Origin of the sequence: Paenibacillus sp. Y412MC10 (assembly GCF_000024685.1) — a bacterium.
Classification (GTDB): Bacteria; Bacillota; Bacilli; order Paenibacillales; family Paenibacillaceae; genus Paenibacillus_AQ; species Paenibacillus_AQ lautus_A.
In genome coordinates this window covers 6,485,001-6,600,343 of sequence record NC_013406.1, presented here as the reverse complement: position 1 = coordinate 6,600,343, position 115,343 = coordinate 6,485,001, and the positions used below count along the sequence as shown (strand labels likewise).

Annotated in this window: 89 protein-coding genes (1 of these 89 only partly in view); 77 read left to right on the top strand and 12 right to left on the bottom strand. The window is 49.3% G+C overall.

Annotation, left to right across the window (positions count from 1 at the left end):
* From metK to GYMC10_RS29120, 21 genes are all read left to right on the top strand, one after another.
* A protein-coding gene (gene metK, locus GYMC10_RS29225; RefSeq protein WP_009594211.1) for a methionine adenosyltransferase crosses the window boundary here: on the top strand, positions 1-1,198 show its 3' portion. It extends 8 nt beyond the left edge of the window; the window shows 1,198 of its 1,206 coding nt (coding positions 9-1,206); its start codon lies off the left edge, out of view; the stop codon is at positions 1,196-1,198.
* 449 nt (positions 1,199-1,647) lie between these two features.
* Positions 1,648-4,350 carry a phosphodiester glycosidase family protein gene (locus GYMC10_RS29220; RefSeq protein WP_015737729.1) on the top strand — a complete coding sequence of 901 codons (2,703 nt, stop codon included), beginning with the start codon at positions 1,648-1,650 and terminating at the stop codon, positions 4,348-4,350.
* A 45-nt stretch (positions 4,351-4,395) separates the two neighbouring features.
* On the top strand, positions 4,396-5,550 hold the full coding sequence (locus tag GYMC10_RS29215; protein WP_009594214.1) for a sensor histidine kinase: 1,155 nt from the start codon (positions 4,396-4,398) through the stop codon (positions 5,548-5,550).
* Positions 5,551-5,554: 4 nt separating this feature from the next.
* Positions 5,555-6,277 (top strand): response regulator, encoded by a 723-nt coding sequence (locus GYMC10_RS29210; RefSeq protein WP_009594205.1) that lies wholly within the window; start codon positions 5,555-5,557, stop codon positions 6,275-6,277.
* A 341-nt stretch (positions 6,278-6,618) separates the two neighbouring features.
* On the top strand, positions 6,619-7,041 hold the full coding sequence (locus GYMC10_RS29205) for a hypothetical protein (RefSeq protein ID WP_015737728.1): 423 nt from the start codon (positions 6,619-6,621) through the stop codon (positions 7,039-7,041).
* A gap of 581 nt (positions 7,042-7,622) precedes the next feature.
* Positions 7,623-9,524 (top strand): DNA/RNA helicase, encoded by a 1,902-nt coding sequence (locus GYMC10_RS29200; RefSeq protein WP_015737727.1) that lies wholly within the window; start codon positions 7,623-7,625, stop codon positions 9,522-9,524.
* 788 nt (positions 9,525-10,312) lie between these two features.
* Positions 10,313-10,936 (top strand): ComF family protein, encoded by a 624-nt coding sequence (locus tag GYMC10_RS29190; protein WP_235201624.1) that lies wholly within the window; start codon positions 10,313-10,315, stop codon positions 10,934-10,936.
* A 113-nt stretch (positions 10,937-11,049) separates the two neighbouring features.
* Positions 11,050-11,460, top strand: coding sequence for a TIGR03826 family flagellar region protein (locus tag GYMC10_RS29185; protein WP_009594229.1), 411 nt, complete (start codon positions 11,050-11,052; stop codon positions 11,458-11,460).
* A gap of 87 nt (positions 11,461-11,547) precedes the next feature.
* A complete protein-coding gene (gene flgM, locus GYMC10_RS29180) occupies positions 11,548-11,844 on the top strand; it encodes a flagellar biosynthesis anti-sigma factor FlgM (protein ID WP_015737724.1) in 297 nt (98 codons plus the stop codon).
* Positions 11,841-12,341: a flagellar protein FlgN gene (locus GYMC10_RS29175; protein WP_015737723.1), complete on the top strand. Its 501-nt coding sequence runs from the start codon at positions 11,841-11,843 to the stop codon at positions 12,339-12,341. The genes flgM and GYMC10_RS29175 overlap by 4 nt, the downstream gene beginning before the upstream one ends.
* A 26-nt stretch (positions 12,342-12,367) precedes the next feature.
* Positions 12,368-13,930 carry a flagellar hook-associated protein FlgK gene (flgK, locus tag GYMC10_RS29170; RefSeq protein ID WP_015737722.1) on the top strand — a complete coding sequence of 521 codons (1,563 nt, stop codon included), beginning with the start codon at positions 12,368-12,370 and terminating at the stop codon, positions 13,928-13,930.
* Between the two features lie 15 nt (positions 13,931-13,945).
* Positions 13,946-14,842 (top strand): flagellar hook-associated protein FlgL, encoded by an 897-nt coding sequence (gene flgL / locus GYMC10_RS29165; protein WP_015737721.1) that lies wholly within the window; start codon positions 13,946-13,948, stop codon positions 14,840-14,842.
* Positions 14,843-14,876: 34 nt separating this feature from the next.
* The gene (locus tag GYMC10_RS29160; protein WP_015737720.1) at positions 14,877-15,443 is read left to right on the top strand and encodes a DUF6470 family protein; all 567 of its coding nucleotides are present in this window, start codon (positions 14,877-14,879) and stop codon (positions 15,441-15,443) included.
* A gap of 50 nt (positions 15,444-15,493) precedes the next feature.
* Positions 15,494-15,916 carry a flagellar assembly protein FliW gene (locus GYMC10_RS29155; protein WP_015737719.1) on the top strand — a complete coding sequence of 141 codons (423 nt, stop codon included), beginning with the start codon at positions 15,494-15,496 and terminating at the stop codon, positions 15,914-15,916.
* A complete protein-coding gene (gene csrA, locus GYMC10_RS29150; RefSeq protein WP_015737718.1) occupies positions 15,916-16,140 on the top strand; it encodes a carbon storage regulator CsrA in 225 nt (74 codons plus the stop codon). The genes GYMC10_RS29155 and csrA overlap by 1 nt, the downstream gene beginning before the upstream one ends.
* Before the next feature lie 110 nt (positions 16,141-16,250).
* Positions 16,251-17,057, top strand: coding sequence for a flagellin (locus tag GYMC10_RS29145; protein WP_015737717.1), 807 nt, complete (start codon positions 16,251-16,253; stop codon positions 17,055-17,057).
* Positions 17,058-17,225: 168 nt separating this feature from the next.
* Positions 17,226-18,161, top strand: a complete 936-nt coding sequence (fliD, locus tag GYMC10_RS29140) for a flagellar filament capping protein FliD (RefSeq protein WP_015737716.1) — start codon at positions 17,226-17,228, stop codon at positions 18,159-18,161.
* Between the two features lie 18 nt (positions 18,162-18,179).
* Positions 18,180-18,530 carry a flagellar protein FlaG gene (locus tag GYMC10_RS29135; protein ID WP_015737715.1) on the top strand — a complete coding sequence of 117 codons (351 nt, stop codon included), beginning with the start codon at positions 18,180-18,182 and terminating at the stop codon, positions 18,528-18,530.
* Complete coding sequence (gene fliS, locus GYMC10_RS29130; RefSeq protein ID WP_015737714.1) at positions 18,527-18,928, top strand: flagellar export chaperone FliS; 402 nt, start codon at positions 18,527-18,529, stop codon at positions 18,926-18,928. The genes GYMC10_RS29135 and fliS overlap by 4 nt, the downstream gene beginning before the upstream one ends.
* Positions 18,925-19,290, top strand: a complete 366-nt coding sequence (locus tag GYMC10_RS29125; RefSeq protein ID WP_015737713.1) for a hypothetical protein — start codon at positions 18,925-18,927, stop codon at positions 19,288-19,290. Before fliS ends, GYMC10_RS29125 begins: the two co-directional genes overlap by 4 nt.
* Positions 19,291-19,342: 52 nt before the next feature.
* Positions 19,343-22,249, top strand: a complete 2,907-nt coding sequence (locus GYMC10_RS29120) for an IPT/TIG domain-containing protein (RefSeq protein ID WP_015737712.1) — start codon at positions 19,343-19,345, stop codon at positions 22,247-22,249.
* A gap of 67 nt (positions 22,250-22,316) precedes the next feature.
* Here the strand turns inward: GYMC10_RS29120 and GYMC10_RS31660 are convergent, their stop codons facing one another.
* A complete protein-coding gene (locus tag GYMC10_RS31660) occupies positions 22,317-24,242 on the bottom strand; it encodes a glycosyltransferase (protein ID WP_015737711.1) in 1,926 nt (641 codons plus the stop codon).
* Between the two features lie 664 nt (positions 24,243-24,906).
* Here GYMC10_RS31660 and GYMC10_RS29110 point away from each other — a divergent pair.
* From GYMC10_RS29110 to GYMC10_RS29090, 5 genes are all read left to right on the top strand, one after another.
* Entirely contained in the window at positions 24,907-25,104 is a 198-nt protein-coding gene (locus GYMC10_RS29110; RefSeq protein ID WP_009594275.1) for a cold shock domain-containing protein, read from the top strand.
* 198 nt (positions 25,105-25,302) lie between these two features.
* The gene (hpf, locus tag GYMC10_RS29105) at positions 25,303-25,869 is read left to right on the top strand and encodes a ribosome hibernation-promoting factor, HPF/YfiA family (protein WP_009594286.1); all 567 of its coding nucleotides are present in this window, start codon (positions 25,303-25,305) and stop codon (positions 25,867-25,869) included.
* A 722-nt stretch (positions 25,870-26,591) separates the two neighbouring features.
* A complete protein-coding gene (gene secA / locus GYMC10_RS29100) occupies positions 26,592-29,105 on the top strand; it encodes a preprotein translocase subunit SecA (RefSeq protein ID WP_015737709.1) in 2,514 nt (837 codons plus the stop codon).
* Between the two features lie 274 nt (positions 29,106-29,379).
* Positions 29,380-30,493, top strand: a protein-coding gene (gene prfB / locus GYMC10_RS29095; protein WP_096775885.1) for a peptide chain release factor 2 whose coding sequence is annotated in 2 segments (ribosomal slippage) — positions 29,380-29,451 and positions 29,453-30,493 — 1,113 coding nt in all. Because the reading frame shifts where the segments join, the coding sequence is not laid out codon by codon here.
* Positions 30,494-30,519: 26 nt separating this feature from the next.
* Complete coding sequence (locus GYMC10_RS29090) at positions 30,520-31,425, top strand: YitT family protein (RefSeq protein WP_015737707.1); 906 nt, start codon at positions 30,520-30,522, stop codon at positions 31,423-31,425.
* Between the two features lie 103 nt (positions 31,426-31,528).
* Here GYMC10_RS29090 and GYMC10_RS29085 read toward each other — a convergent pair whose 3' ends face one another.
* On the bottom strand, positions 31,529-32,071 hold the full coding sequence (locus GYMC10_RS29085; RefSeq protein WP_015737706.1) for a hypothetical protein: 543 nt from the start codon (positions 32,069-32,071) through the stop codon (positions 31,529-31,531).
* 152 nt (positions 32,072-32,223) lie between these two features.
* On the opposite strand from GYMC10_RS29085, the gene GYMC10_RS29080 reads away from it, so the two are divergent.
* From GYMC10_RS29080 to argH, 8 genes are all read left to right on the top strand, one after another.
* Positions 32,224-32,793 carry a GNAT family N-acetyltransferase gene (locus GYMC10_RS29080; RefSeq protein ID WP_015737705.1) on the top strand — a complete coding sequence of 190 codons (570 nt, stop codon included), beginning with the start codon at positions 32,224-32,226 and terminating at the stop codon, positions 32,791-32,793.
* 236 nt (positions 32,794-33,029) lie between these two features.
* On the top strand, positions 33,030-34,085 hold the full coding sequence (argC, locus tag GYMC10_RS29075) for an N-acetyl-gamma-glutamyl-phosphate reductase (RefSeq protein WP_015737704.1): 1,056 nt from the start codon (positions 33,030-33,032) through the stop codon (positions 34,083-34,085).
* Positions 34,086-34,103: 18 nt separating this feature from the next.
* Positions 34,104-35,330, top strand: coding sequence for a bifunctional glutamate N-acetyltransferase/amino-acid acetyltransferase ArgJ (argJ, locus tag GYMC10_RS29070; protein ID WP_015737703.1), 1,227 nt, complete (start codon positions 34,104-34,106; stop codon positions 35,328-35,330).
* Between the two features lie 31 nt (positions 35,331-35,361).
* Positions 35,362-36,198 carry an acetylglutamate kinase gene (gene argB / locus GYMC10_RS29065; RefSeq protein WP_015737702.1) on the top strand — a complete coding sequence of 279 codons (837 nt, stop codon included), beginning with the start codon at positions 35,362-35,364 and terminating at the stop codon, positions 36,196-36,198.
* Positions 36,199-36,460: 262 nt separating this feature from the next.
* Positions 36,461-37,678, top strand: coding sequence for an acetylornithine transaminase (locus GYMC10_RS29060; protein WP_015737701.1), 1,218 nt, complete (start codon positions 36,461-36,463; stop codon positions 37,676-37,678).
* A 58-nt stretch (positions 37,679-37,736) separates the two neighbouring features.
* Positions 37,737-38,693 carry an ornithine carbamoyltransferase gene (gene argF, locus GYMC10_RS29055; RefSeq protein WP_009594235.1) on the top strand — a complete coding sequence of 319 codons (957 nt, stop codon included), beginning with the start codon at positions 37,737-37,739 and terminating at the stop codon, positions 38,691-38,693.
* Positions 38,694-38,799: 106 nt separating this feature from the next.
* Positions 38,800-40,032, top strand: a complete 1,233-nt coding sequence (locus tag GYMC10_RS29050) for an argininosuccinate synthase (RefSeq protein ID WP_015737700.1) — start codon at positions 38,800-38,802, stop codon at positions 40,030-40,032.
* A gap of 265 nt (positions 40,033-40,297) precedes the next feature.
* A complete protein-coding gene (gene argH, locus GYMC10_RS29045) occupies positions 40,298-41,713 on the top strand; it encodes an argininosuccinate lyase (RefSeq protein ID WP_015737699.1) in 1,416 nt (471 codons plus the stop codon).
* 203 nt (positions 41,714-41,916) lie between these two features.
* Here argH and GYMC10_RS29040 read toward each other — a convergent pair whose 3' ends face one another.
* On the bottom strand, positions 41,917-42,690 hold the full coding sequence (locus tag GYMC10_RS29040) for an alpha/beta hydrolase (protein WP_015737698.1): 774 nt from the start codon (positions 42,688-42,690) through the stop codon (positions 41,917-41,919).
* Positions 42,691-43,109: 419 nt separating this feature from the next.
* Between GYMC10_RS29040 and GYMC10_RS29035 the strand changes: the two genes are divergently transcribed.
* Both GYMC10_RS29035 and GYMC10_RS29030 read left to right on the top strand, forming a co-directional pair.
* On the top strand, positions 43,110-43,838 hold the full coding sequence (locus GYMC10_RS29035) for a polymer-forming cytoskeletal protein (RefSeq protein ID WP_015737697.1): 729 nt from the start codon (positions 43,110-43,112) through the stop codon (positions 43,836-43,838).
* 59 nt (positions 43,839-43,897) lie between these two features.
* The gene (locus tag GYMC10_RS29030; RefSeq protein WP_015737696.1) at positions 43,898-44,638 is read left to right on the top strand and encodes a hypothetical protein; all 741 of its coding nucleotides are present in this window, start codon (positions 43,898-43,900) and stop codon (positions 44,636-44,638) included.
* Between the two features lie 73 nt (positions 44,639-44,711).
* Here the strand turns inward: GYMC10_RS29030 and GYMC10_RS29025 are convergent, their stop codons facing one another.
* The gene (locus GYMC10_RS29025; RefSeq protein WP_015737695.1) at positions 44,712-46,148 is read right to left on the bottom strand and encodes a VanW family protein; all 1,437 of its coding nucleotides are present in this window, start codon (positions 46,146-46,148) and stop codon (positions 44,712-44,714) included.
* Positions 46,149-46,354: 206 nt separating this feature from the next.
* Between GYMC10_RS29025 and ftsE the strand changes: the two genes are divergently transcribed.
* The 5 genes from ftsE to GYMC10_RS29000 all read left to right on the top strand — a co-directional run bounded on the left by ftsE (position 46,355) and on the right by GYMC10_RS29000 (position 52,253).
* Positions 46,355-47,041, top strand: a complete 687-nt coding sequence (gene ftsE, locus GYMC10_RS29020; RefSeq protein WP_015737694.1) for a cell division ATP-binding protein FtsE — start codon at positions 46,355-46,357, stop codon at positions 47,039-47,041.
* The gene (ftsX, locus tag GYMC10_RS29015; RefSeq protein WP_015737693.1) at positions 47,031-47,939 is read left to right on the top strand and encodes a permease-like cell division protein FtsX; all 909 of its coding nucleotides are present in this window, start codon (positions 47,031-47,033) and stop codon (positions 47,937-47,939) included. Before ftsE ends, ftsX begins: the two co-directional genes overlap by 11 nt.
* A gap of 27 nt (positions 47,940-47,966) precedes the next feature.
* A complete protein-coding gene (locus tag GYMC10_RS29010) occupies positions 47,967-49,235 on the top strand; it encodes a murein hydrolase activator EnvC family protein (RefSeq protein ID WP_015737692.1) in 1,269 nt (422 codons plus the stop codon).
* Positions 49,236-49,365: 130 nt separating this feature from the next.
* Positions 49,366-50,838, top strand: coding sequence for a S41 family peptidase (locus tag GYMC10_RS29005; protein WP_015737691.1), 1,473 nt, complete (start codon positions 49,366-49,368; stop codon positions 50,836-50,838).
* 92 nt (positions 50,839-50,930) lie between these two features.
* Entirely contained in the window at positions 50,931-52,253 is a 1,323-nt protein-coding gene (locus GYMC10_RS29000) for a PDZ domain-containing protein (RefSeq protein WP_015737690.1), read from the top strand.
* A gap of 79 nt (positions 52,254-52,332) precedes the next feature.
* On the opposite strand, the gene GYMC10_RS28995 is transcribed toward GYMC10_RS29000, so the two are convergent.
* Together GYMC10_RS28995 and GYMC10_RS28990 are read right to left on the bottom strand one after the other, a co-directional pair.
* Complete coding sequence (locus GYMC10_RS28995) at positions 52,333-52,983, bottom strand: response regulator (protein WP_015737689.1); 651 nt, start codon at positions 52,981-52,983, stop codon at positions 52,333-52,335.
* 46 nt (positions 52,984-53,029) lie between these two features.
* Positions 53,030-54,190 carry a sensor histidine kinase gene (locus GYMC10_RS28990; protein ID WP_235201623.1) on the bottom strand — a complete coding sequence of 387 codons (1,161 nt, stop codon included), beginning with the start codon at positions 54,188-54,190 and terminating at the stop codon, positions 53,030-53,032.
* Between the two features lie 182 nt (positions 54,191-54,372).
* On the opposite strand from GYMC10_RS28990, the gene GYMC10_RS28985 reads away from it, so the two are divergent.
* Genes GYMC10_RS28985 through GYMC10_RS28975 form a run of 3 tightly spaced genes read left to right on the top strand, consistent with a single transcriptional unit; the run spans position 54,373 to position 57,705 of the window.
* Positions 54,373-55,320: an ABC transporter ATP-binding protein gene (locus GYMC10_RS28985; RefSeq protein WP_015737687.1), complete on the top strand. Its 948-nt coding sequence runs from the start codon at positions 54,373-54,375 to the stop codon at positions 55,318-55,320.
* 47 nt (positions 55,321-55,367) lie between these two features.
* Positions 55,368-56,549 carry an ABC transporter permease gene (locus tag GYMC10_RS28980; protein WP_015737686.1) on the top strand — a complete coding sequence of 394 codons (1,182 nt, stop codon included), beginning with the start codon at positions 55,368-55,370 and terminating at the stop codon, positions 56,547-56,549.
* Entirely contained in the window at positions 56,542-57,705 is a 1,164-nt protein-coding gene (locus GYMC10_RS28975) for an ABC transporter permease (protein ID WP_015737685.1), read from the top strand. The genes GYMC10_RS28980 and GYMC10_RS28975 overlap by 8 nt, the downstream gene beginning before the upstream one ends.
* 256 nt (positions 57,706-57,961) lie before the next feature.
* On the opposite strand, the gene GYMC10_RS28970 is transcribed toward GYMC10_RS28975, so the two are convergent.
* Both GYMC10_RS28970 and GYMC10_RS28965 read right to left on the bottom strand, forming a co-directional pair.
* Positions 57,962-58,777 (bottom strand): flagellar motor protein MotB, encoded by an 816-nt coding sequence (locus tag GYMC10_RS28970; RefSeq protein WP_015737684.1) that lies wholly within the window; start codon positions 58,775-58,777, stop codon positions 57,962-57,964.
* Positions 58,761-59,555 (bottom strand): flagellar motor protein, encoded by a 795-nt coding sequence (locus tag GYMC10_RS28965; protein WP_015737683.1) that lies wholly within the window; start codon positions 59,553-59,555, stop codon positions 58,761-58,763. The genes GYMC10_RS28970 and GYMC10_RS28965 overlap by 17 nt, the downstream gene beginning before the upstream one ends.
* A 303-nt stretch (positions 59,556-59,858) precedes the next feature.
* Between GYMC10_RS28965 and uvrB the strand changes: the two genes are divergently transcribed.
* From uvrB to GYMC10_RS28930, 8 genes are all read left to right on the top strand, one after another.
* Complete coding sequence (uvrB, locus tag GYMC10_RS28960) at positions 59,859-61,850, top strand: excinuclease ABC subunit UvrB (protein ID WP_015737682.1); 1,992 nt, start codon at positions 59,859-59,861, stop codon at positions 61,848-61,850.
* Between the two features lie 100 nt (positions 61,851-61,950).
* Positions 61,951-64,818: an excinuclease ABC subunit UvrA gene (gene uvrA / locus GYMC10_RS28955; protein ID WP_015737681.1), complete on the top strand. Its 2,868-nt coding sequence runs from the start codon at positions 61,951-61,953 to the stop codon at positions 64,816-64,818.
* A 53-nt stretch (positions 64,819-64,871) separates the two neighbouring features.
* On the top strand, positions 64,872-65,036 hold the full coding sequence (locus GYMC10_RS32690; RefSeq protein ID WP_187293005.1) for a hypothetical protein: 165 nt from the start codon (positions 64,872-64,874) through the stop codon (positions 65,034-65,036).
* A gap of 115 nt (positions 65,037-65,151) precedes the next feature.
* A complete protein-coding gene (locus tag GYMC10_RS28950; RefSeq protein ID WP_015737680.1) occupies positions 65,152-66,747 on the top strand; it encodes an S-layer homology domain-containing protein in 1,596 nt (531 codons plus the stop codon).
* A 218-nt stretch (positions 66,748-66,965) separates the two neighbouring features.
* Positions 66,966-67,175, top strand: coding sequence for a hypothetical protein (locus tag GYMC10_RS28945; RefSeq protein WP_009594213.1), 210 nt, complete (start codon positions 66,966-66,968; stop codon positions 67,173-67,175).
* A gap of 244 nt (positions 67,176-67,419) precedes the next feature.
* Positions 67,420-68,496, top strand: a complete 1,077-nt coding sequence (locus tag GYMC10_RS28940; protein ID WP_015737679.1) for a S1C family serine protease — start codon at positions 67,420-67,422, stop codon at positions 68,494-68,496.
* Positions 68,497-70,428, top strand: coding sequence for a stalk domain-containing protein (locus GYMC10_RS28935; protein WP_015737678.1), 1,932 nt, complete (start codon positions 68,497-68,499; stop codon positions 70,426-70,428).
* A 245-nt stretch (positions 70,429-70,673) separates the two neighbouring features.
* Complete coding sequence (locus GYMC10_RS28930; protein WP_015737677.1) at positions 70,674-72,629, top strand: GTP-binding protein; 1,956 nt, start codon at positions 70,674-70,676, stop codon at positions 72,627-72,629.
* A gap of 238 nt (positions 72,630-72,867) precedes the next feature.
* On the opposite strand, the gene GYMC10_RS28925 is transcribed toward GYMC10_RS28930, so the two are convergent.
* The gene (locus tag GYMC10_RS28925) at positions 72,868-74,076 is read right to left on the bottom strand and encodes an MFS transporter (RefSeq protein WP_015737676.1); all 1,209 of its coding nucleotides are present in this window, start codon (positions 74,074-74,076) and stop codon (positions 72,868-72,870) included.
* A gap of 527 nt (positions 74,077-74,603) precedes the next feature.
* Between GYMC10_RS28925 and GYMC10_RS28920 the strand changes: the two genes are divergently transcribed.
* Together GYMC10_RS28920 and GYMC10_RS28915 are read left to right on the top strand one after the other, a co-directional pair.
* Positions 74,604-75,701 (top strand): DNA alkylation repair protein, encoded by a 1,098-nt coding sequence (locus GYMC10_RS28920; RefSeq protein ID WP_015737675.1) that lies wholly within the window; start codon positions 74,604-74,606, stop codon positions 75,699-75,701.
* A 652-nt stretch (positions 75,702-76,353) separates the two neighbouring features.
* On the top strand, positions 76,354-78,867 hold the full coding sequence (locus GYMC10_RS28915; protein ID WP_015737674.1) for a U32 family peptidase: 2,514 nt from the start codon (positions 76,354-76,356) through the stop codon (positions 78,865-78,867).
* A gap of 56 nt (positions 78,868-78,923) precedes the next feature.
* Here GYMC10_RS28915 and GYMC10_RS28910 read toward each other — a convergent pair whose 3' ends face one another.
* Positions 78,924-79,970 (bottom strand): acyltransferase family protein, encoded by a 1,047-nt coding sequence (locus tag GYMC10_RS28910; protein WP_015737673.1) that lies wholly within the window; start codon positions 79,968-79,970, stop codon positions 78,924-78,926.
* Positions 79,971-80,482: 512 nt separating this feature from the next.
* Here GYMC10_RS28910 and galU point away from each other — a divergent pair.
* A complete protein-coding gene (gene galU, locus GYMC10_RS28900; protein ID WP_015737672.1) occupies positions 80,483-81,355 on the top strand; it encodes a UTP--glucose-1-phosphate uridylyltransferase GalU in 873 nt (290 codons plus the stop codon).
* Positions 81,356-81,433: 78 nt separating this feature from the next.
* Here the strand turns inward: galU and GYMC10_RS28895 are convergent, their stop codons facing one another.
* A complete protein-coding gene (locus GYMC10_RS28895; protein ID WP_015737671.1) occupies positions 81,434-83,893 on the bottom strand; it encodes an O-antigen ligase family protein in 2,460 nt (819 codons plus the stop codon).
* 92 nt (positions 83,894-83,985) lie between these two features.
* On the opposite strand from GYMC10_RS28895, the gene GYMC10_RS28890 reads away from it, so the two are divergent.
* From GYMC10_RS28890 to GYMC10_RS28785, 22 genes are all read left to right on the top strand, one after another.
* Positions 83,986-84,783: an ABC transporter permease gene (locus GYMC10_RS28890; RefSeq protein ID WP_015737670.1), complete on the top strand. Its 798-nt coding sequence runs from the start codon at positions 83,986-83,988 to the stop codon at positions 84,781-84,783.
* Positions 84,773-85,996, top strand: a complete 1,224-nt coding sequence (locus GYMC10_RS28885; protein WP_015737669.1) for an ABC transporter ATP-binding protein — start codon at positions 84,773-84,775, stop codon at positions 85,994-85,996. The genes GYMC10_RS28890 and GYMC10_RS28885 overlap by 11 nt, the downstream gene beginning before the upstream one ends.
* Positions 85,986-89,306: a glycosyltransferase gene (locus GYMC10_RS31655; RefSeq protein ID WP_015737668.1), complete on the top strand. Its 3,321-nt coding sequence runs from the start codon at positions 85,986-85,988 to the stop codon at positions 89,304-89,306. The genes GYMC10_RS28885 and GYMC10_RS31655 overlap by 11 nt, the downstream gene beginning before the upstream one ends.
* A gap of 87 nt (positions 89,307-89,393) precedes the next feature.
* Positions 89,394-91,475, top strand: coding sequence for a YfhO family protein (locus GYMC10_RS28875; RefSeq protein WP_015737667.1), 2,082 nt, complete (start codon positions 89,394-89,396; stop codon positions 91,473-91,475).
* A complete protein-coding gene (locus tag GYMC10_RS28870) occupies positions 91,459-91,866 on the top strand; it encodes a sugar 3,4-ketoisomerase (protein ID WP_041622064.1) in 408 nt (135 codons plus the stop codon). The genes GYMC10_RS28875 and GYMC10_RS28870 overlap by 17 nt, the downstream gene beginning before the upstream one ends.
* On the top strand, positions 91,863-92,429 hold the full coding sequence (locus GYMC10_RS28865; RefSeq protein ID WP_015737665.1) for an acyltransferase: 567 nt from the start codon (positions 91,863-91,865) through the stop codon (positions 92,427-92,429). The genes GYMC10_RS28870 and GYMC10_RS28865 overlap by 4 nt, the downstream gene beginning before the upstream one ends.
* A complete protein-coding gene (locus GYMC10_RS28860) occupies positions 92,426-93,523 on the top strand; it encodes a DegT/DnrJ/EryC1/StrS family aminotransferase (RefSeq protein WP_015737664.1) in 1,098 nt (365 codons plus the stop codon). The genes GYMC10_RS28865 and GYMC10_RS28860 overlap by 4 nt, the downstream gene beginning before the upstream one ends.
* Entirely contained in the window at positions 93,504-94,439 is a 936-nt protein-coding gene (locus GYMC10_RS28855) for a glycosyltransferase family 2 protein (protein ID WP_015737663.1), read from the top strand. Before GYMC10_RS28860 ends, GYMC10_RS28855 begins: the two co-directional genes overlap by 20 nt.
* The gene (locus GYMC10_RS28850; RefSeq protein WP_315971963.1) at positions 94,390-94,794 is read left to right on the top strand and encodes a GtrA family protein; all 405 of its coding nucleotides are present in this window, start codon (positions 94,390-94,392) and stop codon (positions 94,792-94,794) included. Before GYMC10_RS28855 ends, GYMC10_RS28850 begins: the two co-directional genes overlap by 50 nt.
* A gap of 15 nt (positions 94,795-94,809) precedes the next feature.
* Positions 94,810-95,553 (top strand): sugar phosphate nucleotidyltransferase, encoded by a 744-nt coding sequence (locus GYMC10_RS28845; RefSeq protein WP_015737661.1) that lies wholly within the window; start codon positions 94,810-94,812, stop codon positions 95,551-95,553.
* Positions 95,554-95,566: 13 nt separating this feature from the next.
* Positions 95,567-96,115 carry a dTDP-4-dehydrorhamnose 3,5-epimerase gene (gene rfbC / locus GYMC10_RS28840; RefSeq protein WP_015737660.1) on the top strand — a complete coding sequence of 183 codons (549 nt, stop codon included), beginning with the start codon at positions 95,567-95,569 and terminating at the stop codon, positions 96,113-96,115.
* A gap of 14 nt (positions 96,116-96,129) precedes the next feature.
* On the top strand, positions 96,130-97,155 hold the full coding sequence (rfbB, locus tag GYMC10_RS28835; RefSeq protein WP_015737659.1) for a dTDP-glucose 4,6-dehydratase: 1,026 nt from the start codon (positions 96,130-96,132) through the stop codon (positions 97,153-97,155).
* The gene (gene rfbD / locus GYMC10_RS28830) at positions 97,152-98,030 is read left to right on the top strand and encodes a dTDP-4-dehydrorhamnose reductase (protein ID WP_015737658.1); all 879 of its coding nucleotides are present in this window, start codon (positions 97,152-97,154) and stop codon (positions 98,028-98,030) included. Before rfbB ends, rfbD begins: the two co-directional genes overlap by 4 nt.
* Before the next feature lie 140 nt (positions 98,031-98,170).
* A complete protein-coding gene (locus GYMC10_RS28825; protein ID WP_015737657.1) occupies positions 98,171-99,082 on the top strand; it encodes a glycosyltransferase family 2 protein in 912 nt (303 codons plus the stop codon).
* Positions 99,079-100,479 (top strand): undecaprenyl-phosphate glucose phosphotransferase, encoded by a 1,401-nt coding sequence (locus GYMC10_RS28820; protein WP_015737656.1) that lies wholly within the window; start codon positions 99,079-99,081, stop codon positions 100,477-100,479. Before GYMC10_RS28825 ends, GYMC10_RS28820 begins: the two co-directional genes overlap by 4 nt.
* Before the next feature lie 455 nt (positions 100,480-100,934).
* The gene (locus tag GYMC10_RS28815) at positions 100,935-101,540 is read left to right on the top strand and encodes a class I SAM-dependent methyltransferase (RefSeq protein ID WP_015737655.1); all 606 of its coding nucleotides are present in this window, start codon (positions 100,935-100,937) and stop codon (positions 101,538-101,540) included.
* A gap of 130 nt (positions 101,541-101,670) precedes the next feature.
* Positions 101,671-102,552 (top strand): phosphatidylinositol-specific phospholipase C/glycerophosphodiester phosphodiesterase family protein, encoded by an 882-nt coding sequence (locus tag GYMC10_RS28810; RefSeq protein ID WP_015737654.1) that lies wholly within the window; start codon positions 101,671-101,673, stop codon positions 102,550-102,552.
* A 417-nt stretch (positions 102,553-102,969) separates the two neighbouring features.
* On the top strand, positions 102,970-103,659 hold the full coding sequence (locus GYMC10_RS28805) for a heptaprenylglyceryl phosphate synthase (RefSeq protein ID WP_015737653.1): 690 nt from the start codon (positions 102,970-102,972) through the stop codon (positions 103,657-103,659).
* Positions 103,660-103,934: 275 nt separating this feature from the next.
* On the top strand, positions 103,935-106,265 hold the full coding sequence (pcrA, locus tag GYMC10_RS28800) for a DNA helicase PcrA (protein WP_015737652.1): 2,331 nt from the start codon (positions 103,935-103,937) through the stop codon (positions 106,263-106,265).
* 78 nt (positions 106,266-106,343) lie between these two features.
* Positions 106,344-108,356 carry an NAD-dependent DNA ligase LigA gene (gene ligA / locus GYMC10_RS28795; RefSeq protein ID WP_015737651.1) on the top strand — a complete coding sequence of 671 codons (2,013 nt, stop codon included), beginning with the start codon at positions 106,344-106,346 and terminating at the stop codon, positions 108,354-108,356.
* Between the two features lie 362 nt (positions 108,357-108,718).
* Entirely contained in the window at positions 108,719-113,170 is a 4,452-nt protein-coding gene (locus GYMC10_RS28790) for a S8 family serine peptidase (RefSeq protein WP_015737649.1), read from the top strand.
* A gap of 187 nt (positions 113,171-113,357) precedes the next feature.
* Entirely contained in the window at positions 113,358-113,549 is a 192-nt protein-coding gene (locus GYMC10_RS28785; RefSeq protein ID WP_015737648.1) for a hypothetical protein, read from the top strand.
* A 57-nt stretch (positions 113,550-113,606) separates the two neighbouring features.
* On the opposite strand, the gene GYMC10_RS28780 is transcribed toward GYMC10_RS28785, so the two are convergent.
* A complete protein-coding gene (locus GYMC10_RS28780) occupies positions 113,607-114,863 on the bottom strand; it encodes an MFS transporter (RefSeq protein WP_009591294.1) in 1,257 nt (418 codons plus the stop codon).
* Positions 114,864-115,343: the final 480 nt, after the last annotated feature.

The window sequence follows — 115,343 nt, the reverse complement described above, 5'->3', positions numbered from 1 at the left end:
AACAGGGCGACGTTTATTTACATCTGAGTCCGTAACTGAAGGACATCCGGATAAAATCTGTGACCAGATTTCTGATGCGGTACTCGATGCTTTTTTGGCTAACGATCCGAACGCGCGCGTAGCTTGTGAAGTTTCCGTTGCGACTGGTCTTGTTTTGGTCATTGGTGAAATTAGCACTAAATCTGAATACGTGGATATTCCATCCATCGTACGCAATACCGTGAAGGAAATCGGGTATACCCGTGCAAAATACGGTTTTGATTCCAATACATGCGCGGTGCTGACATCGCTGAATGAGCAATCGGCCGATATTGCACAGGGGGTAAACGCTGCACTGGAGAATCGTGATCCTTCCCAAGTGGACAAGGAAACCGAGAACATCGGTGCTGGTGACCAAGGTCTGATGTTTGGTTTTGCAACGAACGAGACGCCAGAACTGATGCCTCTTCCAATTGCATTGTCTCACCGTATCGCTCGTCGTTTGTCCGAGGTTCGTAAAGACGGTACGCTGGATTACCTGCGTCCGGACGGTAAAACCCAGGTAACGATCGAGTATGACGGCAATACGCCGGTCCGCGTGGATACGATCGTGGTATCGACTCAACATGCTGAAGAAGCAACGCTGGAGCAAATCCAGAAGGATATTAAAGAACAAGTTATTCTTCCTGTCGTACCGGCTGAATTGCTGGACGCCGAAACTAAATATTTCATCAACCCTACCGGCCGTTTCGTCATCGGTGGTCCTCAAGGCGATGCTGGTCTGACAGGCCGCAAAATCATCGTGGACACCTATGGCGGCTACGCTCGTCATGGCGGCGGTGCATTCTCCGGTAAGGATCCTACAAAAGTCGACCGTTCCGCTGCTTACGCGGCGCGCTACGTGGCTAAAAACCTGGTTGCCGCAGGACTCGCGGACAAGTGCGAAATCCAATTGGCTTACGCCATCGGTGTCGCTAACCCAGTGTCGATCAGTGTCGACACATATGGTACAGGTAAAGTAAGCGAAGAGAAGCTGGTTGAGCTTGTGCGCAACAACTTTGACCTGCGTCCGGCTGGAATCATCCGCATGCTGGATCTTCGTCGTCCGATCTACAAGCAAACGGCGGCGTACGGACATTTTGGACGTACCGACCTGGATCTGCCTTGGGAACGCGTTGACAAAGCCGAAGCGCTGAAAGAACAAGCTGGCGTAAACTAAGGTATTTTTAAGATATGTTCCGGATATAAAGTTTAGGCATGTGCCATTCCATTTTTCTTTTGAAAAAGGCACATGCCTTTTTGTGTTTAAAATCCTCTCAAGATGTAGTGATGAAACTGGAGATGGAATTAGATTTATGACAAAAATGCAATAATTATAAATCCGATGCCTAGTATAGGCGCTGGCTATTTTTGATTAATAAATGGTAATAAAGGAATATGTTTTATGACAAACTAGTTACTTTTAGATGAAAATATAGTAACATAGGATTGATTTACATAGGCTCCTAAAAAATGCCGCTACAATTTTGTTAAGACTTGGTGTACGATACGCGAAAGTGTTTTTTTTATAACAAATTCGTAACTTTTCCTCAAAAATGAAGTCTATTAAATAGAGACTTTATATGTTCGGCATCCGTGTTGAACGAGAGATGGGAGAGTTACGATTACATGGTTAGTCAGGGGAAAACACTGAAGTCTGCAAAATCAGGCGTGGGCAAGAAATGGTTGATTATCACATTGGCCGGGGTCATCTGGGTGGGCCCTGTGCTGAGCAGCGGGATACCGGTGATAGGGAATCTATCAACTTCTTCGGTAGCATACGCGGCAACCACATCAGCGAAGAAGCTGGATGAGGAAATCATTACGTCCGGTGCGGTTTTGATGAAGTATCAGTACATCAACAGTGCCGGCGCGAAATCGCTGGCGAATGTCATCCGGGTGGATCTCAACAACAAATATGTGAAGCTGGATGTCATGACAGGGCAAGGCAATCAATTTACAACAAGACAAAGCACGGGCGGAATGGCGAAGGAAAACGGGGCAGTAGCAGCGATTAACGGGGATTTCTTTAACACCGGCAGAGAAGGTGCGCCGATGGGCGCTCAGGTCTCGAATGGTCTTATGATGTCGTCGCCTTCGGATCTTAAAGGCATGTATGCTTTTGCCGTGACGAATGACGGAAAGCCGATCCTGGATGAGTTTGCTTTTTCGGGAAGCATTACCGCTGAGAACGGAACCACATTCCCGCTGGCAGGCATGAACAAAACAGCATATACACCGGAAGGTACCGGATCGAATTACAGCCATGTGAACGCAGCTTATATATACACAAGTGCATGGAAGGCTCTGGAGCGTCCGAAAAACAGCTCAAGCACACCGACCGAAGTGATGGTGACCGACGGGGTCATTACGGATATTTCGGTGATGGCCGGAATACCTACGGCAGTTCCGGAAGGAAGCTACATTCTTCGTACGCATGGCGCCGCAGCCGAGTTCGTGAAGAACAACCTGGCCGTAGGCCAGAGGTTAGAAGCGGATTATGCGCTCGTATCGAAAAAGACCGGTCAAAAGCTGGATCCTACGAATCTGCAGATGATGATTGGCGGACATACGATACTGGTGGATAACGGCAAAGCGACGTCTTTTTCAAGAAACGTGAATGATCTTGGAGGCAATCGTGCGCGTACGGCGGTGGGTTACTCCAAAGACGGACGTTACGCCTACCTGATCGCTACGGAGAGCAACGATAACAGCAAAGGCATGACGCTGCAGCAGCTCCAGGATTTCATGACGAAGGTTGGCGTTTGGAAGGGAATGAACCTCGACGGCGGCGGATCGACAACGATGGTCAACCGACCGTTAGCCGAGATGAATACCCAGCTGACCTTCAACACGGAGTACGGAACGACGCAGCGAAGCATCGTTAATGCACTCGGCGTGTTCTCGACGGCACCTCAAGGCAGCTTGAAGGGCTTGAAGGTAAGCGGCAGCAACACACTGCTGATTGGGCAAATCGGCACGTATGAACTCAAGGGCTATGATACCTACTATAATCCCATTGAGGCTGGCTCGATTAAACCGACCTGGAAATCCAGCAATGGCAACCTTGCGGTTAACGGTCAGAGCATAAAAGCAACGAAGCCGGGCACATCGACCCTGACGGCGGTAAGCGGCAGCACGAAAGCAACGATGCAAGTGAAGGTGCTGGGTGCAGATGATCTCGTTGCCTTGACTACAGGCGTTTCCAGTGCACCGCTGCAGGCTGGAACGAGCGTTTCCGTACCGGTAACCGCCGTAACGAGCAGCGGCCAAAGCTTGGAGGTTCCGAGCAGCGCGCTGAAATGGGAGTTTATCGGCTTCAAAGGCAGTGTCAAAGACGGCCGCCTGACCGTCTCCTCCGTGAACAGCAATACAAAAGTCGGTTATGCCATTGCACGATATGACGGATTTAGCACGGTCGTTATTTTGTCGGCAGCAGGCGAGAGTACATGGGAGAACTTCGAGAATGTCAATTACCCGGTGAAGTTTACGACCAACGTGCCAGCAGTTACCGGGACGGCAGCGATCCAAAATGGCAGCGGAACAAAGGCAACCTCCAAAGTCTTGAACCTAACCTATGATATGACTGGCGGGCTGGGACAAAAAATGTACGCTTATGCCGAGCTGAATGGCACGACAGGCAAAACGATTCCTGCACAGGCAACGTCGATGACGATTGACGTGGAAGGAGATAACAGCCTAAACTGGCTGCGTGCCGAGCTCAAGGACAATAACGGAAAAACCGTCTACGTTGATCTGGCTAAGGCGATTGATTGGAGCGGCTGGAAGACGCTGAGCATCGATTTGAGCGGATATAACATTGCGTTCCCGGCTCAGATGAAGCGGCTGTATGTCGTGAACGTGGAAGAGAGTCAGGATGAGCGTGCATTGACTGGGGCCGTGTCTTTTGACGATATTCGCTTCACGATGCCGTCCCTGTCAGGAAATGAAGGACTTCCAACCGGTAAAGCGGTCATGACCATTGGGCAAAAATCGCTTATGCTGAATGGTTCGAAAGTGGCAATCGATTCCGCGCCAATCCTGAAAAACGGAACGACCTATGTTCCGATTAAGCATGTGCTCGACGCCTTCGGCGGGCAAGCGACCTGGAACCAATCCGCACAGCGGGTAGGCGTCCTGAGAGGCGGCATGCTCATGGAATTGACGGTAGGCAAAAAGGAATTCATCCTCAACGGTAAACGCAGTTCGGCGGCTGTGGCACCTATGGTTCAAGGCGGTAGGACTTTGGTCCCTCTTCGTCTCGTTTCCGAGCAATTAGGCCTTAAAGTAAAATGGGACAAGAACACGAAGACCGTTACGATCGAATCATGATATGGTATGATATGTATATGAAACGTTAGAAATGGAGTAGAGTGCGTGGATTATCAAGCCGATGCCATCGACCGTGTCATAAAAAATGCCATCAAAGTGATGGAGGACAGCAAATACCAAATGTTCGAAATATTGGAGGCGTCGCGGCAGGAGCTCGCGTCTCTCAATCATGAACTGCAGCGGACATTAAAAGAAACGACGGAAACCTTAGAAAAGGTGGATCAGCTGGAGCTGAACTACCGCCGATCCCGGATCCGGCTGACCGAGGTCAGCCGGGATTTCGTCCGGTACAAGGAAGAGGACATCAAGCAGGCGTATGAGAAAGCAACGCAGCTTCAGCTTGACCTCATGATCTACCGGGAGAAGGAAATGTATCTGAAGGCAAGACGAGATGAGCTGCAGAAGCGGGTTCGCAATGTCGAGAACTCGGTGGAGCGCGCAGAATCGATCGGATCTCAGATGGGCGTGGTGTTGGAATACTTGTCCGGCGAGCTGGGCCAGGTATCCCGAATCATCGAATCTGCGAAGAACAGGCAGGTCATTGGACTCAAAATTATTCTGGCGCAGGAAGAGGAACGGAAGCGTATATCCAGAGAGATTCATGATGGACCTGCGCAATTGCTGGCGAATCTGGTTCTTAGGACGGAAATTGTAGAAAGAATGCTTGCAAAGCAGGAATTTAAGATGGTGCAGGACGAAATAGTAGATTTGAAGGGCCAGGTGCGTTCGAGCCTGGAGGAAATGCGAAAAGTTATCTTCAATCTGCGTCCAATGGCACTCGATGATCTAGGATTAATCCCCACACTGCGTAAATATGTGCATGATTATGAAGAGAAATCGAAAATCCGCACGATCTTCGAGACACGGGGGAAAGAGCATCGTCTCTCTTCTGCGATGGAGGCGGCCATCTACCGGTTGGTGCAGGAAGCACTTTCGAATGCTGCAAAACATGCTTACCCGACTTATGTGCTTGTTGAAATCACGTACCAGGCGCAATTGGTCAAAATCGTGGTACAGGACAATGGCCTGGGATTCAATGTCGATTTGCTGGAGCAGAAAAGCAAGGACCACTTTGGGTTAATTGGCATGCGGGAGAGGGTTGAGCTGCTCGAAGGGAGAATGGAGATCGATTCAGCCGAGAATCAAGGAACCAAGATCGTGATTCATATCCCGACGAACGTAGAAAAGAGAAAGGAGTAATCGGATGGAACATTTGGAGAAAGAGAACACGATTATCAAAGTATTATTAGCGGATGACCACCAGCTGTTTAGGGAGGGTCTGAAACGCATACTGAATATGGAGGACGACATTGACGTGATCGGCGAATGCGGCGACGGCATTCAAGTGCTTGAGTTCTGCAACGAAGTGAAGCCGGATATCGTGCTGATGGACATCAACATGCCGACCGAAAACGGCGTTCAAGCGACCGAGAAACTACGTGAAATGTTTCCTGAGATCAAAGTTATTATTCTGTCGATTCATGACGACGAAAGTTATGTGTTCGAAACGCTCCGTAAGGGAGCGAACGGTTACCTCCTAAAGGATATGGAAGCCGAGTCACTGATTAATGCGATTCGTTCGGTACATGAGGGATATGCATTTATCCATCCGAAAGTAACGGGCAAGCTGATCCACCAGCTCCGCCGGATGACGTATGTAAACGAAGCAGGCGCGATGGCGGAGAGCGGTTCGCGTGAAGCTGGAGTCAAGTTTGTGGCAGGCGAGAACAACCCATTGACAAGGCGCGAAGCGGAAGTGCTTAGACTAATGGCCGAAGGCAAGAGCAACAAGATGATTGGAGAATACCTGTTCATTAGTGAAAAAACTGTAAAAAACCACGTCAGCAGCATCCTGCAGAAGATGGAAGTGGACGACCGTACGCAAGCGGTTATCAACTCGATCAAGTATGGCTGGGTGACGTTGTAATCGCCGATCCGAATGCACGGACGCGTCTTACATAGGGAGGGAACTGCCAAGGGCGGTTCCTTTTTGTTATGATCATTAGGGGTTTACAGCATGGCTGAACTCTTTCGGTAACTAGCATACATAATAAAGAACTGCTTATACCGCTGCCTGTTATTGATTAAAGTGCGAGGGCTTTATAGGTATCGCAAGAACGGTGGACTATCTTGTAGAGGGAATGTCGAAACGTCTTCCTTATGGCAATAAGCCGTTCCCGACAAGTTCCGTGTGGGCACCGGTTACATAACTGTCACCGTCCTTTCCTGGTCAGCATATATTGTTGATAAGAGAAGGAGGTGAGTCTCATGGTTGCCCAATTGCTGTGGATACTCGCGGTGTACGGGATCGCTGTTGCTCTGGTTCATATCGTGCATGCCCGTCATCTCCGAAGAGCTAGTGAAGGCACGGGGCGGCGCAGACATTATGTGCTGATCACGTCCAACCATGAGCGGCAGGTGGAATGGTATTTGAGAGCCCTTTCCTGGTATGCCCTGCTGAGCGGGACGCGCGTGCGCGTTACCGTCCTTGATGACCAGTCGTATGATGATACGTTAAAGATTGTCAAGAGATTGACTCATTTGTCCGGAATTGAACTGGTGTACGGGACTTGGAGATCCGGTGATCCGGCATCACAAGAAACGGATGTCGATCCGAATGAAGACGAAGTCATACGGGTCGATCTGAGAAACCCGATGGAGGCTGTTCAGATTCCATATGTACAGGGATAAACATCGGCAAGTTGTTTTGGTTCCCGGGAGGATACTCATATTGTTGAAGGCGTGAAGCACACTCCGAGCGTATAGCGAGGGGTGTGCTTTTTGCGTTTATTGGCGTATTGGGGTGGAAGATGTAGAGATTAGATGCTTATAAATCGTAGTTATGACAGTATTCGACAAAAGGCGTTGTGAAACGGAACTGTTTAAGTTGGGTGATCTGAGCGTTGAGGAGAGAAACAAATATGAAATGGAAGTCACTGCAGTTAGATCAGGACGATTGTGCATCTATATTGATTTGGAACTAACTCAAACTCGGGTTTGAGAATCTATCTTCTATTAGCAGTGCGGGCTAATGGTTTGGAGTGGTTGAGGATAATGGAAGATAGGTATTTGAGAAAGAAACCTAATTAAATAGTTATTCACGGAACTCTATCGAATCTTTCATACAATGCTTCCCCGACTGGTATTAGATCCACCAAATTTTTTATAAAAAGATCTGAAAAGCAACTGAAGCATGTTGTGAACTACCAAGTTCCAGTATCCATACATGATCTTTTGAGCTGTTTATACGTCTCAATATTGGAGTTGATGTCATGCAGATTGCCATTTATGCCATTCGAGAAGCAGAGAAATGGAAATGCTATCTCTCGCTGGATATGAGGGTGGATCTTCAATGGTGGTATGGAAGAATGAGAAAGGCGGACGAAAGGGTTGGTACACCGTTATTGGTGCTGCTGTCCTCTCGAGTACCACTGGGATGGGCCGTTGAAATCCAAGCGAGATTTCAGCCGATTCCAGACATGGATCGATGGGAGAGGCCAGATTGGCTGAGATATATGTATCAGGCATTAAGCCCGTTTTTACTGCAAGAGCCGGAGGGAAATAGGTCGAAATGGAGCGCCTTGTTGCAGGAAACCCAACTGTTGGATGGGACATATCTAAGTTCCCTGATCGAAAAGGGAGCCGAGCTAGTGGGCTGGGATGCACTGGTGCAGCAGGCTGAGCTGCTGATCGAGTGCATGGCCGGACGAGCCTTGCTTGCTGGCGAGGTCGAGGCATTGCTAGGGGAGGTCGCCGTGGGCACCGGCGACTGGCGCGCTGCGGCCCAGCTTGGCGTCCTGTTGGGCCGCCTGCGCTTGGAAGCGGGGCTGGCACAGCCCGCCCCGCGCAGAGGGCCCGGCTGGCTCCGCCGCCGGGCCATGGCCCTACGCTGCCGGCGTTGCGGCAGCGAGGCCAAGAGCCGCACGGCATGCGCCGCGTGCGGCTCGGCGGCTTGCGCCTATTGCGAGGCCTGCCTCGCAATGGGGCGCAGCCGCGCTTGTGCCCTGCTGCTGCATGGCACAGCAGGGTCGGCCGTGCGGGGCACGGCCGGGGGTTCCCCCACCGCGGCCTTGGGCCGGTGGGGGCTTAGCGCAGCGCAGAGCGCCGCTGCTGGCGCTGCGCTGCGGTTTTTGGCGGAGCCGCCCGCAGGGGGCTCCGCGGGGGCTGCCGCCCGGTTTCTCATCTGGGCGGTGACCGGTGCCGGAAAGACCGAAATGATCTTTCCGCTGCTGCAGTCCATTTTGGATGCGGACGGGCGCGTCTTGGTCGCCGCGCCAAGGCGGGATGTGGTGCTGGAGTTGGCACCTCGGTTATCCAAGGCATTTCCCCAAGAGACGGTGGTCACGTTATATGGCGGAAGTCCGGAGCGTTGGAAGCGGGGGAGCATCACGCTGGCAACGACGCATCAGCTGCTGCGATTCAGGGGAGCTTTTGATCTGGTCGTGATCGACGAGATTGATGCCTTTCCCTACCATAACGATCCGATGCTGGATTACGCGGCCAAGGGTGCTTGCAAACCAGGGGGGAGATATATCTATCTGTCAGCCACCCCGCCAACACCTCTACAACGAGAGGCAGCTGCGGGCCGATTGCCACATGCGAAAGTTCCCGCACGCTTCCATGGTCATCCGTTACCCGTTCCTCAGAAACTGAAAATGTTTGCGGTGAGCCGCTGTCTTCAAGAAAAAAAGCTTTCCCCACTCCTGGTTCGCAGCCTGAGCGCCTCTCTGAGACGCGGAGCTCAAGTGTTCCTGTTCGTTTCCCGGATCAAGCATATTGATCCTATTCTGGAACTGCTCCGCAAGGCGATTGCCAATATGCCGATTGAAGGGACTTCATCCATCGACCCGGAGCGGGCGGGCAAAGTGATGTCCTTCAGAAACCGCGAGATTCGCTTGCTGGTGACAACAACCATTCTTGAACGTGGGGTAACGGTTCCTAAGAGTGATGTTTATATTTTGGATGCAGATAGCGAGCTATTTGATGAAGCGGCCTTGATACAGATGGCTGGACGTGCGGGCCGATCCAAGGATGATCCAGCAGGTAGGGTAGTGTTTGCTGCGCCGCAATGGACCAGGTGCCAAAGCTCGGCAGTTCGGCAAATCAAGGCGATGAACCGAATCGCTGGTAAAGGCGGGTATTTACGTACAGTTCAAGAGTTGACGGGTAAATAGGAGGGGTGACTGGGAGTAAGCGTGTGGGCGTTAATTATAGTTCTCGTCCTCCTGATGTAATCTCAGGGTACCTTATGGAATCTAATAGATTCACATAGATACTTTTAGCTCCCATACATTCTCGTCTCTCATGGATACTCGTAGTCTTCCATAGACTCTTATAGTCTATTGGATTTCTTAGATTCTCTTAGATCCCCTTAGATTCCCAGTGCTTCTCATAGTTCTCAGATTCCTATAATTCCAAACCACCTTACATAACGGGATAATAGATGACCGAGATGACTGTTGGGGACATGGTAATGGATCGAGAGCTTCAACAGCTCCTGTGCATGGGGGATTTAGTGACTAATTTACATCCGAATCGAGAGTTCGCTGTCAAAGCGAAAGTAAATATTAATCCTGAATCATTTAACTCATTCAATAATAAGCGAAATAAAGGTTATATCAGTGGCCGCAATGGCGATATGTACGTACTGTTTGTCCACTCTGCAGTCTTTTATCCGCTGAGGGGCATTCTTTTTTCAATCTAACCAAGAAAGGAAGGTTTGTATTTGATATCCAACGTTTTTAGTCAGTTGATCGGACACATGCATCGTTTGCTAAAACCAATTGACGAAATCTGTCTCACTTGCGGGAAAACGGGTTCATGTAACCAGGAACTTCCGGGCATATGCCATGCTTGTTATCGGCAGATCCCATGGATTTTCAAACCCCGATGCTTGCGATGCGGGCGGGGAATCGGTTGTCCTGACTGTACTCGATTAGGCGTGAACAATCGGAGCTTTGTTTTGAATCGGAGTGCGGTAACCTATGACGCGCAGATGAGGGAGTGGCTGGCCCAGTATAAATATAGGGGGAATGAGCGGTACGCGCCTCTTTTGGTCGAGATGCTGCTGCGAGCCTATACGATGTTCCATCGAGAGGCGAACGTCTATATGCTTGATCATCGTTTGCGGAACGCTCGTAGTGTAACCTGGAGCATACATGCGGTTACTTCGGTTCCGGTTAGCCAGGAAAGGCTGCGGGAGAGGGGGTTCAATCAAGCGGAAGTGCTGGCTATGGGGCTTGCCGCTAGTATTAAAACTCCTTATGCTCCGCTGCTGGAACGTAACCGTCACACGAATAAACAGAGTTTTAAGAGCCGGGTGGACCGGCTAAAGGATATGGAGGGTGTTTTTGGCGCGTTACAGCACGCACCTGAAGTGTTGTGGTCTATAAGTAAGCGGGGCGCAGCGAATATCGGTTCTCCAGAGGAGATATTACCGATCATAGGGCCTCTTCGTATATTACTCGTCGATGATATCTATACCACCGGGAGTACGATTAACGCTTGCGCGCAGGTTTTGCGAGGATATGAATCCTTCTTGGAAATGCCCATCGAGATTCATAGTTTAACCTGGGCCCGCTCATAAACAACCGAAATAGGAAAAATATGTGGATTCTCCTTTCGAATGATAGACGTAAGCCCTCAGATAATGTAATCTAGGGGTATCAAAGGTTCTATGTGGCATGGAGGTTGTTGAGCATGAATTTGGGGAATTGCCCTCGGTGCGGCAAGTTATATACGGTGAATATTCGGGAAATGTGTCCCGAATGCATGAAAGTGATTGAGAAGGAATACGAGAAATGCGCAACCTTCCTGCGTGAGCAAAAAGGCGCAACCATCCATGAGGTATCTGAGGCTACGGAAGTATCCGTGCGACAGATTACGAAGTTTATCAAGGAAGGCCGGATCTCGATTGCGAACGCGCCGAACCTGGCGTATCCTTGCGAAGTGTGCGGAACGTTGATTCGCGAGAGCAATATGTGCGAGTCATGCCGGACCCGATTAACGAGGGAGCTAAGGCAGGCGGCTGCTGGCGACCAGGAACATCAGCCTGGGTCCCGCAAAGACAGAGAGACTTATAGTGCAGTCGATAAACTGCGCAAATACTAACTTTTGAACTATTAACAATGTTTCATATCCGGCCGATAAACTTAGTAAAGCTTATCGGTCTTTTATTTTAAGTGAGGTGAATAGGGCGTGAAGATTAACGAATCGGGACGTGTGAACGGCATCAATTCGTATCAACGGAATATTGAATCTCGGGAGATGCAGCATATCGATAAGAAGAAACGCCGCAAGGATGAAGTATCAATCTCCCCGGAGGCGATGGAACTGAGTGCACAGAGTAAAGTACAGGATCCGGAACGCGCGGAGAAAATCCAGCGTTTGAAGGAAGCTGTAACCAACGGCACATATGAAGTGCCGGTTGATCGTTTGGCAGACAAATTACTCCCGTATTTTCAATCCTACAATAAATCAGGTGAGTCCAAGTGAGTGTACAGAATGTCATTCTAGCAATGACGAAGTTAAATGATGTCCATCTTGAAATGATAGACGTTGGTAAAGAGAAACAACAGGCAATCATTGATAATGATTCGTCGAACTTGACTCGGCTGATGACGATTGAAAATCGGTTGTTAAGACAGATGAACGAACTGGAACAGCAACGCGTGGAGCAAGTGAATTTTTTCTTGCAGGAAAAGGGAATACGTTCCCAATTGAGTCTAAGCGTAACCGAGCTATCGCGGCTTGTATTTGATCCGAACGAAAAGCAAGAGCTTATGCAAATCCGTGATAGCTTGCTGAGTAACGCCATGATATTAAAAAGGCAGAATGAATTAACGACCCAGTTGCTTGAGCAGTCTCTGCATTTTATTGACTTCTCTTTAAATATAATCGTTGGTGTGGATGAGGAAATGATCTATAAGAAGCCTACGGACACTCCACCGGCTCTTTCGAATAAAAACAATTTTTTTGATGCCAAAGCGTAGCGTGGCACTTATTAAGGAGAGAACACATGGTATCTACATTTCACGGGATTGAAACCGCGAAGCGCAGTCTCTTTGCTCAGATGGCAGGTATGAACACGACCGGTCATAACATAGCAAATGCCAGCACTCCGGGGTACTCACGGCAAGTTGTAGGCTTGATCGCTTCACGTCCGCTGGCTATGCCAGGGATGTATAATCAGATATCTCCTGGCCAGCTGGGCACAGGTGTCGAAGTTAATTATATCAAACGTGTAAGAGATCAGTTTTTGGATCAACAATACTGGAACGCCAATCGCTCTCTTGGTGATTGGGAAGTACAAGCAGGAACGCTCTCTAAACTGGAAACGATTTTTAACGAACCTTCTGAGTCTGGGTTAACAACGGTTATTGATAACTTTTGGAAGGCTTGGTCTGAATTCAGTAAAGACCCTGAGAACGTAACTTCAAGAAAGATTGTCAGGGAAAATGCTTTGGCGATGGCAGAAGCTTTTAACGAAACCAGCAAGAAAATTACGGATATGCAGGCTGATCTAACCCAAGGGATTGCTGTAAATGCAGATCATATTAATACCCTGACCACTCAAGTGGCGCAGCTGAATTATGAGATTAACCGCATTGAAGGTTTTCGTGATAATGCCAATGATCTTAGGGATCAAAGAGACCTCATTATCGACGAGCTTTCTCGCATGGCTAACGTCACTGTGGTAGAGGAAGAGACGGGCTATCGGGTTACCGTTGGGGGACTTGAACTTGTTGCAGGGGATGCAGCTGTTCCCGTTACCCCTGCTCAACTAGAGACCGCATATGCCGGTAATACTCTGAATAGTGGGGAACTTTTCGGCATCATTAAATCCAGGGACGGTATCGTAAAGGATTACTTGGACCAATTGAACGAGCTGGCCAATACGATAGCTAACGGGGATGTAAGCATTACGATTCCAGCAGGTTCGGTACTTCCTGAAGGAACCGTATTAAATGGTGTAACCTATAGCGGGACTACAAGAACATTAACCGCGGATACGACAGTAACTGTCAAAGGCTTGAATGGACTTCATAAACTTGGGTATCTATTTACTTCACCCGCTCAGGCTGCCGGAGACTTCTTTAGCTCGAAGGATGGTGGGCCTATCACGGCTGCCTCGTTTAGCGTTAATAATGCCATTGTCCAGGATCCTAATAAAATTGCTTCCTCACTGCGAGTTGTTGCGGGCACTAATGGGGATGAAGTAGTGAAAGGTAATAATACGCTTGCTTTATTGATGTCTCAGCTCAGAGAAAGGCCGTTTACATTTAACGCCATAGCAAGTAACAATGGTATAACGACAGGTACCGTAGACGATTACTACCGGGCTGTTATGGGGCAATTAGGCGTACAGAGCCGGGAAGCCTTAAGACAACAAGATAATAACCAGCTGCTAGTAGATCAGGTTGATTCCAGAAGACAATCGGTAAGCGGAGTTTCTTTGGATGAAGAAATGTCGAACCTGATCAAGTTGCAGCACTCTTATGGAGCTGCTTCCCGTTTTATGACCACTGTGGATCAAAACCTGGATAAAATCATTAACAGCATGGGCGTTGTAGGTAGATAGAGGAGGCGATAGTTCATGGCTTTACGCGTTACACCAGGTATGATGAACCTGCAAATGATCCGAAATATTAATACGAATTTAGTGAGAATGGACGGCAATATGAATGTGCTTTCTACAGGCATGAAGCTAAATAAGCCGTCTGACGATCCTGTAGGGATTACATATTCATTAAGATATCGGAGCGAGTTATCGTTTAATGATCAATATCAGAAAAATGCGGACACGGCACTTTCTTGGCTGGAATATACGGATACGGTGATCGGTCAAGTTAATGAGATTTCTCAAAGGGCCAATGAATTAATTGTTAATGCTGTCAATGGAACTAATCCCCAAGAGGGATTAGATGCAATTAACATTGAACTGAAACAAATTTACGAGCAACTCATTTCATTAGGCAATAGTAAATTTAACGATAAGTATATCTTTAATGGCCAGTTAACTGATCAAGCGCCATACGACAAAGTTCTAGCACCTACTCAGGGTACAGATCTTCATGGAATCACATATAAGTTTACAGAAGGGGCAACCTTAAATATTAACGTTACAGGTCAGGATGTATTTGGGGAACCATCAGACCCAGATAATCTATTCAGTATTTTGAATAGAGTTCAAGCTGCATTAACTATCGATGATAAAGCTGCCGCTCGAACAGAATTGGATAACTTATCCAGCCGCTTATCAAAGATTAACGAGGCGAGATCAGAGATTGGAGCCAAGACAAACAGGGTGGACCTTATTTTCAATCGATTAGGCGATCTGGAGATAAATCTAACCGCTATGCAAGCAAAGGTAGAAGATGCTGATTACGCTGAAACAATTATGAAGCTTAAGCAAGATGAAAGCGTGTATCAAGCATCACTAGCAACTAGCGCGAAGATCATGCAGATAAGCTTGCTAGACTATCTTCGGTAATAATATTATTATATAGAGAAACGGGGGTAGGAAGATGGATTTATTAAGGCTTTCAATTCGCCAAACCTATGCTTCCATCGGTATAGAGACGAGTAAAGCGAAGTTAAGTATCGAGTCTCCCCCCGGCGATTTGAAGATCGAGACAGAAACGGCAAAAATGGACATTCAACGTACTCCAGCGAAGTTGACGGTGGATAGTTCAAAAGCCTGGATGGCTTTAGGGAAAGGGAATCATTTTGACTGGTGCAATATGGTATTTAGTCAGATGGATCAGGAGTACCTTACCAACGTGTCACGAATTGTGGAGGAAGGGAACCGATTAGCCCAATTTACAAAACCGGGAAGTAGGATTGCTGATATGATGGCAGACCGAATCCAAGAGAAGTCAACCATTGAGTATAATGGGCAAGCTTCTGTTGCAAATGTTGACGTTCATTACGCTCCAACTGAACTGGATGTTCAATGGAGCGATCAAGTTACGCAAATTGAATATACGCCGCAACGTCCCCAAGCATCCTTTGAAGCGGCTGTTGCTAATATTTATATGAGAAACAAAAATTCACTGAGTATGTGGGTGAATGAGTATGACTTTTATAGTTAAAATAAAGCTATAGCTTATAGGCTGTAGCTTTTTTTATAGGAGGCGATCAAATGCTTAGTCAGTTTAACGGGATTCAAGTTTCCTTCCAAGGAAGCATCCTAGGGTTTGATGAATTGGACACTTTTGTCATGGAAGCAGTGGAAGAAACGCCGTTTGCCTATTTAAATAGCATTGAAAATCCGGAATTATCTTTTCTTGTCACGCCCCCATTTCAATGGTATAAAAACTATGAATTACAGTTAAGTGATTTGTTAAAGAAAAGATTGAATACAGAAAGACCTGAAGAAATTTTAGTGTTATCTATTGTTACTATCCGGGATCCCCAGCAAGCGTCTACAATAAATCTAATGGCTCCTCTCATAATTAATGTTTCCAGAAGAGTCGGTTTACAGCATGTGTTTCATGAACAAACAGCGTACAAGACGAACAGTCCATTGTTCGCGGATGATCAAGGAGAAGGGGGAGAAAAATAATGCTGGTACTTTCCCGAAAGCGTGGGCAAACCATTTTAATAAACAATGAGATTGAAATTTTTGTCTCCTCCATTGATGGAGAAAGCGTAAAGTTAGGGATCAGCGCGCCAGCGGAAGTCTCTATTTTGAGAAAAGAGCTTGCTGAAGAGGTCCAGGCTACCAATTTAGAAGCCAGTGCAACTGTGAAAAACGTAAATTTATTAAAAACAATAAAAAAACAATAAAAAATCTGAAATTTGCTATAAACATTCCAAAGAAAGCTCCGATAAATATTGTAGGGCGAAAAGCCCAATTCACAAGGATGTGAAATCCATATTTCAAGGAGGAATAATCAATGATTATCAACCACAATCTTAACGCGATGAACTCTCACCGCAACCTGTCCTTCAACAACATTCAACAAGGTAAGTCCAGTGAGAAATTGTCTTCCGGTTTCCGTATTAACCGTGCTGCTGACGACGCTGCAGGTCTTTCGATTTCTGAAACAATGCGTGCGCAAATCAAAGGCATGAATCAAGGTATGCGTAATACGCAAGACGGTATTTCGATGGTTCAAGCGGCTGAGGGCGCGATGAACGAGGTTTCCGACATGCTGACTCGTATGAAGGAACTTGCTACTCAAGCGTCCAACGGAACGTATAGCACCGATGATATCGCAGCTATTCAACTTGAGTATGCAGCATTAGGCGAAGAGATTAACCGCAATGCGACGAACTTCTCGTTCAACGGAATTACGCTGCTTGACGGATCTGCTGGTAATGTTACGATTCAAAGCGCTGGCAGTGACGCAGATGCAATCGTTCTTGATTTGTCTGGTATTGACCTTACTGCCCTTACTTTCGGTACCATTACTGACCAAGCGACTGGTGCAACTGAACGTGGAGTAGTAGATGCTGCGATCACAGCAGTTAACACAGCTCGTTCCACGCTGGGGGCTTACCAGAACCGTCTGGAGCATGCATTCAACAACACAAGCGTTAATGCCGAGAACCTGCAAGCTGCAGAATCGCGTGTTCGTGATACGGATATGGCTGCAGAGATGATGAAGTATACGAAATTCAACATCCTGCAACAAGCTTCCACGGCAATGCTGGCACAAGCGAATCAAGCACCGCAAGGCGTATTGCAATTGCTTCGTTAAGATTCTGCTTGATACCGGAAGAGGTCCACGAGATTTGTGGACCTCTTTTTCTGTAAGAGGCTGAACATAAATAGAACAGATATATTTTATGCAAATCTAAATTTTATAGTAAGTTCATTCGATATATAGAGTTAGAGGTCAATTCAATAAACAAGAGGGGGTATACATATGCCAATACGCCTTAGCGGAATAGCTTCAGGACTAGACACCGATACAATGATTAAAGAGCTCATGAAGGCTGAACGAATCCCTGTTAACAAACTATTACAGAAGAAGCAGACGATGGAGTGGAAGGTGGAGAAGTATACCAGCTTCAATTTACAGTTCTCTACCTTGCGCGAATCGGTATCTTCTTTGCGGTTTTCTGGTGGATGGAATAAATCTGACGGAAATGGCAATACGGTACGTTTAAGTACGGATGAGATCATTGCCAAGGCCAAAGACTTTGTAAGCAAATATAACGACACGATTTCATCCATTAGCGGGGCATTGACAGAAAAAGTGAACCGTGGTTTTCAACCGCTCACTTCCGAAGAGAAGGCGGCGTTAAGCGAAACGGATATTAAAAACTGGGAAACCAAAGCAAAGAGCGGGATCCTGCGTAAAGATGATGCTTTGAAAAGTGCATTAAGTGATTTGAAAGGTTTGACTTCGGCGGTAGTATCGGGAGTTGATCCTGAATTTGATACATTGAGTGAGATCGGAATTACAACGCCTAAGTACATTGTTGGTGCATCATCAGAAACGAATAGTAAGCTAATCCTAGACGAGAACAAACTGCGCGAAGCGGTAGAGAAGAACCCGGAAGCGGTTATTTCTCTGTTCTCGGCACAAGGTACTGATCCTCAAGGAAAAGGGATATTTCAACGTGCATATGATGCAATGAACACAGCGGTCGCCTCTGTTACGAGGAAGATAAGCGGTGGTAATGTAACTAGCATGGGATTGATTTCTCAAATGAACAAAATTGATAACCAAGTCGAGCGTAAAAACGAACAACTTAATAAACGTGAAGATCGCTACTATCAAATGTTCGCTGCAATGGAAAAGGCGATATCGCAAAGCAATGCTCAGTCTAGTTGGTTAGCACAACAATTTGCATAAAAGGAAGGCTGTGAGGGAATGGAGATAACAACTCATGCGCAGCCAGTTCAGTCATCAAAGATAAAAGAAACTGTTCCAATTGTTCGTGTTAGTGGAGAGTATCAAGAGTTGAAGTCAAAGAGCAAGAACACCATTTTGTCGGTTAGTGAGCAAGCCCTCGTTAATGCGATTGACAAAGCAAACCGGGCAGCTCAAGGTACCGAACACTCGTTTCAATTCAAAGTGCATGAAAGTACGAATCAAGTAATTGTCCAAATTTTGGACAAGAACAAAGAGGTCATTCACGAAATACCTTCTGAGAAGTTTATCGATCTTGTTGAGAAATTGAAGGAGCTTTCAGTTGGGGCAATCATTGACGAAAAAAGGTGAGAAAAATTAACTTACAGGCACAATACAACTATCTGCATACGAAAATTCAAACTTCGTCGCCGGGTCAACTCACATTAATGCTCTATACCGGTTGTATAAAGTATTTAAAGTTGGCTGTTCAGAGTATAGAGATTCATGATATGGAAGGGAAGCACTTGAATTTCGTGAAAGCGCAAAACATTATAGATGAACTTCAATCGACTCTAAACATGGAGTATGAAATATCGAAGCAGTTGTACAGCTTATACACCTATATCAATGAGAAACTATTCGAAGCGAATGTCAAGCTTGACGTTAAATCGGCAGAGGATTGCATCCAACTTCTTACCGAGCTTCGAGATACTTGGGCTGAAGCCCTGAAATTAATTTCGAATGGCGAGCAGGTGGGAGTTCAATGAAATCGAGCGCCGCGGAGAATTTGTTGTTGGAATTAAGGGACATAACTCGAGCGATAAGCGATTTGGATCTAGAGAATGAAGCGGACTATGAATCGCTTCATTCTCTTCAATATGATCAAGCCCAACTAAGAGAGCAGATCGATCAGTTGTCTCAAATGAAAGGCTTCTCATATACGGAGTCAGATAAGAGCATTCTACTGGAATGCATCGAATTAGAGAAGATGAATAATGAAGCCTTCGCGCAGAAACGACAGGCAGCGAGAATGGAACTAAACCGAATTAATGAGAGTCGAAAGTCTAAAAATACTTATCTTGGCGAATATAGGCAGCATGTGGGATACTTTATCGATAGCCAGCAATAAGTAAACATCGAACCTTTTGCTATTACTTTTTTAAATAGAGGAGAAAACGCCTATGAAGAAGTTTAAACAATGCTTCACGATCATCTTCGCTGTGTGGTTCGCGTTATATGGATTAATCGCCGCTCCGCAACAAGGGGAGGCTGCGATCAATGATTATGTATCGGTTACCAAATCAGCAAATCCAACAAAAATCACAACACAAGAGGAAACGGAAATTGCACTCAACATTACAGGAACTCCGCCTGCTAATGTAGTCATGCCTAATGACGTTGTACTTATTATTGACAAATCGGGCAGTATGGCCCCGACGTATGGCCCTAATAATGGGGAAGACAAAATGACGAATGCTAAAGAAGCGGCAAAAGGGTTCGTCGATCTGATGGATATGACTAAGCATAGAGTAGCGGTTGTTGATTTCTCCTCCTCCGCAAGTTCATTTCCATTCACGGTGGATAAAGATGCAGCCAAATCCTATATTAATACAATTAATTCTGGGGGAGGAACCGCTACAGGGAATGCAATCGATGCAGCGGTCGCATTGCTGGCTGACCACCGTACAGAAGCTCAGCCGGTAATTGTACTGATGACGGATGGAGCGGCGACGGAATCGCCGAAGAACACGGATCCGTTTGATTACGCGCTTCAGAGGGCACAAGCTGCAAAGGATGCAGGGGTTATATTCTATACAATTGCTCTTCTGAATCCTAACGAAGATCCTATTACTAGTGCTCCGAACGTCCTTATGAAAAATATGGCTACAACGGCAACTCATCATCACTTTGTTCTTGGTTCAAAAGGACTTAACCAGATTTATGCAGCTATCGTTAAAGAAATTGGCATGGCGAGCGCTTATGATGTTACTGTGACAGATATAGTTGGTAACGATTTTGAGATTGTACCTGGATCCTTCGAGGATAATATTCCCAAACCTACGGTGACAGGCAATACATTGACATGGAAATTCAATGAATTGAAAAATAGCGCATTAACATTCAAGTACAAGATCCGTCCAGTCGATAAAATGAAAGCGGGCACTTTCCCGGCTTCGTTGAATACCTCAAGTATCACTTACAAAGATTATGCTGGAGCTAACCGGACGAAGAGCATTCCAAGCGTTAATATTACGGTTAAACTGCCAGCCCCAGTAATAACCGCTGTAACAGAACCTTTCGGACATCCGAACGGCGGTGAGACAGTTACCATTACAGGTCAAAATTTCGTGTCTGGAGCAACAGTGAAATTTGGCTCTACTGCTGCTACAAATGTAGCTTTTGTCAGCAGCACTGAAATTACGGCAACTGTGCCTGCAGGGAAGCAAGGGATGGTAGATGTAAGTGTAACAAACCCGGATAATCAAGTTGCGAAAGCGCAATATCAATATAAGACTGATCCGATTATTACTTCTATAACTCCCGCTAATGGACCGCTTGTAGGTGGAACGATCGTTTCGATTAAGGGACAGTATTTCATGAGTGGCCTGACTGTGAAATTTGGCGATAAAACGGCTCCACTCTTCTATTATTATGGATCCGATCAAATTTCTGTCAAATCGCCGATTGGCGCAGAGGCTGGTCCAGTTGACGTTACGCTTACGAATCCGGATGGAACTACCGTTACTGTGACAGGAGGATTTACCTATGATGCTCCGCCATCAACAGATCCGGAAATCGTTTCGATATCACCTGACAATGGTGTGGTAACAGGTGGAAATACGATTTATGTGAACGGCAAAAACTTTAAAAGCGGTATGAAAGTTGTTATTGGTTCAAAAGATGCATCAACCTCTTATATATCGGCAACTCAATTGAGAGTGACTGTTCCGGCAGGCGATGCAGCAGGAACAGTAGATGTTTCCGTTCGTACTGCTGAAGGAGCAGTGTACACAAAATCACAAAGCTATACTTATACCGCAATTGAATATCCGACACCTACGATCACATCAGTAACACCGAACACTGGTTTAATAACAGGCGGGAATACGGTATATGTTAACGGCACCAATTTCGTAAATGGCGTAACTAAAGTTACGTTTGGTACAAAGGAAGTCAATGCGACTTATGTGAATTCAACGACCCTCCGCCTAACTGTACCAGCTGTTGCAACGGCAGGGAAGGTTGATATTATAGTATCGAATAATGATCAAGCTGCATTATTACCAGAGGGTTATGAATATACGATGCCGATCATCTCTGAACCTCATATTACAGCTGTGACCCCTAATCAAGGATCCATCAAAGGTGGTTATATAGCTTATATCGACGGTGAGAATTTTAGTGGTGGCGCAACTGTAACCCTTGGCGGTATAAATGCTAGCGTAACTTATATTAATTCGGGCCAGCTTAAAATAGTAGTCCCGGCGACAGCATTGACTGGAGTTGTTGATGTTACTGTTACGAATAAGGATGGCGGAACGGAAACATTGGCAGGCGGATTTGAGTACTTACCAATCTTGCCTGAGATCACTAGCATTTCTCCTGCAAGTGCAAGCCGTGCAGGCGGGGCGACTATCTATGTTAACGGCAACAATTTCGATACATCCGCTGCCGTAAGTATTAATGGCGTCAACGCAACCACTGCTTATGTTAACTCAACTAGTTTAAGAGTGACAGTGCCGGCTAGCTCAACGGTGGGACAAGTGCCATTAGTTGTGAGCTTGTCGAGTGGGCAATCAGCTACTTTTGCATTTACTTATACTGATCTTCCGGCCGCAGCTGCTCCAGTTATTACTAGTCTCTCTTCTGTAACAGGCAAAGCAGGCAACGTCGTATACATTTATGGAACATACTTTAAGAATAAACCAAAAGTGTATTTCGGATCTGTAGAAGCGACTACTGTCGTATACACGAGTTCGACTACAATTCGAGTTACAGTACCAACCGGCAACACAGGTGAAGTTTTAGTGAAGGTTGTAAATCCAGACACGCTCGAGAGCAATACCGTAACTTATACTTATAATTAATAACGTACAACACAAGAAGATCGGGTTGAGGTAAATACCTCAACCCGATCTTCTTTGTTCGGTGGTACTATAAATTCTTTGCTGGTTGTATCAAGAATGGAAGATTAAAGTTAGGAAAAGTTTCGAGATATCGTTTAAGAAACTGTTCATATTGGTTTTTGGAACAATAGTTAAAAACCCAGCCAATTATAGATAAATCTTCTTCATGATCAAACGCAGTATTTACGAACAAATAGCCATCATCAGAATTATTACTGATAAAATGCCATTGTCCAATATTAACCATACTTTTGTTTGATAATGCCTCGTTATCCAATAGAATCGCATACAATTCAACTGCTGGTTCATAGTAGCCATATTCGTACATTAGATTAGCAAGTATATTAATTGTATCTGCGGTTGCCATCGATTGAAGCCAGTGAAAATAAATGTCGTTATATGAATATCTTAATAAAATGAAAAGTGTCTTAGCAAGCAACTCGGATGCGGCATCCGTTAATTGAGGAGGAATATCCGGACTTGCTAGAAGCGCATTGTGATGGCTCCAAAGCTCTAGTGCAGACTCCCGGTATTCAGTAATAGCTGTTAAATATTGTGGATCATTATATAGAACGGCGGCCATTAAGGCGATGGAAGCATCTAACTTCATTTCAATCGTAAGTTTGAACGGTTTTTCTTCATGTTGTAGTAAATGATAGGCCAAAGCATCATTAGGAGAAACATCTATTACCAGTTTCTTATGATAATATGAACTTAGCGATCGAGAGCCGGTTCGTAGTGCAACGAGAAATAAGGCGGCGTATTCAATGGCTGTAGGATTAGGATAAACCATTTGAAACAATCGGATAATGGCTTCTTCGTCTTGCTCAGCCTGGATAAGCAGCTCCCATATTTGTTGCAGAATCGTATAGTTTTTAGGCTGAATTTGAAGCAATTGGACACCGTATCGAACAGCGTCCGTCTTGTTTCCTAATTGAACATGCAAATTGAACAACATTTGCAGCGGAACTGAAGAACCGTAGGAAGGTTGAACATTCCAATAGGGACGATTTTGACGGACAGCCATTTCGGCGAGGGTTAAAGCTTGTTCGAAATTATGGATAGCTTGTTGAAACATCCCGAATTGTTCGTAAAGAATACCAAGATGGCAATAATAATCGGAAATTTCGGGGTATTCTGTCATTGCCTGTAGAATGAGATGGTATGCCTCGACATAATTATTTAATTTTATTTCAGTGGAAATTAAGCTATCTAGCAGATGGACATACCATGAATGACTAGGAGCGCTCGAAGCAATACTTGTTCGATAAAGCTGGATGGCTCTTTCCAGTTGATTGTCGCTCGTACAGGCATTTCCCAATATAAAACAAAAGTAAGGATCGCGAAGTTTTTCTTCTGTCTTCATAGACTCTAGAATGGACAGGTTGCGCTCTGTCTTGTTGTGATTCTCCACTCGTATTTCTGTGTATCCGTCGTGAAAGATCGGATAAGGGAGATTATTAAATGTAATTTTACGGTGATCCGAGGTGAGTTGCTCGTGAATAGGGTTGCTGTAGTATATCCCTTTTTGATTCTCGAATATTCGAGCCCCTTGCGAGATCATTACTCTGGAGGGATCAACGGTTTGTCCGGTAAAATTATGGATAGGCAGCATGAATGACTTAAGAGAATCCTTGTCAGTGGGCGTTGCCCGCAGGTCGGTTATTAATCCCTCGATATCGGATGAGTTCATGTATTCATCTGCATCTAGTACCAATATCCATTTTCCGGTGGCATTACGTAATGATTCATTTCTGGCGGCAGAAAAATCGTTGATCCATTCAAAGTCATAGACATGGTTAGTATACCTTCGAGCGACTGTCTTTGTATTATCAACGGAACCGGTATCAATAATGATGATCTCATCGACAAGTCCTTGCACGCTATCTAAACAGCGTGAAATCACCTCTTCCTCGTCTTTTACGATCATGCACAATGAAATCAAATTCTCCATATATCCTCCTGTTGAGCTATATTTCTATGGTCTTAAGTCAAACATTCTTTCGGGGAGGTCATTTCCTCCAAAATACTTTTAAAAACTTAAGTTACATTTAAGTAGTCACGTTCCACGATTTTAAGGTGGAACATAAGCGAGTATTCTCAACAAACTAATGCAGCATTAAACTAAATCCGGGATTGCACAGGTTCCGAAAATTTTAGCACCGATTTGCTTGCGGAAAGGATGGTAGCGGATGAGACGTAGATATAGTCATCGTTTCATCCGCTCTCACTTGCTTTTCAGGATATCTTGATTATACAGCAAAAAAGGTACAGACTCTTCAATTTCCTTGAAGAATGTTCCTTTTTCCAGGAGACGGATTTTCAGTGGCAGATGATGGTCGGTGGCGTGCGAACCATAGCTTGATTCCTTTACCAGATTTATTGGCAATTAGTTGTTTCACCCCCTCCCTCCCTGGTTAAATAACGATAAACATATTTTGTCCGCAGACTATTTGCGCTCGCCAACTCAGTCGTGAAGCCAAGTCGACATTTTTCCCGGTTTTCTGCAAAAGAAAACCTTTTCCTTGGTAATTGACACTGGATAAGTCGGGTGCTATAGTCGGAAATGTGGACAATTAGTGTCACACTTTATTTGACAATGAAGGGAATGTTAGTGCATGCAAGGTAAAGTGAAATGGTTCAACGCAGAGAAAGGTTATGGCTTCATCGAGACTGAGGACGGCGGCGACGTATTCGTACATTTCTCCGCGATCCAATCCGAGGGCTTCAAGACTCTGGAAGAAGGACAATCCGTAGAATTCGAGATCGTTGAAGGCGCTCGTGGCCCGCAAGCAGCTAACGTAATCAAATTATAATCATCCCGGCATAGCCGACCTACATAAACGGTAATCGATGGTTAACAATTGGAGATTCGCTAGCCCAAGACTCCGGAACTTCCGGGGTCTTTTTTTTGTATCCGACCTCCGAAAAATATTGTGCTGAAATTCACAATTCTGTCTTTTTACATAGCCATAACAAAATGGTATAATGAGGGTGCAAAGGAGGAGTGCCCAATGCAATTCACTATCCGAGGTCAACAAATTGAAGTGACCGATGCTTTGAAAGACTATGTTGACAAGAAACTCAGCAGGCTAGATAAGTATTTTGATGCACCCCCCACCTCCGAAGGATACGTCACCCTGAGTGTCATTCGAGGATTGCACACGGTGGAAGTGACCATTCCGCTTACCGGTGTGGTACTTCGTGCGGAAGACCGAAGCGATGATATGTACGCTTCCATTGACGCCGTTGTGGACAAGTTGGAACGTCAGATTCGCAAGCACAAAACCAAGCTGAACCGCAAGATCAAGCAAGAGGGCGGACTGAAGACGCTCATTGCGGAGAACGGCGCAGCGGCTACCAGTCAGGTGGATGCAGAGCAAGTGGAGTATGACGAGGACGAATACGAAGTCGTCCGTACGAAACGTTTTACCATGAAGCCGATGGACGTGGAAGAAGCGATCCTGCAGATGAACATGGTAGGCCATAATTTCTTTGTATTTTCCAACATTGACACACAAGAAGTAAATGTCGTCTACAAACGTGATGACGGCAAGTACGGATTGATCGAGCGGGACTGAGTTTTAAGCGGCAGCATTCCTAAGGGAATGCGGAGGCAACTGGCCCGGTTCGAATTTTAAAATGAAATCGAAATGTAAGATGAGCCTTCATCCGTGCAAGCGGGTGGGGCTCTTTATTTGGATATAAGGCTTCGAGACGCGTAAGGATCGTAAAAAGGATGGCATTTGATGGTAACCCCATCGGAGTATGCTGAATAGTGCAACCTTTTTTTAGATGAAAGGGTATTTAGTGGACTACGGGGGCCGCCTTAAACAGCACCAGACACAACCACGGTTAGGAACTTCCTCTATAGGTGGATTAAAGCCCATTTAGCCGATAATTCAGCGATAGCTCCAGTCGATGGCTCCAGGCTTCATCCTCTGTTTACTCCGTACAATGGACATCGATTTTCCTTCCTCATTAGATGTAGAATTTCATTTCGGGGATGAAGATAATTCCATTGCTGCGCGCCGAGGAAATGCTCCACGCAACTTTTTTGGGCTTCTCTGCGTCTCATACAGTAAGGCTTCGCGTAACAGACACCTCTTGTAATAGCACATATTGTTGCGGCATCCCTTACAAACTGTTACAATTTATGCAAACCCTCATTTTATGGGACGGGCTTTTTAGCCTGCATGAAATGGGACCATCATAAGGAATCAATGAATCGATTTCATCATTTAACCCTTTGGCATTTAATGAAGTTGATTCTATCACTTGTTTTGCACGAAAGGGGTTAACCATGCTAGGACTTGTCAAAAAGATTTTCGGCGACACCAACGAGCGTGATGTCAAACGTCTCATGAAGACGGTCGATGTAATCAACAAAATGGAACCGGATTTTGAGAAGCTCTCCGATGAGCAGCTGCAAGCCAAAACCGAGGAGTTCCGTGCGCGGATCGAGAAAGGTGAGACGCTGGAGGAATTGCTTCCCGAAGCGTTTGCGACAGTCCGCGAGGCTTCCAGACGGACGCTTGGCAAACGTCACTATGACGTGCAGTTGATCGGGGGGATGGCCCTCCACGAAGGCAGAATTGCAGAGATGAAGACCGGTGAAGGTAAGACCCTTGTAGGTACGCTACCGGTTTACTTAAATGCCCTGCTTGGCAAAGGGGTTCACGTTGTAACGGTCAATGATTATCTGGCACAACGTGACAGCCAAGAGATGGCGCAAATATATAACTTCCTGGGAATGACGGTCGGGGTTAACCTGAGCGGCATGGAGCACCCGGATAAACAGCAGGCCTATGCTTGCGATATTACGTATGGAACGAACAATGAGTTCGGCTTTGACTATCTGCGGGACAACATGGTCCTCTACAAAGAGCAGATGGTTCAGCGTCCGCTTTATTTCTGTATCATTGATGAAGTGGATTCGATTCTGGTTGACGAAGCGCGTACGCCGCTCATCATCTCGGGACAAGCTCAGAAATCGACCGAGCTGTATTTTGCAGCCGACCGGTTCGTGAAGCGTCTGACGGCAGAAGAGGATTATACGGTAGACATTAAGGTCAAATCCGTAGCCTTGACGGAGAAAGGCGTGGCGCTTGCGGAGCGTTCCTTCGGGATCGAAAACCTGTATGACCACAATCACGTAACATTAAACCACCACATTGTACAAGCGCTGAAAGCGAACGTGATCATGCGCCGCGATGTGGATTATGTTGTTACCGACGACGAAGTGGTCATCGTTGACGAATTTACGGGTCGTCTGATGGCTGGACGCCGCTACAGCGACGGTCTCCACCAGGCGATCGAAGCGAAGGAAGGCATTGAGGTTCAGAACGAGAGCATGACTCTTGCAACGATTACCTTCCAGAACTACTTCCGGATGTATCGCAAGCTGGCGGGCATGACCGGTACGGCGAAGACGGAGGAAGAAGAATTCAAGAAGATTTACGGTCTTGAAGTGCTTCAAATTCCTACGAACAAACCGAATCAGCGTGTCGACATGCCGGATGTGGTTTACAAGAGCGAAGAAGGCAAGTTTAAGGCGGTAGTAGCCGAGATCGTGGAACGCCATAAAAAGAACCAGCCGATTCTGGTGGGTACGGTGTCCATCGAGAACTCCGAGCGTTTGTCTGAAATGCTGAAACGCAAAGGCGTTCAGCATAAAGTTCTGAACGCGAAGTATCATGCGGAGGAAGCGGAAATCATCTCGCGCGCCGGACAGCCGGGATCGGTAACGATCGCGACGAACATGGCGGGACGCGGTACGGATATTTTGCTTGGCGAAGGCGTACAGGATATTGGCGGACTTCACATTATCGGTACGGAGCGTCACGAATCGCGCCGGATCGATAACCAGCTGCGCGGCCGTGCCGGTCGTCAGGGTGACCCGGGTTCTACCCAGTTCTACCTGTCCCTCGGCGATGAGCTGATGAAGCGTTTTGGTACGGACAACGTGCTGAACATGATGGAGCGTCTTGGTTTTGAAGAAGATCAGCCGATCGAGAGCAAAATGATTACCCGTGCGGTTGAATCCGCGCAGAAGCGGGTAGAAGGCAACAACTTCGACATGCGTAAAGTCGTTCTCCAATACGATGACGTCATGAACCAGCAGCGCGAAATCATCTACAAGCAGCGCCGCGAGATCTTGGAATCCCAAGACATCAAGCAAATCGTTGTAGAGATGATCAAGCCGGTCATTGACCGCGTCGTGCAGGCTCACTGCAGCGATGACATTCCGGAGAACTGGGAACTGCAGGAAGTGGCAGACTACGTGAACAGCAAGCTGCTGGACGAGGGTGCCGTTACCCGCGAGGATCTGTGGGGCAAAGAAGCCGAAGAGCTTACGGAGTATCTCTTCGATCGCGTGATGAAGAAATACGAAGAGCGCGAGCAAGCCATCGGCGAAGAAATGGTACGCGAGTTCGAGAAGGTTATCGTGCTGCGTGCGGTAGACAGCAAGTGGATGGATCACATCGATGCGATGGACCAGCTGCGTCAAGGTATCCACCTCCGTGCATACGGCGGTACCGATCCGCTTCGTGAATACCAATTCGAAGGCTTCGAAATGTTTAATGCGATGATCGCTACGATCCAGGAAGAAGTGGCGACCTACATCATGAAGGCTCAAATCGCAACGAACCAGGAGCGTCAAGCGGTCGTGGACGAGAACAAAGTCTCCACGAACAGCAGCAGCGAACCTGCCGAGAAGCGCCCAGTGCAGGTGGCTGAACAGATCGGCCGGAACGATCCATGCCCTTGCGGCAGCGGCAAGAAGTACAAGCATTGCCATGGACAGAACGCGTAAGCGATTCGGCCCAAATGCGATGAATCGTATAGAATAGCCCGTCCAGGTGATGGGCGCGGATTTTTCTGGCTCCCTTAAGAGCGACAGATGAACCGGGTGACGGTGGTCTTTTCCACGGTGATCCGAATACCACTGCCGCGCTTAAGGGAGTTTATCTGAATAAACAGCGAAATTCCTGGTACGGCAACGTAAATTTCTCTTGAAATGGAACGTTTTCCATGGAGGAGAGGGTATACTGAAATTATTACGTGTAGATAAGAAAGGACGAGGACTCATGATCGATCCAAGTGTGAAGCAGGACCTGCGTGAAATCAGCAAGAAACTAACCAATCTTAGGGGGTCTCTTTGACTTAGATCTCAAGCAGGAAATGATTGAGAATTTTGAGGAAAAGATGGCAGCTCCCGATTTCTGGGACGATAATGAGAAGGCTCAGGCGCTAATCGCCGAGATGAATGCCGTGAAGTCATCCGTGGATCAATATCAGAAGCTGCAGGCGGATTACGATGATGCCGTCGTGATGATCGAGCTGGCGGATGAAGAGGGCGATGACTCCCTTGCGGGAGAGATCGGTGAGACGATCAAGGACCTGGTTGGGCGCGTGGAGGAATTTGAGCTTCAGCTGCTGCTGAACCAGCCTTACGATAAAATGAATGCGATTCTTGAGCTGCATCCCGGCGCGGGGGGTACCGAATCTCAAGACTGGGGCCAAATGCTGCACCGCATGTACACGCGATGGGCCGAGAAGCGCGGCTTCAAGGTGGAGACGCTGGATTATCTCCCTGGCGATGAAGCGGGAATCAAAAGCGTAACCCTGTTGATCAAAGGCTTTAATGCCTACGGATATTTGAAGGCTGAAAAAGGGGTCCATCGACTGGTTCGGATCTCTCCGTTCGATTCGTCGGGCAGACGGCATACGTCCTTCGTGTCTTGTGACGTCGTACCGGAAATTACGGATGACGTGGAGATCGACATCCGTACCGAGGATTTGAAGATCGACACGTACCGGGCGAGCGGCGCCGGCGGTCAGCATATCAATACGACGGACTCGGCCGTTCGGATTACGCACTTGCCAACCGGCGTGGTGGTGACGTGCCAGAATGAACGCTCCCAGATCAAGAACCGCGAGCGGGCGATGACGATGCTTCGTTCCAAGCTCTACGAACGCAAAATCGAGGAGCAGCAGAAGGAATTGGCGGAAATCCGCGGCGAGCAGTCCGATATTGCTTGGGGCAGCCAGATCCGTTCGTATGTATTCCATCCGTACAGCATGGTCAAGGATCATCGGACGCAAGTGGAGACCGGTAATGTCGGCGCCGTCATGGACGGAGATTTGGACGGATTCATCGACGGATATTTGCGCAGCCAGATCAAGCAGGAAGTCGAGTAGGACGTTGAGGAGAGATTTATAGAACTATGGCGCAATCCGCTGGCAATCCATCGATCAACAATCGAAAAAGAGAACCCTTGATTCCGATCAACGGTCCGCTTCGGCAGACGGTGGACGCAATCTTTATTATCGTCGGCTCCTTTATTATGGCGCTGTCGTTTAATCTGTTTTTCCTGCCCAATCACATCGCCTCGGGCGGCGTGTCGGGTTTGTCCGTTCTTGCGCAAGCATGGCTCGGCATTGAACCGGCCTTTACGCAGTGGGCGCTGAACATTCCGTTGTTCGTGCTTGGCTTTTGGCTGCTTGGACGCGACTACGGCATCCGCTCCCTGCTGGGAAGCGTGATTTTGCCGCTGTTCGTCTTTTTGACCAAGGACTGGCCGATTCCAACCTCTAACCCGCTGCTGGCTTCCATTTATGGCGGTATCGGCGTCGGTATCGGCATGGGGCTGGTCTATCGCGGCAGGGGGTCAACCGGCGGGTTGACCATCGTGGCACAGCTCCTGCAAAAATACAGCGGCCTGAGCTTTTCCGTCTGCGTCGTACTGCTGGATGCGATCGTAATCTCGTCGGCAGCCCTCGTGCTTTCACTGGAGCAGGCGTTATACGCGCTGATCGGACTGTACGTGACAGGCAAAGTGATTGATGCCATTGAGCTGGGCTTTAGCTTCACCAAGGTGGCCTACATTATATCCGATCATACGGAGCCGATTACCAAGGCCATTCTCGAGGACCTTGACCGCGGTTTAACCAAGCTTACCGCAGAGGGAGGCTATACGGGCGAACACCGGACGGTCCTGATGGTCGTCGTCGGACAGAGCGAAATTCCCCGTCTCAAAACGGTGGTCCAATCGGTGGATCCGAATGCCTTCGTCATCATTAGCAATGCCCATGAGGTATTGGGCGAAGGATTCCGCAATATTAAGGCGTAGCCTCGCGGCTCGTCAGCATACTCTCTATAAAAAAAGAAGTAACCATTTGTCAGACGGTTTAGTCTGAACCTGGGTTACTTCTTTTTTTTATGCACTGGGAGTGTTACCGACGGATCTGAACCAGCGTAATCTTTGCCTTGGAGGTGTCCGCCATGAAGGAGATGCGGGTCTTGCCGAATGTGTAGACCATCTCGTACGCCTCTTCCATGTCGTTATAATACATTTCGTAGGCGCTGCCTAAATGCTTTTTGACGTCTGCAAAGGTTTGGTTCGGGAAGCCTTCTTTACCTATCAACAAACACCACATGCCGTTAGAGCCTGTATAAGGGTTTTCGAAATTAAATCCGGCATACGAAATATTTTTGAATTTCCAAAACTCGCCGCCGTAGTGGTAGAATGAACTCACAGGTTTTCCCAATTTGGAAGCGATCTGATTTTGGGTCATGCCGAATTGGACGCCGCCAAAGCCCGGGATGACTCCCTTTTTCAAATAAGCCGCCGTGTTCTTGTTGAGGATTAACATTGGCGCAGGTTTGGTTTTGGCTTGGGTGGTTGAAGCGGCAGCGAAACTGGGATGAGGAGCCTGCCACGTGAGGCAGATCAGTAAGAGAAGACATAATAGGCCCGTCGTTCTTTTGAATATCATGGTTTTACCTCCAGGAATCTAAGTTGTAGGAACATATTTCCTAAAGAGGATTATATCAAAGCACCGTTTAGGTCGATAGTCATATTTATTAGGTTAAAAGTAATAGGGAGCGTTGAGTCTTAGTTTATAGAACAAGTAAGGGGGACTTACGAATGGAAATCGAACAGATCTACGGCAGTTTGCCGGTGCTGGAAACCGACCGTCTGCGCCTTCGCAGAGTATCGATGCAGGATGCCGATCAGATGTATGCCTATGCCTCAGACGATGAGGTAGCGAAATACGTTACTTGGGAGACCCATCGCTCGATCGATGACAGCAAGCGGTTTATTCAATTCATACTGGCTCAGTATGCCAAGCATGATATTGCCCCGTGGGGGATCGAGCTGAAGGAGAGCGGGCGACTGGTCGGGACGGTTGATTTTGTATGGTGGAAGCCCGAGCAGCAGGCCGCGGAGATCGGTTATGTACTGGCACGGGATTGTTGGGGGCAAGGCATCATGACCGAGGCGGCCTCCGCGCTGCTCAAGCTTGGTTTCGGCCGTATGGAGCTTGTACGCGTTCAGGCTCGATGTTTAGTGGGGAATATCGGCTCTCAGCGCGTAATGGAGAAGATCGGCATGTCCTATGAGGGGACGGTGAGGAAGGGGATCAAGGTTAAGGGGCAGCATTGGGACCTCAAGCTCTATTCCATTCTGAAAGAAGAGTTCGATCCATCTCGATAGACATTGCCTCGGAGCTCGTTAGCAGTTTGGACCAAATTTGAATAATCCATTGTATTTATATAAATTCGGTCGTATAATAATACATATTTATGAGACGGATAAAGTCAATGAATACCTTGGAAGCACATATCGCTTTTGACGCAGGAAACGGAAGAGCATGGCGTAGAGATGAAGGATGGATGAATGGGACCTTGCATAAGGTCCTTCAGCTGTTCCTTGGGGAGAGGGATGAGGATATGACGGACACAAATACAGTAAGAGTTGCTATTGTTGGATCTACCGGCTACGGTGGCGTGGAATTGATCCGCTTGCTGCAAGCGCACCCGCGCGTTGAGATTACATCGGTAATCTCTTCATCGACGGCAGGCGTACCGATATCGGACGGATTTCCGCATTTGACCAATATCATCACACGCAACCTGGATGGCGTTAACCCGGCGGAAATCGCCGAGGTGGCCGACTTGGTATTTGCGGCTACGCCTTCGGGCGTCAGTGCCAAGCTGGTACCGGAGCTGCTGGATGCAGGCTTGAAGGTCATTGATCTCTCGGGCGATTTTCGCTTGAAAGATGGAGCCGTATATGAACAGTGGTATAAACACACGGCTCCGAGCGCGGAGCTGTTGGAAAAGGCCGTATACGGCCTGTGCGAAGTGTTTGGCGAAGAGGTCCGCGATGTGGATTTCATCTCCAATCCGGGCTGTTATCCGACCGCGACGCTGCTGGGCCTGATTCCGGCCATCAGCGCGGGCTGGATCGATGCTTCATCCCTTATTATCGACGCCAAATCCGGCGTGTCCGGTGCAGGACGGGGAACGAGCCTGATGACGCATTATGCTGAAATCAACGAGAACTTCAAAGCCTACAAGGTGAATAAGCATCAGCATATTCCCGAGGTCGAGCAGGTATTGACTCAGGTAGCGGGCGAACCGATCACGGTCACCTTTACGACGCATCTGGTACCGATGACGCGGGGGATCATGAGCACCATGTATGCCACGCTGAACGGTCCTTACACGGAAGAGGATTTCATTGAACTGTACCGCCAGTATTTCAAGGATCGTAAATTTGTGAGAATTCGCGACCTGGGCGTATGGCCTGCAACAAAAGAAGTCAGCGGGTCGAACTTCTGCGATATCGGCTTTGCGGTGGATGCGCGCACGAACAGGGTGACCATTATATCGGTCATTGATAATGTGGTGAAGGGTGCGGCCGGGCAGGCGATCCAGAACCTGAATTTGATGATGGGATGGGAGGAGAGCCTCGGACTTACGTTTACGCCGATTTATCCGTAAGCGGCTGGGGATACAGACATGGGAGAGAATACGTTTGCGATTATCGATGGGGGCAGCATCGTAACGCCGCAAGGCTTCAAGGCTGCCGGGCTCCACTGTGGACTTAAGAAGACCGACCGTAACGACCTGGGCGTCATTGTATGCGATGTGCCTGCCGTGGCGGCTGCCGTCTATACGACGAACCTGTTCCAAGCGGCACCGCTGAAGGTAACGCGTGAAAGCTTAGAGGACGGCAAGCTTCGCGCGATTGTGGTGAACAGCGGGAATGCCAATGCCTGCACGGGCAAGCAGGGCGAAGAGGATGCTTACACGATGCGCGCCGATACGGCTGCGCAATTCGGCCTGGACGTGAACGATGTGGCCGTTGCTTCGACGGGTGTCATCGGGGAGCTGCTGAAGATGGACCGAGTATCCTCCGGTATTGCCGGCTTGCCTGCACGGCTCAGCGGCGAAAGCGAAGGGGCTGAAAGCTTCAGCCAAGCGATTTTGACAACCGATCTGGTAAAAAAGGAAGCCTGCGTTACCGTACAGGTTGACGGCACGAAGGTGACCATCGCCGGCACGGCGAAGGGATCGGGGATGATTCATCCGAACATGGCGACCATGCTCGGATTCATGACGACGGATGCGGTCATTGGTCAGGAAGCGCTGCAGCTGCTGCTGCGCCAAACGACCAACCTGACCTTTAATATGATTACGGTGGACGGCGATACAAGCACCAACGATATGCTGGTTGCGATGGCCAGCGGCTTGGCGGGGCACGACGTGCTTACGCCGGAGCATCCGGATTGGGATGCATTCGCTGCCGGTTTCCACTATGTGTGCCAGCAGCTGGCGAAGGCGATCGCGCGTGACGGAGAGGGAGCTTCCCGCTTGATCGAGGTTCGCGTGGACGGCGCCGAAAGCGACGATGACGCGCAAGCGATCGCCAAGACCATCATCGGCTCCAGCCTGGTCAAATCGGCGGTGTTCGGTGCGGATGCCAACTGGGGACGGATCATTGCGGCTGTGGGCCGCGCAGGCCGTCCGGTCAATCCGGAGACGGTGGATATTGCCATTGGCCCGATTTCGGTGCTGGAGCAGTCAAGGCCCGTTGCTTTTGACGAAGATGCGGCGCTGGCTTACCTTCAAGGCGACACCGTGGATATCGACGTGAAGCTGCATATCGGCAGCGGGTCGGCTACGGCTTGGGGCTGTGATTTAACCTATGACTACGTCCGCATTAATGCGGCTTATCGTACTTAGATAACAAAAAATCAGGACGGAGGAGATGGATATGAAGAGCACGATCGATCAAGAGAATTCGCAGCCGGTTCAAACCTCAAGCGCGGATACGTTTGTGATGAAATGCGGCGGCAGCACGCTCGCGGCCCTTCCGGACAGCTTCTTCGAGGATTTGAAGAATCTGCAGGTAAAGGGGGTTAACCCTGTTATCGTGCACGGCGGCGGTCCCGCAATTTCCGGCAACCTGGAGAAACTCGGCATCGAGACCGAGTTTGTGAACGGGCTGCGGAAGACGACGGAGGATGTGCTGGACGTCGTGGAGATGGTGCTTGCGGGCACCATCAATAAACAGATCGTACGACGGATTCAAAGCGTGGGCGGTTCTGCCATCGGCTTGTCCGGTTCGGACGGCGGGCTGATCGAGGCCAAACCGGTGACGAACCATGCGGAGGTTGGCTGGGTCGGCGACGTTACGTTGGTGAAGTCATCGATCCTGAGCGGCGTGCTGGGGATGGGATACATGCCGGTGGTTGCGCCGATCGGCGTGGATTCATCCGGTCAGCGCTATAACATCAATGCCGATACCGCAGCTGGTGCAGTGGCTTCTCATCTGGGCGTTAACCGGATGATCGTTGTCACCGACGTGCCGGGGATCATGAAGGGATCGGGCGGCGAGAAGCGGGTGCTTCCGACCGTGACGGTGCAGGAGATCGAGGATATGATCGGAACGGGCGAAATCTATGGCGGCATGATACCGAAGGTAAGAGCAGCCATCAGTTGCATTCACGGCAAAGTGAGCGAGGTCGTCATCGTGGACGGAAGCGAGCCGAACGTGCTGAGCCGGGTGCTTGGCGGCGAAGTGCTGGGCACGCGCATCGTGCGGATGTAATCAGGTTCGGTTTGATGGTCAAACCGGAACTATAAAAAACTTCAACGGAGAAGGCGGCATCATTCCGGAGAAGCGAAGCGGGCCCCTTTGTCCACGGAATTTATCCTTGATTGCATGATTCCATGAAAATCTGTGGGCAACAGGGATCGGAGGAATGATCCGAATTCGCAGTGCTGGTTAAGCTTAATGGATGTTCATATCGTAGGACGGTTCAAACGTGAAACACGAAGCAATGCCAAATGCAAAGGAGTGTGTGAAGGCTATGGGAAAAGAAGCAGCAGGCGGTATCAAAGCAGCTAATGAAAGCTCGTTGTTCCAAACGTACGCCAGATACCCAATCGCCCTGGTCAAAGGGGAGGGCAGCTGGCTATGGGATGATCAAGGCAACAAGTATCTTGATTTTATGGCCGGTCTGGCGGTAACGAATCTCGGCCATGCCCCGGTAAAAGTGAAAGAGAAGCTGAAAGCCCAGCTGGATGAATTGTGGCATGTCTCGAACCTGTTCCACATTCCGGGCCAGGAAAAAGCAGCCGAGCTGCTGACAGCCAACACCTGCGCGGATGCGGTCTTCTTCTGCAACAGCGGGGCCGAAGCGAACGAAGCTGCCATTAAGCTGGCACGCCGCTACCATCAGAAGGTGAAGGGAACGGGACGCTACGAGGTCATTACGTTTACCCAGTCCTTCCATGGTCGGACGCTGGCTACGCTGACGGCCACCGGCCAGGATAAGGTGAAGGAAGGCTTCCTTCCGCTTCCGGCAGGCTTCAAAAGCGTTCCCCTGCATGACCTTCCGGCGCTGGAAGCAGCCATTAACGACAATACCGCAGCCATCATGATCGAGATGGTGCAGGCGGAGGGCGGCGTGCATCCGGTGGAACCGGAATTCCTTCAAGCCGTCACCGGGCTGTGCAAGAAGCACGGACTGCTGCTGATCGTGGACGAGGTGCAAACGGGCATGGGCCGGACCGGCAAGCTGTTTGCGCACGAGCATTACGGCATCGAGCCGGATATTTTCACCGTGGCCAAAGGGCTCGGCTCCGGGTTCCCGGTCGGCGCGATGCTGGGCAAGGCTTACTTGCGCGAAGCCTTCACGGCAGGAAGCCATGCCACGACGTTTGGCGGCACGCCGATTGCCAGCGCCGTCATCCAGGCCACCATCGAGACGATGCTGGAGGACGACGTGCCGCAGCGCGCGGCCGAAGCCGGAGAATATTTGATGACGAAGCTGAATGAGAGCCTGGGGAATCATCCTTTTGTGAAGGCGATCCGGGGGAAAGGCCTGCTGATCGGCATCGAATGCGTCGAACCGGTTGGCGAACTGGTGCTGAAAGGGCAGAGCCGCGGGCTGCTGTTCGTAACGGCAGGACCGAACGTGATCCGGCTGCTTCCGAATCTGTACGTCACGAAACAAGAGATCGACCAGGCGGTATCGATCGTTACGGAACTTATACATGAGCACACGGCGGTTAGCCAAGCATAGAAGAATCGTGCAGCAGCATTTTGGATAATAACAGCATGGTTAAGGAGGACTGAAGAATATGGCCGCTAGCGGACAATTGAAGGAATTAAGCCTGAAAGGGCGGGATATGATCGAGCTGGACGAATACTCGACGGAAGAGATTCAGTTCTTGCTCGATTCGGCAATCGAGATCAAGCGCAAGCAGAAGAACGGCGAAGTCTATCAGCCGCTGAAAGGCAAGACGATCGGCTTGATTTTTGAGAAGTCGTCCACGCGGACGCGGGTTTCGTTCGAGGCTGGGATGTTCCAGCTGGGCGGACATGCACTCTTTTTGAGCAAAAACGATATTCAGCTCGGACGCGGCGAGCCGATCAGCGATACGGCGCAGGTGATGTCCCGTTATCTGGACGGCCTGATGATCCGTACCTTCGGGCACGACAACGTGGTCAACCTTGCGAAATATGCTTCGATTCCGGTCATCAACGGCCTGAGCGACATGGCGCATCCATGTCAGGTGCTGGCTGATTTGCAGACGGTGCTGGAGCACAAGGGCAAGCTGAAAGGCCTCAAAATGGCCTTTATCGGCGATGGCAACAACATGGCGCATTCGCTCCTGATCGGCGGTGCCAAGATGGGCATGCATGTGGCCGTGGCCAGTCCGAAGGGCTACGAGGCGGATGCCAGCATCGTGAAGCTGAGCGAGGAAATCGCGGCGCAAACGGGCGGCAAAATCACGATTACCCAAGACCCGCTCGAAGCCGCGAAGGATGCGGACGTGATCTACACGGATGTATGGGCAAGCATGGGCTTTGAAGAGGAGCAGGCACAGCGGGAAGCCGCCTTTGCGGACTATCAGGTGAATGAGGAGCTGGTGAAAGCAGCTAAGCCGGATTACTTGTTCCTGCACTGCCTTCCGGCCCACCGCGGCGAAGAGGTCAGCGAAGGCGTGATCGACGGTGCCAATTCCGTCATTTTCGATCAGGCAGAGAACCGTCTTCATGCCCAGAAGGCTTTGATGGTTGCTTTGATGGCATAAAGCCGCCGATGACCAGCGAACATTCTCTATGAAAATGCGTCAATGGACGTTATCTTTAGTATAATGAAGGACAGGGTTGTTAGTAACAAAGAGAGGGAGTTTAACCATGGCAAAACAAAAAATCGTACTGGCGTATTCCGGCGGTTTGGATACGTCCGTCATTCTGAAGTGGCTGAAAGAAACCTACGATGCGGAGATCATTGCCTTCACGGCCGATATCGGCCAAAAGGAAGAGCTGGACGGACTTGAGGAAAAAGCGCTGGCGACCGGCGCCTCCAAAGTATACATCGACGATCTGCGAGACGAATTTGCGAATGATTTCATCTTCCCGATGTTCCAGGCGGGTGCCATGTACGAAGGGCAGTACCTGCTCGGCACCAGCATCGCGCGTCCGTTGATCGCGAAACGCATGGTGGATATCGCACGTGCCGAAGGCGCGACGGCGATTGCGCACGGCGCTACGGGTAAAGGGAATGACCAGGTTCGTTTTGAGCTGGGCGTTGCCGGCTTGGCACCGGACATTGAAGTGATCGCGCCTTGGCGCATCGAGGAGTTCCGCAACTCCTTCCCGGGACGCGCGGAGATGATCGCTTACGCGGAAGCGCACGGCATTCCGGTAACAGCATCCGCTGCGAAATCCTACTCCATGGACCGCAACCTGCTCCATATCAGTTACGAGAGCGGCGTGCTGGAGGATCCTTGGTTCGATGCAAGCGCGGAGGACAGCAAGGATATGTACCTGCTCAGCGTATCGCCTGAGGATGCGCCGGATGAGGCGGAATACCTCGAGCTTACGTTCGAGCAAGGGAATGTCGTTGCGCTGAACGGCGAGTCGATGAGCCCGCTGCAAGTGATGGAGAAGCTGAACGAGCTGGGCGGCAAGCACGGCATCGGTCGCGTGGATATGGTGGAGAACCGCTTTGTCGGCATGAAGAGCCGCGGCGTCTATGAGACTCCTGGCGGCACGATCCTGTTCACCGCTCATCGCAAGATGGAGTCCATCACGATGGACCGTGAAGTGATGAACCTGCGCGACAGCCTGATTACCCGCTACAGCACCTTGGTTTATAACGGCTTCTGGTTTGCGCCGGAGCGTCTGGCATTGCAGGCGCTGGTGACCGAGAGCCAGAAGAACGTTACGGGAACGGTGCGCGTGAAGCTGTACAAGGGCAATGTGATCGGCGCAGGCGTGAAGAGTCCGGTGAGCCTGTACAACCCGGACATCGCCACGATGGAAGCCGATCCGACGCAAGCTTACGATCAAGGCGATGCTACCGGCTTTATCCGCTTGAACGCATTGCGTTTGAAAGTGGCAACCGGCGTGAATCAAAATCAATAAAACAGTCTGAGGGCCCGTTTAACGGAACAAGCGCATCGGATAGAGCGCGGTAACAACGCGGCCGAAGGATACATGATATGAAGCCTTATGTCTTATATCCGGTAATTGTTCGAATATAAGCGTATGGATATGGACGTACTAGTAATGAACAGGCTGAAGGCCGTTTTCATGCTGGAGAGCTCCGTCGATTCTCGTGCAACGGGATGAACGGGACCTCTTAAGCGGGAAGCGGCCCTCTGCCTTAAATCAGAGAGGGGCAAGTGTTGTGAGCAAGTTATGGGGCGGACGCTTTACGAAGCAGACCAACGCATTGGTGGAGGAATATACGGCATCCATCGGTTTTGACAAGCAGCTGGCCGAGGAGGACATCCAGGGAAGCCTTGCGCATGTGTCCATGCTGGGCAAATGCGGCATCGTGCCGGCGGAAGACGTAGAGACGATCAAGGCAGGATTGGGCAAAGTGCTGGAGCGCATCCGTGAGGGCAGCATCGAGTTCTCCGTATCGGATGAGGATATCCATATGAACATCGAGAAGAATCTGATCGAGGAAATCGGACCTGTCGGCGGCAAGCTCCACACGGGCCGCAGCCGAAACGACCAGGTGGCAACGGACATGCACTTGTATTTGCGCAACCGCGTCGTGGCGTTGACCGGCATGCTGCACGAGCTGCAGACCGCGTTGATCGGGCAAGCGAAGGATAACCTGGATACGATTATTCCGGGGTATACGCATCTTCAGCGTGCGCAGCCGATTCTGTTCGCGCATCATCTGATGGCTTACGTGTCCATGTTCCAGCGGGATATCGACCGTCTGATCGACAGCTATAAGCGCATTAACGTGCTGCCGCTCGGGGCAGGCGCGCTTGCGGGCACAACGTTCCCGATCGACCGCCATTTCGTGGCCGAGCAGCTCGGTTTCGACGGCGTTTACGAGAACAGCCTGGATGCGGTCAGCGACCGCGACTTTATCCTGGAATTCCTCTCGGATGCTTCCATCATCATGATGCACTTGTCCCGCCTGAGCGAGGAGCTGGTGCTTTGGAGCAGCACCGAGTTCAACTTCGTCGAGCTGGATGATGCGTTCTGCACGGGCAGCAGCATTATGCCGCAGAAGAAGAACCCGGACGTGCCCGAGCTTGTCCGCGGCAAAACCGGGCGGGTATACGGCAACCTGATGGGTCTGCTTACCGTGCTGAAGTCGCTGCCGCTTGCTTATAACAAGGACATGCAGGAAGACAAAGAGGGCATGTTCGACACGGTAGCCACGCTGGAAGGCGCATTGCAGCTGTTCGCGCCGATGATCGCCACGATGAAGGTCAACAAAGGCCGCATGCGCGAAGCAGTGAACACCGACTTCTCCAATGCAACGGATATTGCGGACTTCCTGGTCGGCAAAGGGCTTCCTTTCCGCCAGGCCCACGAAGTGATCGGCAAGACCGTATTGTACTGCATCCAGAACAACAAATACCTGCTGGACCTGACGCTGGATGAATTCAAGCAGTTCTCCGAGCTGTTTGACGACTCCATCTACGGCGTGCTTCAACCCGAGGCGGTGGTCAATGCGCGTAACGTTTACGGCGGCACGGCAACCGAGCAGGTGAAGGCGGCGATTGACCGCAGCGTGCAGACCCTTCAGGTCACAGAAGAATGGCTGGGTCTCCGTCAGGGGAATGTAGAGTAAGGATACAGAAAACCTGACGCAGCAAAAATAAAGGTGGATCGGCAAATGTTACATTTGCCGATCCACCTTTTGTTGTGTAACGATGAGATCCGTTGAATGAGGGATTGCCTAAAATCCTCTCACGAAGAGAAGTACACCCAGTACACCCCATGGAACCGAGAATGTACCGCTGGCTCGTTCATGGCGTGCATATTATGGGTTCATCAGGCTTTCAACGGAAGCCATTTTAGAACATCCTGGATATGGGTATCCCAATATCCCCAATCGTGGCCGCCCGGCCCTTCCTGATACGTGAGATCCAGGGAGGTTGCTTCGCAGGCTTTGCGGAACGCTTGATTGTCTTGGTAGAGGAAGTCTTCCGTTCCGCAGCATTGATACAGCAGCGGTTTCGGTCCCTCCGAGCGGTCCACTTCCTGAAGCAGCCGCAACAGGTCATTGTCGGTGCCGGTAATGTCCCGATCTCCGTAGACTAAACGATGCTCAAACAAAGCCTCGTTCCTATTAATATGACCCGCCATGTCGAGCGCGCCCGACAGGCTGGCAGCAGCGGCGAAGGATTCGGGACAGCGAAGGGCAAGCTTGAACGCCCCGTAGCCGCCCATGGACAACCCGGCGACGAAGTTATCTTCCCTCGCGTGGGATAACGGGAAGAAGGAGCGGGCGATGGTCGGCAGCTCCTGGCTGATAAAGGTCCAGTATTTGCCGCCGTATTCCATGTCCGTATAGAAGCTGCGATGCACTTGCGGCATAACGACGGCAATGCCCATCTCGGCCACGTAGCGTTCGATGGAGGTTCTGCGCAGCCAGATGGAATCGTCGTCGGACAGGCCGTGCAGGAGGAAGAGCGTCGGATGCAGACCGCTTTTGGCATGATTCGTCATGCCGATTTGTGAAGAGGTTTGCTGAGGGAGAATGACGGTCATGGACGTGCTGAGACCGAGCACCTCCGAGTAAAAGTGACATTGCATAAGAGCCATGGATTATGTATCCCCTTTCATTTTTGAAAATGAGAGATCAAAATGACGAGCCTATTAGGATCATATCACAATCGATCTCCCTTGCTCCAAGTAAATCTAAGTCATCGTCTGCGGCGGGCGAAAACGGATTTAAAGTCTGCTGCGTTCGGAAGCTTCGCCATTCTCCAGGAGCATAAAGGCGGTGTCAGCGACCGAATTGAAACGGATGGAATGAATCCGTGCATAAAACGCCTCGGTCTTCAGACCGAGGCGAGGTTCAGCCATCGGGCTGTTCTATGATGCGCTGCGTTGTGTTATCTTAGAGGGAGATTATGGCTCCATCTGGTGGAGGATTCAATGGCATAGATTTAGAAGTTTAGCGAGTGTCCAGTTAAGATATAGCATGATGATCCTATTTGTGAATCTGGAGGAGTATGCTCATGATACCACATGACGATAAACTGTCCGATCTGAAGATTACGGGAACCGGCAGCTCAAGCGGCGGCCAATACGGCAAGGTGCGAATCGATGGTGCCGGGCAGGTGAATGGAGATCTGGATTGCCGGGAATTAACAGGCAACGGAACGATGAGTTTGAACGGCGACGTAGCTGCCGACAAGATTCGCGTGAACGGTTCGGGAACCATTAAGGGGACGGTGGACGCTGAGGAGCTGCATGTAGCCGGCAGCCTGAGCGTGAAGAGAGGCGTGCGCAGCCGGTCCATTTTTATCGGGGGGCATTGCAGCATTCACGGTGATTCCGAATCGAAGAGGCTTGATGTAACCGGAAACTTGAGAAGCCATGGTGACGTGCGGAGTGAGACGGCCACGTTTCATGGGGGCTTCAAGATCGATGGCCGCCTGCATGTAGGAACAGCGGATATTCGGCTGTTGGGCCGCTGCCTTGCGCAGGAAATCGTCGGAGACCGGATCACGATCCGCAAAAAAGGAAAGCGTCTCTGGGAGATGCTGTCCCTGCCATTACGGGGAACGCGGCTGGAGGCACGCATTATTGAGGGCGATGTTCTGGATCTAGAGCATGTCGAAGCCGATATCGTCCGCGGCAACCGGGTGATTCTCGGCCCAGGGTGCGAGATTCGGCAAGTGGAATACCGGGATGAATTGACGCAGCATCCGGAAGCCCAGGTCAGAGCATCCCGGCGGTTTTAAGGGCGACATCGGGCCGAGCATCCGGGCATAGGCCGAATAGATGGCAAGGAGGCAGCGATATGGTGCATGACGGAACAGCCGTAGAAAGACCCGGTGTTTCCATAACGGGTGACGGTGTCGTTGGCAGCGGTATTGTCGGCAAGCTTCGGATAAACGGTGAAGGCGTCATTCATGGCGACACGGATTGCCATCTGCTAAGCTGCAACGGGAGCGCGGTCATAAACGGAAGCCTGCTCGGAAGGCAGGCTAGAGTGAACGGCCATGTGAAGGTGTCCCATCATGTCCAGATGGAGCACGTCCGGGTGAATGGAAGCTTGGATGCCGGCGGAAGCGTTAGAATCAGCCGCATCGGAATCAATGGCGGCTTGAGCACGGGAGCCGATCTGTTTGCGGTAAAAGGCGTCGTGAACGGTACCCTGGATGTTGGCGGCAACCTGGAAGCCGAAGAGATGACGGTCCGCGGCATACTACGCGTGAGCGGATCCGTGATAGCTCGGGAATTGACGCTGAGGCTCGTTGCGCAAGCCTCGCGCGTCAACGAACTCCGAAGCCGCACGGTCTTCATAGCTCCAACGGTGCTGGCCAAATGGTTCCGTTCCTCACGGATCGGATATCTGAATGTCGAGCTGGTTGAAGGCGAGGATATCCGTCTGGAGAATACGAGCGCGGCCATTGTCAGGGGCAGGAGAGTCCATATCGGAAAGGGCTGCTCCATCGGCCGGGTGGAATATACCGAGACGTTCAGCGCAGATGCCCAGGCGGAAATCGGAAGCTATTATAAAATCGATGCACGACATTAAAATAACGGCAAGGAAAACAGCCCGTATTCGCGGTTCGATTCGCGAATGCGGGCTGTTTCGTGTCAGCTTCGATTTACGGGGCGCTGATACCGTCCTCAACGACTTCCTCTTTGGGCGTTTCGTTCGCATCCGGCAGCGGGACCTCGTTCGTCGGATTGATGGCAACGATGCTGTTCTGGGGGCGGTAGGTATCCTTGGATATTTTCACGTTCTCCACGACTTTCCCGTTCACTTTCTTGGTTCGGTAGGTTTCTACCACATAACCTGGTTTTCCGTTCTGAACCACCTGCTTCAATCCCGGCGGCAGCGAGTTGTTGTGGATGACCTTTTCCGGCGAAGGCAAGGTTTCGATCGTGGTGGATACCAGTTCGTATTCCGTATTTTCCGGGAAGGTGCCGAACATCTTCAGCGTTAAATTGCCGTGCGATACCTCGGACAGGATCAGCAGATGCTTGCCTGTATTGTTTCGGAAGCGAAAGTTGATCGCCCCTTCGGCAAAGGTGGCGTCCTGTCCCTTGGGCAAGTAGCTGACCGGAAGGGAATGATTCCGCCTTTCGGTGATCTCCAGCCCGATCAGCAGGGCGGCATGATACACTGTGCTGGATACCTGGCAGATCCCGCCCCCGATACCGGGCACCAGCTTGCCGTTCACGATGACGGGAGCTTCCTCAAATCCATACTCCTTCTTCGCAACATCAATGATATGAGCATAATTGAACTCATCGCCGGGCTTCAGAATCATGCCGTCCACGGCTTTGGCGGCAGCGGTTACGTTATGTACGCGTCCGGGCCCGCTGGATCCAAGACCGGTGGAGAATTCAACGATTTTTCGCTCAATGCCCTCGTCCTGCAGCGACTTTACGGTAACGGGGGGCTTTTGACGGATAAGAGGCAGCTGCACCGCAATGGCTTCTTCCGGATACGGTTCCGTGAAGTGGGACTCGTTCGGAAGCGCTGCGCTGAACCCTTCATAGAACGCAGGCCAATCGATGCGGTACGCGGTTTTCTCCGGGGTATACCGGACCACATCGTCTTCGGAAATGCTCCGCACTGCGTTGACAGGCTCTCCAAAGCGTTCTTTTTGCCAGTCTTCGTTTAACCGCCCTTTCAATACGTCGCGATTCCAGTCGGTGGATATATGCCATTCCAGCTGAAACTGCCGCCGGTAAAGAACCTGTTCCCATAGCGATCCTTCGGACAGCTTGGCGATGGCTTCCCTGAAATCGGCTGCGCTGAACCGAACGCCGGCTTCTTGGAGACTGAAGTTTTCCGCGTGCCCTTTCAGGGCCTCCGACTCCAGCGTCACCTTGATGCTAGTCATGGCATGGAGCCGCTGTTCCAGCTCGGACAATACCTCGTCGGCGGGTTGCCCCCCTACCTGCCAGCCGGAGAGAACGACTCCCTTCGGCAGCTCCTTTTGGTTCGCGTACATCGTCAATAGACCGAAACCGACGGAGAGGAGAAGAGCGATACTGATGACAAAGATGAGACCGAGATGAATTTTTTTCATTTGAAACCACCTTCTTAACTTCGTATTGGCCGCAGTACATGCACTTGTTCATGTATATGTCACGGTGGGCTTAAACTTTCGGGTACTCAAAAGGTAACAAATTTGTTACAATAGACGATGTCGTGAGGATTTTTCTTGGATTTTAAAGGAATTCGATGGAAACTGTCGAAAGTATAATGGCTAATTATGGATTGGGAAGTGATGAAGTGATCGAAATGCAGGACGTATGGAAGACTTATCCAAGCGGCGCCCATGCGCTTCAAGGAGTTTCCGTTACCATTAACCGCAATGAATTCGTCTATGTTGTCGGACCGTCGGGTGCCGGCAAATCGACATTCATGAAACTTATCTATAGAGAAGAAGTGCCGACCAAAGGCCAAATTTCCGTTAACGGATTTAATATCGGGAAGCTGAAGCAGCGCAAAATCCCCTATGTTCGCCGAAATATCGGGGTTATTTTTCAGGACTATCGTCTGCTGCCCAAGCTGACTGCTTACGAAAATGTAGCTTTTGCCATGGAGGTTATCGAAGCGCCGCAGCGTCTCATCAAGAGACGGGTTATGGAGGTGCTGGATCTGGTGGGCCTGAAAGCCAAGGCGAACCGCGAGCCTTCCCAGCTCTCCGGCGGGGAGCAGCAGCGGATCGCAATCGCCAGGGCGATCGTGAACAACCCGTCCGTCATTATTGCGGACGAGCCTACGGGCAACCTGGACCCGGAAACCTCCTGGGGCATCATGCAGCTGCTGGACGAAATCAATTTCAGGGGAACCACCATCGTAATGGCTACCCACAACAGGGATATCGTGAACACGATGCGTAAGCGCGTACTTGCGATTGAGCACGGACAGATCGTCCGCGACCAGCAGAGAGGAGAGTACGGGTATGAATTTTAGAACCTTCTTGCGGCACTTGCGGGAAGGGGCGAAGAGCGTTTTCCGGAATGGATGGATGTCGGTCGCATCGATTACGTCCATCGTGGTGTCATTATTTATACTGGGCGTTTTCATGCTGTTAGTCATGAATGTGAACGCATTAGCCGATAAAGCAGATAGCAACGTGCAAATCAATACGTACTTGAATCTCAATGTGGACGAGAAGCTGCGCGAAACCATCAAAGGCGAGATCGAGGCCATGCCGGAAGTCAACGCCATCAAATTCGTGTCCAAGGAAGAGGGCATGAAGGAGCTTGAGGAAAGCCTCGGCTCCGAATGGGTGGAAGGCTTCAGCGAAGCGGACCAGAATCCGCTTCCGGACGCATTCGAGGTTTCCGTTATCGAACCGACCACGGTCGGGTTCGTTGCCGACAAGATTACCGCGCTGAACGAGAAGTATGCGGAAGAGCCGATCCTGCGGGTCAAATACGGGGAGGGCACGGTAGAAACCTTGTTCAAGATTACGAAAACGGTGCGGAATATCGGCTTTATTTTCGTAGCGGGACTCGGCTTGATGTCCATGTTTCTGATTTCGAACACCATTCGGGTAACGATTTTGGCCCGTCGCCGCGAGATCGGCATCATGAAGCTTGTTGGCGCGACCAACAACTTCATCCGCTGGCCGTTCTTCGTGGAAGGAGCCATGATCGGCCTCCTGGGCTCGATCATTACGGTTACGCTGCTGTTTATAGGCTACAATCGCCTGTACGCCGCGTCGCAGACGGATTTGACGCTGGCGCAGAGCCTGATTCCATTGGGAGATCTGTGGCTGCTGCTCGGGACCATCATCGTGGCCCTGGGCATCGTCATTGGCATTTGGGGCAGCACCATGTCGATACGTAAATTTTTGAAAGTATAAAACAAGGTAAAGGATGGGGAGCGAAACTTGAAGAAAATCGCCGCAGGAGTAGCAGCCTTATTACTGGCCACTGTTATGATCCAACCGACCGTCGGACAAGCCGAGAAGAAGACTTCAGCCGATGTAGACAAAGAGCTGAGGGTGCTTCAGGAGCAGGTCAAGAAAGCGCGGGCGCAGAAGAGCAAGGCTGCGGATGATAAACAAGAAGCCCAGCATTATAAGAATAAAACGACGAAGAACCTGAAATACGTAATGGAGCAAATCAGCATCGTCAGTAATGAATTGACGAAGATTTCCGTCAAGATCGAGGAGACGGAGGATTTGCTGAGAACAACGACCAAGGAGCTTGAAGCGGCGGAGGAGCGCATCGCATCCCGCGAGAAGCTGCTGGAATCCCGGATTCGCCTCATCTATATGGATGGGCAAGTATCGTATCTGGATGTGCTGCTCTCCGCAACCAGCTTCAGCGATTTTATTGAGCGTGCCGATTCCTTGAAGACCATCGTCGATCAGGACCAGGATTTGCTGGTACAGCATAAGCAGGACAAGCTGCTGGTTATCGACAAGAAGAAAGAACTAGAAGGGCAGTACGCAACCGCTAAGGACCTGTACGGCCAGATGGAGGACCGCAAGAGCATCCTGAACGAGAAGGAACAGGAGAAGCGCGTTCTGCTGGCCCAGTACGATCAGGATATCGAGGATGCGGACATCTTGACCGAAGAGCAGGATAGAATGCTAGTTGCCTTGGCAAGCAAGCGCTCGGACCTGCAGAAGGAAAAGAATAAGCTTGCTGCCGAAGAAGCGGCCCGTAAAGCAGCGGCTGCCAAAGCGGCGGCGGCGAAGAGAGCGAAGGCGACAACCCTCGGCGGCAGCAAAGGCGGCGGCGGGTATACCGGCAACGGCGGACCGTTTGCGATACCGGTCTCCGGGGCCAGACTCTCCTCCGGTTACGGACCGCGCGTCCATCCGGTAACGGGCGAGGTTGGCAAGATGCACACGGGTCAGGATTTCGCGGTTCCGCAGGGGACCGAGATCCGGGCAGCCGAGAGCGGCACGGTCATCTTGGCCGAGTGGTGGAGCGGTTACGGAAACTGTGTTATTGTTGATCATGGGGGCGGCGTATGGACCTTGTATGGTCATATCCGCAACGGCGGCATTAAAGTCAGCGAAGGCGACAAGGTGTCCAGAGGGCAGAAGATTGCCGAAGTAGGCTCCACGGGTCAGAGCACGGGACCGCATCTTCATTTTGAGGTTCGGGTCAACGGATCGCCGGTGAATCCTTCGCCTTATCTGTAACAGAAATGATGACGCAAACCATATAACCTTCAATACCGCTGTATAAATATTCCCGGCAAGCCAATCATATACTAGGTGGACGGGATTCCCCTGTGTGTAGCAGTTGAAACGTACAAAGGCGGTGAAGTACTTGCTGAAAAAACGAACGGCTGTCTTTCTGGTCATCGCTGCCATGCTGTGCGGCGGACTGTTAACGATGGCTTTGACCCAGCTGCCTGCTCCAAGTCAGACCGGAGACGGCGGCGAGGGATTGCTGGCCAGCATCGCGAACAGGAATGGACTGGAGCAGTCTGAAGCGAAGAAACTGGGGACAGCGATTGACCTCATCGAAAGCAATTATTACAAGGATATCGATCGGTCGAAGCTGATCGACGGCGCCATCAACGGGATGATGGAAGCGCTGGAAGATCCGTATTCCAACTATATGGGCAAAGAAACGGCGGCCCAGTTTGAAGAAAGCATTGAGGGCTCCTTCACGGGGATTGGCGCGGAAGTGTCCTCCGTAGACGGCAGCGTCGTCGTTGTATCCCCGATCAAGGGATCGCCTGCGGATAAAGCCGGCATTCGGGCCAAGGATACCATCCTTTCCGTCAATGGCGAATCCTTGCAGGGCCTTGAGCTGAATGCGGCCGTTAACAAGATTCGCGGTCCGAAGGGCTCCAAGGCCGTCCTTCAGATCAAGCGGGCAGGATCCGAGCAGCCGATCGAGTATGTTATCGTTCGGGATGACGTCGATCTGGAAACCGTGTCGGCACGGATGGAGAAGGGCGGAATCGGCGTTATCGAGATTTCCCAATTCTCGCTGAATACGGGCGAACGCTTTAAGGAAGAGCTCAAGAAGCTGGAAAGCCAAGGCATGAAGGGACTGCTGATCGACGTCCGGAACAATCCCGGCGGCGTGCTGTCCGTTGTCATTGACATTGCAGAGCAGTTCGTGCCTAAAGGCGAGCTGATCGTTCAGGTCGAAGACAAGGATAAGAAGCGGGAGAAGCATCCTTCCAATGGCGTGGCGAAATCGTACCCGATTACGGTGCTGATGAACAAGGGCAGCGCCAGCGCTTCCGAGATTTTGGCAGGCGCCTTGCAGCAGTCCGCCGGAGCTACCCTGATGGGCGAGCACTCCTTCGGAAAAGGGACCGTGCAAACGAGCTTTGACAAGCAGTTTGGCGACGGAAGCCTGCTCAAGGTAACCATTGCCAAATGGCTGACGCCAAACGGTACCTGGATCCATGAGAAGGGAATCGAGCCGGATATTAAGGTGTCGCAGCCTGAATACTTTACCGTTGCGCCGATCGATAAGAAGAAAACCTATGCGTACGACACGAACAGCACGGATGTGAAGAACGCGCAGATTATGCTTGAAGCGGTTGGTTACGCGGCAGGACGCACGGATGGTTACTTCGACCGGAATACGGAGAAGGCGGTCAAGAGCTTCCAGAGCAAGCACAAGCTGAAAGCGGACGGCATCATTAACAGCGCTACAGCCGAGGCATTGGAAGCGGCATTGATCGAGAAGATTCAGGATCCGAAAGAGGATAACCAAATGAATCGCGGAATTGCCGAGGTTCGGAAGGAAATCGCCGCTAAGGCGTCGAACAAGTAAGAAGGCTGAACGTTAGCCTTCTTTTTTCTTTGGAGATATCAGAAAGCGTACACTTCGAAGCATCTTGGAACCGAAAGGAGCGTGGCAAGCCGTTGGAGACATTGAAACAACTGCTGATGTATGGGATAGATGCAGGCATACAACTGCTGACGCAGCCCTTTTATTATATTTCGATTTTGTTTGTCATGCTGTTTTACCGGAGGCAGGTATTGGTGGAGCGCAAGCTGTTCCATGTGAAGCTGCATTCCTGGGGATTGCAGACCTGGCGTACGTTTCTAGGGGGACTGGCGGCAGGCATCGGCGTGTCCATCGTGGTGGCCTTCTTGGGGATATCATTAAGCTTGGAAGCCATTATATGCATATGGGTGACTTCGCTGATCCTGATGCTGTTTCATATCCGGTACTTATGCTTTGCCTATTCCATCGGTCTGCTCGGGATCATTCAGTTTGTGTTGGGCTGGTTTCCGAATTGGCAGCCGGAAGGCTGGATTCATCAGGTAACGGCAACGATCCTTGGTTTGGACATTCCGGCCTTGCTGGCGTTGTCCGCCGTCCTGCATTTTGCGGAAGCTTTGCTGGTAAAGTTACAAGGGTCGGGATTTGCCACCCCGCTGTTTCTGGAGGGCAAGCGCGGCAAGCTTGTCGGCGGCTATCATATGCAGAGCTTCTGGCCCCTGCCGTTGTTCCTGCTCGTTCCGGCGGTTGGCGGGGGCAGCGTGCTGCCGTGGACACCGTTCTTTGGCGGCGATGCTTGGAGTACGGGCTTTACCATGATGGCCCTTCCGGTCGTGATCGGATTCGGAGAGATGACGCAGAGCATGCTCCCGCAGGAGAAGGCAGGGATCACGTCGAAGCGTCTCATATTCTATGGAGCGATTGTACTGGCGTTGAGCCTGCTGGCCGAGTGGTGGTCGCCGCTTACCATCGTAGCCGCATTAGCGGCGCTGCTGCTGCATGAGGGCTTGGTATGGTACAGCAGATACGAAGAACAGCAGCGCAGCCCGATGTTTGTGCATCCGGTACGTGGACTGCGAGTTCTCGCCGTGCTGCCGGACAGTCCGGCAAGCGAGCTCGGCATTTTGGCAGGGGAGACGATCCTCAAGGTGAACGGTAAGCTGATTCACAGCAAGGAGCAGCTGCACAGCGCCTTGCGACAGAATCCGGCCTTCTGCAAGCTGGAGGTTCAGAACCATCAAGGGGAGAGCAAATTTCTCCAGCGTGCGATCTACGCAGGGGATCATCATCAGCTGGGAGCTATCGTGGCGCCAGACCCGAGGGATGGCATTGCAGTGGGGTTGAAGCCGGTAAGCTTGATCACGCTGCTGGCGAATAAACTTCATATTCGCAGCAAGCGGGGGGCCTCCGGCAGCAAGACGTCCGGCGGTTCCGAAGAAGCCGGATTCCCTTCATCGTGATACGGCAAACGGGCCTTTGTCCAATATGGACAAGGGCCCGTTTTTTAGCTTCATGCCGTTATGTAATGGATAGGCAGGACTAGCCCTGCACCTTTTTTAAATAAAAGATAGCGATTTGCGTCCGATCCCGAAGATTCAGCTTGCCCAGAATTTCGGTGACGTAGTTTTTGACGGTGCCTTCGCTTAGGTAAAGCTGCGCGGCAATTTCCTTGTTGGACAGGCCCTCCGCGATAAGGGCGACGACCCTTTTCTCGGCAGGGGTGAGCCCGAACTGTTCCAGCTCAGCGGATCTCGGGACCGGCTGCGGGGTTGGACGAAGCATGCCGGTCAGCTTGCGGGCGATATCGGGATGTATCAGCATGTTACCGTCATGCACCGTTTTGATCCCCTGAATGATGCGATCGGGCGGAATGTTCTTCAGCAGATAACCGCTGGCCCCGTTCCGCAGCGCCTCCACGATATAATCATCGTCATCGAAGGTAGTCAGCATCAGCACCCGTACATCAGGGTATCGCTCACGAATACGCCGGGTTCCTTCCACGCCATCGCATACCGGCATCCGGATGTCCATGAGCACGACGTCGGCATGAAGTCCGTCCATCAATAACGATAGAGCCTCCTCCCCGTGTTCCGCGACAGCCGATACTTCGATATCCGGATCCATCCCCACCAACAGTTTCAAGCTTTCCCGAATGAACGGGTCATCATCTGCAATCAATACGGATATCATGGATAGCCACGATCCTTTCTAAGTTAGGGTGCTGCCGTCATGTCAGTTACATAATCTCGCGCTTCCGGTAGACAGGCAGCCGGGTGATGACGGTAAAAGGCACGGATTTTCTGACCTCCAGCGCTCCTCCCACCACCTTGGTTCGTTCGAGCATGCCGCTTATCCCGATGCCATGACGGTCTGCCGCAGCGATCGGCTTCGCCTCCTCTTGGACCATGCCATCGTTGGAGACCTCCATTCGAACTTCCTCGTCTCCGTACTGGAGAAAAATTTGGACCTGCTTGGCCTCGCCGTGGCGTATGGCGTTGGTGATGGCTTCGCGGGCATTTTTGTATAACACCACCTGTTGGCTCGGATAAAGCGGATAAGGAATTCCCTGCAGCACAAGCTCGGTCTCGATTCCGGTCTCCCTGCCGGTCTCCTCCAGCAGCCGATCCAGGGAATAATCGTCCGTGATCCGCCTGGACGGATTCATCTGTTTCACGGCGGTCCGCATCTGCTCCATGCTCTCCCCCAGCTGGTCGCGGATTTGATGGAGCATATCCATGCCCCGGGCGGTATCCTGCGGCACGATATGAAGAGCGGCTTCCATCATCATTTTGACGCGAATCAGCCGATGGCCGATATCGTCATGCAGCTGGCGGGAGATGCGGTTACGCTCCTCGGCCTGCGCCGCGCTTTCCACCTGATGGGCGAACTGCAGCAGCTGCCTGCCTGCTTCGTCCTGCTGGAAATGCAGTCTTTTAAGCTCATCGTATAAATGAATGTGATCCAATTCCTTCTGGTTCATTTCATGGATGCGGTGGAATGTGACCGCCAAGAACAGAAACAGCAGATTGGCCGTCGTATGCAGTAGCGCATCGTAATCGGTAATCGCGATGTTGAGCAGCGCAAGGTGACCGAATGCCAGCCACAGCTTGCCAGGCCGCTCGAACAAGGGCAGATAGACGCATAGGGAGGATAAGGACAGGAATACCATCATGAAGCCGTATTGGTGGCATAGCCATAGGGACAACGGGATTTCCAGCAGTATGGCTGCTTTCCGGTAAGCAGGCGAAGGCAGGAAGCGGCTCAGCACCGCAATCGCCAGAAAAAGCAGGAAGTACACCATATACTCCCCGTAATCGTCGAGCTGCTGCAAAAAGATGTCCGCTGCGGCGGGCAGGAGAATGAGGCCGTACCTGAGATAGGCAAGTGGAGATGTCACGTGCGATCCAACCCTTTTCCATTGTAAAGTCAAACCGTTCAAACGATTGGCTTCATTATAGCACATGGATGTTTTCGGCAAGGAGATGACTTTCGTCACCCTATAAGGTGACTTCCTCTACCTCAAAAATCCGGCGATTCCAGATAAAATGTAATCAACAGATGGATACGAGGGAAATGGAGATGATGATGATGACGGTCTTTCTGGAGATGAAGGATGTCGTAAAACGATATGGAAGCAAGCTGTCGGTGGATCATATGAACCTGGAAGTGCACGAAGGCGAGATTTTTGGATTATTGGGACCGAACGGAGCGGGCAAGAGCACGTCCATCAATATGATCTGCGGCCTTCTGGCGAAGGATCAGGGCATCATCAAAATAGACGGTATCTCCATCGAGGAGCAGCCGCTGGAAGTGAAACGGAGAATTGGGCTGGTGCCTCAGGATCTGGCGCTGTACGAAGAGATGTCGGCCTGGGACAATGTCGCTTTTTTTGCCAAATTGTACGGCCTGCGCGGCCATCTGCTGAAGGAACGGGTGGAGGAGGCGCTGGCGTTTGTCGGCCTGCAGGATCGGGCAAAAGAAAGGCCGTCCACCTTCTCCGGAGGAATGAAACGAAGACTGAATATTGCCTGCTCGATTACGCATCGTCCAAAGCTGATTATTATGGATGAGCCGACGGTGGGGATTGATCCGCAGTCCCGGAATCATATCCTGGAATCGGTGAAGACGTTGAACCGCATGGGTTCTACCGTTATTTATACAAGTCATTACATGGAGGAAGTTGCCGCGATCAGCGACCGGGTGGCCATCATGGATCAGGGTCATGTTATCGCCTGCGGGACGCAGCAGGAGCTTCGGGCACGCGTGGCGCATGAGGAAAAAATCATTCTTACTGCAGATGGGATCACACCGGATCTGGTGGAGGAACTGACCATTCACCCGCGCGTTAGGCGCGTCGCGCAGAATGATAACGAGGTCGAAGTCTATGTACCGTCAGCTCAGGATGAGCTGCAGGATATCCTCTTTATCTGCAGTAAACACCATACGACGCTTCGCTCCCTGCAGTGCGAGGAGCCGGGGCTTGAAACGCTGTTTCTCAGCCTGACCGGGCGAACGCTTCGCGATTGATCATAACCGACACGAGCAGAGGGATCCATGAAGGAGGAATATCGAAGATGAATACGATGATTATCGCCTGGTTCGAGCTGAAGCGGATGGCCACCAGCCGATCGGTGCTGATCAACCAATTTTTGCTGCCGCTGATCCTTATTTTCATATTGGGAAATGCGCTGTCGGGCTGGTTTGGCAATGATCAGGAATTTAAACAGCCATCGGTCCGAGTGGGATTGGTGTTGGATGCCGAGGCTGGAGGACAGCTGCCGGGGAGCATGCAGGCGTTGACCGGCTTGCCGCAGATTCAGGACCTACTGGAACCTGAGGTGGTATCCAGCCGCGAAGAAGCCGAAGAAAAGCTGCGCCGGGGCGAGGTCGATTACGCGGTGGTGGTTCCTGCTTCCTTTGATGAACGAATGAGCCAGGGAGCGGACGTGAAGCTTGAGCTGCTACCTGGAAGAGACCGTGAACTAAACCTCGTGGCAGACACTGTCTTCAAGACCTTTATCGCAGATGCGAATCACAAACAGGCGGAGGTAGTCGTTATGGGCGGAGACCAAGTTCTTGCGGCTCAAGCGGCAGCGCCTGTCGATGCGTCGGACGGACCCAACGTTACGATCGGGCAGCTGAGCGAGAAAGGAGCGACGTACTCCGCAGCCCAATATTACGCAGCCTCCATGCTGATCATGTTCTTGCTGTATTCCGGTCTGATGGCCAGCAGCAGCCTGCTGGGCGAGCGGGAAAGCCGGACCCTGTATCGCTTGCAAAGCGCGCCCGTTAACCCCGGAACCGTGTTTGCCGGAAAAATTATCGGATGCAGCCTGATCACGCTGGCACAGGCAGCCGCTATCGTCCTAGGATCCATGTGGCTGTACGGCGTCAAATGGGGGCCGCACCCCTTGCTGCTCATCATAGTCTGCGTATTAATCACGTTATCGTCCATGACCATAGCCACGTTCATAACCCTGGTCTCCTCAACGGCAGCAGGAGCCAGAGGGCTGATGCAGGCGATCATTATCGCCATGACGTTTGTCAGCGGAGGGTTCATGCCGCTGCCGGTGGAGTTCTTCCAGAAGCTCGGCGCCTTCACCGTCAACCATTGGGCAATGCAGAGCATGCTGCGGATGATGCTGGACAGCGACGTGCATTTGATTGTCACTTGCGTGGGCATGCTGGCGGCCATTACCGCGGCCCTGTCGGCTGCAGCCATGATTACGTACAGGAAGGTGGGATACCATGCATAGCTTAACCATTGCCTGGCATATGGTGAGACGCACGCTGGGACGAAAAAGAGGCTGGATCGTCTATCTGTTGGTTCCTTGCGTGGTCGTTACCTTGACGGTGTTTCTTCTGGGGCAGACCACGGCCGCGAGCATTCTGGTCTCTTACGTGAACGAGGATGAGGGACCTGCAGGGCGGTACTTGATGAATGAACTGGAGCGAAGCGGCCAATACGTGCTCAAGGAGTCCGGGTCCGAGAATATGCTAAGGGAAGACCTGGTGGAGAATAAAAGCACGGTGGGCGTTTATATTCCGCAGGGGTTCAGCGACGGATTAATAGAAGGCCAACGGCCGGTGGTTAAAATATACGAAGTCTCCACCTCGGAGGCCTCGGTAATGATCCGAATGACGGCGGACTCCGCGGTTACGCGCCTGAGCGGTACGGCTGCCTTGATCCGGGAAACCTCGGAGCCGGACGCGGATCGTATGCTGGCGCTGCAAGAGGTGCTCAAGCAATCCGCCCTGAATCGGGTGGACACCGAAGTCACGGATTTGAATCTGTATGCGAAGCCGGGGCTCTCGAACGTAACGGGATTTACTCTGATGTTCATGATGACCCTTATCTCCAGCGTGGTGTCGATGATGATTGATGACCGCAGGCAGCGAACGCTGTCCCGCATGTATACGGCGCCGGTGCGTGCCTATCAGATCGCTTTAGGTAATTTTCTGGGCAGCCTGGTGGTAGGCTCGCTGCAGGTGATCATCGTGCTCGTGCTCAGCCGGTATGTCCTTCGCTACGATTACGGAGTTCCGTTCATGCTGCATTTCCTTATTCTGATGGCCTTCATGCTCGTATCGTTAGGCGTGGCAAGCACGGTCGCCGGGCTGATCCGGAATGGGCAAAATGCGGCCATGATCAATTCCATGATTGTCACGCCGACCTGCATGCTGGGCGGGTGCTTCTGGCCGCTTGCCATCATGCCGGAATTCATGCAGAAGATCGCCAATTTCATCCCGCAAAAATGGGCCATTGAGGCGGTGGAGACCGCGGCTACGGGCGGCACGTTATCCGATATCGCACTGCCGCTGGCCGTGCTGGGCCTGATGGCGGTCATTCTGCTGGCCGTCGGTTCCGCTGTCCTGCGGCCGAGCGAGAGCGGGGTTGGGCACGGCGCTTAAATTATTCGCTCCAGGAGTTCCTACGTAATAAAAATCTTGAAGATTCGACCGGAAGTTGCATATCCTGGTGCCGTATCGTGAGGCCCAGGTTTGTTATTAGTGATCCAACCATTGTTTATATATGCAAAAGCGCCCGGCCAGATCTGAATCCATGCCGATTCAGTCTGCCGGGCGCTTATTCGGTTTATGCGGATGTGTTACGATTTCCTTCAACGCAAAGCATGGAAGTACATGGGCCGGTCATTGCGGCAATTGCCTACTCCTTCAGCTGCCGTAACACCGTGATTTCAACCCGGCGGTTCTTCTGCTTGCCTTCGGCGGTCGCGTTGTCCGCGGCCGGCCTCGTATCGGCATAGCCTGCATACTGGAAGCCTGCCGGGTCCAGCTTGCTGTGCTCGAGGAAGAATCGCAGCACCGACATCGCTCGGGCGCCGGAAAGCTCCCAGTTGTCCTTATAGCTGGAGTAGCGGCCGATCGGCACGTTGTCTGTATGCCCCTCGATGCTCACCGTGGTGTTTAAATCGCCGAACAGGCTGGCTAATTTGCCCAGAACCGGAGCGGCGCCAGGTTTAAGCTCGGCCTTGCCGACATCGAACAGGAAGCGGTCGCTTAACGTAATGGCAATCCCCTGCGGCTCGTCCGAGATGAAGATGTCCTCTTCGAGCTGGTTATCCTTCACGTATTGCTGAATGAGCCCCATAAAGTTCGCCAGCTCTTCCTCCTGGGCACGGAAAGCGAGCTCGCGCTCCGTTAGGGGTTCCTGCCCGTTATCCTTGTCCTCGCCCTCCTCATCGGCAGCAGGCTTCGGCGGAGGATTCTTATGGTTCTCCGTGTCGGCAGTGCCGGTAATCCCCGAGCCCATCTCCAGGATGCTGTCCCCGCTCTGGAAGGTGGCCTGGAGAGATTGGGTGACGAGCTTGTATTTTTCCGTGTCGAGCCGGCTCATGGCATACATCACAACAAAAAAGATCAGAAGCAGCGTAATCAGGTCGGCATAAGTGATCATCCAGCGGTCGCGCTGTTCGCCTTCGGCCTGCTTGCGCTGACGCCGCCGTCTATTCGGCTGTCTCATGCGCGATCCCCCTTGAGGACGGAATGTCCGTGTTGCCTGCGGAAGCGAAGGAGGCGAGCTTTTTGCGAACCAACAGCGGGTGCTCTCCGTTCTGAACGGCCATGATTCCTTCGAGCAGCAGCTCCATTTTTACAATTTCTTCTTCGGAACGTGCTTTAATCTTGGACGCAATGGGCAAAAAGATAATATTGGCACTTGCGACGCCGTATAAAGTGGCGGTAAACGCGACAGCGATGGACGGGCCGAGACCGGTCGGGTCCTGCAGGCTGCCCAGCACGTGGATCAATCCCATGACGGTACCGATGATCCCCATGGTAGGGGCATAGCCCCCGGCGGACTCGAAAATTTTGGCATAGCCTTCGTGCTTCTGCTCGGCGGCATTAATATCGAGCTCCAGGATTTGACGCACCATTTCCGGGTCGTTGCCGTCCACGACCATCTGCATGCCTTCCCGCAGGAACGGATCCTCGTGTTCGGCCGAGATGCGCTCGAGCGCCAGCACCCCGTCTCTTCTGGCCGTTACCGACATGTCGACGATGGCATCGATCAGCTCGTCCGTCGAACGGTTGCTGCGGCCGAAGGCCAGCTTGAGCGCAGCGGGGATCGTGCGGAGCCGGGTGGCGGGGAAACTGACGATGACGGCGGCGAAGGTCCCGCCGAATACGATGAGCGCAGCCGCGCCTTGCAGCAGGCCGCTCAGATGCCCGCCTTCCCATAAAAACCCTCCGATCAACGCGGCCAGACCGGCGAGAATGCCAAGAATAATCGTAATATCCATAACGCTGTATCATCTCCTTAAGGAAGTTAATTAAGATCATCGGCTCGTATGTTGCCCGTTCGACATGAACGCTGAAGGCTCCCGAAGTCGTGGAAGCCGTGGACTTAAACATTTGCCCTGGAACTTATTGAAATTTTCATTAAACTGTTTGCATCAAAAAAACGTAAAGGGTATAATGAGACGGGAACAAATATTCTTATTCCTTACGCAGACACCACTAATTTCCCATAGTATATCATCGGGAAGTTTCGACATATCTTTTAGCATGAATTTCATTTTAGAGTATGAGGGTGATGAAGGGCAATGAGCGATTTAGTTGTCAGTACCAAATCCTTTGAGATCCAGTCTGAATTCCAGCCGCAGGGCGATCAGCCCACGGCTATTGATGCGTTGGTCGAAGGACTCCGCCAAGGGAAAAAACATCAGACGCTGCTAGGTGCAACAGGAACGGGTAAGACGTTTACGATCGCGCAGACAATCGCCAAGGTAAACCGTCCCACACTCGTCATCGCGCATAACAAGACGCTGGCTGCGCAGCTGGCCAGCGAGTTTAAGGAATTCTTCCCGAACAACTCGGTGGATTATTTCGTGAGTTATTACGATTACTATCAGCCGGAAGCCTACATTCCTTCCTCTGATACGTATATCGAGAAGGATTCCAGCATTAATGAAGAGATCGATAAGCTTCGCCACTCCGCCACGAGCTCGCTGTTCGAACGGCGCGACGTCATCATCGTGGCGAGCGTATCCTGCATATACGGTTTGGGTTCGCCGCACGAGTACGGGGAAATGCTGCTTTCGCTCCGGGTGGGCATGGAGAAGCCTCGCAACGAGATTCTGTCGCGGCTGGTCGATATCCAATACCAGCGGAACGATATCAACTTCGTGCGCGGCACGTTCCGCGTGCGCGGGGATGTCGTCGAGATTTTCCCGGCCTCGAAGGGAGAGCATGCCGTCCGCGTCGAGCTGTTCGGCGACGAGATCGAACGGATCACGGAGATCGACGTTTTGACGGGCGAGCTGGTCGGGGAACGCGAGCATATCGCCATTTTCCCGGCGTCTCACTTCGTCACCCGCGAAGAGACGATGCGGGTAGCGCTCGTGAATATCGAACGCGAACTGGAAGAGCGCCTTGAACTGCTGCGCTCGGAAGGCAAGCTGCTGGAGGCTCAGCGGCTGGAGCAGCGCACCCGTTACGACATCGAGATGATGAAGGAAGTCGGATTCTGCTCCGGGATCGAGAACTATTCGGGTCCCCTGACCTTCAGGGAGCCTGGGGCTACGCCATATACGCTTCTCGATTACTTCCCGGACGACATGCTGTTCGTCATTGACGAGTCGCACGTTACGCTGCCGCAAATCCGCGCGATGTACAACGGTGACCGGGCACGTAAAACGGTGCTGGTTGATCATGGCTTCCGCTTGCCGTCCGCGCTCGATAACCGGCCGCTGAAGTTCGAGGAATTCGAGGAGAAGGTGAACCAGATCATCTATGTATCGGCCACGCCGGGACCGTATGAGATGGAGCACTGCGATACGATGGTCGAACAGATCATCCGGCCGACAGGCCTGCTCGATCCGATCATCGACGTGCGCCCGACCGAAGGGCAGATCGATGACTTGATCGGCGAGATCCATGACCGTGTGGACCGGGACGAGCGCGTGCTAGTGACCACGCTCACGAAGAAAATGGCCGAGGATCTGACCGATTACCTGAAGGAAATCGGAATCAAGGTCCGTTACATGCACTCCGATATCAAGACGCTGGAGCGGATGCAGATCCTGCGCGATCTGCGGCTTGGTACATTCCACGTGCTGGTGGGTATTAACCTTCTACGGGAGGGTCTTGACCTGCCGGAGGTTTCCCTCGTAGCGATTCTGGATGCGGACAAGGAAGGTTTCCTGCGTTCCGACCGCTCGCTCATCCAGACGATCGGACGGGCGGCCCGGAACTCGGAAGGCAAGGTTATCATGTACGGCGACAAGATCACCGATTCGATGGATCGGGCGATCAAGGAAACCGAGCGCCGCCGCAGCATCCAGGTTGCTTACAACGAGGAGCACGGCATCACGCCGCAGACGATCCGCAAGAAGGTACGCGATGTCATCGAAGCGACAAAGGTCGCCGAGGGCAAGGCGGATTACCTGGTGGGCGAAGGACAGAAGATGTCGAAGAAAGAGCGTCAGAAGCTGATCCAGCGCCTCGAGGCCGAGATGAAGGAAGCGGCGAAGAATTTGCAATTCGAGCGTGCGGCCGAGCTTCGTGACGCGCTGCTGGAACTGCAGGTCGAGTAATATGGAGAGACGAATGACAAGGGGGACGGCCTATGCGGTCGTTCTCTTTGTGAAATATAAGCACCACATGCATGCCATATGGAGTAGGAGATGATATCGTTTGGCCAGTGAAAAAATTGTGATCAAAGGCGCCCGCGCACACAATCTGAAAAATATCGACGTCACGATACCGCGTGACAAGTTTGTCGTTCTGACGGGGCTTAGCGGCTCGGGCAAATCCTCCCTCGCATTCGATACGATTTATGCCGAGGGTCAGCGCCGTTACGTGGAATCCTTGTCCGCTTATGCGCGCCAGTTCCTCGGACAGATGGAGAAGCCGGATGTCGATTCCATTGAAGGCCTGTCGCCGGCGATATCGATTGACCAGAAAACCACGAGCCGCAATCCGCGCTCGACGGTAGGCACCGTGACGGAAATTTACGATTATTTGCGTCTGCTGTTCGCCCGGGTCGGACACCCGCACTGTCCGGACCATGGGGTGGAAATTACCTCCCAGACGGTCGAGCAGATGGTAGACCGCATCATGCAGTATCCCGAGAAGACGAGGCTGCAAATTCTCGCGCCGGTCATTTCCGGCCGCAAGGGCGAGCACAAGAACCTGTTTGCCGACATTGCGAAGCAGGGCTTCGTTCGGGTGCGCGTCGATGGGGAGCTTCGCGATCTGTCGGAGAACATCGAGCTCGAGAAGAATAAAAAGCATACGATCGAGGTGGTTGTGGACCGGATCGTGGTTAAAGAAGATATCGAGGCCCGCCTCGCCGATTCGATCGAGACGGCACTGAACCTGTCAGGCGGCCAGCTCCTGGTCGATATCATGGGTCAGGAGGAGCTGCGGTTCAGCTCCAACTTTGCCTGTCCGATCTGCGGCTTCAGCATGGAAGAGCTGACGCCGAGAATGTTCTCCTTCAATACGCCTTTCGGTGCTTGCCCGGATTGCGACGGTTTGGGCGTGGAGATGATCGTGGATCCAGAGCTGCTTGTGCCAGATATGAGCAAAAGCGTCGAGGAAGGCGCCTTTGCCGCATGGAGCGGGGGCACATCCACGTATTATCCGCAGTTTCTGAAATCGGTCTGCGCGCATTTCGGCATTCCGCTGGACAAGCCGGTCAGTACCTTTAGCCAGGAACAGATGAATAAACTGTTGTACGGCACGGGCAAAGAGAAGGTTCACTTCCGTTATGAGAATGACTTCGGTCAGCGGAAGGAAGCGCACGTCACCTTCGAAGGCATCATTCCCAATCTGGAACGCCGCTACCGCGATACGAACTCCGAGGGTATCCGCGAATACATCGAAGGCTATATGAGCAGCAAGCCGTGCGATGTATGCAAAGGCCATCGTCTCCGCAAGGAAAGCTTGGCCGTTACGATCAATGATCGCAACATGGCCTATGTTACCAGCTTGTCGATCGGAGAGTCCCTGAAATTCTTCGATCATCTGGAGCTTAGCGAAAAAGAAAAACAGATTGCCAATCTCATTCTGAAGGAGATTCACAGCCGCCTGGGCTTCCTGGTTAATGTCGGGCTGGATTACCTGACCCTCAGCCGTTCGGCGGGAACGCTGTCCGGCGGAGAAGCGCAGCGGATCCGGTTAGCCACTCAGATCGGATCGAGCCTCATGGGCGTGCTGTACATTCTGGACGAGCCGAGCATCGGGCTGCATCAGCGGGATAACGACCGCCTGATCTCCACGCTGGAGCATATGCGGAATTTGGGCAATACGCTGATTGTGGTCGAGCATGACGAAGACACGATGATGGCCGCGGACTATATCATCGACATCGGCCCGGGCGCAGGCATTCATGGCGGCCAGGTCATTGCGGAAGGAACGCCGAAGGAGATTATGAACGACCCCAACTCGCTGACGGGCCAATACCTGAGCGGCCGTAAGTTCATTCCGGTCAGCAGCAAGCGCCGCAAGACCGATGGACGCTGGCTGGAGATTAAGGGCGCGAAGGAAAACAATCTGAAAAATATTAACGTGAAAATTCCGATTGGCGTGTTCACGGCAGTAACGGGCGTGTCCGGATCCGGCAAGTCGACGCTGGTCAACGAGATCCTGTACAAGACGCTCGCTCGGGATTTGAACAGGGCGAAGGTACGTCCGGGACAATACCGTGAAATGAAAGGTCTGGAGCACATCGAGAAGGTCATCGACATCGACCAATCTCCGATCGGCCGTACGCCGCGTTCCAACCCTGCAACCTATACAGGCGTCTTCGACGATATCCGGGATATCTATTCCCAGACGAATGAAGCGAAGATTCGCGGATACAAGAAGGGCCGTTTCAGCTTTAACGTGAAGGGCGGACGCTGCGAGGCCTGCCGCGGAGACGGCATTATCAAGATTGAGATGCACTTCCTGCCGGATATCTACGTGCCTTGCGAAGTGTGCAAGGGCAAGCGTTACAACCGCGAAACGCTGGAAGTCAAATATAAAGGCAAGAACATTGCCGAAGTCCTGGAGATGACGGTGGAGAATGCAACGGAGTTCTTCCAGAACATTCCGAAAATTCACCGCAAGATGCAGACGCTGATGGATGTGGGCCTGGGCTACATTACGCTGGGTCAGCCTGCCACCACGCTGTCCGGCGGCGAGGCGCAGCGCGTGAAGCTGGCTTCCGAGCTGTACCGCCGCAGCACAGGCAAAACGATGTATATCCTGGATGAGCCGACCACCGGCCTGCACGTGGACGATATCGATCGTCTGCTCGTCGTGCTTCACCGCCTGGTGGAATCCGGGGAGTCCGTCCTCGTCATCGAGCATAATCTCGATGTCATTAAGACCGCGGATTATCTGATCGACCTGGGTCCGGAGGGCGGCAGCGGCGGCGGTACCATTATCGCTACGGGAACGCCTGAGGATCTGGTCAAGGTGCCTGAGTCTTACACAGGCAAATATCTGAAGCCGATTCTGGAACGCGATACGAAGCGAACCGAGGAATTGAACAAGGTGGAAGCAGCCCGCTAATAAACGTCAGCGGACGTGAATCTGTTCCTTGTCGGCATGGGAATTGCCTAGCCATGGAATGGCGCATTGCCATTTTCAATGCCGGTATCGGTATAAAAATGAGAGGAGTCCCTGGCGGAATTGCCAGGGGCTCTTTTTTTGTGATGGTCGACAGCCATCGAAGCATGCCCCGGACCACGAGCCCTGCGGACAGGGAGTGGTGCGAGCAAGTCATTTAGAGAAACCTTCAAGGAATGCACCTATGTCCGGTGTTATTTTCATGCTATCCTCCAATATCCTCGCATTCCAGGATATGGTATGATCTTGGTGATTTCGATAAAACGGAGGGATTGTATGAAGAGGATCACCTGTTCCATTCTGATCGTTTTGGCAGCAAGTGCTTTATACATAAACTCAACCGACGGTGTACAGGCAGAGGTAGGGATACCCGTTTCGGATCGCGTGCAGGCAGAGATGGGGGTATCCGTTTCGGGTGTGAAACACTTCGATGCACAGGAAGCCCTTACCCGATTAAATAAAGGGTTCCTTCCCCTAGACGGACAGGGGGAGTCTAGCTCGACAGAGGCTATAAGCCGGCAGGATTTTGTCATATTCATCGTCCATACGTTAAACCTGAATGCGGATAGTCCTCCGGAAGTCATTACCTTTAAGGATGTGCCTAAGGATCATTTTGCCTTCACCGCAATCGAAGCTGCGGTTCAGGAAGGGCTGGTAAAAGGGGTCGGCAACGGGAGATTCGGGCTTGGATTGCCGCTGACGCGCCAGGATATGGCGATGCTGTATCAAAGAGCTCTGCGAGGGATTTCCGATAAGATCGGATCCGGCGCGGAACCTTCTCAGCAGAATTTACAGGAGGGGTCCTCCAGCAATGATGCCAAGGAAGCTATGGCACTGGCCTTGGAATTAGGACTGTTTCGCGAATCCAGCATTGACGGTTTGGACCCCAAGGGTATCGTCACTAGGGAAGAAGCTGTCTGGGCTACAGCCAAATGGCTGGAATCCGTGGCGTCAATCGATTTGAATGCTGACGTTGGCGAAACGGAAACACCGCCGAAAAGCCCTCTTCCGGTCATTCATGGCGTCGTTGCTACTTCATCGGGATCAACCTCGGCAACTCCTGTTCATTCCGGACCAACGCAAGCTCCGACAGAGACGGGACCTTCAGCTACCGTATCGGAGGCTTTGCCAACAACGGCACCATCAGCTCCGAATGATCTGAGGTTCCACAATGTGAAGGGGCAGGCTCAATTAACCTGGACGCATCAGCAGGGCGTAACCTACAATATTTATTCCAGCGGACAATCGGGAGCGGGGTATGCCTTATTAGCTGAGGGATCGAATGTGGACGCAGGTTCTTATGCCATATCGGATGTACGTTTTCAAGAGCCTTCTTACTATGTGATCGAGGCTGTGAACAGCTTCGGCAAGAGCGGTTACTCTAACGAAGTTTCGAGCCGCCCGAATAAAGTGTCGGGCCTTCAGGCCATCCTAAATGAGGAAGATGAATCCATTGCTTTAACCTGGTCAGATGCACAGGAAGGCGTAACCTATCATGTATACTACACAGGACCCGACGGAGCTGGGGCACGTTTGAACGATGAACCGTTAGAGAGTCCGGCCTATCTCATTCCGAATCTCCATATGCTGGCAGGTCTGCCCGGCCGGTATACGATCCATGTGGTCGCAGTGAACGAATGGCATATCCGCAGCGAACCGTCCAACGAGGTGGCTTTGGATGTCAGAAAGGACCCCGTGGATCGGATCACGATCATGGATCCTTCCGTGGCTTTGCCAAGCGAGGATCTGGCGGAGGAGACGGTAACCGAGCAGGAGTCGGCTCCAGAGGAACAAAAGGATCAGGAGGATCAGGAGGATCAGGAGGAGTATGAGGATCCCATTCTCGATCCCACCCGGGTACCTCTTGGATAACGGAACAACCTGTGTTAGGCTCCATTTCGTAGGCTTGATCTAGTCCCTGCCATGATGAAAGTCATGCTAATGTCTGACAATTTGGTTAAAAATGAGAAATTTCTATGACTTTTTTTCATTTTTAGGGGCGGAGGGCTTGCATCTGGACGGGCACATGGATAACATAGAAGAAGATATGTAAATTTGCCCGAGAAGAAACCCACGAGGAGGTACGTTTCATGATCCTTGCAGCAGCATCGGATGCGACCGCGACATTTAAGACATTTGATATTTTCATGATTTTGTTTACGATTCTGATCTTTGTTGGCGTGGTTCGCCTGTTGATGGCCCGTCAAAAAAATAAATTCGCAATCGCTTTCGGTCTCGTCAGCTTATTTGTGTTCTTGTATTCTGACTATGCCATGATTACAGGATGGTTTAACAATTAGGTAGGCGTGATGCACGCTATTAAAGCGGCTTCATGACGAATGGAATGAAATACATACAAACAAGACGCCCTTCTGCTACCAGCAGTGTGAAGGCGTCTTTTTGTTTCTTCGAGGGCAAGTTACACGATCCGCAGGAAAAACGTAAAAGAAATAGGTCTATCAGCAATGGTTACAAATGGAAAAACATGATAAATTGAGGAGTACAAGTTGGGTAGAGGATGGAACCGGGGGAGGAACATACCAATTGAAAAACGTACAATGGCAAAAAAGATCCGCGGCCATGCTGCTGGGGACCGTCATTTTGGCAGGAAGCAGCGGCATGCTCACACAGGCAGAGGTTGCGGATGCAGCAAGCGCAAAGCCTAAGAATACATATGAGCAGAACGAAGTGCCTCAAGTCATCAGCCGGATGTCGCCGTCGGTGGTCGGCATTATCGGGAAGGCCGCTCAAGGAAGCGGCGAAGTGGACGACAGATACAACCTGGCGCATGGCACAGGAGTCATCTGGAAGTCGGACGGCTGGATCGTGACGAACGCCCATGTGGTGGACGGGCTTACCGGAATCACGGTCGTGACCGCAGACGGCAAATCCTATAAAGCCAAGGGCGTATACAGCGATCCCAAGAGCGATATTGCGTTGGTCAAAATCAATGCCAAGTCCCTGAAGCCGGCCAAATTTGCGGCAACAGCGCAGCATGCGCTGGTCGGGGAAACGGTTGTTGCCATTGGCACGCCGATCTCGTTCTCGTTGCGAAACTCGGCCTCGGTGGGCGTGGTAAGCGGGCTAAACCGGAGCGTAGACGGCTCTTATCGCCTGATTCAGACCGATACCGCCATTAACCCGGGCAACAGCGGGGGTCCGCTCGTCAACTTGAATGGCGAGGTCATCGGGATCAACAGCAAGAAGTTCGCCGCCGTCGGCATTGAAAATATGGGCTTCTCCATACCTGCGGAAACGGTCCGCTATGTTGTGGGCCATTTATTGAAATACGGCGAGGTTATTAGAGCCGGACTCGGATTGGAGCTGGAGGAAAGCTGGTCCGCCATCGTGGGTCTCCCTTCGGACGATCCGTTGACCGTTACGAAGGTGTTGTCCGAGCAGGCTAAGCAGGCCGGCATTCAAGAGGATGACGTATTATATGCGATTAACGGCAAGCGCATTTATTCCGTTGTTGATATCAATGAACGGTTAAAGCCTTATATACCTGGTCAGCGGGTTCAGCTGTTAATGCAGCGGGATGGGGATATCGTGAACGTAAAACTGACGCTCAGCCAGGACGGTAACGGAGCTGCTTCGTCAAGCGTTGGGGAGGCCGAGTAAATGGACAAGAGAGAAAGAACGGAAACTAGCCGGCGCTTGCGGCAGGTGACAGCCGGAACCTTATCGGCGCTGATGTTATTTACGACGTTGTCGCTTCCCGTATGGGGAGATGAAGCGGTTGTGCCGGAGAAGCGTATACTGACCGTGCAAAACGGCAGCAGCACAGCTTCGGTCAATGGCACTTCCTACACGATTGCCAAGCCGCAGCTGAAGCATGGCGTATTGATGGTACCGCTGGGCGTATTCAAGAAAGCGTTTGGCAGCGAGATCAGGCTGGAGGGCGAGAACCGGATACGTCTGCTGCAAGGGCCGCATACGGTCGTGCTCGTCATGGACAACAAGACGGCATGGATCGACGGGAAAAAGGTGCAGCTGCCGGTAGAACCGACCATGGTGTCCGGTACGCTGATGGTGCCGCTGCGCCCGGTTGCGGCGGGAATCGGCGCCAAGGTAAGCTCCTCCCAGGGCAAGCTGGCCATCAGCCTCATGGTCACGGATAAGGAAGAGAAGCAGGACGAGGGCGAAATCAACAATACAACCGGGAAGACCCGAATCGGGAACAGCTATTATGAATGGAGTTTGAATTATCCCTCCTGGATGATGGTTGGAAGAGGCACGGACGATGAGAGCGGTTCGGCTTTCAATGATGCTACGGGCCGCTATTACCTGGAGGTGCATGCATCCTCCCACAAGGTGAAGCTGAGTCCAGATGATCTGCTGGAACGGCTCCTGAAGGAAGTGGGCGACTCCGGAGACGTTGTGCTTCACCAAGAGACGGTCACAAGCGCAGCGGTTCCGTATGCCAGAGTGGTCTCCCGCGATGTCGACGGCGTCTTGTGGGAAGGTCGGCAGTACTATGCCAACGACCGCGTCTATGAACTGTATTTTGCCGATGCCGAAGCGGTTCACTATAAAGATATGGACCAACACGCGAGCTTGCTGGGCTCTTTCAGAACGGCCTATCGGGCAGGAGACAAATCGGTAAAAGACGTATCCTCCATCGTGGATGGGTTCCGCGAGGCAGGAAACGAAGAATACGGCATATGGTTCAGCATTCCGGCAGGCTGGGAAATCAACAACAAGGATATGTTATACGGCAGCGAAGGAGAGGGCTATCTGTCCGTCTCGGTGACATCCGCTCCGAAGGGGGCCGATGGTGCCCTCGCCGCTTGGGGGCAGCGCCTTAAAGACTGGCTGGCCGAATCCTTTGTCGAGGAATCGTACGAATACATCGGACTTACGCCTGTGGAGATTTCCGGCGTCAAAGGGCAGATTCAAGAGGTACGCTACAACTTCGGGAATAAATGGATAACGGAATATGAAGTGATGGTCCAGAAGAACGGCTACCGCTATTATCTGGAGTATGCGATACCGGATGGGCAGGAACGGACGGCTTCCAACTGGAAAAAGGTTCTCGAATCGATCGAGATCGATTACGATGTGGTACCGGCGAATTTCGGCCGCATCGGCGAAGAGGGCTACCTGACCGATAAAACCCAGATGAGAAGCAAAAGCTCCGAGACGTACCGTTATCATATCGATATTCCAAGGTACTGGGAGCCGCTGAACGATCAGTTCGAGCAGGGAATCGTGGAGTACGGCTTTGCCGGGGGCGGCTTTGAAATTACCGCCCAAAAGGATACAGCAGCCGAAGTCATCATCAGCAATCTGAAACGGTATTATAACGAGGCCAGCGCAGCTTCGACGGTGAAATTGCTGGGCGTCGATAAGATCACGTTTGCCGGCGTGCCTGCGGTGTCGTTCAAGGTGCATCAGGTGAAGAACGGCGTTGGTTATACGACCGAGGAGATCGTCTTTGAAAGCGGGGATATCGCGTACACGATCATGACCACGCTGAATGATGCCAATGCAACGGAAGTGCAGCAAGCGGCGCTGGCGCGTACGCTCTCCTCGTTTGAGCTCGTGAAATAACCCGCAGAATGGAATTATGAACTCACATCATATGGAATAAAGCGAATGTTTGATAACACCTATAGCTGTCCTGCTGCACTCATGGTGCGGATGGGCAGCTATTTTGGTTTAGGCAGCGGAATGACGGGCCCTCATCCGAATAATGTAGAACATATGTGCCGATCAGGGAGCCTGATATGTTAAAATTAAAAAGTGAGAGCAAATGGATCATTCATGAAACCGGCTTACAGAAGAGGGATAAGCTGATGAAAAAAACGATAGGCATGTTCGCCCACGTGGATGCGGGCAAGACCACGCTGGCGGAGCAGTTGTTATATACGACCCATACGATTCAGGAGCGCGGCCGGGTGGATCACCAGAGCGCATATCTTGATCGTCATGACATTGAAAAAGAACGGGGCATTACCGTATTTGCCGATCAGGCGACCATGCATTTTAACGGTTCCACGTATTATTTAATCGATACGCCGGGTCACGTCGACTTCTCGCCGGAAATGGAGCGGGCCATACAAGTCATGGATGCCGCCGTTGTCGTCATCAGCGCCGTGGAAGGTGTCGAGGGGCATACGGAGACGGTATGGCAGTTACTGCGCAAGCATGGCGTGCCGTCGTTCCTGTTTATCAATAAAATCGACCGGGTAGGCGCAGACGTGCCGCGCGTGCTGGCGGAGATTCGCAGCGAGCTTGCCGAAGACGTCTGTTGGATCACCGAGGAGGATGTGCTGCAGGAAGGCCTGATGCAGTCTTCGCTCATTGAGTTTATTGCGGAGCGGAACGAGAAGCTGCTGGAGCTCTATATGGGAGAGGGATATGAGGCTTCGCGGTGGCTGGATGCGATGACCGCAATGGTGCGGAAGGGGGAGCTGTTTCCGTGCTTCAGCGGATCCGCCCTGCAGAACGTGGGCGTAACCCATTTCATGCATCAGTTGGATCTGCTGACGGTAACGGATTACGATCCCGAGGCGGCATTTGCCGGGAGGGCTTATAAGATTCGCCATGATGAACAGGGCGCCCGGCTGACCTATATCAAGGCCACTGGCGGCACGCTGCAGGTGCGGGATGAAATCACGTATGTCTCCGGAACGGAGACGATCACGGAAAAGGTGACGCATATCCGCTTGATCAATGGGGGACGGGCAACCCCTGTTGACCGTGTGCATGCGGGCGACCTGTTTGCGGTTACCGGCATTTCCGCTGCTGCGGCAGGAGTCGGGATGGGGGATCTTAGCGGCCGGACGGTATACGAGCTGGTGCCGACGCTGAAGTCCAAGGTGCAATTCGAGTCCTCGATTCATCCCAAGGATATGCTGCGCTGCTTCCGGCTGCTGGATGCGGAAGATCCTTCCCTGTCCGTGCAGTGGGACGAGCCGGCACAGGCGATTCATATTCATGTGATGGGCATCATTCAGCTTGAAGTGCTGGAACGAATCGTGTTTGAGCGGTTCGGTTACCGCATTGCGTTCGGCGAGCCGGAGATTTTATATAAAGAGACCATAACGGAGGCTGTTGTGGGAAGCGGCCATTTTGAACCGCTGAAGCATTACGCGGAGGTGCACCTCCGGCTGGAGCCGGGAGAGCGGAACAGCGGAATCTTGTTTGCCAATGCGTGCCATCCGGATATGCTGCCGGTTAATTATCAGCATCTGGTTGCCCAGCATGTTGGCGAGAGGGATCATCATGGGCTGCTTACAGGTTCGCCGGTCACTGATATGAAAATTACCCTGCTGAAGGGACGGGCGCACAACAAGCATACGCATGGCGGCGATTTCAGGGAAGCCACGTATCGCGCTTTGCGACAGGGGCTGGAGAAAACAACCAGTCTGCTGTTGGAGCCATACTATCATTTCAAGGTAAAGGTGGATGCCGAGTTTATCGGACGGTTAATGTCGGATTTGACCCAGGCCAAAGCAAGCTTCGATCCTCCGGAAACGGTCGGAGACAAGGTGACGGTCACGGGATCGGCACCCGTATCCACCATGATGAAATATGGAATGGAATTAGCTGCGTACACCAAAGGAAGAGGTACGATATCGCTGGTATACGGCGGATATGACCGGTGCCATAACGAGGCAGAGGTCATCGAACGCAAAGGATACGACAAGAACGCAGACCCGGAATACAGCTCCTCTTCGATATTCTGCGCCAAGCGCAGCGGTTATGCGGTGCCTTGGGATGAAGCGGATCGCCACATGCATGTGTGATGCGGTGTAATGTGAAAGCGAATAGACGGTTAAGGGGTTAGGCAAGAGGTTCGCGGTTGTAAGGGAGACGATGGATTCAATAAGGTGTGATTGAAAATAGCTGTGGGATTCATGTATGTACATGCTGGTTCATGAAGAGGGTCTTCTCGAAAAGAACCGGGGAGAGGGTTTATTGATATCCGTAATGAATTGCGCACGCGTCATATCAAAACTTAACGCGTGCGCATACGGGAGGCATTTATGAAGATAGGGTGCCTTTTTCTACAGGCTGCCCGCGAGACGGCCGCATCGTCCAATACGTAATGGCGGTCGTAATCAGCATTAAGACGCCTGTCATTAAGAAGACCGAGTGAATGTTAAAGATGCCGCTGATCATGCCGCCCGCGAGCGGCCCGGCCATCCCGCCGATTTGGTTGGCGGTTTGGTTGAGGCTGAACGCGCGCCCGCGGAATTCGCTTGGCGTATGTTTGACCACAAGGCCGTTAAGCGCTGGGAACACGGCACAGAAGAACGCGCCGTAAGCAAAGCGGATGGCCGAGAATGCCCAAATGTTGCTGAACAGGATCTGGGCGAGCGATCCGATTCCGCTGGCGAGCAGGCCGATCAGCAGCACCTTTTGGAACCCGATTTTATCGGCCAGGCGTCCCCAGCGGGCCGCAAACAGGATGCTGGCGATCCCGACGATGGAGAACACAAAGCCGGCAATCATCGAGGTATGCGATGAAGAGCCGCCGATCTGAGCGATATACAGCGGCAGGACGGGCTCGATCGTCATGACGGAGAACTGCGTCAGTACCGTAAGCATGAGCACGGTCATCAGCGCCTTGTTGTGTCCGGCGACCTTAAACGTGTTCATGACGGAGACGCGCTCTTTGCTCGGTACGAATTTCTCTTCTTTGACCCAGAATATGACGAGCAGCGTGGCTGCAAAGCACAGCATCCCTGCCAATCCGAATGCCATCCGGTTGCTGAACAGGGAGGCCAGAGTGCCTCCGATCATTGGACCCATGATGCCGCCGGTTGCGGTGGCCGTGGACATCATGGAGAGGGCGTAGCCGACTTTTTTCTCGGGGGTATTGGTGCCTACGATCGCGATCGCGCCCGGAATAAAGCCGGAGAGAAGGCCTTGCAGCAGGCGGAGAATTAGCACTTGATACTCGTTCGTGACGAATGCCATCAGTACATAGATGACAAAGAGCACCAGGCCCGCGCGGATAATCATCGGTTTGCGTCCATATTTATCGCCGACGGCTCCCCAGAAGGGAGAGGACAAGGCGCCCGCAAAAAAAGCGGAACTGAACAGCAGTCCCGACCACAATTCCGTATGCTTGGTAACGCCGAGCTCAATCAGAAAAAGCGGGAGAAATGGTATGACCATCGAGAAGCTTGATGAAACGATAAATGAGCCGAACCATAGTATCCATAAATTCTTTTTCCAACTTTCCATGTCTTCTTCATCTCCTGATGTGCGATTTGTTGTACTCCTTCGAGCTTCGCCTCCTGTCTTTTTAAATAAGTAATGGTGTATGTATTACATGTATCAGAAATAAGAAAGTGTAAGCTTCATGGGCTTACCAACCTTATTTTTGGAAGAAACGCTTCCTTTACATGTGGATCTTTCACTTGAGTAAGTACGTCGATAAACGTATGACTTTGCGGTCTCGATTGGTGTTCAGTCCATCCGTGCATCGGTTGAGGTCCCAACAAGGCAATCCGGCTGCGGATAAAGCAAAACGCCCCCCCAATTTGGTAAACTGGAATCAACCAGACTACCGCACTAAAGCGAAAGGCGTGCAACTTCATCCTACACCACATGTTTTGGATTGGGAAGAGGCGGGGAATGGGGTTAGAGCGGCCGGCGGCTCATTTGGGAATGAGGCGGAACCGCCGGTTTATCGCATAAATAAAGGGCTTTCAGGATTCCATGAGACGTGGATGCAAGATCGTAAAAATTATTTTTTGGGGAGATCTGATATGAGAGAAACGCTGAAGGATCTATATTCGAATACGTTGTTCCAGCAAGTGACCGACCGGCTGAAGGAGGCTTATCCGGCATTCGATGCGGACCGGTTCATGACGCTGATTCATAATGAAGCCTGGGAGCAGGAGGAGTTCAAGCAGCGCATCCGGCATATTACGCTGGCCTTAACGGACACGCTGCCTGCTTCTTACCCGGAAGCCGCCGGGATCCTGAAGCAGGTGGCTCCGCATTTCAGAGGCGTGGAATACGTATTTTTTCCCGACTATGTCGAGGTGAACGGCATGGATGATCTGGAGACGTCGATGGAAGCTTTGGCGGTATTCACGCATTCTTCCACAGCGGAGTTTGCCGTCCGGCCATTTATCATCCGGGACCAGGATCAGATGCTGGCCCAGATGATGGCATGGGCGCAATCCGATGACGAGCATCTGCGCCGATTGGCGAGCGAAGGCTGCAGACCGCGCCTGCCTTGGGCGCCGCAGCTGCCGGCCCTGATCAAGGATCCGCGCCCGGCGCTGCCGATTCTGGAGCAGCTGAAAGAGGACTCCTCCTTGTATGTTAGAAAAAGCGTCGCCAATCACTTGAACGATATCTCCAAGGATCACCCGGAGCTTGTGCTGGAGATCGCCGCCAAATGGTACGGCCGCCATCCGCTAACGGATTGGATCGTACGGCATGCGCTGCGTTCGCTGCTGCGAAAAGGGGATATCCGGGCACTGGCTATTTTCGGATACGAGGAGCTTGAGAAGCTGGAAGGACTGGAAGTGCGCGAGCTGCGCATCAAACGTTCCGTGATTACGATGGGGGACGATTTGGAGTTCGCTTTTCAGGTAGTCAACGAAACCGGCTATCCGATGGCGCTCCGCATCGATTACGAGATCGATTATATGAAGGCAAGCGGCAAGCTTGCGCCGAAACGCTATAAATGCTCGGACAAGATTTATGCGCCGGGATGCTGGAAGGTCGAGAAGAAGCAATCGTTTAAGCCGATCTCCACCCGCCGTTTCTATTCCGGCGATCACCGCCTTCACATCGTTGTGAACGGCAAGCGGTTGGCGAGCATGGATTTTGTGCTGGAGGGCGCGGAGTAAGAGTAGGGGCGTGGTGCAGGACGATGTACTGTGCTGGCAAACCTGGGGGCAGGTCGTAGGTCGTGCACGGACGAACCTGTGGTGAAGGAATCCTGAACCAGATGACGGTACGGGACGATTCCGATCTAAAGTTTTGTACATCGTGTGCACTGCTCCCTGTGCGCACGGTGCGTGGTCGTTGGGGCATTCTTGGATGGCTGTCGACCGATGAGATGTTAAGAAGGCTCTGACTAAAGGATTCGGAGTTTTGGTAATGCATATCCTTGGTAAAGGAAAGGGGAAGAAACCCTATATGCAAAAGAGAGAGATAACAACACAACCCTGCACGGTGATTATGCGCAAGTAATAGCCGCAGAGGATAATGTAAGGGGCAAGCTTTCCGATGGGAGGGCTTGTTTTTGTTTTTGCACAAAAGCCGAGTGCCATGCGGATTATGGCAACACTATCAAATGTGTGGAAATCAAGTTAGCAGGTAGAAGAGAAGCCGGACTTTTGGTACACTAGATAAGTTGAAAAGCTTTCAAAGTATTTACAAACAATTGATATAGATGTCGGATGCCCTGTTCTATGAACGTAGAGTATGGCTAGCAGGTTTCAATGGAAGAATAGTAGTACACAGCACGCCGGCTTGGACCGGTCTGGGAGGATATAGATGGACACGAAAGCATTACGAAGAGAAGACGTGGAGCTGCTGGCGCCGGCAGGGGATTGGGATTGCATGCGGGCCGCGGTGGCGAACGGGGCGGACGCGATCTTTTTTGGGGTCGAAAAATTCAATGCGCGCGCACGGGCGAACAATTTCCGGATGGACGAGCTGTCCGAAATTATGGCCTTTTTGCACAGTTATGGGGTTAAGGGGTTCCTGACCTTCAATATACTCGTGTTCGAGAACGAGCTGGAGGATGCCAAGGAGCTGATCGATGCCTGCGTGGATGCAGGCGTCGACGCAGTGATCGTGCAGGATCTGGGTCTGGTGAAAATGATTCGCGAGATTTCCCCGGATTTCCCGATCCACGGCTCTACGCAGATGACGATTACTTCGCCGGAGGCCGTTGAGTTTACGAAGCCGTTTAACATGGAACGCGTCGTGCTCGGGCGTGAGAACAATCTGAAGCAAATCCAGAAGATCGGGGAGCAAGCGAAGCTGCCGATGGAGGTATTCGTGCATGGTGCGCTATGCGTATCCTACTCGGGCCAATGCCTGACTTCCGAAATGTGGGGCGGCCGGTCCGCCAACCGCGGAGAGTGCGCGCAGGCTTGCCGTCTGCCGTACGATCTGATCGTGGATGGCGAGCAGAAGCCGATGGGCGACGTTGCCTACTTGCTCTCGCCAAAAGATCTGGCCGCGATCGATCTCATGCCGGAGCTGATTGAAGCGGGCGTCACCTCGTTCAAGATCGAGGGCCGTTTGAAGAGCCCGGAATACGTGGCGAACGTCGTGAGCAAGTACCGGAAGGCGATCGACCGGTATTTTGACGGCGAGGATGCAAGACCGAGCAAGGAAGAGGTGCGTGAGCTGCAGCAGAGCTTCTCCCGCGGCTTCACCCATGGTTTCCTGGATGGAACGAACAATAAAAAGCTGGTTGAAGGCACGTTCCCGAAAAGCCGCGGCGTGTATCTCGGCCGGGTGGAGCAGATTCTGCGCGACGGCGTCGTCTGCAAGCTGGATGCACCGCTGAAGCGTGGGGACGGCATCGTGTTTGATGCCGGGGACCCAACGAAAAAAGAAGAAGGCGGACGCGTCTACGACGTGCGCCGCAAAGGCGTCAAGCTTGAGGGCGAGGCGCAGGAAGGCTGGATCGTCGATATCGTTCCCGGCCGGAGCGACGTGGACCTGCGCAAGCTGCATGTCGGCGACCGGATCTGGAAGACCAACGATCCGGCGCTGGATAAGCGCCTCCGTCAGACGTACGAGACGGAGAAGCCGTACCGGGTATTCCCGGTACATGTGCGTGTCAGCGGCCGTCCCGGACAGCCGCTGTCGACCTGGTGGACCGATGAGCAGAAGGGCACGACGGTCCAGGTGGATTCGGAGCTGGAACTGGAGATCGCCCAGAAGCGGCCGCTCAGCCAGGAGATCCTGGAGGAGCAGCTTGGCCGCCTGGGCGGAACGGTGTTCCAGCTCGAGGCACTCGACGTCGACCTGTACGGCGACGTCATCGTGCCGATTCGCGAGCTCAACAGCATCCGCCGCCGTGCGGTGGAGCTGCTCGCCGGCGAGCGGCCGAAGCCGCCCGTGTACGTGAAACGGGCGGTGTCGGTGTATGGCGATGCGGCTGTGCCCGCAGCGCCCGTGGCCCGCGGTGAGGCGAAGCTCACCGCGCTGTGCCGCAGCCTCCCGCAGGTGGAGGCTGCGCTTGCGGCCGGCGTCGAGATGATCTACGCCGACTTCGAGTTCATCAAGCAGTTCCCGGCAGCGGTGGAAGCCGTGCGTGCAGCCGGCAAGCAGATTGCGCTGGCAACGCCGCGCATTCACATGCCGGGCGAGAACGGCTACCACAACAACATCCTGCGCCTCCAGCCGGACGCCGTGCTGGTGCGCAACACCGGTGCGCTGTATTTCTACCTGCGCCACCGGATGGAGAACCCGGGGGCGAAGCATCCCCGGCTGATCGGCGACTTCTCCCTGAACATTGCCAACCACAAGGCGGTTGACCTGTTCGTCGAAGCCGGATGCGACGCCGTCACGCCTTCCTATGACCTGAACATCCAGCAGATGGTGGATCTTCTCGGGAAGGCCGACACGTCCAAGATGGAGATCGTCATCCATCAGCATCTGCCGATGTTCCATACGGAGCACTGCGTGTACTGTACGTTCCTCAGCGAAGGAACGGACTTCACGAACTGTGGACGTCCTTGTGAAGAGAGCCGCGTATCCTTGCAGGACCGGATCGGCATGTCCCACCCGGTACGGGTCGACGAAGGCTGCCGTAACACCGTGTACAATGCTATCGAGCAATCCGGCGCCGAGTACCTGGCTAACTTCATGGAGCTGGGCGTATCCAGCTACCGCGTAGAGTTTCTCGAGGAAACGCCGGAGCAAGTCCACGAGGTCATCGATCTCTACAACCGCGCCTTGCGCGGCGAGATCAGCGGAACCCAAGTGTGGAAGAAGCTGAAGGCGACCAACCAGCTTGGCGTTACGCGGGGGCAGTTGGTGAAGTAAGGAAGCAGCACGCGTATTGCGTTTTTACCGAGATAATATGAAGGAGTGATGCCAAGTTAGGCATCACTCCTTTTTGCGTCGGAACGCTTCGTTTCAACTCGTTCATGGCGGTGCTTGGATCGATAATGGAATAGAAACCCGACGTTCGGCTCGACGATCCACCCGAAGCCGCGTTTGATCCAGGACGAGGATAGCAGCCAGGTTATGACTGCGCCGAGCAGAATCAGCAGCAGCTTGCCTCCCGTGGACCGGAACGCTTCGAACCAGCCCAGATGCTGCATCGTTTTGACGATGAACCCGTGAAGCAAAAAGACGTACATGGTATTCACCCCACGGTCCGTGAAGGGCGTATCCGACCTCGGAATGAGGGAGAGGACGCATAGTCCCATGATGACGGTGAAGGCGTAGGTGATCATACGGTAGAGGCCTGCATACCACGAGTCCAAGCCAAACTCCAGGTAAGGCATCGCCCCGTAGAACCAGTTAGTTGGCAGGATCGGCGATATGACGTACAGCAAGACAAATCCGGCGGAGAGCAGGATGATCGATAGCAGTTGAAATGGCCGGGCCTTGATAATATCCAGCCATTCCCTTTTGAAAACATATCCGATGAGAAAAAAGGGCAGGAAGTACAGTGTGCGCGAAATGCTTGCATAATAGTCGACATCGATCGAGTACCCGAGCATGATGGACATCGCGAAACAGACGACGAGCGGGTATTTGAGCATCAGCAGGTACGGCAGAAGCATTTTCCACAGCATCATGCTGAACAGGAACCACAGGATCCAATTGGGGTAAAAGTACGTGAAGTCGAACCGATCCAAGCCTTGCATGTAGTAGTCGAACAGGGTATAGAGCGTCTCGAATATGAAATACGGCACGACCAGTCCCGACAGCAGGCCGACGTATTGTTTGGGAGATTGAATGCATTTGGCAAAATAACCGACCGCAAAAATAAACAACGGCATATGAAACGAGTAAATGAACTGATAGATCGCTCCCATCGCTGCTTCGCCGTTAAACGGCTCGATGAGATGCCCCACGACCACCAACAGGATCAGTATGAATTTGAGATTATCGAAATAGGCGTCTCTCTCTTTCATCAGCAACCAGCTCCTTTGGCTTTTTGGTCCATCGAAGTTTCGTACTAGTATATCGGAGGGGTCTTGGTCATTTCCATGGATAAAACTGGATTGGGCTATCTAGAGTTATCGGATTCAGCTTGTGAAAGCTGTGCCGGCAACCGATAAAAGACCGAGGGAGTCATTCTGGGCTGCTCGAAATACGACTTAAGATGGGAGAGATATTTAGCAGTACACAAGCGGCTGATGTCCGGCGGACCGCTAATTACCAAGGAGGATATGGCCGATACGGATTCCAGCTTCTCAATAGCGCCTTCTTCACAGACGTTAGGCATGTCCTGTTCCAATAACCAATTTAACGACTGTAGTAACGTTAAACTTGGCGAAGAGAGGGGCAACGCGGCCAAAGCGGCAAAGTCACGTATCATAAGTCGTCTGATTTTGACAAAAACCGATTTTAATCGAAGGTTGGTCAGACTCATGGTACAATGGCATCAATATATTGGGAGATTTACGGGAATGGAGAAGATAGGATGAACATTCGTAAAGCGATCATACCGGCTGCAGGGCTTGGCACGCGGTTCCTGCCGGCTACGAAAGCGATGCCGAAGGAGATGCTACCCATTGTGGACAAGCCGACCATACAATACATTATCGAAGAAGCGGTCGCTTCCGGTATAGAGGACATTATCATTGTAACGGGTAAGGGGAAGCGGGCGATTGAGGACCATTTTGATTCTTCCTTTGAGCTGGAACATAATTTAGCGGAGAAGGGTAAGTGGGGACTTCTCGAAGAAGTGCGTAAACCCTCCAACATGGCGGATATCCACTATATTCGGCAAAAAGAGCCCAAGGGGCTGGGCCATGCCATTTGGTGCGCACGCAAATTCATCGGGGACGAGCCGTTTGCTGTGCTGCTCGGCGATGACATCGTGGAGTCGGAAGTCCCCTGCCTAAAACAGATGATGAAGGTCTACGACACCTACCAATCTACCATTGTGGGCGTTCAGCCCGTCGATTGGAACGAAGTCGATCGTTACGGGATCGTAGACGGATCTCAGAAATCAGACCGGATCTATGAAACATCGCGACTCGTTGAAAAACCTTCTCGAGATGAGGCACCCTCCAATTTGGCCATTATGGGGCGGTATATTTTGCCGCCGGATATCTTCGATTTGCTGGAGAATCAAGAGGTTGGGAAGAACGGAGAAATCCAGCTGACTGATGCGCTTTCCACCTTAGCTCATCGTAGCCCCATCTACGCGTATCACTTTGACGGGATGCGTCATGATGTCGGCGAGAAGTTAGGCTTTATCGAAACGAGCATTCATTATGCATTGCAGCGGGAAGAGTTAAGGGAGGATTTGCTTGCTTATTTGAGTGGGGTTTTGGCGAAGGTGCAGTAGAGTAATCTAATAAGACATAACATATGAAATAAGGGACAGTTGGGTAGAGGTTTTCTACCACGAACTGTCCCTTTTTAATTAGAATTGTAGATCAGCAAGCTGTTGAACATTTTGCTTCGCATTCGGATCAACTTGAGTTAGTTTCCCCATAAGGGCATCATCGCTTAAGTTTTGCTTTTGCAATGCTGCCAGATACCAACGAACAATTTCTTGTTGGGTTGTTTGCGAGAGATCTTCTTGTATGCCAAGCTTAAGTGCTTCCGCTGCTTGCTCCGGCTGATTCATCATGAAGTACATTTTGCCTGCATGGAGAATCATGTCGGGCGTGTTTTCGAAAGGATTACCTTGGAATTGCCCTTCCGGTAATGTAGCTAAATGCTTAATACCTTCTTGAACTTTAACAAAGGCCTCAGTTGCAAAATTAAAGTACTTCTCTTTTCCGGCAGTATCCCCTTCTCCTAAGGCTTTCATTCCCAGGTCATACCCTTTATTGATGATCTGCTCATACCAATTAATGTCCCATTTAAATTTATAGGCATTATTGATAAGAATTTCATAAGCTTGTTCAGGCTGTTTGTTCATTTCATAACTCTTTACTAATTGATTCAGCATAGATTTGTTATGAGGCTCATCTTCAAGAACTTGATTTAAGAGATTAGTAGATAGTCGGAAAAAGCCTTCATCCTGACTCTGTTGGTAAAGAGATTGATACAATGAGTTTAATAGAAGGACGGATTCCGGGTGGCTAGGTCGAATGCTGAGATCTTTGTCCAGTGGTGCTTTAATCTCTTCAAACGATGTACTGACCTGGACAATTTTTCGAGCCTCCAAACCAGCTTCAGCAGCCTGCACATAACGTATTGAAGTAATTAGTATAATAATAGAGGCAAGGCCTACAACAGCAGAGTAGATATTTCTTGCTGTCGAATCTTGCATATTCCACTTTTTGATTGGTTTGCTATCCATTACGGATGCCATGCCACCGAGTCCAAGGAACACAAGGATTCCCATGAATACATAACTCATGTTAAAGTCCAAAATACTGTGAATCAAAATTGACAGTACTAAGATGAGATATAGGAAATGATTGTTGCGTCCCTCATCATCAGCTCGAATATACCCCCGGACGTATTTATAGAAGACATACGCAATGAATGACATAAATATTAGAAATCCAATAAGACCAACCTCTATTAAGTACTGAAGGAAAAAGTTATGGGCCTGAGTACTTGTATAGGGGTTGTTCTGATACTGCTCATACAGTGAAGCCCAAGCGCCGCCACCAGCACCGATGATAGGGTAGTCTGCCAGCACTTTCATGGCATCCTTGTAGAATGTGAACCGTTCAAGGACACTATGTTGGTTGAAATTAATGTTTTCGAGCCGGACGCTGATATTTTGTGGCAATACATTTTTGAGATTGGTGCCGATGAATAGGAAGATCAGCAAGCCACCCAAAACTAAGGAACTGATGGGAATCCACATGTTGGAGGCCTTTTTAGCGGACCAATTGCTTAATGCTTTCTCCAGTTTTGGAGCAATGAAACTTTGAATGACCCATCCAAGAAGTCCTACAATAGCGGACGTGCCGAGCAAAATGCCCCAGCCCTTAAGGGCGCCACCGCTGTTGAAGGTTTCATTCAGATCCAACCCTAACTCTGTTACCGGTTTGGAAATGATCAGCGAAGCTACACCGGCTATACCACAATAAAGAATCCACAATAATTGTTTAGCCGGCTTCAGGAATAGGAGTAACAGAACAAACACAACAGGTAACAGCACAAGACCGCTCCGAGATAACGTTAGAAGCAACGATACAATAATGGGTACCAGCATGAAGCTATGAAAGGCTTGTCCATACCATTTTCTGGATGTTGTAGCAAAAAAGACTGCTGCGAACAAGAAAGCCATAAGAAAAGCTGCATAAGTATTTGCGTACTGGAATACTGAAGTCAGACGAAGACCATTAGAATCAGTCATTACAGCATGAGTATATGTACCGTTTAACACCGTGTTAGAAAACCATTTTACAATAGCTCCTGCTGTCTTGCCTTGGCCAAACCAATGGAGTAGACCGAAACCAACAATAAGATATGCGATAGCCATGATGGTACTTTGAATGATTCGGTTTCCTAACTTGTCACGAAGTACGTACAATCCAATGATGAACATCATGGCATAAATGCAATTTATGACGACCATATTCATGGCAAGACTATGAGAAACTGCACTGATGAGTGAGAGAATGTAAGTTAGAGGTAGTAAAAGCACACCCACAGCAAGCCAATCTCTTTCATCCTTGAGTTGGATGCTTTTATAGTACTGTGCAATCCAAAGGAATAATAATAGTGTTGCTAGTATAGCAGCCCAAAAAATCGGTTTTTCAAATTGTAACTCTTGACCGTTAAATAGAGCCGTTTGAAAAGGCGTCCAAAACAGAAACAAGATAATTCCTGATATTAACACCCAAAACAAAGCTGGTCTCTTTCCTTCTATCCTCGACTCAGCGGCTTTTTTACCGTATACTGGATTCGACAACGTAATTAGCTCCTTTTCTTGTAGATACGACAATATTTTAGCATAATAATTATTCTAATACACATTTAACAGATTTAATTTATGGAGGAATCATGAGAAATCCTATCACTTATTTTATGGATAAGAAAGATTTAATAATGGAACTAACTAAACGAGATTTATTGCTTAGATATAAAGGATCCTATCTCGGAGTGGTGTGGTCTATTTTGAACCCTTTATTTATGTTAGTCATTTATACCTATTTCTTCAGCTTTGTTCTCCAGTCTCGTTGGGGGCAACAAGGAACGAGTACACTTGACTTTGCACTAATATTATTCTGCGGTATTTCTACGTTTAATTTTTTTTCTGAGATTGTCACCAAGTCTCCTTCTTTGATCTTAAGTAATGTGAATTATGTAAAAAAGGTAGTTTTCCCTTTAGAGGTACTCCCAGTCGTCTCTCTTTTTTCTGCATTTGTTCAACTAATAATTAGCTTAGTTATTCTTATGATTGGAAATTTAATCATAAATGGGGTAATTTATTGGACTGTTGTCTTCCTGCCGCTTGTCCTTTTACCTCTTGTGTTGCTATCGTTGGGCATTGCTTGGTTTCTTTCTTCTGTAGGTGTCTTTTTTAGAGATATTCAACATATTTTAGTGGTCGTAGTCCAAGCACTTATGTTTCTGAGTCCAATATTCTATCCTATCAGTATAATTCCTGAAACATTAAGGCCGATTTATTACATTAATCCTATAGGTTATGTTGTCGAAGATATGCGTAATATCTTAATTTGGGGATCTACTCCTAATTGGACATGGTGCTTAGTGGGGACATTGGTAGGTCTGATTATATTTATGTTGGGTATTGCTTGGTTTAGAAAAACTAAAGGAGCGTTTGCAGATGTTCTTTGATAACGCAATTGAACTTTCAAATATAAACAAATGTTATAGAATTTATAATAGGCCACAAGATCGGATTATCCAGAGTTTCTCGAAAAACAAAAAAAAATATGATGAATTCTGGGCGCTGAGAGATGTGTCTTTCAAGGTAAAGAGAGGCACCACTATAGGTATAATCGGTAAGAATGGTTCGGGAAAAAGCACAATACTCCAAATTATAGCAGGAACACTTAACCCAACATCCGGAGAAAAAACGATAAACGGTAGAATAGCTGCTTTACTAGAACTGGGGAGTGGCTTTAATCCGGAATTTACAGGAAGAGATAATGTTATTATGCAAGGTACAATTATGGGATTAACAAAAAAACAAATCCTTGATCAAATGGAATCAATCGAAAAATTTGCAGGGATAGGTGAATTCATTGAACAACCAATTAAAACTTACTCATCAGGAATGTTGGTTAGGTTGGCTTTTGCCTGTGCAGTGCATGTAGACCCTGACATTTTAATTGTTGATGAGGCATTAGCTGTAGGCGATATGCAATTTCAACTAAAATGTATTGAGAAAATGAAATCATTTAAAGAACAGGGGAAAACGATACTGTTTGTTAGTCATGATTCATATTCGATTAGGAATTTTTGTGATGAGGTAATTTGGATGATGGATGGTCAAGTTCATGCGCGAGGTGATGTGAATACTGTAATTGAACAGTATGAAGACTTCGTAAAATATGGACTTGAAAAAGTAGAAGAGTCTAATGAAAAAGTAGAAGCAATTGAAAGGAAAGAGCATCTTTCCATCGATCAAGTTGTTTTTCTTGATAAGACAGGTACAGTTAACTCGAAGTTTAAAATGGGTGGGAATATATTTGTTGAAGTAACATACACAATCCACAAACCAATTGATGGTCTTGTAGGCGGTGTTGCAATTTTCGATAATCAGGGCACTTACATTTGCGGACTAAACACTAAGATTGATGAAAAAGCTTTAGAAGGAAGTTGTGGAACCTATAAATTAATTCTTGAGTATAAGGAATTAAACTTGTTACCGGGTACGTACCTAGTTGATGTAGGCTTTTTTGAGAGTTCAGCTCTTATTAGATATGACTATAAAAGTCGTGTGAATTCATTTTGGGTTGAACATCCGGAGTATGTTGCGGAAGGTTTAGTTTTGCTAGATCATAATTGGCAAAGTAAGGTGGTAGCAATCAGCAATGAAGTATAAATATAACATTGATATGTCGAGTGACAATTCTCTTTCATTAATATTGAGACAAGTTAAGCCTGGATCACGTATTCTAGAGTTTGGACCTGCACTTGGATATATGACCCAGTATCTCAAAGAGGAACTTGGATGCATCGTATATTGTGTGGAGATAGATCCTGATGCAGCTTCTATCGCTTCTCAGTTTTGCGATAAAATGATTGTGGCAGATTTGGATGAACTAGAACATTGGGGTTCTCAGTTAGGAGAACAGCAATTTGACTTTCTTATATTTGCGGATGTGCTAGAACATTTAAGGGATCCATGGAATGTATTGACATACTCCAAAAAATTTCTTGATGAAGAGGGGAAGGTCTTAACATCTATTCCCAATATAGGACATAATGCTGTAATCATGAAACTGCTCCTTGGTGAATTTGATTATACCAATTTAGGGCTGTTAGATAACACCCATATCCGTTTTTTTACAAGAAAAAGCGTACACAGCCTTATGGAACGTGCGGGATTAGAGATTGTTGATTCTTACGAGTCAGTTCTAAAACCTGAAGAAACAGAGTTAAGGCAACGATATAGTGATTTTCCTATTAGTTTGCAAAAATATCTTCAAAGGAAATCTGATAGCGATGTGTATCAATTTATTAACGTATCCAGGAAAAAGATTGTCAATTCCAAGGAAGTAAATAATTATGTGAACGAAGTAAATCCGTACCATCAAGCATCGCTGAAATTTACACCCGATTTTCAAGGCGAAACAGAAGTAGTATCTTTGCCTAGTAATGGTGGCTATACCGAATTTAGTTTTACTCTCTCGGGATCAGAAACAGATCAATTGAGTATCCTTATAGAGTGCATTGCACCGGCGTTTTTAGAAATAACTAAGCTTGAATTACTGGATGAGAACGATAATCCTATATTAAATTGGATGAGTCCAGCTAATACAGACTTATTACTTAAATTTAGCGAAGGTACAATTAAGCTGCCAAGTATGCAAACACAGAGATTTCTGATTATGGATGAGTCTACCCAGTTCATTTGTGATTTTCTAGATATTAAAATGATAAAGGGTATATTTAAAATCACACTTTGTTTGTCTGAAGATATTCCAACATCAATTGCCGGGGAAGTAAACTGCATTATGGAAGAGGTTGCATCGCAGAAGAGTGAAATTACATCGTTAAAAGAAATACATCAAAATGAAATCGCCTCGTTAAAAGAAACACATCAACTTAAGGAAAAAGAGTTAAGTGAGATAATCGTCCGAAATAGAAGTCTAATTAATGAATTAACTGTCACAAAGGAAGTCTTGCTGAATGAAAAAAATGAACTAGCGGAAAAAGTGAACGAAGTCGAAGAAGTTAATGAAATTTTGGTTGAAGCTAATCGGGAAGGGAATATATTAGTCAATCAACTATTGAACTCCACGTCTTGGAAGTTCACCAAACCTTTAAGAGTAATTAATGAATATAATAAAGCTCTTTATAGAAAGTCGAATAGTGCAATTAAAAGTATCATAAAACCAGTGATAGTAAAAGCAGAGAATTCAAAAACAATAAGAAAGGCTCATGGGAAATTTTTCAACGTCATGAGAAGAACACCTGAACCATTTAGATCACAATTTAAGAAAACATATTATAAAATGCTCTCCCTTAAAACAAAAATAAAATATAAACCTGAGGCAAATTTAGTTACACAAGTTAATACAAGTGAAAAAAATGAGTATCCTTTAGTATCAATTATTATTCCCGTCTATAATAATGTCGAATACTTAGCTTCTTGCATTGACTCAGCAATCAATCAAACGTATCGACATATTGAAGTTGTTATTGTGGATGATTGCTCACCAGATCCAAAAGTAAGCTCGATATTAAACACCTACAAAAATAATAAGAAGGTTAGATTATTTAAGAATGAATATAATCAAGGCATTTCAAAGACACAAAATATCTGTATGGCAAAATCAGAAGGGAGCATTATAGCTTTTTTGGACTGTGATGATATTTTGGAGTTGAATGCTATCGAGAAGTGCTTAGAGTATTGGGAACCTGGAACTAAATATTCCTTCACAAATAGAATTCATATTAATGAGGATTCGGAGGAAATTGGAAGGTTTTCTTGTGACCACTTACCGAAAGATAATATATTCGAAGATCATTTGGATGTTAGAATGTATGCGTCACACTTCAAAATGATTAGTAGGGATGTGTTTCTAAAAGTAGGGGTTTTTAATTCGGAATATGATGGTGCACAAGATTATGACATGGTACTGAGAGTAGCGTTTCATTATCCGAACTCCGCATTTGTTCATGTACCAGAATTCCTATATAAACATCGTATCCATACCAATCAAAAATCAATAAAATCTAACGATAAGCAGAAAAATATGTCTATCGTCATCTCCGATCAAGCAAAACTGCGTCGGTCAATTAGAGATGGTGTTTTTCATAAATTAATATCATTTATAATAATCTCTTTTGGTAAAGAAGATCAGACTTTACAATGTATCCAATCTATTAAGAATACAGTCAAGATTCCACATGAGATTATTCTATTCGAAAATGGCTCTTCCGAATCATGCGTTTCATTTATAAAAGAACATATCGAGGGCATACCGGGCGTAAAAGTTATATACAATTCATCAAATTTAGGCCCAGCTGGCGGAAGAAAAGAAGCGATGAAATATGCAACACCAAATTCATACTATATCTCCCTTGATAACGACATAGAAGTTACTGAAGGTTGGCTTGAGGAATTGTTAGTTCGTGCTGAAGAATCAGATGATATAGGCTCGGTAACTTGTAGAGTGACATTTCCAAGTGATGTACTACAATTTACAGGCGGATATGAAGAAATATCAGGAAATAGAGTTCAATTCAAGTTGTACAATATTAACAAATCAGTGTATGACCTCTCAACATTAGAGAGATATGATACAGATTGGAATCCGGTAGGGGCAACATTGTTCAAGGGGTGGTTCCCAGAGGTTGAAGGTTACCCAAATGTCTATGAAGATTCTGCAATTTCATACTTATTGCGGAATTCAGGGAAGCGACTTGTTAATTCTCCAAACTCCCTATTAATTCATCATCATATAATGTTTGACGAGGAGAGGAATAAAAAGGAACAAGAGTATATCCGATTTAGATATAATCCTCAATTAATGTTGAGATCATTGGCGCAATTTTATTTTGATTATAAATTAATCATTGATGATGATTATATTTATTCTAGCAACAATATTGATATCAGTAAATTATCCGATCAAGAAGTAATTGAAACTTTTGAAAAACTTGAGATATTAATAACTCAATAAAGTGGCAAATTGTATTAATTGCTTTGATTAGTTAAATCGAGCAAAGTCATTCCGCTTTTTATTTTTAATTGAAACGAGAGATAAAACTTGAGAAAATTTATTACCCATGTAAAAGAAAAGTCTGTGCTTTATAGTTTTACCTTCATGGTACTAATTTTACTATTAACTTATTTTCAGATATTAACGGGTAAGTTGTGGCTGAAGTGGGATGTGTACGATGCTGCATTCCCATTATCAGTTGCAATTTCTGATGCGTTAATCAAGGGTGAGTTACCACTTTGGGAGCCATTTTCTTTTAGAGGTGTTCCATTATCTCATTTAATAGGGGTATCAGTCTGGTCTCCATTGACTATTATTCTAGGTTTATTTGGATTTACTCAGTATTTAATGCAAATACAATATTTAATATTGATTCTGCTAGCTGCTATTTTTATGTATATATCCATATATCATTCATTTAAAAATCCCTGGATAGCTATGGTGGCTGGTGTCGCATATGCAACTTGTGGCCAGTTTGTAAGTAATGCAGAGCATTTAACGTTTTTGTTTCCTATGGTTGTATTCCCACTACTACATTTTGCTTACAAAAGATGGGTAAAAGAGTATAAATATAGATGGAGCATCTTAATAGGTGTTTGTTTTGGAATGTTGATTTTGAATAATTACCCACCTTTCTTATTTATTAGTGCTGTTTTTATACTATTTGAATACTTATTTGAAATCAGAGTTTTCTTTAAGAGTGATAATAAGCGAACTGTTTTATTTGAACACACTAAACATCTCCTAGTTGCTCTAACAATTTCATGTTTAACCGGTTTCGTAAGTATTACTACAACTTTAGAGATAATTTCTCAGATAACAAGAGGTGAATTATCTTGGGAACTGGCAACAGACTCCTCATTAAATCATTGGTATTGGTTTGGATTAATAACCCCAATGCTAACACAGGTTATTCACTCTTCAAGATTAGATATTGATTTATCTATGAATAATGTCTATATCGCATTGCCGATTATATTGCTTGCACTAGCAAGGGTTCCAAAAAGAAAAAAAGAGATCGCTATGGTTGTAATTATACTTATTGCAGTATTAACGGTTATGGGTAAATATGGGTTTATTTACAGGGTGTTCTATGAAACTATTCCTAGCATAGACTCTTTTAAGTTCCCAGCAGGGTTCCGTTTTATTTTCTTTTACTACGTAACTTTCTATGCAAGTTATAATTTGCATAAATTTGTAGAGGGAAATAATCCAGAGTTTTTAAAGCGGCTAAGGACACTTATTAAGTGGGTAGCCATTATGGTCAGCTTTACTTTAGGTTCTTTGGTGATTATTAGCGTTTTTAAGATTAACACCGTAAATATCCCAAGGTACTCTGTAATGGAGTTAATAGGAAGTCTGTTAGTTTTATTAATTCTATTCAATTTTTTATCAACAAATAGAAGAACAAATTTGCTGCTTTTCTGTTCAAGTATAATCATCTTTAGTTTTTTAGGGGTGTTACGGAATGCAGAATTTACAATCGGTACTCCTGTACGTCCTCTATCATTCCAACAAGAAGTAAATTCCAAATATAATACTGATGCACTCAATATTAAAAATATTTTTACAGAGCCTGATGTAAATGTTTTAGGTTATGGGATATTTAAAAGTGAATTTCAAACCGGAGGTTACATTGGGAGTTTTGAGTTAAACAAATTCAAGGAGGCTTACGAAGCAGGTAAAGAGCCTGAGCCAGGTGATCCGTTGTTATTTGCTGTTAATGAAGGTAGTGTTTCAACTAAAACTGATGGCATATTAACGGTAAATAGTGGAGGGGCATTAGTACCTGAACTCATTAAATATTCTCCGAATAAATTTAGTGTTGAAATAGAATTGGATAAACCAAGTTATGTCATATTGGAACAATCAATTTTCAAAGGGTGGACGGCCTATGTAAATAATAGACAAACTCCTATTTATGAAATTGATGGTGGCGTAATGGGAATTAAGGTTGATTCCGGAGTAAATATTATTGTATTTGAGTTTAAACCAAGATTAACAATTATAGCCGCATGGGTAACTTTCCTAACATGGATATTGTTGGCCATCTTTGGTAGTGTGCTTTTTATAAAAAAAAGAAGTAGAAAGGAAGGAGGAATACGTGAATATTATGGAAAAAAGAAGTAGTGAGCTAATAAATATTAATGAACTGGGCGATCGTAGAGGGCTTTTAACCGTAATCGAGGAGCATAAAACAATTCCCTTTGAGATAAAGCGAGTTTTCTATATCTATGGAACTTTACCTGAAGTCCGTAGGGGTTATCATGCTCACTATAAGACAAGACAAGCTCTAATATGTGTATCTGGTAGTTGTAGGGTTCATTTAGATAATGTAAAAAGAAAAACGGATGTTTTGTTGGATTCCCCAACTAAAGTCCTGATTTTAGAACCAAATGATTGGCATGAGATGTATGATTTTTCTCCAGACAGTGTATTACTTGTACTTTCATCGCATCTATATGATCCTGAAGATTATATTCGTGATTACAATAAGTTTATTGAGGTGTACGGAGCATGAGCAACTTTTTCACACACCCACAGGCTATAGTTGAGACTTCAAATATTGGAGAGAACACTAGGGTATGGGCGTTTGCTCATGTGCTCCCTGGGGCGGTTATTGGATCTAATTGTAATATTAATGATCATACATTTATCGAGAACGATGTTGTTATTGGTAACAATGTTACAGTTAAATCGGGTGTTTATATTTGGGATGGTCTAAGGATAAAAGATAATGTGTTTATTGGACCGAACGTAACCTTTACCAATGATTTAAGACCAAGATCGAAACAATATCCATTGGAATTTTTGAAGACTAGTGTCGATGAATGGGCTTCGATTGGTGCTAATTCCACAATTATTGCTGGTGTTTCTATTGGCAGTTATGCGATGATTGGAGCAGGCTCATTGGTTTCGAAGGATATCCCTAATAACACCCTCTGGTATGGGAATCCAGCCAGATTTAAAGCATATATCTGTAACTGCGGTGAAAAACTAAATGATCGTTTGGAATGTGTATCATGTGACAAAAAATACCAATTCACCGATGATAAGACTTTACAGGAAAAGGTGAGTAAATGATTCCGTTTCTTGATTTGAAAAAAATTAACCTAAGGCATGAAGAAGCAATTATTGAGGGAATGAGAAAGGTGCTACATTCCGGATGGTACATTCTCGGTAAAGAAGTAGAGCAATTCGAATATGAATTTGCAGAGTATTGTGGAACAGAATATGCTTTAGGAGTCGCAAATGGATTAGATGCACTTGAGTTAATCATAAGAGCATATAATATTGGAGAAGGCGATGAAGTTATAGTACCTTCAAATACGTATATTGCGACCATACTATCTATTTCAGCAAATGGGGCAACCCCTATTCTAGTAGAACCCGACCTTCTAACGTATAATATAGATCCCAAAAAAATAGAGGCGAGTATTACACATAGAACGAAGGCTATATTAGTTGTTCATTTATATGGTCAGACATGTAATATGGATCCAATTACTATGATTGCAGAAAAATACAACTTAAAAATTATTGAGGACTGCGCTCAATCCCACGGAGCCATCTATAAAAATAAAAGAGTGGGGAATCTAGGGGATGCGGCAGCCTTTAGTTTTTACCCAGGCAAGAATTTGGGTGCTCTTGGTGATGCTGGAGCTATCACCACTAATGATGCTACTTTATATAACAATTTAAAAGCTTTGAGAAATTATGGTTCACACAAAAAGTATGAAAATATATATAAAGGTTACAATAGTAGACTTGATGAATTTCAGGCCCCAATATTACGTGAGAAACTTAAATTCCTTGATTCCGACAATGAATACAGAGCTGGAATTGCTCAATATTATCTAGAAAATATCAAAAATGAAGATATAATTCTCCCTGTTATTGAAAATGGCGATCCATCACATGTATGGCATGTGTTTGTTATAAGAACACTTTATCGTAACGAGTTTATTGAGCATATGCTTGATAATGGTGTGCAAACAATGATCCATTATCCGATTCCTCCTCATAAGCAGGAGGCCTATAAAGAATGGAACGATAGAAGTTATCCGATATCAGAAAAGATACATTCGGAAGTAGTTAGCCTCCCTATTAGTCCTGTTATGGATCATACCGACGTTTTGCGTGTTGTGGAGGTAGTAAATGAATTCAGAACGTGTTAAGTTTTCAATTGTCGTCCCTATTTATTTTAATGAGCCGAACATTCCTCACACTATTCCGAGATTGCAGCGTTTAGAGCAAGTAATACCTAACTGTGACTTTGAGTATGTATTTGTTGACGATGGATCTAAGGATAAATCTTTACAGCTTCTAATTGAAGCACGGGAAAAAGATCAAAGAATTAAAGTAATAAAATTAAGTAAAAATTTTGGGTCCATGTCAGCGATTCAAGCAGGTTTGAAGTATGCGACCGGTGATTGCGTAGGTATTATTGCTGCTGATTTACAAGACCCTCCAGAGCTATTTGAGAAAATGCTAGAGTATTGGAAATCGGGTAAAAAAGTTGTACTCGGAACTAGGTCTGACCGTGAAGAGTCAATATCACAAAAAATATTTTCCAATACTTATTACTATTTATTGAGGAAATTTGCTCTAAAAGGATACCCGGAAGGTGGTTTTGACTTTTTATTGGTCGACCGCCAGGTTGTTAATGAAATCCTAGAAATCCGGGAGAAGAACACAAACATCATGAGTCTTATTTATTGGTTGGGCCATGAAAGAGAGTATATTCCTTACGTTAGACAGGAACGTAAGTTAGGAAAGTCCCGATGGACACTTTCAAAGAAGATTAAATTGTTTATCGATTCGTTTGTTAGTTTTTCATATACTCCTATTAGATTCATGTCATTGATTGGAGTTTTGACTGCGGTTTTGAGTTTTATTTATGGTGTATTTGTTGTTGTAAGTACTTTATTCGGGATCATAGAGCTTCAAGGTTGGACTACCATTATATCTCTTATTACCTTTTTGCTTGGTATCATTATGATTATGCTCGGAATAATAGGAGAATACCTTTGGAGGATTCTAGATGAAAGTAGAGACAGGCCATCCTATGTGGTTGACGAAACTTTTGAATAAAGAGTTTTTAAAGTTTATTGTCAGTGGCGCAGTTAATACAGTAGTTACATATTTGCTGTATTTACTTCTATATTTGTTTATGAACTACTCTTTTTCGTATACAATTTCATATGTTATCGGTATATTTTTATCTTATTATTTAAATACCATTTTTGTGTTTAAGGAGAAACTGAAACTCAAGAAATTCATAAAGTTTCCTGTTGTGTACTTAATTCAATATTTAATTAATATGGCCTTGATGTTTGTGTTAGTTGAACAATTACATGTTTCACCCGTTGTTGTTCCAATACTTATCATAGTTTGCACTATTCCGATTACTTTCTTAATCTCAAAGATTATTATTAAAGGAAAATGAAAGGGCGTTTTTAGGATGAAAGGCATAATACTAGCAGGTGGGACAGGCTCCAGGTTGTATCCATTAACTAAAGTAACAAATAAGCATTTGCTCCCGGTTGGGAAATACCCCATGATTTTCCATGCCATTCATAAGTTGAAAGAAGCAAAGATTACGGATATTTTAGTTGTTACAGGTAAAGATCATATGGGAGATGTAGTTAACCTTCTAGGAAGCGGGCGTGATATGGGGGTTAGCTTTACATATAAAGTTCAGGATGAAGCAGGGGGGATTGCCCAGGCTTTAGATTTAGCTGAGCAGTTTGTAGGTGACGATAAGATGCTTGTTATATTAGGAGACAATGTGTTTGGGGACAATATTTCGCCATTTGTTGAAAAGTTCATTGAACAAGATCATGGGGCTAAATTGTTACTTCAAAGAGTTGAAGACCCTCAACGTTTCGGAGTTGCGGAATTAGCTGGAGATAAAATTATCTCCATTGAGGAAAAGCCTAGTGAGCCTAAAAGCAATTATGCCGTTACAGGAATTTATATGTTTGATCATCATGTATTTGATATCGTCAAAACGTTAAAGCCATCTAACCGCGGGGAATTGGAAATAACAGACGTGAATAATGCATATATTAAAAAAGGGCAGCTCACCTTTGATATCCTTGAAGGATGGTGGACAGATGCGGGAACCCACGCTTCCTTGTCTCGAGCTAATGAGTTAGCAAAGGATCTTACATTCGGAGAGGAAATGGGGAAATTAAAATTGTAAGGAGAACGATAGAATGAAAGTTACTCCACTGAAGTTACTAGGTGCTTCACTTATTGAACCTATTGTGCATAATGATAACCGTGGTTTTTTTATGGAAAGTTATAACCAGCATTTGTTTGAACAAAATCAACTAGACTGCTCTTTTATACAGGATAATCAGTCTCTGTCTAAAGATGCTGGAGTTGTAAGAGGTCTTCATTATCAATTAAATCCTAAAGCGCAGACGAAATTGATTCGAGTACTTTCAGGAGCCATTTATGATGTAATTGTAGATATTAGGAAAAACTCAGCAACTTATGGACAATGGATAGGTGTAATTTTGAGCGAACATAATCATCGTCAACTTCTGGTTCCTAAGGGTTTTGCACATGGGTTTTGTACGTTAGTTCCCGATACTGAAGTTTTATATAAAGTAGACGACTATTATTCTCCTGAACATGACAGAGGAATTCTTTGGAATGATCCAGAATTGGCGATTGACTGGCCAATGTCAAACCCGATATTATCTGAAAAAGACCAAAATCATCCTTTATTAAAGAATGCAGAGCTTAACTTCGAATAGGAGGATCACCAAGCGTGAAACTACTTGTTACTGGCGGCGCCGGATTTATAGGAAGCAATTTTGTTATATACATGTTACAACAATACCCCAAATATGAGATCGTCAACATGGATGCCTTAACTTATGCAGGGAATTTAGAGAACCTCAAATCCGTTGAAAATAACGCTAACTATACGTTTATTAATGCGGACATCGCGAATAAAGAAGCGGTTGAACAAATTTTTGAACAGCATCAGATTGAAGTTGTGGTTAACTTTGCTGCTGAGTCTCATGTGGACCGAAGCATTTTAGAGCCGGAAGTATTTGTGAACACTAATGTGCTTGGAACTCAGGTTTTGTTGGATGCGGCCAAGAAACATAACGTAACGAAGTTTGTACAAGTATCAACCGATGAGGTTTATGGGTCACTGGGTGAAACGGGACTTTTTACTGAGGAGACGCCTCTAGCTCCTAACAGCCCGTATTCCGCTAGTAAAGCAGGAGGAGATCTGCTGGTTAGAGCTTATCACGAGACCTTTGGACTCCCGGTCAATATTACCCGCTGTTCTAACAACTACGGCCCTCTTCAATTTCCAGAGAAGCTAATCCCGCTTATGATCTCCCGTGCGCTTAATGATGAAGCGCTACCTGTCTACGGCGATGGGTTGAATATCCGGGATTGGTTGTACGTTGAAGATCATTGTAGTGCTATTGACTTGGTTATTCACAAAGGCGTTAGCGGTGAGGTGTATAACATCGGTGGGAATAATGAACGCACCAATGTTCATATCGTTCAAAAGATACTTCAGGAGCTCGGGAAGCCGGAGTCTCTGATTTCTTATGTAGATGATCGCCCAGGACATGATCGTCGTTATGGAATTGATCCAACGAAAATAATGAATGAACTTGGTTGGAAACCGAAACATAATTTCGAAACGGGTATCAAAGAAACGATTCAGTGGTATCTGGATAACAAAGAATGGTGGCAACGTATTCAGTCAGGTGTTTACAGGGAATATGTAACTAAGCAATACGGAAAGCGTTTGGGTGGTCATTCATGAAGGTGCTTGTAACCGGGGCGCAAGGACAGCTTGGGAAGGATGTAGTAAGTATTTTTAAAGGCTCCAAACATGATGTACTCGGGTGCGGTAGAAATGAACTGGATATTAATAATCTTGAACAGTGTCACAAAATAATTAAGGAATACCAACCGGATTGTATTATTCATTGTGCTGCCTATACTGCAGTCGATGCAGCTGAGTCGGACAGTGACCAAGCCTATCAAATTAATGCAATCGGAACTCGAAACCTTGCCATAGCTGCAGAATCAGTTGGCTCCAAGCTGATTTATATTAGTAGCGATTATGTATTTAATGGTCGAAGTGATTATCCTTATGTGGAATATGATCGAACCGATCCTCAAAGTGTGTACGGGAAGTCCAAGCTCGCAGGTGAAATCCTCACTCAAACACTTTGCTCGAAATGGTTTATTGTTCGAACCTCGTGGGCTTTTGGCTTAAATGGAAACAACTTTGTGAAAACCATGCTACGTCTGGGTCAAGAAAGAACGTCATTGCAGGTTGTTAATGATCAGAAGGGATCGCCTACTTTTACAATTGATCTCGCTTCATTCTTGCTAGAGCTTGCCGATACAGAGAAGTATGGAGTTTACCATGCTTCTAATCAAGGTGAATGCACATGGTATGAGTTTACACAGGCAATTTTTCAAGAGGCCCGTAAAGAACTTGGTTTGCCTATAAAAGCCGAACTTTCGCCATGTACAACTGATCAGTTCCCTCGTGCTGCTCCAAGACCAGCGAACTCTGTACTGGAGCATATGTCCATTCGAACGAATGGATTTGCTGACTTACCTCACTGGCAAGATGCCTTGAAACGATTTATTGCGAAAATGAAGGATGACCCTAAACTATACTGAAATCGAGCACAAGAAGAACGTCAAGGAGTCTGGTCATAAGATCGGACTTCTTTTATTTAAACTTATTGATATTCCTTATTTCCCTACGAACTATGCTATAATGTCGATAGATTACTATATTTGTCAGGAGACGTTATGCAATGGATTTAAGCATTTTAATCGTGAACTACAATACCTGTCAGCTGACGGTGGATTGTTTGCGATCCGTGTTTGCATCGGAGACGGAATATACATATGAAGTGATTCTGATAGATAACAACTCGAAGGACGAGTCCGTTCAGACCATCCGAGAGTTATTTCCGCAGGTTAAGCTAATCGAGAACACGGAGAATACCGGCTTTGCCAAAGCCAACAATCAGGGGATGGAAGTGGCGGAAGGTCGCTATATGCTACTGCTAAATTCCGACACGATTATCCAGCAGGATACGATCCAGACGATGGTCGCTTTTATGGACTACAATCCGATCATAGGCGCTTCCGGCTGCAAAATCGTCCTCCCGGACGGCTCGCTGGATAAGGCCTGCAAAAGAGGGTTCCCGACGCCTTCGGCGTCCTTCTATTATGCTTTTGGGCTCAGCAAGCTGTTCCCGAACAAGCCGGAGTTTAACCAGTATCAGCTGGGGTATTTGAATCCGGACGTAGAGTATCCGGTGGATTGTTTGGTCGGTGCGTTTATGCTGGTACGCCGCGAGACGATTGAGCAGGTGGGCGGGCTGGACGAGACCTTTTTTATGTACGGGGAGGATATCGACTGGTGTTATCGCATCAAGCAAGCGGGATGGGGCATTCACTATTATCCTCGTACGACGATCATCCATTATAAAGGCGGCAGCGCCCGGCGCCGGCCGTTCAAGATCATTTATGAGTTCCATCGGGCGATGATTCTTTTCCATCGGAAGCATTACCGGCAGAAATACAACATATTCGTTAATGGAGCCGTGTATGCGGGCGTTGGTCTGAAATTGCTCCTGTCCCTGCTCACGAACCGGCTTAAGCCCATTCGTCCAGCAACGATAACGCAATCTTCAGGTGGAGTGGAGGTGAAATCATGATCCGCCAAAATCAGGGCTTTCTGACCAAATTGTATATGTTGACCGATTTTGCCTTTATCCAGTTGGCTTTTCTGCTCGCATGGTGGGTGAAATTCGAGAGTGGCTGGTTTCCCTATGAAGAGCCGCTACCTCTCGAAACCTATGCTTTGTGGAGTCTGGTGTACGGAGCGGTTGCGGTGGTTGTCGGCATCATGATTACATTGTACTCGCCGAAGCGGAAAAAGCGTTTTGCCGACGAGTTCATGAAGATCTTCCAGATGCATTTCATCGGGATGTTCATTCTCCTCAGTATTATGTTTTTTGTTAAAGAGGTGGATATCTCCCGTTGGTATCTCGCCATCTACATGATTTTCAATGTAGCCTTCATTATCCTATACCGTTATTTCCTCAAGAAATCCCTCAAGCATTTTCGGGAAAAAGGCTACAACCGCCAATTCGTGCTCATCGTGGGTGCAGGGTCGCTGGGCAAGCGTTTCTTCAAAAACCTGAAGCAATACCCGGAGCTGGGGTATGAAGTCATCGGTTTCCTGGATGATTACCAGCAGTGGGATGACATCGAGGCGAGACGGCTTAAACCCATTTTGGGCTCGGTTGGCGATCTACATAAGGTGCTAAACGAAAAGCTTGTCGATGAGGTCGTACTGGCACTTCCTCTAAATGCGCACCACAAATATCCGGAGATCATTGCTGCTTGTGAAAAAGCCGGTGTCCGAACGCTAATTATCCCGGACTTTTTCGATTATCTCCCGGCACGGCCGGTGTTTGATAACTTTGCGGGTATGCCGATGATCAACGTGCGCGATATCCCGCTGGATCTAGCGGCAAACCGACTGTTCAAGCGGGCGTTTGATATCGTATTCTCATTAGTGGCGATTATCCTAACCCTGCCGGTGATGATCGGGATTTATCTCGGTGTCCGATTGACCTCCCGGGGACCGGTCATTTTCAAGCAGGAGCGGGTCGGGCTGAACCGCCGAAACTTTTATATGTATAAATTCCGTTCGATGAAGCTGCTGCCGGAAGGGGCGCCGGATACGGGCTGGACGGTGGAGAATGATCCGCGCCGCACCAAGTTCGGCTCATTTCTCCGGAAGACCAGTCTGGATGAGCTGCCGCAGTTCTTTAATGTCCTGTTCGGACATATGAGCGTGGTGGGCCCAAGACCAGAACGACCTTATTACGTTGAACAGTTCAAAGAGGAGATTCCGAAGTACATGGTGAAACACCACGTACGCCCGGGCATCACGGGATGGGCGCAGAGCAACGGCCTGCGCGGGGACACTTCGATTGAAGAGCGGATCAAGCACGATATTTTCTACATCGAGAATTGGTCCATTCTGTTTGATATCAAAATCATTCTGCGCACGATCCGTAACGGATTCAAAAACGCATATTGATTGTAATTTTGTGATGACGTCATCCGGCATGAGCCGGATGGCGTCTTTTATTTACCTGTCCTATAAGCATATTTCGACTAAAGCTGCTTGCCAAGTCCACCTCGCCTCTTATAGAGATACCGAATGCTGTCGCTTCCTGTAAGTCTGTGACATACCCGAGAAAAACTTCGGACATTCGAGCCATTCCTCTCACTTAAAGATGCATGTCAATAAAGCGGGAATAGTAGTCTGGAATGATTTACAAAATATAACTGTAATACTATTATAATGAAATACTGGACTCATCGATACATTGCTAGAGTTGTCTATTACGTAGAGTCGCAGGTTGGTTATGATGGTCCAATCTCAGTGTTATGCAGATTTCTAATGTTTCCGAAATAACCGTGTTTTCATCTTGCCGCTTCATTTGCCTAACGGAAGGATCACATCCAATACGCATTATGGGAGGAATCGATATGGAAAACGCCAAGGTCCAGGATTTCATCGAAAGCAGCCAAGCGCAATGGGACGAAGAATACAGATCCCGCATGTGGGATTATTTATCGGACATCACGGAATATGCCAGATACTCGGTCGTGTACGGATACATCCGAAAGTTTCTTGGGGAAGAGGGCATTCTGGATATGGGATGCGGGGCCGGCCTGTTGTATGACATGCTCTTGGACGATGAAAAGTCGAATTATAACGGTGTAGACTTGTCCGAGGAAGCGATCAGAATCGCATCCGGCAAAACGTCAAGGAACTTATTTCAGCGCGCGGACATCAATCATTATGTTCCTCATAAAAGCTACGACGTCATCGTTTTTAATGAATCGCTGCAGTACGTGCCCAATACCGCTAGCAAGCTGTTGAAATATGCGCGTTACCTGACCCCGGATGGCGTCATCATCTCTTCTCTATATTCACATAAGAACACCCAGGATCCCGATTATCTCATGGTAGAGCATAAGATCGGCGAAATCGAAAGCTGTGATGGGTTTGACGTCGTAGATAAAGTCAGCGTGTTTAACCACAACGCGGGATTGAAATGGTATATTCACCTTTTGAAGGCCAAGAGCTAGTGATCCGTAGCATCATAAAAATCGTTCCGTCATTTGGCAGCAGCCGAGTGGCGTTTTTTTTGTTTGGCCACTCCATTAACCGGGTATTTACCTAGCAACAGCAATGAACGAAACAAAGGGTGGGGATACCATGAAACGGATCGCAGCTGTCCTTCTATTATTTTCCGCCATTATGATACTGCTTCTGACCCATCTGGAGATGGATGAGGAAGCGCCGCAAGGATTCGCGGCCTATCGCTTGATTGCCCATGCCATGGGAAGCATCGGCGAACAGCCCTATACGAACGCTTATGAAGCCATGGTTGTTAACTACGAGAAAGGCACCCGGGTATTCGAGATTGATTTGATGCTGACGGAGGATCGCAAAGTCGTAGCCAGGCATGAGTGGACGGAGAGCATGACGCAGCAGCTGGGTCAGAGGGAGAAGCTTCCGGACGATAAGCAGGCCGCCCGCCTGAGCCATGAGGAGTTTATTAACACGCCGATTTTGGAACAATACCAGCCGATGGATATTGAGGGGATTATGGATATGATGGAGCGTCATCCCGATATCTACATCGTGACGGATACGAAGGAGCAGAAGGACCGGGATATACAGTACCTGTTCGCGGAGATTGTAAACGCTGCTAAAGAACGGGATCCGAAACTTCTGGATCGGGTTGTCGTCCAAATTTACAACGAGCCGATGCTTGATATGGTTCAGGACATCTACCCGTTTCAATCGATTATATATACGCTGTATGCCACGCAGGACTCACCCGCTGAGATCACGGCCTTCGTACAGGAGAACCACATTGACGCGGTTACCATGCCGGAGTACAAGGTCAGTCCGAATTTCGTAGCCAAGCTAAGGCAAGCCGGAGCCGTGACCTATGTCCACACCATCAATGACACGAACACCGTGAACAATTATGAAAAATGGGGCGTGTACGGCGTCTACTCGGATCTGCTGACAGAGCCGGAGCTGGAGCGGAACAGCTTGAGATATACGATGACAAAGCGACTGGAGTAGATGTACCTTACAAGGCACGCCTCATATCGCGTCCGTATGTGGAAAAGTTTGAGTTTGCATCCATAATAATGCTGAGCATGGAAGTCCGTGATCTCCATAAGAGATCGCGGGCTTTTTCAAGCTATCAGAAAGCATAAACTTCGAAGCTTGGCCTACTTGATATCACAGAAGGCACCATTTATATGTCTGGGATTGTGCGTCATGCGGTCTGGGATTGTACGTCGGTAGACGTTTTTCTTAACGAGGTATCCGCCCAAATCTCTTCCCAGCGGCGCGGTTCGTATATCGGCTGAACCGATAAGCCGCAATTACCAAAAAAATGTTCGTATTTTATGCGAACATAAATTGACTTGCTTACCGTGCTAGCATAGACTTATTTTAGTATGATAGTAACCCGTGAACGTGGAGGAATGACGCTTGAACGAGATGATACAATCCTGGAAGCATGTGTTTAAGCTGGACCCCGACAAGGAGATCGATGACGAGACCCTGGATGCGGTATGCTTGTCAGGAACCGATGCCATTATGGTCGGAGGCTCAACCGGAGTCACCTATGAAAATACCGTGGATCTGCTATCCCGAGTTCGGCGTTACGAGCTGCCGTGCGTGCAGGAAGTATCCGATCTGGAAGCCGTTGTACCCGGATTTGATCTATATATGGTCCCGATGGTTATGAATACGCAGGATCCGACCTGGATCATGGGCCGTCATCGCGAGGGAATCGAACGCTACGGGTACATGATCCCGTGGGATCTGGTCGTGACCGAGGGGTATATCGTGTTGAACGAGAACGCTGCGGTGGCGAAATTGACCGGTGCAGAGACTTCGATTGAAGCGAGTGCGGCTGCCGCTTATGCCCAGATTGCGGACAAGCTGATGAATCTGCCGATCGTGTATCTGGAATACAGCGGCGCGTTTGGGGATATGGAAACGGTCCGCACGGTTCGAAGGTCGCTGGATAACGCCCGTTTGTTCTACGGCGGCGGAATAACCAATGCCGAGCAGGCGTTGGCGGCTGCAGCTGTCTCGGATACGATCGTTGTGGGCAACGTGGTGTACGATCATCTGGAGCAGGCGCTCGAGACGGTCAAGGCCGTGAAGGGCTGATGGGGCTATTAACTGATCTGCTGAAAAATATAGAGGCGCGTTAAGTCAGCCAGATCAGACTCTATAGTCGCTTTTTCAATTCCTCTGCGGTAAGCATGTATTTATTCATTGAATATCCATGCAGAACGCAATGTGCCTTAGACAGGCAGCATTCAGTACGATTCATCATCTTTAATCAATTCGATCTGCTTGACTATATCCCATTTTTTATTGGATTTTTACCTTTACTCAAGTTTCCCCCTTATCAAATCTACACCTATTAGGAGGCAATGTTTATGCATTCCATTGACATACACGACGCCGTCAGACGTCTCAATCCGCAGCAGCGCCAGGCCGTTGAAGCAACCGACGGACCGCTGCTCATTATGGCCGGAGCCGGTTCCGGCAAGACGCGGGTGCTGACGCACCGGATCGCGTACCTGATCGCCACGCGCAAAGCCGCACCATGGAGCATCCTGGCGATTACGTTTACGAATAAAGCGGCCCGCGAGATGCAGGAGCGGGTATCCAAGCTGGTCGGCCGGGAAGGCCAGGACATCTGGGTATCAACGTTCCACTCCATGTGCGTACGGATTTTGCGCAGAGACATTGAACGGATCGGCTTCACTTCGAACTTTAGTATTTTGGATTCGACAGACCAGTTGTCCGTTATTCGGAACGTGATGAAGCAGCACAACATCGATCCGAAGAAATTCGAGCCGAAGGCGGTTCAAGCGGCCATGAGCGCCGCGAAGAATGAACTGATCTCCCCGCAGCAGTATGAACAGAAAGCCGGAGACTATTTTGAAACCCTTGTAGCCAAGGTTTACACCGAATACCAGAAGCGCTTGAAGAGCAACAATTCGCTTGATTTCGACGATCTGATCATGACCACGATCCAGCTGTTTAAGGAAGTGCCGGAGGTACTCGACTTCTACCAGCGCAAATTCCAGTACATCCACGTGGATGAATACCAGGATACCAACCGGGCGCAGTACATGCTCTGCCGCATGCTCGCGGACAGCCACCACCGCATCTGCGTTGTCGGGGACAGCGATCAGTCGATCTACCGCTGGCGCGGCGCGGATATCACGAACATCCTGAATTTTGAGCAGGATTACCCGGAGGCGCGAACGATTCTGCTGGAGCAGAATTACCGTTCGACAGCGAACATTTTGAACGCTGCCAACAATGTTATTGGCCTGAACACGGGCCGCAAGCCGAAGAATCTGTGGACCGAGCAGGGCGAAGGACCGAAGATCAAGGTGTTCCGTGGGGATACGGAGCATGATGAGGGGTATTTTGTCACCTCGGAAATTAGCAAGAACATCAAGGACGGCAAGAGCTATCAGGACCACGCGATTCTGTATCGGACCAACGCGCAGTCCCGGGTGATCGAGGAAATTCTGATCAAGTCGGATATTCCGTACCAGATCGTCGGCGGCATCAAGTTCTACGATCGCAAAGAGATCAAGGACATGCTTGCTTATCTGCGCCTGATTTCCAACCCGGACGACGATATCAGCTTGACGCGGATCATTAACGTGCCCAAAAGAAGCATCGGCGACACAACCGTGGCGAAGCTGGCTGCTGCAGCCGGAGAGCGGGGCATCTCGATCTTCCGCGTGCTGGAAATCGTGGACGACCTCGGTTTTGCCGGTCGGACGCGCAATGCGCTGGTGGGCTTCTACGACATGATCGCCGCGCTCAGCCGAATGGTCGAGTTTCTGTCGGTGACAGAGCTTACGGAAAAAATTCTCGAGATGTCCGAATACCGGCTCGAACTGCAAAACGAGAATACGATCGAATCCAGATCACGCCTCGAGAACATCGACGAGTTCCTGTCGGTGACGCAAGAGTTCGAGAAGAACAACGAGGATAAGTCGCTCGTCTCCTTCCTCACGGATCTTGCGCTGATCGCGGACATCGACTCGATGAACGATGACGAGGAAGACCGTGACGATGCCGTCGTGCTCATGACCATGCACAGCGCCAAAGGCCTGGAGTTCCCGGTGGTATTCATCATCGGCATGGAGGAAGGAGTATTCCCGCACAGCCGTGCCTTTATGGATAACGAGGAGCTGGAAGAAGAACGCCGACTTGCTTATGTAGGCATCACGCGCGCCGAGAAGCAGTTGTTCTTATCCTGTGCGCGCATGCGTACCTTATTTGGCCGCACGACGGCGAACATGCCATCGCGATTCCTGGAGGAGATCCCGGAAGAGCTGAAGGAAGACACCCAGATGGCGCATGACCGCTACCGCCGAGGCGGCGGAAGCAATGTGGGCGGATCCTATGCGGGACGCGGCTTCGGCGGCGGTGGAGGCAGCAACTTTGGCGGCAGCCGCAGCGTAGACCTCTCCCTCAGCGGATCGACCGCTTCCGCGCAAGCCGCGCCTAAGAGCCGGGTGACGATGACAACCGGTGGGTCATCCCGTCCAGCGGCTGCCTCGGGCAGCGGCGATTTTAAGGCCGGCGACAAAGTCGCCCATGGCAAATGGGGGACTGGCACGATCGTAGCGGTGAAGGGCAGCGGCAACGACATGGAATTGCAGATTGCATTCCCGGCGCCTGTGGGCGTGAAACGCCTGCTTGCCGGCTTTGCGCCGATTACGAAGGTGGAATAAGGGATAGAACTAGGTAAATATGCATAACGAAACGCAACCCACGATGGCCTTATTATATTGAAGGAGGATTGCCCCTGCATGGATTTCAAGGAAAAGATGGAGAAGCTCATTGCGGAGCTGAACAATTACAATTACCATTACTACACGCTGGATCAGCCGCTTGTAAGCGACAAGGAGTATGACGCCCTGTACGACCAGCTGGTAGCGTTGGAGGCAGAGACCGGAGTGACGCTCCCGGATTCTCCGACCCAGCGGGTGGGCGGGGAGATTCTGAAGGGTTTTGCCCCGCACCGTCATTTGGCTCCGTTATGGAGTCTCGATAAAGCCCAGAACATCGAGCAGCTCCGTACCTGGCATGATCGCGTGGTCAGGCTGGTCAATGACTATAATACGAAGAATCCCGGCAATCCTCTGCCGTCGCCTTGTTATGCACTGGAGCTGAAGTTTGACGGGCTGACGCTGAATCTGACCTATCAGGACGGCAAGCTGGTTCAAGCATCGACTCGGGGGAACGGAACGGTAGGCGAAGGCATTTTGGCTCAGGTGAAGACCATCAAGTCGGTGCCAATGACGATCCCGTACGCGGAAGGCACGATCGAAGTGCAGGGCGAGGGCATCATGAACCTGTCCGTGCTGGAACAATACAATCAAACCGCGGCCGAGCCGCTCAAGAACGCGCGCAATGCTGCTGCAGGAGCGCTTCGCAATCTGAATCCGAAGGTGACGGCCGAGCGTAAGCTGAACGCGTACTTCTACAATGTCGGCTACTCGGATGGAATCACTTTTGCCGACCACAAGGAAATGATGGATTTCCTGCGCGAGAACCGGCTCAAGGTCAACCCGTACATTTTCTATTTCGAGCAGTTTGATGATGTGATGGAGCAGCTGGCCGATATCGAAAAACGCCGCTCCGAGCTCGATTACCTCATTGACGGGGCGGTTGTGAAGGTGACCGATTTCCGCATCCGCGAGGTGCTCGGATATACCGACAAGTTCCCGCGCTGGGCGGTCGCTTACAAATTCGAAGCGGAAGAAACCACGACCGTGCTGCAGTCGGTTACCTGGAATGTAGGACGGACCGGAAAAATCACGCCACTAGCCCGTGTAGAGCCTGTTGAGCTTGCCGGAGTTACGGTGCAAAATTGTACGCTGAACAATATCGGGGATATTGAGCGCAAAAATCTCAAGTTCGCGCTGGGTTCGCGGGTCTTCATTCGCCGTTCGAATGACGTCATTCCCGAGATCCTCGGCAAAGTGACGGAGGAGCAGGATGGCGAAGAGATCCTGTATCCGGAACAGTGTCCATCCTGCGGATTTCCGCTGGAACAGCGCGGCGCCCACCTCTTCTGCAACAACAAGACGGGGTGCAAGCCGCAAATCGTGGCCCGGATCACGCATTTTGCCTCCAGGGACGCCATGGACATTGAGACGTTCAGCGATAAAACCGCGATCCAGTTATATGATGAACTGGGTGTAAGAGAACCGGCTGATCTTTATACGCTGTCGTTTGACAGTTTGCTGAAGCTGGAGCGCTTCGGCGAGAAAAAAGCCCAGAATCTGCTGGATGCCATCGAGAAGAGCAAGGAGCGGGATCTTGCATCGTTCCTCTTTGCGCTGGGGATTCCGAATACCGGCAAATCCACTACCAAAATGCTGGCAGATCACTACCGTGATCTGAATCGCGTGATGGCGGCGACCGCGGAAGAATTGGTCGAGCTGCCGGACGTGGGCGGCATCGTGGCCGAAAGCATCGCGGGATACTTCGCCGACCCGTTTGCCCAAGCAAGCATCCAGAAGATGCTCTCGCTGGGCGTCCAAGCGAAAGCGCCGGAAGCGCCGAAGCCGGTCAGCACGGATTCCTACTTCAGCGGAAAAACGGTCGTGCTGACAGGCACACTCCATCTGCTGACCCGCGAAGAGGCAACCGAACGCTTGGAAGCGCTCGGCGCCAAAGTCACAGGCAGCGTATCCAAGAAAACCGACCTCCTCATTGCAGGCGAAAAAGCCGGCAGCAAGCTGGCCAAAGCCCAGCAGCTCGGCATCGACATCCTGGAGGACGAAGAAGAGTTCGTGCGGTTGCTAAACGAATAACAGCATACCCTGGATATATTTTGCAATATCAGTTGAACCCATAAGAACCGAGGCTATCGATAGCCTCGGTTTTTTCTTTTTCCCGAATTCCTTTCTCCTCCCTTACTTGCGATGTAAGCCATATTTTCCTTGAATCTATGACGTTTTCGGTCATTCGTCAAAAGCTCCTAAACATTCGACTGAATTTAACAAAAACATACAGAAAAGGATGAAGGAATCTAATTTTGGATTCTAGAATAATTTACCACGGGTCAGTCTTATGCGGAAAGGAGTGGATACCATCGTTAGGCAGCGCAGATATGCTGATGACATCCCGGACCCTAATTTGATTGGGAAATCTATCTTATGGGAGGGGCAAAGCCTTGAGTAAAAAGTTATGGTCTGCACTACTAAGTTTTATTTTAACGCTATCATTGGTTGTACCAGCGGCCGGGGCGGCTCCGTCAGAACGGCAGATCGAGCTGGACAACCCGCTCAGTGCCGAAGAAGCTAGGCAGTTAAAGGATATGCTGAAACAGCGAGCTAAGCTTGCGGAGTTTCCCGCGCTTGATCAAAGCCTGCAAAGATCGGCCGGGGGGCCTACAAGGGTTATCGTAGAATTGTCGACCGAACCAGTGGCTCTGGCCAAAGGGCTTTCCTCGATTCAGGGCCAATCCTTTAGTTCTTCCGCGGAGGCGAAGGTCGAGGCACAGGTACAACTGGAGCAGCAGACTTTTATACGCAGCCTGAACACGAAGAACATCACGCATGAAATCTCCGATCAATATAGCTACGCATTCAACGGGGTGTCCATGGAGATCGATGGCAGCAAGGTTGAAGCGCTGCTGGATATCCCTGGCGTTCTAGGCGTTTATCCCGATCTGGAGGTAACGGTTGGCCCGAAGGGCGAAGTGAATCCATACATGAAAGACACGGGGCCGTTCATCGGTGCTCCTGATGTCTGGGATCTCGGATATACGGGCAAAGGCATTAAAGTCGGTGTTATTGATACAGGTATTGACTACGCTCACCCGGTTTTGAAGGATGCTTATAAGGGCGGGTACGACTTTGTCGACAATGATAATGATCCTTATGAGACGACTCCGCTCGACTGGGAGAATGATCCCTCCAATCCCCCGCAGGTCGATGACAGGGGGAGCACGTATTGGACCGATCATGGAACGCACGTAGCGGGTACCATCGGAGCCCGCGATGCCGGCGAATATGGAGTCGTGGGCATTGCACCCGAAGCGGATATCTATGCTTACCGCGTTCTTGGGCCGTACGGAAGCGGCTATTCCAGCTGGGTACTTGGAGGTATTGACCGTTCCGTTCAGGACGGAATGGATATAATCAACCTCTCCCTGGGCAATTCCCGAAATGATCCGGATTATGTAACGTCCGTAGCACTTAACAATGCTGCGCTGGCTGGTGTCACGCCGGTTGTTGCAAGCGGCAATACAGGACCAAACCGCTGGACGGTTGGATCGCCGGGGGCGGCGGCATTTCCGATTACGGTAGGAAACTCCACGGGTCCAAGCGACGAAATGGCGGCAACATCGCACTTTTTCACGGACGCGGAATTGCCGGGCGAGCCCATTGAAAACAATGAGGGAACGGTTGAGCTTGGAGCAGGGCCAACACCATCCGTCACGCCTGACGAGCAGGCAGAAGTACAGCTCGATGAAGCTGCCCAGGCATCATCGACCGATGACACGGCGCCTTCCGTTAATCCGGAGCAGGATTCAAACTTAGTTCAATCGGGTGACGGCGCAGCAGAGGAGCCAGCCACTGATGAAGTGCCTGTTGAATCTGCCGACGATGAAGTAGCCCCTCAGGCTGACGATGCCGCTCCGGTTACCGTGGTAGATGCTACGTATAAGCTTGAATTAATGGCGTGGAATCTGGCCGAGGACCCTGAAGTCGTCCTGAATGGAGATTTCGGACTGGTTTATGCGGATCTGGGTAAACCAGAGGATTTCGCTGGCAAAGACGTAGCGGGCAAAATCGCATTGATTAAACGCGGCGAACTCGCCTTCGTCGAAAAAATTGCGAATGCTAAGGCAGCAGGCGCGACGGGTGCCATCGTATTCAACCAGAACCCTGGCCCGATTGGCGTCTTGCTAGGTGACAGCTTTGCCTTCATTCCAACCTTTAGTATGAGCAAAGAAGACGGCGATTATATCAAATCGCTGCTCGATGCCAACCCGGATCTGAAAGTGAATTTCACCGATTTTATTAAAAACCGAACCGCAGGCGATGAGATTAATGATTCCAGTTCCAGAGGCCCAGCCAAGAAGACACTGGATATCAAGCCTGACGTGGTAGCGCCGGGTACGAGCATTTTGTCATCCGTTCCGGCATACGGGAAGGACATTGCTGGTGCAGATTACAGTCAGTCCTATGACCGTTTAACAGGCACCAGTATGGCGTCCCCGCATGTGGCAGGGCTTGCGGCTCTCATCCTGGAGAAGCACAACGACTGGACTCCGTTCGATGTCAAAGTCGCCTTGATGAATAATGCCAAAGTGCTGAATACCGAATCCTACGATGTGACGGATCAAGGGGCCGGGCGCGTACAGGCGCTCCAGACCATCCAGGCAGAGGCGCTGGTGAAGGTGTTGGACAAGACTTCGTATCAAGAGAACGGAACAAGTAAAGAGCAGGATAATATTACTGGAAGCATTAACTTTGGTAATTTTACAGGAGCAACCGAACAAACCGTTCAGAAGAAAGTAAAAGTAGAACAGATTGGTGACATTGGCGGACGGTTTGAGGTCGAGGTTACTACAACGCAATCAACCCCTGGAGTAGCTGTTACAGTGGATCAATCTTCCTTTGATCTAAATGGAGAGAAAGAACTGGTTGTAACGCTTCAAGTTCCGGCAGGTGTATCAGGAGTTTCGGAACAGCAAGGCTACATTACTTTTAAAAACGAAACCCGCACTTACTCTGTACCATACGTAGCTTACTTCAATCTCGAGATGACCGGCGTCAAATATACGAAGGTCTACAGTGAGAACGAGAACTATCTGCCGCATTTCCCTTTGAATGAACAAGGAGAGCTGGGCGAACTGAATATAGGTTTTGAATTCTATAATCCTATGTTAGCTGTACAAATTGATCTATACGATAGCCTTCATCCTGAATCAGGGCCAGATGGTGACGGGCGGATTGGGCGGATATATTATGATGAACTAGATTTTGATGCAAACACTGAATTCGAGCTCCCTTGGGATGGTGTATTCGGTAACTATACCACTCTAAAATATGAGTTGATTAAAGACGGTCTGTACTCGGTTGAGCTTTTATCTCTTGGTACGGATGGAATCGTTTATTCCGATTACGCGACTATTCCATTCTTCGTCAAAACCAAGGCACCTAATATTAATACGAATGCAGATGTCAAAATCTCCGGCAAGAACAAGCCTGCACTAACCGGCACGATCGATGACCTCTATGTAACGGTAGTTCCAGCAATGTGGGATGAATGGACGATTGATTTTGATGTCAGCGAATGGCTGGATGCCACTTATGTTATTAAAAGAGCCAATAAAACGGTAGCGAAGGAAGGCAGCTTTGATGTCGAGCAGGATGGCGCCTTTACCATCGCACTGGACGGATTGGCTTCGGGCAACTATACCGTCGAGCTTTCAGTCAAGGATCGCCAAGGTCTTGAAGGTAAAGCGACGGTAAACCTGCAATTGACAGGTGCACCTGGACCGGGCAACCCGGACCCGGGTAATGGCGGCGGCTCGTCCTCCGGCGGCGGTTCCACGGGAACACCGTCCACTCCGGCTCCTGAAGTATCAGGGGATGCTAAAGTAACCACCAAGAAAAATGCGGATGGAACCGAATCCGCAACGGCAGCTTTGTCTGAAGCAGCGGTTACTACAGGAATTACTAGTGACAGTAAGGAAGTGAAACTGGACGTATCCAAGCTGGATTTCAGCAAATACAGCGACGTAGCTCTGACCCTCGGCAAGGCAACCGTCGATAAGCTAAAAGCATCAGGCAAACCGCTTGTTATCACGGGTAACGGTTTTACCTTGACGGTGCCTGCCGAAGCTTTGGATGATTTCACGACGAGCAGCGGATTCAGCCTGACGGTTTCCGTAGCTGCAAGCAAAGCGGGATCTGGAAACACCTTGAACGCTGTATCCTCGATCGTTTCGGTCAAACACGGGGACAAGTTCAAACATCCGCTTTTACTGACATTGAACTACGACCCGGCCAAAGTGAAGGATGCCCGCAAGGTGGGTGCCTACGTTCAGTCGGAAAAAGGTGACCTGCAATCCGCAGGATTGCTGCAATCGGCTGAGCGCGGATCGATCACGTTCCGTATCGACGGACCGGGCTCTTATGTGGCCGCCGAGAATAACGTGACCTTTAACGACATCGTCAGCCACTGGGCTAAGGATGAGATTGAGGTTGCTGCCTCGCAGCATATCACGAACGGTACCGGTGCGGGACGTTTCTCGCCGAACAATGCGGTAACCCGTGCCGAATTTGCGACGCTCCTTGATCGTATTTTCGAGACAGGCATCGATTGGGAAACACGCAGCAAAGAAGCGGGGGCGAAGCATCCGCTGACCCGCGAGGACATGGTAGTCATGATTGCGGAAGCGTTGAAGATGGATTCCGAAACGGCATCCTTGTCATTTAGCGACACGAATCTGATTTCGGAGGATGCACGAGCGGCCGTAGCCTTTGCCGTAAACGAAGGTCTGGTGAAGGGAGTGAGCGGGAACCGCTTCGCACCGGGCGAGACTTCCACTCGGGCACAGGTATCCGTCATTGTGTACCGTTTACTGGATTATCTGAATAAAATCTAATGAAGGCTAAGCTGCTTCAATACAATTCTGGTTGAGCTAAAGAGGAGCTGCTCCATGTCATCGACGTGACGGGGCATCTCCTCTTTTTAATACGCTCGCTGCTATTTACATTCAACAAATAGGTTGATTCGACATTCTGGGGTGTGTAATATTTTGGTAACGACTGAATTCGATGAAGGGGGAGGACATGAGATATAGAACAGTGTTCTATGCAACCATTGCCATCGTGCTATTTTTCGTTATGGTTTCTGTAGTGGGGAATCTGGTTGAGGGATCAGAAGCCGGAGCTATTCAGTTGAGCTTCGAGTGGGTGACTAAATACGTGCTCCCATGGATATTCCTATACTGGTTCATAAAACTCGTCAAAAAAATGAAATAAAAAGACACTCACCAGCACCATTGTGCAGCCCGATGAGTGTCTTTTTCCATAGTACGACTATTCCCTTGACCACTGATCCAGCTTGTCATCACCCGGAAGAAGCAGGGCAAGCAGACCTAGCAACGGCAAGAAGCCGATGGCGATCATAACATTGCCGATTCCCCAAGCATCCCCGAGATTACCGAGCACAAGCGAACCGACCCCGCCCATGCCAAAAGCAAACCCGGTGATCAGCCCGGATACCGTACCGATATTGCCCGGATGCAGCATTTGGGCATACACAACGGTGACCGAGAAACTGGACAATAGGACAAACCCGCCGATCAGCAGCAACACGGCCGCCCAGAACGGGGAGGCGAACGGGAGAATCAACGCAATGGGCGCCGTGCCGATCATGGAGAGCATGATCATGTTGCGACGGCCAAAGCGGTCGGCCAGCGGACCGCCGAAGAAGGTGCCCACGGCTCCGGATGCAAGAAACAGAAAAATATAGATCTGAGCATTATCAATCGTGATTTTGTATGCATCCATGAGGTAGAAGGCATAATAGCTGCTAATGGCTGCGCCATACCAGGAGCGGATAAACACGAGAATGACGAGAACCAGCGTGGCATTGCGTACGCTTTTCCGGCGAGCGGGATCAAGCATGCGTCCGGCCGCTTTCTTTTTAAACGTGTAACCGGCTTTCAGCATGCCGTGGTACCAATGGGCAACATAGGATTGCACGATGATACCAGCAGCGGCAACGAAGGTGAAGCCGATCGCGCCAAATTGTCCGAACGGTACGAAAATGTATCGTGTCAGAAGCGGAGCCAGTGACTGCCCGGCATTGCCCCCTACTTGAAAGATCGATTGGGACAACCCTTTTCGCATGCCTGCAGCCATATGAGCGACCCGCATTCCCTCAGGATGAAAGGTAGCCGAGCCTAATCCGATCAGAACGACAGCGAACAGAACCAGGATATATGTATGTGCATATGCAAGAATGAATACGCCTGCAAAGGTAAAACACATCCCGATCGGAAGCAGAATCGGTGTCGGCCTTCGATCCGCGGCGTACCCGATGACCGGCTGAATGATGGATGAAGTAAAATTAATGGCAAAGGAGATCCAACCGATCTGCGTAAAGGTAAGCAGCAGATTATCCTTTAATATGGGAAAGATAGCAGGGATCACGGACTGAATCGAATCATTAAACAAATGAACGAAACTGATGGCGATTAGAATTTTATATACTGTAGCCTGATTTGCCTCTCCATGCGCAGGACTTGGAGTATCTTTGGGCTTTTGGAGAGCGATGCTTTTGTCTGCCATGCGGCGAACTCCTTTCTTATTAGATGTAGTCGGTCTGTGAAAAAGCGATGAACTAACCTTAAAACCTTTTGTTTAGGAAATCAATTACATTTCGAGATGATACTTAAATCAAAATGAGCTCCATGCTTAAGCAAATGTATACGGGAGAGGTAGACAGACTCGAATGAATATTGATCTCCAACAGGCATTAATCATGTCATCAACGATGTTATGCGAAACTTTACATATTTTCTTTTAAAAATGCTTGCTATATCTTTTGGGCCGTGGTATATTACTAACTGTCGCTTTTGACGAAAGCTTTTGAAGCTTGTCGAACGGCGTCGAAAAAAAGTGTTGACATCAAGTTAAATACTTGATAAGATATAAACCTGCGCTGCTGATTGAGATTTGATCGGCAAAGCAGCCAACAAGTTCCTTGAAAACTGAACAAATGGATCACGTCAATGTAATACAAGCAAACGTTAATACGTTAGCTTTGAA

Bases quoted from the DNA above. Each gene is read 5' to 3' on its own strand.
- GYMC10_RS29220 (WP_015737729.1), top strand. From the start codon at position 1,648: ATGGTTAGTCAGGGGAAAACACTGAAGTCTGCAAAATCAGGCGTGGGC.
- GYMC10_RS29155 (WP_015737719.1), top strand. From the start codon at position 15,494: ATGCTTAGTCAGTTTAACGGGATTCAAGTTTCCTTCCAAGGAAGCATC.
- argB (WP_015737702.1), top strand. From the start codon at position 35,362: ATGAAGAGCACGATCGATCAAGAGAATTCGCAGCCGGTTCAAACCTCA.
- argC (WP_015737704.1), top strand. From the start codon at position 33,030: ATGACGGACACAAATACAGTAAGAGTTGCTATTGTTGGATCTACCGGC.
- GYMC10_RS28975 (WP_015737685.1), top strand. From the start codon at position 56,542: ATGCATAGCTTAACCATTGCCTGGCATATGGTGAGACGCACGCTGGGA.
- GYMC10_RS29090 (WP_015737707.1), top strand. From the start codon at position 30,520: ATGGCGCAATCCGCTGGCAATCCATCGATCAACAATCGAAAAAGAGAA.
- GYMC10_RS32690 (WP_187293005.1), top strand. From the start codon at position 64,872: ATGGAATGGCGCATTGCCATTTTCAATGCCGGTATCGGTATAAAAATG.
- GYMC10_RS29125 (WP_015737713.1), top strand. From the start codon at position 18,925: ATGAAATCGAGCGCCGCGGAGAATTTGTTGTTGGAATTAAGGGACATA.
- GYMC10_RS29085 (WP_015737706.1), bottom strand. From the start codon at position 32,071: ATGATATTCAAAAGAACGACGGGCCTATTATGTCTTCTCTTACTGATC.
- GYMC10_RS28780 (WP_009591294.1), bottom strand. From the start codon at position 114,863: ATGGCAGACAAAAGCATCGCTCTCCAAAAGCCCAAAGATACTCCAAGT.
- GYMC10_RS29035 (WP_015737697.1), top strand. From the start codon at position 43,110: ATGATACCACATGACGATAAACTGTCCGATCTGAAGATTACGGGAACC.
- GYMC10_RS29050 (WP_015737700.1), top strand. From the start codon at position 38,800: ATGGCAAAACAAAAAATCGTACTGGCGTATTCCGGCGGTTTGGATACG.
- GYMC10_RS28860 (WP_015737664.1), top strand. From the start codon at position 92,426: ATGATTCCGTTTCTTGATTTGAAAAAAATTAACCTAAGGCATGAAGAA.
- GYMC10_RS28925 (WP_015737676.1), bottom strand. From the start codon at position 74,076: ATGGAAAGTTGGAAAAAGAATTTATGGATACTATGGTTCGGCTCATTT.
- GYMC10_RS28985 (WP_015737687.1), top strand. From the start codon at position 54,373: ATGATGATGATGACGGTCTTTCTGGAGATGAAGGATGTCGTAAAACGA.
- GYMC10_RS29210 (WP_009594205.1), top strand. From the start codon at position 5,555: ATGGAACATTTGGAGAAAGAGAACACGATTATCAAAGTATTATTAGCG.
- flgK (WP_015737722.1), top strand. From the start codon at position 12,368: ATGGTATCTACATTTCACGGGATTGAAACCGCGAAGCGCAGTCTCTTT.
- GYMC10_RS29030 (WP_015737696.1), top strand. From the start codon at position 43,898: ATGGTGCATGACGGAACAGCCGTAGAAAGACCCGGTGTTTCCATAACG.
- GYMC10_RS28930 (WP_015737677.1), top strand. From the start codon at position 70,674: ATGAAAAAAACGATAGGCATGTTCGCCCACGTGGATGCGGGCAAGACC.
- GYMC10_RS28820 (WP_015737656.1), top strand. From the start codon at position 99,079: ATGATCCGCCAAAATCAGGGCTTTCTGACCAAATTGTATATGTTGACC.
- GYMC10_RS28910 (WP_015737673.1), bottom strand. From the start codon at position 79,970: ATGAAAGAGAGAGACGCCTATTTCGATAATCTCAAATTCATACTGATC.
- GYMC10_RS28870 (WP_041622064.1), top strand. From the start codon at position 91,459: ATGGAAAAAAGAAGTAGTGAGCTAATAAATATTAATGAACTGGGCGAT.
- GYMC10_RS28980 (WP_015737686.1), top strand. From the start codon at position 55,368: ATGAATACGATGATTATCGCCTGGTTCGAGCTGAAGCGGATGGCCACC.
- GYMC10_RS29145 (WP_015737717.1), top strand. From the start codon at position 16,251: ATGATTATCAACCACAATCTTAACGCGATGAACTCTCACCGCAACCTG.
- GYMC10_RS29040 (WP_015737698.1), bottom strand. From the start codon at position 42,690: ATGGCTCTTATGCAATGTCACTTTTACTCGGAGGTGCTCGGTCTCAGC.
- GYMC10_RS28890 (WP_015737670.1), top strand. From the start codon at position 83,986: ATGAGAAATCCTATCACTTATTTTATGGATAAGAAAGATTTAATAATG.
- GYMC10_RS28970 (WP_015737684.1), bottom strand. From the start codon at position 58,777: ATGAGACAGCCGAATAGACGGCGGCGTCAGCGCAAGCAGGCCGAAGGC.
- argJ (WP_015737703.1), top strand. From the start codon at position 34,104: ATGGGAGAGAATACGTTTGCGATTATCGATGGGGGCAGCATCGTAACG.
- GYMC10_RS29120 (WP_015737712.1), top strand. From the start codon at position 19,343: ATGAAGAAGTTTAAACAATGCTTCACGATCATCTTCGCTGTGTGGTTC.
- GYMC10_RS28885 (WP_015737669.1), top strand. From the start codon at position 84,773: ATGTTCTTTGATAACGCAATTGAACTTTCAAATATAAACAAATGTTAT.
- GYMC10_RS28935 (WP_015737678.1), top strand. From the start codon at position 68,497: ATGGACAAGAGAGAAAGAACGGAAACTAGCCGGCGCTTGCGGCAGGTG.
- GYMC10_RS29110 (WP_009594275.1), top strand. From the start codon at position 24,907: ATGCAAGGTAAAGTGAAATGGTTCAACGCAGAGAAAGGTTATGGCTTC.
- uvrB (WP_015737682.1), top strand. From the start codon at position 59,859: ATGAGCGATTTAGTTGTCAGTACCAAATCCTTTGAGATCCAGTCTGAA.
- GYMC10_RS31655 (WP_015737668.1), top strand. From the start codon at position 85,986: ATGAAGTATAAATATAACATTGATATGTCGAGTGACAATTCTCTTTCA.
- hpf (WP_009594286.1), top strand. From the start codon at position 25,303: ATGCAATTCACTATCCGAGGTCAACAAATTGAAGTGACCGATGCTTTG.
- fliD (WP_015737716.1), top strand. From the start codon at position 17,226: ATGCCAATACGCCTTAGCGGAATAGCTTCAGGACTAGACACCGATACA.
- GYMC10_RS29060 (WP_015737701.1), top strand. From the start codon at position 36,461: ATGGGAAAAGAAGCAGCAGGCGGTATCAAAGCAGCTAATGAAAGCTCG.
- rfbC (WP_015737660.1), top strand. From the start codon at position 95,567: ATGAAAGTTACTCCACTGAAGTTACTAGGTGCTTCACTTATTGAACCT.
- GYMC10_RS29160 (WP_015737720.1), top strand. From the start codon at position 14,877: ATGGATTTATTAAGGCTTTCAATTCGCCAAACCTATGCTTCCATCGGT.
- GYMC10_RS29135 (WP_015737715.1), top strand. From the start codon at position 18,180: ATGGAGATAACAACTCATGCGCAGCCAGTTCAGTCATCAAAGATAAAA.
- GYMC10_RS28945 (WP_009594213.1), top strand. From the start codon at position 66,966: ATGATCCTTGCAGCAGCATCGGATGCGACCGCGACATTTAAGACATTT.
- csrA (WP_015737718.1), top strand. From the start codon at position 15,916: ATGCTGGTACTTTCCCGAAAGCGTGGGCAAACCATTTTAATAAACAAT.
- GYMC10_RS29025 (WP_015737695.1), bottom strand. From the start codon at position 46,148: ATGAAAAAAATTCATCTCGGTCTCATCTTTGTCATCAGTATCGCTCTT.
- pcrA (WP_015737652.1), top strand. From the start codon at position 103,935: ATGCATTCCATTGACATACACGACGCCGTCAGACGTCTCAATCCGCAG.
- GYMC10_RS28965 (WP_015737683.1), bottom strand. From the start codon at position 59,555: ATGGATATTACGATTATTCTTGGCATTCTCGCCGGTCTGGCCGCGTTG.
- GYMC10_RS28785 (WP_015737648.1), top strand. From the start codon at position 113,358: ATGAGATATAGAACAGTGTTCTATGCAACCATTGCCATCGTGCTATTT.
- galU (WP_015737672.1), top strand. From the start codon at position 80,483: ATGAACATTCGTAAAGCGATCATACCGGCTGCAGGGCTTGGCACGCGG.
- argF (WP_009594235.1), top strand. From the start codon at position 37,737: ATGGCCGCTAGCGGACAATTGAAGGAATTAAGCCTGAAAGGGCGGGAT.
- GYMC10_RS28845 (WP_015737661.1), top strand. From the start codon at position 94,810: ATGAAAGGCATAATACTAGCAGGTGGGACAGGCTCCAGGTTGTATCCA.
- GYMC10_RS28815 (WP_015737655.1), top strand. From the start codon at position 100,935: ATGGAAAACGCCAAGGTCCAGGATTTCATCGAAAGCAGCCAAGCGCAA.
- flgL (WP_015737721.1), top strand. From the start codon at position 13,946: ATGGCTTTACGCGTTACACCAGGTATGATGAACCTGCAAATGATCCGA.
- GYMC10_RS31660 (WP_015737711.1), bottom strand. From the start codon at position 24,242: ATGGAGAATTTGATTTCATTGTGCATGATCGTAAAAGACGAGGAAGAG.
- GYMC10_RS28995 (WP_015737689.1), bottom strand. From the start codon at position 52,983: ATGATATCCGTATTGATTGCAGATGATGACCCGTTCATTCGGGAAAGC.
- GYMC10_RS28920 (WP_015737675.1), top strand. From the start codon at position 74,604: ATGAGAGAAACGCTGAAGGATCTATATTCGAATACGTTGTTCCAGCAA.
- GYMC10_RS29080 (WP_015737705.1), top strand. From the start codon at position 32,224: ATGGAAATCGAACAGATCTACGGCAGTTTGCCGGTGCTGGAAACCGAC.
- GYMC10_RS28950 (WP_015737680.1), top strand. From the start codon at position 65,152: ATGAAGAGGATCACCTGTTCCATTCTGATCGTTTTGGCAGCAAGTGCT.
- GYMC10_RS28855 (WP_015737663.1), top strand. From the start codon at position 93,504: ATGAATTCAGAACGTGTTAAGTTTTCAATTGTCGTCCCTATTTATTTT.
- ligA (WP_015737651.1), top strand. From the start codon at position 106,344: ATGGATTTCAAGGAAAAGATGGAGAAGCTCATTGCGGAGCTGAACAAT.
- ftsX (WP_015737693.1), top strand. From the start codon at position 47,031: ATGAATTTTAGAACCTTCTTGCGGCACTTGCGGGAAGGGGCGAAGAGC.
- GYMC10_RS28850 (WP_315971963.1), top strand. From the start codon at position 94,390: ATGAAAGTAGAGACAGGCCATCCTATGTGGTTGACGAAACTTTTGAAT.
- GYMC10_RS29185 (WP_009594229.1), top strand. From the start codon at position 11,050: ATGAATTTGGGGAATTGCCCTCGGTGCGGCAAGTTATATACGGTGAAT.
- GYMC10_RS28865 (WP_015737665.1), top strand. From the start codon at position 91,863: ATGAGCAACTTTTTCACACACCCACAGGCTATAGTTGAGACTTCAAAT.
- GYMC10_RS29205 (WP_015737728.1), top strand. From the start codon at position 6,619: ATGGTTGCCCAATTGCTGTGGATACTCGCGGTGTACGGGATCGCTGTT.
- GYMC10_RS29200 (WP_015737727.1), top strand. From the start codon at position 7,623: ATGCAGATTGCCATTTATGCCATTCGAGAAGCAGAGAAATGGAAATGC.
- GYMC10_RS28915 (WP_015737674.1), top strand. From the start codon at position 76,354: ATGGACACGAAAGCATTACGAAGAGAAGACGTGGAGCTGCTGGCGCCG.
- rfbD (WP_015737658.1), top strand. From the start codon at position 97,152: ATGAAGGTGCTTGTAACCGGGGCGCAAGGACAGCTTGGGAAGGATGTA.
- GYMC10_RS28825 (WP_015737657.1), top strand. From the start codon at position 98,171: ATGGATTTAAGCATTTTAATCGTGAACTACAATACCTGTCAGCTGACG.
- GYMC10_RS28810 (WP_015737654.1), top strand. From the start codon at position 101,671: ATGAAACGGATCGCAGCTGTCCTTCTATTATTTTCCGCCATTATGATA.
- secA (WP_015737709.1), top strand. From the start codon at position 26,592: ATGCTAGGACTTGTCAAAAAGATTTTCGGCGACACCAACGAGCGTGAT.